This window comes from Micromonospora sp. NPDC005194 (assembly GCF_040608335.1).
Lineage (GTDB): Bacteria > Actinomycetota > Actinomycetes > Mycobacteriales > Micromonosporaceae > Micromonospora.
Window position 1 is genome coordinate 1 of sequence record NZ_JBEXIA010000015.1, and the last position, 115,343, is coordinate 115,343.

Annotated in this window: 101 protein-coding genes and 1 pseudogene (1 of these 102 running past the window's edge); 62 read left to right on the forward strand and 40 right to left on the reverse strand. The window is 71.3% G+C overall.

The window, feature by feature from the left end; all coding sequences use genetic code 11:
- Both ABZU53_RS15370 and nrfD read left to right on the forward strand, forming a co-directional pair.
- Positions 1–585: 4Fe-4S dicluster domain-containing protein (locus tag ABZU53_RS15370; protein WP_354862586.1), on the forward strand; the 585-nt coding region annotated here is incomplete at its 5' end.
- The gene (nrfD, locus tag ABZU53_RS15375) at positions 582–1,649 is read left to right on the forward strand and encodes an NrfD/PsrC family molybdoenzyme membrane anchor subunit (protein ID WP_355066436.1); all 1,068 of its coding nucleotides are present in this window, start codon (positions 582–584) and stop codon (positions 1,647–1,649) included. The genes ABZU53_RS15370 and nrfD, both read left to right, overlap by 4 nt.
- Positions 1,650–1,715: 66 nt before the next feature.
- On the opposite strand, the gene ABZU53_RS15380 is transcribed toward nrfD, so the two are convergent.
- The 3 genes from ABZU53_RS15380 to ABZU53_RS15390 all read right to left on the reverse strand — a co-directional run bounded on the left by ABZU53_RS15380 (position 1,716) and on the right by ABZU53_RS15390 (position 4,543).
- Positions 1,716–3,272 (reverse strand): OFA family MFS transporter, encoded by a 1,557-nt coding sequence (locus ABZU53_RS15380; protein WP_355066437.1) that lies wholly within the window; start codon positions 3,270–3,272, stop codon positions 1,716–1,718.
- A gap of 249 nt (positions 3,273–3,521) precedes the next feature.
- Complete coding sequence (locus tag ABZU53_RS15385) at positions 3,522–3,818, reverse strand: DUF4873 domain-containing protein (protein WP_355066438.1); 297 nt, start codon at positions 3,816–3,818, stop codon at positions 3,522–3,524.
- Positions 3,815–4,543 carry a TetR/AcrR family transcriptional regulator gene (locus ABZU53_RS15390; protein ID WP_355066439.1) on the reverse strand — a complete coding sequence of 243 codons (729 nt, stop codon included), beginning with the start codon at positions 4,541–4,543 and terminating at the stop codon, positions 3,815–3,817. The genes ABZU53_RS15385 and ABZU53_RS15390 overlap by 4 nt, the downstream gene beginning before the upstream one ends.
- 48 nt (positions 4,544–4,591) lie before the next feature.
- Here ABZU53_RS15390 and ABZU53_RS15395 point away from each other — a divergent pair, with 48 nt between their 5' ends.
- Entirely contained in the window at positions 4,592–5,482 is an 891-nt protein-coding gene (locus ABZU53_RS15395; RefSeq protein ID WP_354862595.1) for a diiron oxygenase, read from the forward strand.
- Positions 5,483–5,575: 93 nt separating this feature from the next.
- Here ABZU53_RS15395 and ABZU53_RS15400 read toward each other — a convergent pair whose 3' ends face one another.
- Positions 5,576–6,175, reverse strand: a complete 600-nt coding sequence (locus ABZU53_RS15400; RefSeq protein WP_355066440.1) for a winged helix-turn-helix domain-containing protein — start codon at positions 6,173–6,175, stop codon at positions 5,576–5,578.
- A 243-nt stretch (positions 6,176–6,418) separates the two neighbouring features.
- Between ABZU53_RS15400 and ABZU53_RS15405 the strand changes: the two genes are divergently transcribed.
- From ABZU53_RS15405 to ABZU53_RS15415, 3 genes are all read left to right on the forward strand, one after another.
- Positions 6,419–10,831: a S8 family serine peptidase gene (locus tag ABZU53_RS15405; RefSeq protein WP_355066441.1), complete on the forward strand. Its 4,413-nt coding sequence runs from the start codon at positions 6,419–6,421 to the stop codon at positions 10,829–10,831.
- Positions 10,832–11,051: 220 nt separating this feature from the next.
- Positions 11,052–12,230, forward strand: a complete 1,179-nt coding sequence (locus ABZU53_RS15410) for a helix-turn-helix transcriptional regulator (RefSeq protein ID WP_355066442.1) — start codon at positions 11,052–11,054, stop codon at positions 12,228–12,230.
- A 265-nt stretch (positions 12,231–12,495) separates the two neighbouring features.
- Complete coding sequence (locus ABZU53_RS15415) at positions 12,496–12,762, forward strand: hypothetical protein (RefSeq protein ID WP_354861845.1); 267 nt, start codon at positions 12,496–12,498, stop codon at positions 12,760–12,762.
- A 179-nt stretch (positions 12,763–12,941) separates the two neighbouring features.
- Here ABZU53_RS15415 and ABZU53_RS15420 read toward each other — a convergent pair whose 3' ends face one another.
- Positions 12,942–13,442 (reverse strand): winged helix-turn-helix domain-containing protein, encoded by a 501-nt coding sequence (locus ABZU53_RS15420; protein ID WP_355066443.1) that lies wholly within the window; start codon positions 13,440–13,442, stop codon positions 12,942–12,944.
- A 567-nt stretch (positions 13,443–14,009) separates the two neighbouring features.
- On the opposite strand from ABZU53_RS15420, the gene ABZU53_RS15425 reads away from it, so the two are divergent.
- The gene (locus ABZU53_RS15425) at positions 14,010–14,879 is read left to right on the forward strand and encodes an LLM class F420-dependent oxidoreductase (protein ID WP_355066444.1); all 870 of its coding nucleotides are present in this window, start codon (positions 14,010–14,012) and stop codon (positions 14,877–14,879) included.
- Positions 14,880–15,006: 127 nt separating this feature from the next.
- On the opposite strand, the gene ABZU53_RS15430 is transcribed toward ABZU53_RS15425, so the two are convergent.
- Positions 15,007–17,268 carry a catalase gene (locus ABZU53_RS15430; protein WP_355066445.1) on the reverse strand — a complete coding sequence of 754 codons (2,262 nt, stop codon included), beginning with the start codon at positions 17,266–17,268 and terminating at the stop codon, positions 15,007–15,009.
- Between the two features lie 183 nt (positions 17,269–17,451).
- Here ABZU53_RS15430 and ABZU53_RS15435 point away from each other — a divergent pair, with 183 nt between their 5' ends.
- The 12 genes and pseudogenes from ABZU53_RS15435 to ABZU53_RS15490 form a co-directional block, all read left to right on the forward strand.
- Positions 17,452–18,348: an alpha/beta hydrolase gene (locus ABZU53_RS15435; RefSeq protein WP_355066446.1), complete on the forward strand. Its 897-nt coding sequence runs from the start codon at positions 17,452–17,454 to the stop codon at positions 18,346–18,348.
- Positions 18,349–18,479: 131 nt separating this feature from the next.
- Complete coding sequence (locus ABZU53_RS15440) at positions 18,480–19,262, forward strand: ATP-binding cassette domain-containing protein (protein WP_355066447.1); 783 nt, start codon at positions 18,480–18,482, stop codon at positions 19,260–19,262.
- Between the two features lie 58 nt (positions 19,263–19,320).
- On the forward strand, positions 19,321–20,043 hold the full coding sequence (locus ABZU53_RS15445; protein WP_354861834.1) for an ABC transporter ATP-binding protein: 723 nt from the start codon (positions 19,321–19,323) through the stop codon (positions 20,041–20,043).
- A gap of 28 nt (positions 20,044–20,071) precedes the next feature.
- Positions 20,072–20,950, forward strand: a complete 879-nt coding sequence (locus ABZU53_RS15450; protein ID WP_355066448.1) for a branched-chain amino acid ABC transporter permease — start codon at positions 20,072–20,074, stop codon at positions 20,948–20,950.
- Positions 20,947–22,062: a branched-chain amino acid ABC transporter permease gene (locus ABZU53_RS15455; protein WP_354861831.1), complete on the forward strand. Its 1,116-nt coding sequence runs from the start codon at positions 20,947–20,949 to the stop codon at positions 22,060–22,062. The genes ABZU53_RS15450 and ABZU53_RS15455 overlap by 4 nt, the downstream gene beginning before the upstream one ends.
- An 83-nt stretch (positions 22,063–22,145) precedes the next feature.
- The gene (locus ABZU53_RS15460) at positions 22,146–23,432 is read left to right on the forward strand and encodes an ABC transporter substrate-binding protein (RefSeq protein ID WP_355066449.1); all 1,287 of its coding nucleotides are present in this window, start codon (positions 22,146–22,148) and stop codon (positions 23,430–23,432) included.
- A gap of 133 nt (positions 23,433–23,565) precedes the next feature.
- On the forward strand, positions 23,566–24,333 hold the full coding sequence (locus ABZU53_RS15465) for an SDR family oxidoreductase (protein ID WP_355066450.1): 768 nt from the start codon (positions 23,566–23,568) through the stop codon (positions 24,331–24,333).
- A gap of 94 nt (positions 24,334–24,427) precedes the next feature.
- Positions 24,428–25,039, forward strand: a complete 612-nt coding sequence (locus ABZU53_RS15470) for a TetR/AcrR family transcriptional regulator (protein ID WP_354861826.1) — start codon at positions 24,428–24,430, stop codon at positions 25,037–25,039.
- Positions 25,040–25,092: 53 nt separating this feature from the next.
- On the forward strand, positions 25,093–27,879 hold the full coding sequence (locus ABZU53_RS15475) for an AAA family ATPase (protein ID WP_355066451.1): 2,787 nt from the start codon (positions 25,093–25,095) through the stop codon (positions 27,877–27,879).
- A gap of 60 nt (positions 27,880–27,939) precedes the next feature.
- Complete coding sequence (locus ABZU53_RS15480; protein ID WP_355066452.1) at positions 27,940–29,088, forward strand: acyl-CoA dehydrogenase family protein; 1,149 nt, start codon at positions 27,940–27,942, stop codon at positions 29,086–29,088.
- Positions 29,089–29,104: 16 nt separating this feature from the next.
- Entirely contained in the window at positions 29,105–29,569 is a 465-nt protein-coding gene (locus ABZU53_RS15485) for a MaoC family dehydratase (RefSeq protein ID WP_355066453.1), read from the forward strand.
- 156 nt (positions 29,570–29,725) lie between these two features.
- Positions 29,726–29,959, forward strand: a pseudogene (locus tag ABZU53_RS15490) (helix-turn-helix transcriptional regulator); the annotation flags it as partial.
- A 288-nt stretch (positions 29,960–30,247) separates the two neighbouring features.
- Here the strand turns inward: ABZU53_RS15490 and ABZU53_RS15495 are convergent.
- Together ABZU53_RS15495 and ABZU53_RS15500 are read right to left on the reverse strand one after the other, a co-directional pair.
- Positions 30,248–30,904, reverse strand: a complete 657-nt coding sequence (locus ABZU53_RS15495; protein ID WP_355066454.1) for a hypothetical protein — start codon at positions 30,902–30,904, stop codon at positions 30,248–30,250.
- Between the two features lie 247 nt (positions 30,905–31,151).
- Positions 31,152–31,568: a VOC family protein gene (locus tag ABZU53_RS15500; RefSeq protein WP_355066455.1), complete on the reverse strand. Its 417-nt coding sequence runs from the start codon at positions 31,566–31,568 to the stop codon at positions 31,152–31,154.
- A 73-nt stretch (positions 31,569–31,641) separates the two neighbouring features.
- On the opposite strand from ABZU53_RS15500, the gene ABZU53_RS15505 reads away from it, so the two are divergent.
- The 3 genes from ABZU53_RS15505 to ABZU53_RS15515 all read left to right on the forward strand — a co-directional run bounded on the left by ABZU53_RS15505 (position 31,642) and on the right by ABZU53_RS15515 (position 34,471).
- On the forward strand, positions 31,642–32,316 hold the full coding sequence (locus tag ABZU53_RS15505) for a hypothetical protein (protein WP_355066456.1): 675 nt from the start codon (positions 31,642–31,644) through the stop codon (positions 32,314–32,316).
- A gap of 389 nt (positions 32,317–32,705) precedes the next feature.
- The gene (locus ABZU53_RS15510; RefSeq protein ID WP_355066457.1) at positions 32,706–33,089 is read left to right on the forward strand and encodes a hypothetical protein; all 384 of its coding nucleotides are present in this window, start codon (positions 32,706–32,708) and stop codon (positions 33,087–33,089) included.
- An 818-nt stretch (positions 33,090–33,907) separates the two neighbouring features.
- On the forward strand, positions 33,908–34,471 hold the full coding sequence (locus tag ABZU53_RS15515) for a DUF6193 family natural product biosynthesis protein (protein ID WP_355066458.1): 564 nt from the start codon (positions 33,908–33,910) through the stop codon (positions 34,469–34,471).
- Between the two features lie 154 nt (positions 34,472–34,625).
- Here the strand turns inward: ABZU53_RS15515 and ABZU53_RS15520 are convergent, their stop codons facing one another.
- The 3 genes from ABZU53_RS15520 to ABZU53_RS15530 form a co-directional block, all read right to left on the reverse strand.
- The gene (locus ABZU53_RS15520) at positions 34,626–35,810 is read right to left on the reverse strand and encodes a cellulose binding domain-containing protein (protein ID WP_355066459.1); all 1,185 of its coding nucleotides are present in this window, start codon (positions 35,808–35,810) and stop codon (positions 34,626–34,628) included.
- A 268-nt stretch (positions 35,811–36,078) separates the two neighbouring features.
- A complete protein-coding gene (locus tag ABZU53_RS15525; protein ID WP_355066460.1) occupies positions 36,079–37,089 on the reverse strand; it encodes an acetylxylan esterase in 1,011 nt (336 codons plus the stop codon).
- Between the two features lie 14 nt (positions 37,090–37,103).
- Complete coding sequence (locus tag ABZU53_RS15530) at positions 37,104–38,138, reverse strand: LacI family DNA-binding transcriptional regulator (protein WP_355066461.1); 1,035 nt, start codon at positions 38,136–38,138, stop codon at positions 37,104–37,106.
- Between the two features lie 315 nt (positions 38,139–38,453).
- Here ABZU53_RS15530 and ABZU53_RS15535 point away from each other — a divergent pair, with 315 nt between their 5' ends.
- The 6 genes from ABZU53_RS15535 (at position 38,454) to ABZU53_RS15560 (ending at position 47,535) form a co-directional block, all read left to right on the forward strand.
- Positions 38,454–40,844 carry a glycoside hydrolase family 3 N-terminal domain-containing protein gene (locus tag ABZU53_RS15535; protein WP_355066462.1) on the forward strand — a complete coding sequence of 797 codons (2,391 nt, stop codon included), beginning with the start codon at positions 38,454–38,456 and terminating at the stop codon, positions 40,842–40,844.
- Between the two features lie 9 nt (positions 40,845–40,853).
- Complete coding sequence (locus ABZU53_RS15540) at positions 40,854–41,846, forward strand: ABC transporter permease subunit (RefSeq protein WP_354861172.1); 993 nt, start codon at positions 40,854–40,856, stop codon at positions 41,844–41,846.
- The gene (locus ABZU53_RS15545) at positions 41,843–42,781 is read left to right on the forward strand and encodes a carbohydrate ABC transporter permease (RefSeq protein ID WP_355066463.1); all 939 of its coding nucleotides are present in this window, start codon (positions 41,843–41,845) and stop codon (positions 42,779–42,781) included. Before ABZU53_RS15540 ends, ABZU53_RS15545 begins: the two co-directional genes overlap by 4 nt.
- A 45-nt stretch (positions 42,782–42,826) precedes the next feature.
- Positions 42,827–44,470 (forward strand): extracellular solute-binding protein, encoded by a 1,644-nt coding sequence (locus ABZU53_RS15550; protein ID WP_355066464.1) that lies wholly within the window; start codon positions 42,827–42,829, stop codon positions 44,468–44,470.
- A gap of 196 nt (positions 44,471–44,666) precedes the next feature.
- The gene (locus tag ABZU53_RS15555) at positions 44,667–45,353 is read left to right on the forward strand and encodes a hypothetical protein (RefSeq protein ID WP_355066465.1); all 687 of its coding nucleotides are present in this window, start codon (positions 44,667–44,669) and stop codon (positions 45,351–45,353) included.
- 43 nt (positions 45,354–45,396) lie between these two features.
- Positions 45,397–47,535: an alpha-glucuronidase gene (locus ABZU53_RS15560; RefSeq protein ID WP_355066466.1), complete on the forward strand. Its 2,139-nt coding sequence runs from the start codon at positions 45,397–45,399 to the stop codon at positions 47,533–47,535.
- A gap of 46 nt (positions 47,536–47,581) precedes the next feature.
- Here ABZU53_RS15560 and manD read toward each other — a convergent pair whose 3' ends face one another.
- Positions 47,582–48,790, reverse strand: a complete 1,209-nt coding sequence (gene manD / locus ABZU53_RS15565; protein WP_354862453.1) for a D-mannonate dehydratase ManD — start codon at positions 48,788–48,790, stop codon at positions 47,582–47,584.
- Positions 48,791–49,085: 295 nt separating this feature from the next.
- Here manD and ABZU53_RS15570 point away from each other — a divergent pair, with 295 nt between their 5' ends.
- Positions 49,086–50,474 (forward strand): PHB depolymerase family esterase, encoded by a 1,389-nt coding sequence (locus ABZU53_RS15570; RefSeq protein ID WP_355066467.1) that lies wholly within the window; start codon positions 49,086–49,088, stop codon positions 50,472–50,474.
- A 33-nt stretch (positions 50,475–50,507) separates the two neighbouring features.
- Entirely contained in the window at positions 50,508–51,932 is a 1,425-nt protein-coding gene (locus ABZU53_RS15575; RefSeq protein ID WP_355066468.1) for an endo-1,4-beta-xylanase, read from the forward strand.
- A 188-nt stretch (positions 51,933–52,120) separates the two neighbouring features.
- Here ABZU53_RS15575 and sthA read toward each other — a convergent pair whose 3' ends face one another.
- The 4 genes from sthA to ABZU53_RS15595 are packed head-to-tail and all read right to left on the reverse strand — an operon-like array spanning position 52,121 to position 55,587.
- Positions 52,121–53,524: a Si-specific NAD(P)(+) transhydrogenase gene (gene sthA, locus ABZU53_RS15580; protein WP_354862447.1), complete on the reverse strand. Its 1,404-nt coding sequence runs from the start codon at positions 53,522–53,524 to the stop codon at positions 52,121–52,123.
- Between the two features lie 53 nt (positions 53,525–53,577).
- On the reverse strand, positions 53,578–53,709 hold the full coding sequence (locus tag ABZU53_RS15585) for a hypothetical protein (protein ID WP_355066469.1): 132 nt from the start codon (positions 53,707–53,709) through the stop codon (positions 53,578–53,580).
- A 37-nt stretch (positions 53,710–53,746) separates the two neighbouring features.
- Positions 53,747–54,385 (reverse strand): response regulator transcription factor, encoded by a 639-nt coding sequence (locus tag ABZU53_RS15590; protein WP_355066470.1) that lies wholly within the window; start codon positions 54,383–54,385, stop codon positions 53,747–53,749.
- The gene (locus ABZU53_RS15595) at positions 54,382–55,587 is read right to left on the reverse strand and encodes a histidine kinase (RefSeq protein ID WP_355066471.1); all 1,206 of its coding nucleotides are present in this window, start codon (positions 55,585–55,587) and stop codon (positions 54,382–54,384) included. The genes ABZU53_RS15590 and ABZU53_RS15595 overlap by 4 nt, the downstream gene beginning before the upstream one ends.
- Positions 55,588–55,734: 147 nt before the next feature.
- Here ABZU53_RS15595 and ABZU53_RS15600 point away from each other — a divergent pair, with 147 nt between their 5' ends.
- Positions 55,735–56,493: an ABC transporter ATP-binding protein gene (locus ABZU53_RS15600; protein WP_354862439.1), complete on the forward strand. Its 759-nt coding sequence runs from the start codon at positions 55,735–55,737 to the stop codon at positions 56,491–56,493.
- Positions 56,490–59,024 carry an FtsX-like permease family protein gene (locus ABZU53_RS15605; protein ID WP_355066472.1) on the forward strand — a complete coding sequence of 845 codons (2,535 nt, stop codon included), beginning with the start codon at positions 56,490–56,492 and terminating at the stop codon, positions 59,022–59,024. Before ABZU53_RS15600 ends, ABZU53_RS15605 begins: the two co-directional genes overlap by 4 nt.
- A gap of 64 nt (positions 59,025–59,088) precedes the next feature.
- Here the strand turns inward: ABZU53_RS15605 and ABZU53_RS15610 are convergent, their stop codons facing one another.
- Positions 59,089–59,952, reverse strand: coding sequence for an alginate lyase family protein (locus ABZU53_RS15610; RefSeq protein WP_355066524.1), 864 nt, complete (start codon positions 59,950–59,952; stop codon positions 59,089–59,091).
- Positions 59,953–60,075: 123 nt separating this feature from the next.
- Complete coding sequence (locus tag ABZU53_RS15615; RefSeq protein ID WP_355066473.1) at positions 60,076–60,498, reverse strand: DUF2000 domain-containing protein; 423 nt, start codon at positions 60,496–60,498, stop codon at positions 60,076–60,078.
- Between the two features lie 50 nt (positions 60,499–60,548).
- Between ABZU53_RS15615 and ABZU53_RS15620 the strand changes: the two genes are divergently transcribed.
- Positions 60,549–61,376 (forward strand): AraC family transcriptional regulator, encoded by an 828-nt coding sequence (locus ABZU53_RS15620; RefSeq protein WP_355066474.1) that lies wholly within the window; start codon positions 60,549–60,551, stop codon positions 61,374–61,376.
- Positions 61,377–61,461: 85 nt separating this feature from the next.
- Here ABZU53_RS15620 and ABZU53_RS15625 read toward each other — a convergent pair whose 3' ends face one another.
- Genes ABZU53_RS15625 through ABZU53_RS15645 form a run of 5 tightly spaced genes read right to left on the reverse strand, consistent with a single transcriptional unit; the run spans position 61,462 to position 65,570 of the window.
- Positions 61,462–62,427 (reverse strand): zinc-binding alcohol dehydrogenase family protein, encoded by a 966-nt coding sequence (locus ABZU53_RS15625; RefSeq protein WP_355066475.1) that lies wholly within the window; start codon positions 62,425–62,427, stop codon positions 61,462–61,464.
- Complete coding sequence (locus ABZU53_RS15630) at positions 62,424–62,786, reverse strand: hypothetical protein (protein ID WP_355066476.1); 363 nt, start codon at positions 62,784–62,786, stop codon at positions 62,424–62,426. Before ABZU53_RS15630 ends, ABZU53_RS15625 begins: the two co-directional genes overlap by 4 nt.
- Complete coding sequence (locus tag ABZU53_RS15635) at positions 62,783–63,646, reverse strand: extradiol ring-cleavage dioxygenase (protein WP_139583672.1); 864 nt, start codon at positions 63,644–63,646, stop codon at positions 62,783–62,785. The genes ABZU53_RS15630 and ABZU53_RS15635 overlap by 4 nt, the downstream gene beginning before the upstream one ends.
- A 32-nt stretch (positions 63,647–63,678) precedes the next feature.
- Entirely contained in the window at positions 63,679–64,449 is a 771-nt protein-coding gene (locus tag ABZU53_RS15640) for a citryl-CoA lyase (protein WP_354859107.1), read from the reverse strand.
- The gene (locus ABZU53_RS15645; protein ID WP_355066477.1) at positions 64,434–65,570 is read right to left on the reverse strand and encodes a CoA transferase; all 1,137 of its coding nucleotides are present in this window, start codon (positions 65,568–65,570) and stop codon (positions 64,434–64,436) included. The genes ABZU53_RS15640 and ABZU53_RS15645 overlap by 16 nt, the downstream gene beginning before the upstream one ends.
- Positions 65,571–65,765: 195 nt before the next feature.
- Between ABZU53_RS15645 and ABZU53_RS15650 the strand changes: the two genes are divergently transcribed.
- The 4 genes from ABZU53_RS15650 to ABZU53_RS15665 all read left to right on the forward strand — a co-directional run bounded on the left by ABZU53_RS15650 (position 65,766) and on the right by ABZU53_RS15665 (position 70,031).
- Positions 65,766–67,202, forward strand: coding sequence for an amidohydrolase family protein (locus ABZU53_RS15650; protein ID WP_354859111.1), 1,437 nt, complete (start codon positions 65,766–65,768; stop codon positions 67,200–67,202).
- Between the two features lie 3 nt (positions 67,203–67,205).
- On the forward strand, positions 67,206–68,009 hold the full coding sequence (locus ABZU53_RS15655) for an IclR family transcriptional regulator C-terminal domain-containing protein (RefSeq protein ID WP_354859114.1): 804 nt from the start codon (positions 67,206–67,208) through the stop codon (positions 68,007–68,009).
- Between the two features lie 76 nt (positions 68,010–68,085).
- Complete coding sequence (locus ABZU53_RS15660; protein WP_354859169.1) at positions 68,086–68,670, forward strand: DinB family protein; 585 nt, start codon at positions 68,086–68,088, stop codon at positions 68,668–68,670.
- 110 nt (positions 68,671–68,780) lie between these two features.
- Positions 68,781–70,031 carry a DUF222 domain-containing protein gene (locus ABZU53_RS15665; RefSeq protein WP_355066478.1) on the forward strand — a complete coding sequence of 417 codons (1,251 nt, stop codon included), beginning with the start codon at positions 68,781–68,783 and terminating at the stop codon, positions 70,029–70,031.
- A gap of 16 nt (positions 70,032–70,047) precedes the next feature.
- On the opposite strand, the gene ABZU53_RS15670 is transcribed toward ABZU53_RS15665, so the two are convergent.
- A complete protein-coding gene (locus tag ABZU53_RS15670; protein ID WP_355066479.1) occupies positions 70,048–70,302 on the reverse strand; it encodes a hypothetical protein in 255 nt (84 codons plus the stop codon).
- Positions 70,303–70,445: 143 nt separating this feature from the next.
- Here ABZU53_RS15670 and ABZU53_RS15675 point away from each other — a divergent pair, with 143 nt between their 5' ends.
- The gene (locus ABZU53_RS15675) at positions 70,446–72,026 is read left to right on the forward strand and encodes a DHA2 family efflux MFS transporter permease subunit (RefSeq protein ID WP_354859121.1); all 1,581 of its coding nucleotides are present in this window, start codon (positions 70,446–70,448) and stop codon (positions 72,024–72,026) included.
- Positions 72,027–72,088: 62 nt separating this feature from the next.
- Positions 72,089–72,787: a DUF2071 domain-containing protein gene (locus ABZU53_RS15680; RefSeq protein WP_355066480.1), complete on the forward strand. Its 699-nt coding sequence runs from the start codon at positions 72,089–72,091 to the stop codon at positions 72,785–72,787.
- Between the two features lie 19 nt (positions 72,788–72,806).
- Here ABZU53_RS15680 and ABZU53_RS15685 read toward each other — a convergent pair whose 3' ends face one another.
- Positions 72,807–73,784 carry an aldo/keto reductase gene (locus ABZU53_RS15685; protein ID WP_354859129.1) on the reverse strand — a complete coding sequence of 326 codons (978 nt, stop codon included), beginning with the start codon at positions 73,782–73,784 and terminating at the stop codon, positions 72,807–72,809.
- On the opposite strand from ABZU53_RS15685, the gene ABZU53_RS15690 reads away from it, so the two are divergent.
- The 10 genes from ABZU53_RS15690 (at position 73,710) to ABZU53_RS15735 (ending at position 86,653) form a co-directional block, all read left to right on the forward strand.
- Complete coding sequence (locus tag ABZU53_RS15690; RefSeq protein WP_355066481.1) at positions 73,710–74,393, forward strand: deaminase; 684 nt, start codon at positions 73,710–73,712, stop codon at positions 74,391–74,393. The genes ABZU53_RS15685 and ABZU53_RS15690 overlap by 75 nt on opposite strands.
- 108 nt (positions 74,394–74,501) lie before the next feature.
- Positions 74,502–75,524, forward strand: a complete 1,023-nt coding sequence (locus tag ABZU53_RS15695; protein ID WP_355066482.1) for an LD-carboxypeptidase — start codon at positions 74,502–74,504, stop codon at positions 75,522–75,524.
- Between the two features lie 54 nt (positions 75,525–75,578).
- A complete protein-coding gene (locus tag ABZU53_RS15700; RefSeq protein ID WP_355066483.1) occupies positions 75,579–76,340 on the forward strand; it encodes a maleylpyruvate isomerase family mycothiol-dependent enzyme in 762 nt (253 codons plus the stop codon).
- A 115-nt stretch (positions 76,341–76,455) separates the two neighbouring features.
- Positions 76,456–77,319: a hypothetical protein gene (locus tag ABZU53_RS15705; protein ID WP_355066484.1), complete on the forward strand. Its 864-nt coding sequence runs from the start codon at positions 76,456–76,458 to the stop codon at positions 77,317–77,319.
- 116 nt (positions 77,320–77,435) lie between these two features.
- Complete coding sequence (locus ABZU53_RS15710; protein WP_355066485.1) at positions 77,436–78,836, forward strand: cellulase family glycosylhydrolase; 1,401 nt, start codon at positions 77,436–77,438, stop codon at positions 78,834–78,836.
- 251 nt (positions 78,837–79,087) lie between these two features.
- Positions 79,088–81,754 (forward strand): carboxylate--amine ligase/circularly permuted type 2 ATP-grasp protein, encoded by a 2,667-nt coding sequence (locus tag ABZU53_RS15715; protein ID WP_355066525.1) that lies wholly within the window; start codon positions 79,088–79,090, stop codon positions 81,752–81,754.
- Positions 81,755–81,852: 98 nt separating this feature from the next.
- Complete coding sequence (locus ABZU53_RS15720) at positions 81,853–83,631, forward strand: N-acetylglutaminylglutamine amidotransferase (protein ID WP_355066486.1); 1,779 nt, start codon at positions 81,853–81,855, stop codon at positions 83,629–83,631.
- A complete protein-coding gene (locus ABZU53_RS15725; protein ID WP_355066487.1) occupies positions 83,632–85,467 on the forward strand; it encodes a prolyl oligopeptidase family serine peptidase in 1,836 nt (611 codons plus the stop codon).
- 17 nt (positions 85,468–85,484) lie between these two features.
- Complete coding sequence (locus tag ABZU53_RS15730) at positions 85,485–86,027, forward strand: hypothetical protein (RefSeq protein WP_354859146.1); 543 nt, start codon at positions 85,485–85,487, stop codon at positions 86,025–86,027.
- Positions 86,028–86,098: 71 nt separating this feature from the next.
- Positions 86,099–86,653 carry a dihydrofolate reductase family protein gene (locus ABZU53_RS15735; RefSeq protein WP_354859149.1) on the forward strand — a complete coding sequence of 185 codons (555 nt, stop codon included), beginning with the start codon at positions 86,099–86,101 and terminating at the stop codon, positions 86,651–86,653.
- A 36-nt stretch (positions 86,654–86,689) separates the two neighbouring features.
- On the opposite strand, the gene ABZU53_RS15740 is transcribed toward ABZU53_RS15735, so the two are convergent.
- Positions 86,690–89,731, reverse strand: a complete 3,042-nt coding sequence (locus ABZU53_RS15740; RefSeq protein ID WP_355066488.1) for a BTAD domain-containing putative transcriptional regulator — start codon at positions 89,729–89,731, stop codon at positions 86,690–86,692.
- 59 nt (positions 89,732–89,790) lie between these two features.
- On the opposite strand from ABZU53_RS15740, the gene ABZU53_RS15745 reads away from it, so the two are divergent.
- Positions 89,791–90,558, forward strand: coding sequence for an alpha/beta hydrolase (locus ABZU53_RS15745; protein ID WP_355066489.1), 768 nt, complete (start codon positions 89,791–89,793; stop codon positions 90,556–90,558).
- A 130-nt stretch (positions 90,559–90,688) separates the two neighbouring features.
- Here the strand turns inward: ABZU53_RS15745 and ABZU53_RS15750 are convergent, their stop codons facing one another.
- Both ABZU53_RS15750 and ABZU53_RS15755 read right to left on the reverse strand, forming a co-directional pair.
- Positions 90,689–90,877 carry a hypothetical protein gene (locus ABZU53_RS15750; RefSeq protein WP_354859154.1) on the reverse strand — a complete coding sequence of 63 codons (189 nt, stop codon included), beginning with the start codon at positions 90,875–90,877 and terminating at the stop codon, positions 90,689–90,691.
- 137 nt (positions 90,878–91,014) lie between these two features.
- Entirely contained in the window at positions 91,015–91,956 is a 942-nt protein-coding gene (locus ABZU53_RS15755; protein WP_355066490.1) for a helix-turn-helix domain-containing protein, read from the reverse strand.
- A gap of 53 nt (positions 91,957–92,009) precedes the next feature.
- Between ABZU53_RS15755 and ABZU53_RS15760 the strand changes: the two genes are divergently transcribed.
- Positions 92,010–92,606, forward strand: coding sequence for a DJ-1/PfpI family protein (locus ABZU53_RS15760; RefSeq protein WP_354859158.1), 597 nt, complete (start codon positions 92,010–92,012; stop codon positions 92,604–92,606).
- Complete coding sequence (locus tag ABZU53_RS15765) at positions 92,599–92,835, forward strand: hypothetical protein (RefSeq protein WP_354859160.1); 237 nt, start codon at positions 92,599–92,601, stop codon at positions 92,833–92,835. The genes ABZU53_RS15760 and ABZU53_RS15765 overlap by 8 nt, the downstream gene beginning before the upstream one ends.
- Positions 92,836–92,850: 15 nt before the next feature.
- Here the strand turns inward: ABZU53_RS15765 and ABZU53_RS15770 are convergent, their stop codons facing one another.
- A complete protein-coding gene (locus tag ABZU53_RS15770; protein ID WP_355066491.1) occupies positions 92,851–93,492 on the reverse strand; it encodes a GNAT family N-acetyltransferase in 642 nt (213 codons plus the stop codon).
- Positions 93,493–93,663: 171 nt separating this feature from the next.
- Between ABZU53_RS15770 and ABZU53_RS15775 the strand changes: the two genes are divergently transcribed.
- From ABZU53_RS15775 to ABZU53_RS15795, 5 genes are all read left to right on the forward strand, one after another.
- Positions 93,664–95,517, forward strand: coding sequence for an adenylyl cyclase (locus ABZU53_RS15775; RefSeq protein WP_355066492.1), 1,854 nt, complete (start codon positions 93,664–93,666; stop codon positions 95,515–95,517).
- A 193-nt stretch (positions 95,518–95,710) separates the two neighbouring features.
- Complete coding sequence (locus ABZU53_RS15780) at positions 95,711–98,098, forward strand: discoidin domain-containing protein (protein WP_355066493.1); 2,388 nt, start codon at positions 95,711–95,713, stop codon at positions 98,096–98,098.
- Between the two features lie 376 nt (positions 98,099–98,474).
- Positions 98,475–100,067: an AAA family ATPase gene (locus tag ABZU53_RS15785; RefSeq protein WP_355066494.1), complete on the forward strand. Its 1,593-nt coding sequence runs from the start codon at positions 98,475–98,477 to the stop codon at positions 100,065–100,067.
- Positions 100,051–101,145, forward strand: coding sequence for a UvrD-helicase domain-containing protein (locus ABZU53_RS15790; protein ID WP_355066495.1), 1,095 nt, complete (start codon positions 100,051–100,053; stop codon positions 101,143–101,145). Before ABZU53_RS15785 ends, ABZU53_RS15790 begins: the two co-directional genes overlap by 17 nt.
- Positions 101,146–101,263: 118 nt before the next feature.
- On the forward strand, positions 101,264–101,818 hold the full coding sequence (locus ABZU53_RS15795) for an HD domain-containing protein (RefSeq protein WP_355066496.1): 555 nt from the start codon (positions 101,264–101,266) through the stop codon (positions 101,816–101,818).
- On the opposite strand, the gene ABZU53_RS15800 is transcribed toward ABZU53_RS15795, so the two are convergent.
- Both ABZU53_RS15800 and ABZU53_RS15805 read right to left on the reverse strand, forming a co-directional pair.
- Positions 101,806–102,276, reverse strand: a complete 471-nt coding sequence (locus tag ABZU53_RS15800; protein ID WP_355066497.1) for an NUDIX domain-containing protein — start codon at positions 102,274–102,276, stop codon at positions 101,806–101,808. The two genes, ABZU53_RS15795 and ABZU53_RS15800, sit on opposite strands and share 13 nt — an antisense overlap.
- A gap of 12 nt (positions 102,277–102,288) precedes the next feature.
- Entirely contained in the window at positions 102,289–103,038 is a 750-nt protein-coding gene (locus ABZU53_RS15805; RefSeq protein WP_355066498.1) for a helix-turn-helix transcriptional regulator, read from the reverse strand.
- Between the two features lie 187 nt (positions 103,039–103,225).
- On the opposite strand from ABZU53_RS15805, the gene ABZU53_RS15810 reads away from it, so the two are divergent.
- Entirely contained in the window at positions 103,226–103,393 is a 168-nt protein-coding gene (locus ABZU53_RS15810) for a hypothetical protein (protein WP_355066499.1), read from the forward strand.
- Complete coding sequence (locus ABZU53_RS15815; protein ID WP_355066500.1) at positions 103,380–104,615, forward strand: helix-turn-helix domain-containing protein; 1,236 nt, start codon at positions 103,380–103,382, stop codon at positions 104,613–104,615. The genes ABZU53_RS15810 and ABZU53_RS15815 overlap by 14 nt, the downstream gene beginning before the upstream one ends.
- Here ABZU53_RS15815 and ABZU53_RS15820 read toward each other — a convergent pair.
- From ABZU53_RS15820 to ABZU53_RS15830, 3 genes are all read right to left on the reverse strand, one after another.
- Entirely contained in the window at positions 104,605–105,471 is an 867-nt protein-coding gene (locus tag ABZU53_RS15820; protein ID WP_355066501.1) for a metallophosphoesterase, read from the reverse strand. The two genes, ABZU53_RS15815 and ABZU53_RS15820, sit on opposite strands and share 11 nt — an antisense overlap.
- A 67-nt stretch (positions 105,472–105,538) precedes the next feature.
- Positions 105,539–105,823: a hypothetical protein gene (locus ABZU53_RS15825; RefSeq protein WP_354860553.1), complete on the reverse strand. Its 285-nt coding sequence runs from the start codon at positions 105,821–105,823 to the stop codon at positions 105,539–105,541.
- A complete protein-coding gene (locus tag ABZU53_RS15830; RefSeq protein ID WP_355066502.1) occupies positions 105,817–106,128 on the reverse strand; it encodes a hypothetical protein in 312 nt (103 codons plus the stop codon). Before ABZU53_RS15830 ends, ABZU53_RS15825 begins: the two co-directional genes overlap by 7 nt.
- 189 nt (positions 106,129–106,317) lie before the next feature.
- Between ABZU53_RS15830 and ABZU53_RS15835 the strand changes: the two genes are divergently transcribed.
- Positions 106,318–107,169, forward strand: coding sequence for an alpha/beta hydrolase (locus tag ABZU53_RS15835; RefSeq protein ID WP_355066503.1), 852 nt, complete (start codon positions 106,318–106,320; stop codon positions 107,167–107,169).
- Between the two features lie 84 nt (positions 107,170–107,253).
- Here the strand turns inward: ABZU53_RS15835 and ABZU53_RS15840 are convergent, their stop codons facing one another.
- The 6 genes from ABZU53_RS15840 to ABZU53_RS15865 are packed head-to-tail and all read right to left on the reverse strand — an operon-like array spanning position 107,254 to position 112,873.
- Entirely contained in the window at positions 107,254–108,270 is a 1,017-nt protein-coding gene (locus ABZU53_RS15840; protein WP_355066504.1) for a methyltransferase, read from the reverse strand.
- Positions 108,271–108,313: 43 nt separating this feature from the next.
- Complete coding sequence (locus ABZU53_RS15845; protein WP_355066505.1) at positions 108,314–108,943, reverse strand: hypothetical protein; 630 nt, start codon at positions 108,941–108,943, stop codon at positions 108,314–108,316.
- The gene (locus ABZU53_RS15850) at positions 108,940–110,346 is read right to left on the reverse strand and encodes a selenium-binding family protein (RefSeq protein WP_354860544.1); all 1,407 of its coding nucleotides are present in this window, start codon (positions 110,344–110,346) and stop codon (positions 108,940–108,942) included. Before ABZU53_RS15850 ends, ABZU53_RS15845 begins: the two co-directional genes overlap by 4 nt.
- A gap of 15 nt (positions 110,347–110,361) precedes the next feature.
- Complete coding sequence (locus ABZU53_RS15855) at positions 110,362–111,093, reverse strand: ABC transporter ATP-binding protein (protein ID WP_355066506.1); 732 nt, start codon at positions 111,091–111,093, stop codon at positions 110,362–110,364.
- Entirely contained in the window at positions 111,066–111,899 is an 834-nt protein-coding gene (locus tag ABZU53_RS15860; RefSeq protein WP_355066507.1) for an ABC transporter permease subunit, read from the reverse strand. Before ABZU53_RS15860 ends, ABZU53_RS15855 begins: the two co-directional genes overlap by 28 nt.
- Positions 111,896–112,873, reverse strand: a complete 978-nt coding sequence (locus ABZU53_RS15865; protein WP_355066508.1) for an aliphatic sulfonate ABC transporter substrate-binding protein — start codon at positions 112,871–112,873, stop codon at positions 111,896–111,898. The genes ABZU53_RS15860 and ABZU53_RS15865 overlap by 4 nt, the downstream gene beginning before the upstream one ends.
- Positions 112,874–113,064: 191 nt before the next feature.
- Between ABZU53_RS15865 and ABZU53_RS15870 the strand changes: the two genes are divergently transcribed.
- On the forward strand, positions 113,065–114,252 hold the full coding sequence (locus ABZU53_RS15870; RefSeq protein ID WP_355066509.1) for an LLM class flavin-dependent oxidoreductase: 1,188 nt from the start codon (positions 113,065–113,067) through the stop codon (positions 114,250–114,252).
- Between the two features lie 95 nt (positions 114,253–114,347).
- Positions 114,348–115,343, forward strand: the 5' portion of a protein-coding gene (locus tag ABZU53_RS15875; protein ID WP_355066510.1) for a hypothetical protein. It continues 459 nt past the right edge of the window; only the first 996 of its 1,455 coding nucleotides appear in the window; it begins with the start codon at positions 114,348–114,350; the stop codon falls past the right edge of the window.

The window sequence follows — 115,343 nt, forward strand, 5'->3', positions numbered from 1 at the left end:
GGTGTGGAGCAGCGGTCGGATTTTCGGTGGTTGATGATGTCGGATGTGTGTAAGCACTGCACGCATGCGGCTTGTTTGGATGTGTGTCCGACGGGGTCGTTGTTTCGGACGGAGTTCGGGACGGTGGTGGTGCAGGAGGACATCTGTAATGGGTGTGGGTACTGCATTTCGGCGTGTCCGTATGGGGTGATCGATCAGCGTAGGGGTGATGGTCGGGCGTGGAAGTGCACGCTGTGTTATGACCGGTTGGGTGCGGGGATGACGCCGGCGTGTGCGCAGGCGTGTCCGACGGAGTCGATCCAGTACGGGCCCCTGGACGAGTTGCGGGAGCGGGCGGCGCAGCGGGTGGACACGTTGCATGAGCAGGGGGTGTCGGAGGCGCGTCTGTACGGGGAGGATCCGAACGACGGTGTGGGTGGTGACGGGGCGTTCTTCCTGTTGTTGGACGAGCCGGAGGTGTATGGGTTGCCGCCGGATCCGGTGGTGACGACGCGGGATCTGCCGGCGATGTGGAAACGCGCCGGCCTCGCCGCGCTGACGATGGTCGCCGCCACGGCGCTGGCGTTCCTGGGCAGGCGGCCATGACCGACGCGACGCCACCGCACGAGCCGGTCGGCGCCCGGTTCCGCGCGTTCCAGGCCCACCTCGACCAGCCCGACGGGCAGCGCCGGGGTCGGAGCCACGGCGGCGAGCAGCTCACCGTGCCGCCGGCCGACTTCAGCTCCTACTACGGCCGCCCGATCCTCAAGGCGCCGGTGTGGAAGCACGACATCGCCGGCTACCTGTTCAGCGGTGGCCTCGCCGCCGGAGGCGCGCTGATCGGCGCGGGAGCCCAACTGACCGGACGCCCCGCCCTGCGTCGCGTGGGCCGCTGGACGGCCCTCGGCGGCACCCTCGCCAGCGCGTACCTGCTGGTGCACGACCTCGGTCGGCCGGACCGTTTCCACCACATGCTCCGGGTCGCCAAGCTGACCTCGCCGATGTCGGTGGGCACCTGGATCCTCACCGCGTTCGGGCCGGCCGCCGGTGTGGCGGCGATCGCCGAGTTCGCGCCCCGGCTCCCGCAGCACGGCGTGCTCGGCCTGGCCCGCCGGCTCGCACCCTCCGTCGGCGACGTCGCCGGCCTGGCCGCCGCGGCCACCGCCCCGGGGCTGGCCACGTACACCGGAGTCCTGCTCGCCGACACCGCCGTGCCGGCCTGGCATGACGCGCACCCCTTCCTGCCGGTCGTCTTCGCCGGCAGCGCGCTCGTCGCCGCGTCCGGGGTCGGCCTGATCGCGGCGCCGGCCGCGGAGACCGCCCCGCTGCGCCGCCTCGCCCTCGCCGCCGCGACCGTCGAGGCGATCGGCGGTCACCGGCTGGAGCGGATGGGACTGACCGGCGAGCCGTACGTGCGCGGCCGCAGCGGCCGGCTGGTCAAGGGGGGCCGGGTGCTGCTCACTGTGGGCACTGCCGCGGCCTTGTTCAGCCGGCGCAGCCGGGTCCTGTCGGTGCTCTCCGGCGCGGCCCTGGTGGCCTCGTCGGTCGCCACCCGGTTCGGGATCTTCGAGGCGGGCAGGGTGTCGGCGCGCGATCCGAAGTACACAGTGGTACCCCAGCGGGAGCGCCTCGCCGAGCACGGGCCGACGGTGCACGACGGCCGACGCTGAGCGCGTCGCGCACGGGCAGTGCCCTCGCGGGGTACTGCCCGTGCACGACGCAGCCCGGCCGTCGCCTCAGCCGGTGAACAGCTTCGCGGCCGTGATGACGGTCTCGACGATGCCGTAGCCGAGCAGCGCCGCGACGAGCAGCCAGGACAACCAGAGCCGCCCGGTCTGGCCGCCGACGTGCTCGGGCACCGGTGGCCTGCTCTGCGGGCCGAGGGCGACCGGCTCGGTGACGCTGGCGCGCGCCACGGGCGAGGTCGGACCCCGGTCGGGCTCGTGGAAACGGTCGGGCACGGCGCGGACCAGCAGGTTCGCGACGAAGCCGATGGCGAGCACGCCGACCATGGTGAACAGCGCGGGTCGGTACGCCGACGCGGTGAGCGTCCCGGGCTTGCCCTGGCTGTCGAGGATCCCGTTGACGATCAGCGGGCCGGCGACACCCGCCGCCGACCAGGCGGTCAGCAGCCGGCCGTGGATGGCGCCGACCTGGAAGGTGCCGAAGAGGTCCCGCAGGTACGCGGGCATGGTGGCGAAGCCGCCGCCGTAGAAGGAGATGATCAGGGCGGCGATCAGAACGAAGACGGCGGTCGCGGCGTGCCCGGCCACGGCGAGCAGCGCGTAGAGCACCATGCCGACGCCGAGGTAGACCATGTAGATGGGCTTGCGGCCGATGAGGTCGGACGTCGTCGACCAGATGAACCGGCCGGCCATGTTGAACAGCGACAGCACACCCACGAAGCCGGCCGCCGCCGACACCGAGACAGCGGTGGAGCCGTTGTCCCGGAAGAAGTCCTGGATCATCGGGCTGGCCTGCTCCAGGATGCCGATACCCGCCGTGACGTTGCAGAACAGCACGATCCACAGCAGCCAGAACGAACGGGTCCGCACGGCGTTGGACGCGGACACGCTCGCCCTCGTCACCAGCGACCGGGTGGCGACGCGAGCGGGGTCGAACCCGGCGGGCCGCCAGTCCGGCGGAGGAACCCGGACGTTGAACGGGCCGAACATCATGATCACGAAGTAGCCGATGCCGAACGTGACGAAGAGCCCCACCAGCGCGGACCCCGACGCCACGGCGGCCGGGTTGGCAGGGTTGTAGTCGGGGTCGTAGAGCGACAGCAACTGACGCGCCAGCGGGCCGGCGACCAGGGCGCCACCGCCGAATCCCATGATCGCCAGACCGGTGGCGAGACCCGGCCGGTCCGGGAACCACTTGATCAGCGTGGAGACGGGCGAGATGTAGCCGATGCCCAGCCCGATGCCGCCGATGACGCCGTAACCGAGGTAGAGCAGCCAGAGTTGCTGGGTCGCGATGCCGAGCGCGCCGACCAGGAACCCGGTGGCCCAGAAACAGGCGGAGACGAACATGGCCCGGCGGGGGCCGTTGCGCTCCACCCACCGGCCGCCCACCGCCGCCGACGAGCCCAGCATGACGATGGCGATGCTGAAGATCGCCCCGATCGCCGTCTGGCTGACGTCGAAGTGTGCGATGAGGGAGTTCTTGTAGACGCTCGTCGCGTAGACCTGGCCGATGCAGACGTGCACGGCCAGCGCCGCGGTCGGGATGAGCCAGCGGCTGTATCCCGGGGGAGCGACGGTGTGCCGAGGGTCGAATACCGACAGCATGGGCTCCGCACCTCCTGCGGCTGAGTGGGCAGGCGGCGAGGCGGAGCTGTCCGGAGCCCTCGTACCGTCGCATTGCCCACTGGGCGGATTCCGCGCGCGCCCGGATGACGCCGGGCCGGGGAATCGCACCTGACTCCCGGCGGATGACCGAGCGGCTTGCGCCGCCACCTGGCGGCCCGACGCGCGTCCGGCGTTCGCCGTTGATCGGCTGTAGCTCACGTTACGTGGTCGCCGGACCGCGGCTCGCGATTACGGGAAAACGGGCTGGTCCGGCTCGTCGCCTGTCGGCGCGGGCCAGGGTGGAGGTCCCACGCCGGTGATCCGCACACCACCCCAGGCGTCGAGCTCGGCCAGCCGGGCGGGCCGGGCCCGGTCGGCGATGCGAAGCTCGACGTCGCGCCGACCGGAGCGCAGCAGTCCGGCCACCCTGGGCTCGGGCTCGATCCGGCCACTCCAGTGGTAGCGGCCGTCGACCGGCTCCCACCGACCGCTGAGGTGCACCCGCACCGGGGTGCCCGCGACGCTCGCCGGGCCGTGGTAGCTCACGGCACGATGCGTTCGTGCGCGCGGGTCAGCTCGCGCGGCAGGTCGGCGCTGGCGCGGACCCCCTGGATCCCGCTCCACAGCAGCGTGGTCAGGTAGTCGGTGAGGGCCGCGCGGCTGATCGGCTGGCCGCGGGTCGTCCACCAGTCGCCGACCGCCTGAACGAAGCCCACCAGGCCGTACGCCCAGGGCTCCGCCGGGCCGGCGTCCAGGCCCAGGGCGCGGAGCCGGTCGCCGATCACGCGGGCCAGCCCGGCGGCCACCTGCCGACTGGTCCCGGAGACGACCTGGTGGATGCCGGGGTCACCGGACCGGTGGATCAGGAACCGGTAGAGCGTCGGCTGGGACTCGATGACGCCGAGGTACGCGTCGATCGTCGCCTCGACCAGGTCGCGCTCCTCACGGACCCGCGCGATGGCCGGAGCGATCGTGTCGACGACCTGGGCGGACAACCGCTCGCTCACGGCGACCCAGAGCTGCGACTTGTCGGCGAAGTACCGGTAGAGGACCGGTTTGCTGACGCCAGCGGTGGCGGCCACCTGCTCCATGTCGACCTCGGGGCCGTGCCGCAGCAACGCCTGCACGGCCGCACCGACCAGCGCCTGCCTGCGCTGCTCACGGTGGTTGGCCCAGCGGTCCCGGCGGCCGTTGCCCGTCGCCGTCCGACCGTCGCCGGTGGACGCGGCCGGCGGCTGGGGTCCATTGACATCGATGCGTGGCGCTTGCATGCTACTACAGGTAACAGTTACTGCCAGTCACGTCAATGTGGAGGAGTCATGGAGGCGGCGGAACCCGAGGACTCGGCGGTCGCCGAACGGCTGCTCACGTCGTCGCTGCGCACCAGCTACGACCCGGTGGTCGAGATCGACTGGGACGCGCCGCACACCCCGGGCGCCTACTGGCTCCCGCCGCACCGCAGCAGCCTCTACGGCACGGCGCTCTGGTCGGGCCTCAGCGAAGAGCAGCGCGTCGAGCTCACCAAGCACGAGGTGGCCAGCACGGCCAGCGCCGGTCTGTGGTTCGAGACGATCCTCATGCAGATGCTGATCCGGCACTACTACGACGCCGACCCGACCAGCCCGCGCGCCCAGTACGCGCTGACCGAGGTCGCCGACGAGTGCCGGCACTCGATCATGTTCGGTCGGCTGATCGAGGCGATGGGCTGTCCCGTCTACCGGGCGGACCCGTTCGACCACCTGCTCGGCCGGTTCCTCAAGGCGACCGCCAGCGGCCCCCGGATGTACGCCGCGATCCTCGTCGCCGAGGAGATCCTCGACGCGTTCCAGCGCGAGATCATGGCGGACGAGTCTCTTCAGCCGCTCATCCGGATGGTCTCGCGCATCCACGTCGTCGAGGAGGCGCGACACGTCCGGTTCGCCCGCGACGAGCTGGCCCGCCAGGTCGCGGCTGCCGGACCGGTCGGCATGGCGTACGCCCGGCTGCTGGTCGGTCGCGCCGCACACTCGATCGCCAACCGTCTCGTCCACCCCGACGCGTACGCGGCGGTGGGTATCCCGCCGGCGGTGGGCCGGGCCGCCGCCCGCGCCAACCCGTACTGGCAGGCCACGCTGCGGTGGTCGGCGGCCCGGGTGCACGACCACCTCGCGGGCGTCGGGCTGGTGGGCGGGCCGGGGCGGCTGTTGTGGGCCCGGGCGGGGCTGATCTGACGGCCGTCGTCCGGCCGGGGTGCGGCGTCGACGGGTCTGCCGGCGGTGCGGGGCGGCCGGACGTGGCGATGAACTGCCCACATCAGGCAGCCGTCAGGCACGCCCGATCCGCGGCTCGTGCCGGCCGGTAAGGCGCAACCCGACACCGCGTACGGCCTCGATCGTGGCACCGGCGCCGAGGTCCCGCAACTTGCGTCGCAGCCGCTTCACCAGCGACTGCACGTCCGCTCTGCGCTCGCGCCCCTCGTCGTGCCAGACCGACCGGTGCAGCTCGGCGTAGCTCCAGATCCGGACCGGCTCGGTGATCAGGCAGGTCAGCAGGTCGTGTTCCAGTCGGGTCAGGTCGACCTCGCGACCCCCGTACCGTGCGGTGGACCGGGCCGAGTCGATGACCAGGGCGGGGCCGGGCTCGACGGTGGGCGTCGGGGTCGACGGTGGCTCGCCGAGCGGGCCGGCCCGTTGCTGCGGGATCGCGATCAGCCGGCGCAGCTCGTCGAGGTCGGCCACCAGCAGCAGCGGCGCGATCCCGTCGAGGCGCTCCGCGAGCCGGATGCGCTCGGTCGGCGACGGTGTCACCGCGATCAGCAGCGGAAACGGTTCGTCGGCCGGATCAGCCCCGTCCACCGCCGTCTCGTCGTCCTCGGCCACCACACCGCCCGGGATCGATGGGCTTCCCTGCCCAGTTATCGTCATGGTCCTGACAATGATTGGCAAGCGCGCCGCCAGCAGGGCAACCGTTAGCGACAAGTTGCTCACAGCAAGTTCTTGATCGTCCTTTCCTCTCGATCATAGTGTCCACTCGGGCAACCGGCGTGACCCGCGCGGTGCATGGGGAGGCATGAGGGGTCCGTTCGCTCGGTTCCGTCGAGCTGGATCTCGCGCACTCCTCACCATGGCCCATAACACCCCTGGGTCGTTCTGAGGGAGGCAGCACCGATGTTCAGACGTCCACAATGGAGACGCACGGCCAGATCGCTGGTCAGCGCCAGCGCGGCGATGATCCTCGCCGCCACATGCCTGGCCAGCGTCGGCTCCGGCGCGCAGGCCGCGCCCGGTTCGTTGGGAGCGGGCACCGCCGCCGGGGACAAGATCCGACCGGAGCTCGCCCGCCAGCTTGAGGCCAAGAGCGCAGGGGACTTCTGGATTCGGTTCAAGGACCGGGCCGACCTGAGCAAGGCCAGTGCCATCAAGGACTGGACGAAGCGCGGCGCGGCCGTCGCGCAGACGCTGCGGGAGACCGCCGCCGCCAGCCAGGGCAAGATCCGCGCCGAACTCGACAGCTCGGGTACGAAGTACCAGACCTTCTGGGCCACCAACGCCATCAAGGTGAACAGCGGCTCCCTGGCGATGGCGCAGAAGTTCGCCGCCCACGCGGAGGTCGAGGGCCTCTACGCCCCGGTCGCCTACAAGCTGCCGGAACTCACCAAGGGCACCGACGAGAAGACCGTCAACTCCGTCGAGTGGGGCGTTGCGAACATCAACGCCGACGACGTCTGGTCCCAGTACGGCGTCACCGGCGAGGGCGTCACCATCGCGAGTATCGACAGCGGTGTGCAGTACGACCACCCGGCGTTGGTGAACTCCTACCGCGGCAACAACGGCGACGGCACGTTCGACCACAACTACAACTGGTTCAACGCCGCCGGGACGTGCGCCGACGCGCCCTGTGACGACGACGGCCACGGTACGCACACCATGGGCACCATGGCCGGCTCCGCCGGCGCGAACCAGATCGGTGTCGCGCCCGGGGTCAAGTGGATCGCGGCGAACGGCTGCTGCCCCACCGACGCGGCGCTGATCGAATCCGGTCAGTGGATGCTCGAACCGACCGACCTGAGCGGTCAGAACCCGGACGCCAGCAAGCGGCCGAACATCATCAACAACTCCTGGGGCACCCGGGAGCCGTCCAACGAGCCCTTCATGGAGGACGTGACGCTGGCCTGGGCCGCGTCCGGCATCTTCGGGGTGTGGTCCAACGGCAACAGCGGGCCGGCGTGCCAGACCAGCGGCTCACCGGGAAGCCTCGCCAGCAACTACTCGACGGGCGCGTACGACATCAACAACACCATCGCCAGCTTTTCGGCCCGGGGCACCGGGCAGAACGGCGAGATCAAGCCCAACATCTCCGCTCCGGGCGTGAACGTCCGGTCGAGTGTTCCCGGCAACGGGTACGGCACCGCCAGCGGCACGTCGATGGCCGCCCCGCACCTGGTGGGCGCGATCGCCCTGCTGTACTCGGCGGCGCCGTCGCTGATCGGTGACGTCGACGGGACCCGTGCGCTGCTCAACGGCACCGCGATCGACAAGGCCGACGCCCAGTGCGGCGGCACCGCCGCGGACAACAACGTCTACGGTGAGGGCCGGCTGGACGCCCTCGCGCTGCTCAACGCCGCTCCGACCGGCGATGTCGGCACCCTGGCCGGCACGGTCACCGACGCGGCCACCGGCGCACCGATCGCCGGCGCGACCCTGACCCTCACCGGTCCGACCTCGCGTGAGATCACCACCGGCGCCGACGGCACCTACTCGACCCAGGTCCCGACCGGCGACTACCAGGTCGTCGTGTCGGCATTCGGCTACGGCAGCACCACGAAGTCCGCGACGGTCGCCAACCGCGCGACCACGACGCTCAACGTCGCCCTGACGGCGGTGCCGCGCGTCAACGTCACCGGCGCGGTCACCGACGGCTCCGGCCACGGCTGGCCGCTGTACGCGAAGGTGACCGTGAGCGGCCCGTCCGGCGTGTACGACTACACGACGCCCTCGAACGGCCGATACAGCATCACGCTGCCGGCCGGGCAGACGTACACCCTGAGGTACGAGTCGCAGTACCCGGGCTACCAGACCGTCACCAAGGAGGTCGTGGTCGGCACGCGCAACGTGACCGCCAACGTCGCGGTGCCGGTGAACACCACCACCTGCACGACGGCGCCCGGCTACACGTTCGGCTCCGACGGCGAGTACGAGACCTTCGACGCGACGACCACCCCGGCCGGCTGGACGGTGGTGGACAACGCGGGCAGCGGTCAGGTCTGGAAGTTCACCGACGACGGCGGCCGGGGCAACCTGACCGGTGGCACCGGCAACTTCGCGATGATCGACAGCGATGACTACGGCGCGGGCACCAGCCAGGACACCTCCCTGGTCAGCCCGGTGGTCGACCTGACCGGCGTCACGGCCCCGGTCATCCGGTTCAACCAGGACTTCAACCAGCTCAACGACGACACCGCCGACGTCGACCTGAGCATCGACAATGGCGCGACCTGGACGAACGTGCTCCGGCAGGAGACCGACGTCCGGGGCCCGAAGCTCACCGAGATCCCGATCCCGCAGGCGGCCGGCAAGGCGCAGGTCCAGGTGCGGTTCCACTACTACGACGCCTCGTACGAGTGGTGGTGGGAGGTCGACAACGTCCTCATCGGCAGCCAGGTCACCTGCGTGCCGGTCGACGGCGGCCTGGTCGTGGGCAACGTCCGCGACAAGAACGACAACAGCTACGTCAACGGCGCCACCGTCACCAGCAACGACCGGCCCGCCGAGAAGGCGGTCACCGTGGCGACCCCGGACGACCCGGGACTGCCCGACGGGTTCTACTGGATCTACTCGACGCTGACCGGCACCCACAAGTTCACCGCGACGGCCGGCAACTACGTCAGCCAGAGCAAGCAGGTCGACGTCGAGCCCGACTGGGCCACCGCCGCGAACTTCGTCCTCGCGGCCGGCCGGTTGTCGGTGACGCCCACCCAGGTGAGCGCGACGGTCCAGATGCCCAACGGGAAGGCCACCAGGACGTTCACCGTGACCAACACCGGCGGAGCGCCGGTCGAGGTCGGCTTCGGTGAGCGGGACAACGGCTTCGAGCTGCTGCGGGCGGACGGTTCCCGGGTGACCCGGCAGCAGGTGCTCGGCGCGGCCGGCGCACCGGAGCAGCGGCTGAGCGTCCCGACGTCGTTCGCGGCCCGGGCGTCCGGCAAGGCGACGTCGGCGACCTCCGCCGCGGCCGGCCCGCAGGCCGCTCCGTGGACGGACATCACCGACTTCCCGACCAACATCATGGACAACCGGGTGGTCACCCTGGACGGCAAGGTCTACTCGATCGGTGGTGGCGACGGGAGCGCCTCCACCGCGAAGACCTACGCCTACGACCCGGTCGCGCAGACCTGGACGGCGGCAGCCGACCTGCCCGGCGCCCGAAACGCGCTGACCGTGGGCGTGGTCGGCGGGAAGATCATCGCAACGGGTGGCTGGGGCGCCGAGGGCCCCGACGCCGCCACCTGGTCGTACGACCCGGGGGCCAACAGCTGGACCGAACTGGCCGACAACCCGGCGCCGCGGTCCGCGGCCGGGCAGGCGGTCGTCGGCGGCAAGCTCTACGCCGTCGGCGGCTGCACCACCTCGGCATGTCTGCCGATGTCGAACACGGTGGTCCGCTACGACCCGGGCACCGACGCCTGGGAGACGCTGGCGAACTACCCGAAGTCGGTGGCCTTCGCCTCCTGCGGCGGGATCGACGGCGTTCTCTACTGCACTGGCGGCAACGACGGCACCGCGGCGCAGAAGGCCAGCTACGCCTACGACCCGGGTGCCAACACGTGGACCGCCATCGCCGACGCGCCGACGGACAACTGGGCCAGCTCGTACGCGGTGGCCAGCGGCAAGCTCCTCGTCGTGGGCGGTTCACAGGGCGGCGCCATCAGCAACGCCGGCTTCGCCTACGACCCGGCCACCAGCTCGTGGTCGAACCTGCCGAACGCCAACACCGCCCGGTACCGGGGTGGCGCGGCGTGTGGCTTCTACAAGATCGGTGGCTCGTCGGGCAGCTTCAACGCGGCGCCGGACAGTGAGGTGCTGCCGGGCTTCGAGGGGTGCGTCGAGGCGGCGGCCGACGTCAGCTGGATGACGATCGACAAGTCGACGGTCACCCTCGCGCCGGGTGAGAAGGTCACGGTCACCGTCGGGATGACGGCGAACGTGGACCAGCCGGGCACCTACTCGGGTGCGGTCACGATCAAGGAGAACACGCCGTACTCGGTGGCGCCGGTGGCGGTGACCATGACGGCGACGCCCCCGAAGACCTGGGGCAAGCTGATGGGCACGGTGACCGGGACCAGTTGCCAGGGCGCGACCTCGCCGATTGCCGGCGCGGTCGTCCAGGTCGACTCGTGGGCGATGTCGTGGACGTTCGCGACCGACAGCGCCGGCAAGTACGCCTACTGGGTGGACCGTCGGAACAACCCGCTCACCCTGATCGTCGCCAAGGACGGCTGGAAGCCCCAGACCCGTCAGACGAGGATCGACACCGCCACTCCCGCGGTGGAGAACTTCGGGTTGGCGCCCATTCGGTGCTGACACCTGAGCGGTAGCACCACCGATCCGGCCCGCCTGGTCCTCGACCAGGCGGGCCGGACCAGCTTCGATCGGCCGGTCAGGAGCGCTCCTGGCGAGCCGGTCGTTGCGCTACAGCGATGGGTGACCGGACGCGATACTGCGGGTAGCGTGAGCGCTGGTGGTGCCGCCGGTTGTAGCGGTGGGCGGCCCACCCCCCAGACCGCTACCTGGGAGCACAGCCATGACGTCCCACGTCGACCCGCGCTTCGGCAACACGCTTCGTCAGCTCCGCGAGCAGTCCGGGCTGTCCCTGCGGGCCCTCGGTCAGCTCACCCACCGGGGCAAGAGCCACCTGCACGAACTTGAGGCCGGCAGCAAGGCACCCACCGTGGAAACCGCCCAGCACCTTGACCAGGCACTGCACGCCAACGGTGCTCTTGTCCGCCTCGTGCGCGCGCCCGTCGACCACGAAGCCGAAGCCGACGAACTGCTCCGGCGGGTCGCTGCTTGCGACGTCAGCGCCGAAACCCTCGCCCGCATCGAGCGAGGCGTGGACGACCTCGCCAGCCTGTACCCCACGACCGCGCCGGTCGACCTGCTGCCGATGGTGCGTCAGCACCTCGCCTATGTCACCCGACTACTCGGCGGCCGGGTCACCCTCGCCCAGCAACGGCGTCTCGTCGTCGCGGGCGGCTGGCTGGCCGTACTGAGGGCCACCGTGCACATCGACCTGCAACAGCCGGGCGCCGCCGCCGCGCACCTCACCGCGGCATCCGGGCTCGCCGGCCACGCCGAGCATCCGGAGATTCAGGGTTGGTGTCTGGAGACGCGGGCGTGGGAGGTGCTGACCCTCGGCGACTACCGGGGTGCCCTGGACCTGTCGCGGCAGGCGCAACAGGTGGCGCCTGTCGGCAGCTCCGCGCACATTCAGGCGACCGCGCAGGAGGCGCGGGCATGGGCGCGGATGGGCGCGGTCCGTGAGACGCGTCGGGCACTGGACCGGGTGGAACGCTTGACTGCGAACCTGCCTGTCCCGGAACGGGCGGAGCACCACTACCGGTACGACCCGGCAAAGGCTGAGGCGTATGCGGCGACGACGCTGGCGTGGGCAGGTGACCCCGCCGCCGAGCGGGTCGCGCGGTCCGTGCTGGCCCACCTGGATCCGCGCGGCGACGGCGGTGAGCGGCCCCGGCGGGCGGCATCGGCTCGACTGGACCTCGGGCTGGCGTTGGTGACCGCCGGACGACCGGAGGAGGCGTCGGCGTTCGCCGCGGAGGCGGTCGCGTCGGGGCGAGTGGTGCCGTCGAATTGGTGGCGGGCGCGGGAGGTGTTGCGCCGGGTCGAGCGGACGGGCGCACCGGAGGCTGCCGACCTGCGTGACGTGTACGAGCAGTTCGACCGGACCAGCACGGGCGAGTAGCGGACAGGATCGGTTGACGGCGGACAGCCGCGTCCTCCTGACCGCAGGCAACCCTCCGTAGCGTCATGTTTACGGGATCAGTGGCCGGTGTGCTGTCGGACGTGATGTGGGCGCTCAGCGCCGCCGGTCCCGCCAGGGAGGGCAGGGGCGCCGTGCCGGATATGACCGGCCGACTCTGCTCCGGAGGCGAGGGGCGAGCGATGATCCGCAAACTGGTATCCACTCTGACCGGCCGACCAGCTCACCACTACGACGGGTCGGTCCGGTGACCGCCCGGCAGATGCCCGGCCCCGGCACCCGGATGTCGGTGCGGCCTACCGAGTGGCAGCCCAGCCCTGGCATCGAGGGCCAGACACACCACGACATCGTCATCGTGTCCGTCCACGAATCTCATGACCCGCGCTTCGCCTGGGTGTACGGCCACGGCCCGGACTGTGCGTGGGAGTCCGCCGACTGCTCGCAGCCGTTCTGCTTCGAGGTGCTGGTCAGCGTCGACGTTCTTGCCGCCGCAGCGGCCGGTGCGAGGCCATGACCGCCCCCACGCTCGCCCGGTTGGAGGCGCGGTGGCGGCGGACCCTCATCGAGCACCAGGCCGTTGCCGGTCGCTGCCCGGTCTGCGGGACGCGGGGCCGCTGCCGGGAGTGGGCGGAGGCGTTCGGTCAGCTCGTCGCCCACGACCTGTTTCTCCCCGGTGCTCGTCGGAGAGGTGTGTCAGACGGGGGCGAGCCGGAAGCCGACGCCGCGGACCGCGTGGATCGTGGCGGCGGCGTCCAGCCGGGCGAGCTTGCGGCGCACCCGACGGACGACCGAATGCATGTCGGACCCACGGCCGAGGTGCCGGTTGCCCCAGACCTTGAGGTGCAGTCGCTCGTAGGTCCAGATCTGCCCGGGAGCGTCGACGAGGCAGAGCAGGACGTCGTGTTCCAGCCGGGTCAGGTCGATCTCCTGATCGCGCCAGCACACCACCCGGCGGTCGGAGTCGACGCTCAGATCCGGCGGCGGCTGCGGGCGTGGCGCGGCCTCCGTGCGCACGGCCGGGACGGGAGGAGGTACGGGGGGCAGCTCGCCCACCCCGAGGAACTCCCGTGCCTGGTCGACGTTCGAGACGATCAGGAAGGCGTCGGTCCCGCCGAGCAGACGGGCCAACTGCCGGCGCTCAGCCGGCGAGGACGCGATGCCGATGACCAGCGAGGCGACCGGAATTCCCTGCATTGCCCAACCCCTTCCGGTTCCCCACGAACACTCCGGATGGTTTTCGCACCGCCGAGGACGACCATCGATCGGCGTCCTGACCCTAGTGGTGGCTCGTCTCGGCTGGGTGAAACATAGTTGCATGTAAGCATGTGAATGACGGTCGAGGTCACAGCCGTGCGGACGGCTTGGCGACAACAAGGGGGGTTCGGAGAGCGGGATCGCCGCTTTTTTCCAATGGTGACCGGCGGTTGTGACAGAACGAAGACAATCCACGGACGGCGTCCGGACCTGGCGGGACGAGCATGGTCGACGTGTCCCACGGATCGTCGTACCCCGTCGGTCGGTCGTCGCCCGGCTCCGCGCGGGCGCTGTCGTCCGGCTCCGCGCGGGCGCTGTCGTCCGGTCGCGTCGCCGCGCCGCCCGGTCTCCGGCTGCTCGGAGCTGCCGTCTGCTTCCTGCTCGCCCGGGTGCTCACCGGCGTGCTGTTCGTCCGGCGGGTCGCTGGACACCGACCAGACCATCTTCGCGGCGAAGCGTCGGGCACGCGGCCGACCACTACTAGGCTCGATCGCGGAGGTGCCGAACATGAAGCTCGGGCTGCACTACTGGACTTTCTCGACTCCGGCCGATCCGGCCGCCATCGCGCCGACCCTCACCGAGGCGGCGACCATCGCCGACCAGGCCGGCGTGGCCTCGTTCACGGTCATGGACCACTTCTTCCAGATGGAGGCGCTGGCCCCGGCCGAGGAGCCGATGTTGGAGGCGTACACGACGTTGGGCTTCGTCGCGGCGCAGACCCGTCGAATGACGCTCGGTGTGCTGGTCACGGGCGTGATGTACCGCTATCCGGGGCTGCTGGCCAAGACCGTGACGACCCTCGACGTGCTCTCCGGGGGCCGGGCCCGGCTCGGCATCGGGGCGTCCTGGTACGAGCGGGAGCAGCGGGGGCTCGGCGTGCCAGTGGTGCCGGTCGCCGAGCGGTTCGAGCGACTGGAGGAGACGCTGCGGATCTGCCGGCAGATGTTCAGCGACGACAACGGGCCGTTCGACGGGCGGCACTACCAGCTCACGGAGACGATCAACTCGCCCCAGCCGTTGCGCCGTCCGCACCCGCCCATCATGATCGGCGGCAGCGGCGAGAAGAAGACGCTGCTGCTGGTCGCCAGGTACGCCGACGCCTGCAACCTGTTCGGCACGGGCGCCGAGGGGATCGCGCACAAGCTGGACGTGCTGCGCGGGCACTGTGCCGCCGAGGGCCGCGACTACGACAGCATCGAGAAAACCGTGCTGGCCTCCAAGCCGCCGCTGGAGGATCTCGACGCGTTCCTCGCCGAGGTGTCCGACTATGCCGCGCTCGGCGTCACCGAGGTGCAGGTCACGCCGGACCGGCACCCCGTGGAGTTCGCCCGGCGGCTCGGCGACGAGGTGCTGCCGCGGCTGGCCGACATCGGCTGACACGGAACGGGTTGGGTTAGGCGCGCGTGGTCGACGAGCCGCCTGCGGCGATCGGTCGGCTGCTCGCCTACGACGACGAGGGCCGCCCTCCCGCCGAAAGCGGGGGACGGCCCTCGTCGGTGACCGGTCAGCCGACCGAGGCGGGGAACCTCTCCCACACCCGGTGCGCGGCCATCAACTGCTGCACCTCGGTCAGCGCCTCGGTGCCCGAGCCGGCGGACACGATGCCCGGGGTGCCGGCCACCCCGGCCTGCTCCAGCACGGTGACGCCGGCGCCCCAGGCGCCGATCGCCTTGGCGTGCCGCCAGCACTCCTCGACCAGGAGCAGCACGCGGGGATCGACGGTCGCCGCGTCCGGCCGGCCGGCCTTGGCGTCCCGGGCGGGCAGCGCGTCCGGTGCGGGCACCGGCGCCCCGGCCAGCAGGAGCGCGTCCAGCTCGACCGACCGGCCGGTGGCGAAGGTCCGCTGGACGGGCATGTCGCCCACCATGCCCCCGTGCGGGGCGATCAGCAGCGGCACCATACCGGCCTCGAACACGGCCCGGCGGACCTCGTCGACGCCGTCCAGGTCACCGTCGGGGTCCACGACGATCCCGACCATGCGGCCGTCGGCGGGCCACTCCCTGCCGACCTGCGACAGGGCCGGGCTCGGCGCGACGTCGGCCAGCGGCACCGTCGGCTGCGGCGCGGGCAGTCCCAGGCCGGTGGCGACCTGCTCGCACAGCACCGGGTCGATGTTGGCGAGGCACTGGAGCTGGCGCTCCTTGATCGCCTGGTGGTAGCACTTGCCCAGCTCGAAGGTGTACGCCCGGATGATGTGCTCCTTCTCGACCGGCGACATGCTCAGCCAGAACAGGCGTACCTGGCTGTAGTGGTCGTCGAACGACGCCGGGTTGGCCCGAACCTTGGGCGCCTGCGCCACGGTCACCGGCACGTCGAGGAACGCGTTCTCGGCGTCGCCGGCCGGGAAGGGGTTGCCACCGTCGAGCGAGTTCGGCCGGTACGGCGCCACCCCGGCGTGCACGGCGTGCTGGTGGAAGCCGTCGCGCAGCATGTCGTTGACCGCGGCGTGCGGGCGGTTGATCGGGATCTGCGCGAAGTTCGGCCCGCCGAGGCGGGTGAGCTGCGTGTCGACGTACGAGAAGAGCCGGCCCTGCAACAGCGGATCGTTCGTGACGTCGATGCCCGGCGGCAGGTGGCCGAGGTGGAAGGCGACCTGCTCGGTCTCGGCGAAGAAGTTCGTCGGCGTCCGGTTGAGGACCAGCCTGCCGATCGGCTGCACCTCCGCCAGTTCCTCCGGAACGATCTTCGTGGCGTCCAGCAGGTCGATCCCGGCGAAGGTCTCCTCGGGAGTGTCGGGGAAGACCTGGATGCCGAGTTCCCACTCGGGGAACGCGCCGGCCTCGATCGCGTCGTAGAGGTCCCGGCGGTGGAAGTCGGGGTCGATGCCGCCGAGCAGCTGCGCCTCCTCCCAGGTCAGGGAGTGCACACCGAGCTTCGGCTTCCAGTGGAACTTCGCCAGCACCGTCTCCCCGGCCTCGTTGACGAGGCGGAAGGTGTGCACACCGAAGCCCTCCATCGTCCGGTACGAGCGCGGGATGCCCCGGTCGGACATGTTCCACATGGCGTGGTGCTGCGCCTCGGTGTGCAGCGAGACGAAGTCCCAGAAGGTGTCGTGCGCGCTCTGCGCCTGCGGGATCTCCCGGTCGGGGTGCGGCTTCGCGGCGTGGATGATGTCGGGGAACTTGATGGCGTCCTGGATGAAGAAGACCGGCATGTTGTTGCCGACCAGGTCGAAGGTGCCCTCGTCGGTGTAGAACTTCGTCGCGAAGCCACGGGTGTCCCGGACCGTGTCGGCCGAGCCGCGCGACCCGAGCACCGTGGAGAACCGGACGAAGACCTCCGTCTCGCGCCCCTTCTTGAGGAAGCCGGCCCGGGTGATCGCCTCGGCGGTGCCGTAGGCCGTGAACACCCCGTGCGCGCCCGCGCCCCGGGCGTGCACCACACGCTCCGGAATGCGCTCGTGGTCGAAGTGCGTGATCTTCTCGCGCAGGTGGTGGTCCTGGAGCAGCACCGGCCCCCGGGGCCCGGCCTTGAGCGAGTGGTCGGTGTCGCGCAGTCGCGCCCCGTTCGCCGTGGTGAGGTACGCGCCCTGCTGGCCCTTCGCGGCCGCCGGCACGCCGGTCTCGGCGCCGGTCGGCGTACGGGTCTGCGGTTGGCCCTGCTCCGGCTTCGGCGGCAGCGGGTCGTGGGGCGAGGTCGGTTCCTCGACGGGTGGGGGTGCGCTGCCCGGGGCGCCGGGCACCTCGGGCGTCAGAGCGTCGGCGATCTTTTCGGAGGCGGTCTTCACGACGTTCTTGACCGCCTCGGCGGGCTTGCTGGAATCCACTGGTGTGAACCTCTCCGTGGAGCGTTTGGGCATGCCCCTGCACCCCTACCCCTGGTCGGAGGGTCGAAACGCGCAGAAGATCCGATCTGCGGGCGGGACTGGTGATTTCACCGATGCGGGGGCCGAGCGGAGCGGCGAAGACTGACGAACGTCGATATCGCTCGACTCTAGGGAGTGCCCGACGTGTCGTCACCAACCACCACCCGTCCCCGTTCCGCGCCCGCTCGCGCCGTCCGGCTCGCGCTGGCCGCCACCCTGCTCGCCGCCGGTGTCCTCGCCGGACCCGCCCCCGCCCATGCGGCCAGCCCGTACGAGCGGGGCCCCGCCCCGACCACCGCGATCCTGGAGGCCAGCCGCGGCCCCTTCGCCACCGCCTCGCAGAGCGTGTCCTCGTTGAGCGTCACCGGCTTCGGCGGCGGGGTCATCTACTACCCGACCAGCACCAGCGAGGGCACGTTCGGCGCCGTCGCCATCTCGCCCGGCTACACGGCCGCGTGGTCCAGCATCAGCTGGCTCGGGCCGCGGATCGCCTCGCACGGCTTCGTGGTGATCGGGATCGAGACCAACAGCCGGTTCGACCAGCCGGACAGCCGTGGCCGGCAGCTGCTCGCCGCGCTCGACTACCTCACCGAACGCAGCTCGGTGCGCAGCCGCATCGACAGCAGCCGCCTCGCGGTCGCCGGCCACTCGATGGGCGGCGGCGGCAGCCTGGAGGCCGCCTCGGCGCGGCCGTCGTTGCAGGCCGCGGTGCCCCTCGCGCCCTGGAACACGGACAAGAGCTGGTCCGAGCTGCGGGTGCCCACGCTGATCATCGGCGGCGAGAGCGACACGGTCGCGCCGGTCGCGTCGCACTCGGTGCCGTTCTACACCAGCATCCCGGCCTCGGCCGAGAAGGCGTACCTGGAGTTGAACGGCGCGAGCCACTTCTTCCCGCAGGCGGTCAACACGCCGACGGCCCGCCAGATGGTGGCCTGGTTGAAGCGGTTCGTCGACGACGACACCCGCTACGAGCAGTTCCTCTGCCCGGGCCCGAGCGGGTCGGCGATCGAGGAGTACCGCAACACCTGCCCCAGTTACTGAGCGGGTCGGGCCGGGGTGGTCGCCGTTGGCGGCCGCCCCGGTCGCGTCAGCGCATCGAAGGTCTTGACGCCGTAACCGAGAAACGTACACTGCGAGTGTAAATAACACCCGCCACGGCAGAGGGATGGGTGATGGAACGCGGGCTCGAACTGCACGGCATCGGCGTCCGTTTCGGCGGCCTCACGGCCCTCGACGACGTCTCGCTGCGCGTGCCACCCAACCGGGTGGTGGGCGTGATCGGGCCCAACGGCGCCGGCAAGACCACGTTGTTCAACGTGATCTGCGGCTTCGTGACGCCCCAGACGGGTTCGCTCACTCTCGACGGTCGTCCGCTGCGACCACGGCCGCACCGGCTGACCAGACTCGGCATCGCCCGGACCCTGCAGGGGACCGGGCTCTTCGCCGGTCTCAGCGTCCTGGAGAACGTGATGACCGGCGCGTCGCACACCGCCCGCGCCGGCTTCGGGTCGGCGCTGCTCGGGCTGCCCCGCAGCGACCGCGACGAGCGCCGGCTGCGCGAGCACGCCCTGGACGTCCTCGACGACCTGGGGATCGCCCGGCACGCCGACGCCGCGCCGGGCACGCTGCCCTTCGCCGTACGCCAGCGGGTCGCCCTGGCCCGCGCGCTCGCCGCGCGGCCCCGGCTGCTGCTGCTCGACGAACCCGCCGGCGGCCTCGGCGCCGACGACATCGCCGAGCTCGCCGAGCTGGTGCGGCAGCTCCCTCGGCGCGACGCCGACCCGTGCGCGGTGCTGCTCGTCGAGCACCACATGGACCTGGTGATGGCCGTCTGCGACGAGCTCGTGGTGCTCGACTTCGGCCGGGTGATCGCCGCCGGCACGCCGGACGAGATCCGCGACGACACGACGGTCGCCGACGCCTACCTCGGTGCCCTCGTCGAGGAGACCTCGTGAGCGCGAGGACTGCGCGGGGCGCGCGAGCCGGGCGGTCGCGAACGAAGGAAGGCCCAGCGTGAGCGCGGCCGATCTGCTCGTGGTGCGGGGGCTGGTGGCCGGTTACGGTGCCGCGCCGGTGTTGCGGGCGGTCGACCTCACCGTGCCGGCCGGCACGATCGCCGCCGTCGTGGGCGCCAACGGCGCCGGCAAGACGACGCTGTTGCGGGCGCTCTCCGGCATGATCCGTCCGGCCGCCGGCCAGGTCGTCCTCGCGGGGGAGGACCTGCGGGGTACGCCGGTGGAGCAGCTCGTCCGGCGCGGCATGGCGCACGTGCCGGAGGGGCGGGGCGTGATCAGCGAGTTGACTGTCGACGAGAACCTGCGGCTCGGCGGGCTGTGGCGGCGGGACCGTGCGGACGCCGGCCGCGCCCTCGACGAGGTCTACCAGCTCTTCGAGCCGCTCGCCCGGCGTCGCCGGCACCTCGGCCACCAGCTCTCCGGTGGTGAGCGGCAGATGCTCGCGCTGGGCCGGGCACTGGTCGGCCGGCCGCGCCTGCTGCTGCTCGACGAGCCGTCGCTCGGCCTGGCACCCCGGGTGGTCGCCCGGACCATGGCGCTGCTGCGCCAGCTGCGCGACCGCACCGGCCTGACCGTGCTGCTCGTCGAGCAGAACGTGCGCAGCGCGCTCGCCGTGGCCGACCAGGGCGTCGTGATGTCACTGGGCCAGGTGGTGATCGCCGCCCCGGCGGCCACGCTGCGCGACGACGACGACCTGCGCCACGCGTACCTCGGCTTCTGACCCACCTCGTCCCCTGGAGGGAGGACTGTTGGACCGCTTCGTCTTCCTCACCGTCGACGGTCTGTCGCGGGGCGCGGTGTACGCCGCGTTCGCGCTGGCGCTGGTGCTCATCTGGCGGGCGGCGCGGGTCGTCAACTTCGCCCAGGGGGCGATGGCCGTCGCCGCCGCGTACGTCGCGTACTCCGTGTCCGCCGCGACCGGCTCCTACTGGCTCGGCTTCCTGGTCGCGATCGTCGCCGGCCTGCTGCTCGGCGCGCTGGTGGACCGGGTCGTGATGCGGCACGTCGACCACGCGTCGCCGCTCAACCCGGTCATCGTCGCGCTCGGGCTGGTGCTGGTGCTCCAGGCCGTGCTGGGCATGGTGTACGGCAACGAGTTCCGCCCCGCCGACGTCCCGTTCAGCCGGTCCGCCCTCACCGTCGGCGGGGTGGCCGTGCTGTCGCCGTACGACCTGTTCGTCTTCGCCACGATCGGAGTGGTGGTCAGCGCGTTGGCCTGGATGTTCGCGCGTACCGCCGTCGGGTTGCGGATGCGCGCGGCGGCCTTCGCGCCGGAGGTCTCCCGCCTGCTCGGGGTCAACGTCGGCGGGATGTTGACGCTCGGCTGGGCGCTCGCCTCCGGCGTGGGCGCGCTCGCCGCGATGCTTGTCATCCCGACCGAGTTGGGCCTGCACCCGCACGCCATGGACCTGGTGTTCGTCTCGGCGTTCACCGCGGCGGTGGTCGGCGGGCTGGACAGTCCACCGGGGGCGGTGGTCGGTGGCCTGGTGGTGGGTCTGCTGCTCTCCTACGTCAGCGGGTACGCCGGCAGCGACCTCACCCCGCTGGCGGTGCTCGTCCTGCTGCTGGCGGTGCTGCTGGTCCGGCCCGGCGGGTTGTTCGCCCCGGTCGCGGCGAGGCGGGTGTGAGCGCCACCCGGGCGGCCCTGCCGCCGAGGCAGCGGCCGGCCCAGACCGGCGACCGTCCGGTCGACCGCGGGCGCCGCGGCTCCACGCTGCTGCGGCACCTCGCCGTGCTGCTCGCCGTGGGGCTGGTGCTGGTGGCGGTCAGCTACGCCGTCGAGCCGTTCCGCAACTTCCAGCTCGCCACGGTGGCGGCGTATCTCTGCGCCACCGCCGGGTTGACCGTCCTCACCGGGCTCAACGGTCAGCTGTCGCTGGGGCACGGGGCGTTGATGGCGACCGGCGCGTACACCGTGGCCCTGTGCCAGAACGCGTTCGCCGACCGGGGGTTGACCGGCGGTTGGCTGTTGCCGCTGTCGCTGGTCGCGGCGGTGCTGGGCACGGTCGCGGTCGGCGCGGTGGTCGGTGTGGCGGCGGCCCGGCTGCGCGGGCCCTACCTCGCCGGGGTGACGCTCGCCGTGGCCGTCGTGGTGCCGGCGTTGGCCGTCACCTTCGACGGCGTGTTCAACGGCGAGCAGGGGCTGTCGGTGCCGGTGGAGCCGCCGCCGATGGCGCTCGGCGCGTACTTCCCGTACGAGCGGTGGCAGCTCTGGCTCTCGGGCGCTGCCACCCTGCTGGCCCTGCTGCTGGTGGCGAACCTCATCCGCAGCCGGTACGGGCGGACCTTCCGGGCGGTCCGCGACGACGAGGTGGCGGCCCGGCTCGCGGGCATCCACGTGGCCCGCACGCAGGTTCTCGCCTTCGTGGTCAGTGCCGCCACCGCCGGGCTCGGTGGCGGACTGCTCGCGATGCTCGCGCAGAGCGTCTCGCCCGGGGCGTTCTCGCTGACCCTGTCACTCTTCCTGCTGATGGCGGTGGTGATCGGTGGCCTCGGTCGCCTCGCCGGCGCGCTGTGGGGGGCCGTGCTGCTGGTCGCCCTGCCCGATCTCACCCATTCCGTGACCGAGCTGCTCACCCTTTCGCCGGCGGTGGCGCAGCGGCTGGAGGGCAACCTCCCGCTGGCGATCTTCGGCGGCACGCTGATCGTCGTGATGATCGCCGCGCCCGGCGGTGTGCAGGGTCTGCTGTCCCGTCTCGGCCGAGGGCTGCGGGCCCGCTGGCCGGCGCGGCGTTCCTGAGCTGTCCCCGGCCCGGCCTCGGCCGGGCGCCTCACCACCACACCATTCCCACCGAACCGGACCGAGAAAGGTCGGTGTTTCCCATGCACCGTACGGCACGACGCGGTCTCGCGATCGCCAGCACCATCGCCCTGCTCGTCACCGCCGCGGGCTGTGGCGGCGACGACGGCCCCACCTCCGGCGGGGGGTCGGTGCCGGGGGTCACCGACACCGAGATCGTCGTCGGCACCCACATGCCGCTCACCGGGCCGGCCTCGGCCGGCTACTCCAAGATCGCCCCGGCGACGAAGGCGTACTTCGACTACGTCAACGCCAACGGCGGCGTGCACGGCCGGAAGATCACCTACAAGATCATGGACGACGGCTACAACCCGGCGAACACCCAGCAGGTGGTACGCCAGCTCGTCCTGCAGGACAAGGTCTTCGCCATCCTCAACGGCCTCGGCACGCCGACGCACACCGGTGTGCTCGACTTCCTCAAGACCAACCGGGTGCCCGATCTCTTCGTCGCCTCCGGCAGCCGCAGCTGGGACCAGCCCGACAAGTATCCCGGCACGTTCGGCTTCAACCCGGACTACACGATCGAGGGCAAGATCCTCGCCAACTACACGAAGGCGAACCTGGCCGGCCAGAAGGTCTGCTTCCTCGGTCAGGACGACGACTTCGGCCGCGACAGCCTGGCCGGCGTGGAGAAGGTGCTCGGCGCCGGGGCGGTGGCCGTCAAGCAGACGTACGTCACCAGCAACACCAACGTCGCGCCGCAGATCGGCGCGTTCAAGGCGGCCGGCTGTCGGGTCGTCATGCTGGCGACCGTGCCCGGCTTCACCGCGCTGTCCATCGGCACCGCCGCACGGCTGGGCTTCAAGCCGCAGTGGCTGGTCTCCAACGTCGGCGCCGACCACCCGACCCTGGCCAAGCAGCTCGGCGCCGCCGCCCCGCTGCTGGAGGGCATGGTCGGCACCAACTACCTGCCGATGCAGAACGACACCGCGAACCCGTGGATCCAGCTCTTCACGAAGATCAACAAGACGCACAACGGTGACGCGCCGTTCGACGGCAACACCGTCTACGGCATGTCGGTCGGCTACCTCTTCGTGCAGGTGCTCCTCGCCGCCGGCAAGGACGTCACCCGCGAGAAGGTGCTCGACGCGGTCCAGAAGGGCGGCTTTGCGGGCCCCGGGCTCGCGCCGCTGCGCTTCTCCGCCGACGACCACTCCGGCTACGGCGGGCAGCGGTTGAGCCGGGTGAGCGGGGGAGTGCAGAGCTACTTCGGGCCGACGTACGAGACCGACGACGGGGACGGGCCGGTCACCGAGTACAGCGCCCCGCCGGTCGCGCCACCGGCGAACGGGGTGCCGACCGTCTCCTGACGAGCCCGCCATCGCCTCGTACGACCCGGGGGTCATTGCCTCCGGGTCGTACGAGCGTGCCCGGATTCCGTGCGCGGTGCCGACGGGTGCCGGCCGTTGACCGACACCGATCAGTCCTCCTACTATCTGCACTGTGGATGCAATTTCAGGTCGACTCGCGGGTCGGGTCGCCATCGTCACCGGCGCCAGTCGCGGGATCGGCCTGGCCATCGCCCGACGCCTCGTCGCCGAGGGTGCCCGGGTGGGTCTGACCGCCCGCCGTCCCGAGGCGCTCGCCGACGCCGTCGCCGCCCTCGGCGGCCCCGCGTACGCCGTGGCCGTGCCCGGCCGGGCCGACGACCCGGCGCACCGGGCCGAGGCGGTGCGGCAGGTCGGCGCGGCGTTCGGGCCGGTGGACCTGCTGGTCAACAACACCGGCATCAACCCCGTGCACGGCCCGCTGGTCGAGCTGGACCTGGCCGCCGCCCGCAAGATCCTCGACGTCAACCTCGTCGCCGCGCTGGGCTGGGTGCAGGAGGTCTGCGCCGCCGGCATGACCGAGCGGGGCGGCTGCGTGGTCAACGTCTCCTCGATCGCCGGCCTCGCGCCGTCGCCGGGCATCGCCCTCTACGGCGTGAGCAAGGCCGCGCTCAACCACCTCACCGCCAGTCTCGCCGTCGAGCTGGGGCCGACGATCCGGGTCAACGCCGTCGCCCCCGGGGTGGTCAAGACCCGCTTCGCCGCGGCGCTCTACGAGGGGCGCGAGGACGAGGTCGCGGCGCGGTACCCCCTCGGTCGGCTCGGTGTCGCGCCGGACGTGGCGGGCGCGGTCGCCTTCCTGGCCGGCCCCGACGCCGCCTGGATCACCGGACAGACCATCGTCTGCGACGGTGGCGTCACGCTGGCCGGCCGGCCCGTATGACACCTGTCGTGCGCGCTCGGCGGTGCCTGATCATCGCCTGTCTAGACTCGGCGGGGAGCCGGGCGACGTCGTGGCGGTGAAGGGGCGGGGGCGGATGAACAGGGTCGAGGCCCCGGGGCGGGTGGACGGGCGGACGGCCCGGGCCGAGCGCACCCGGGCAGCCATCGTCGAGGCGCACCTGGCACTCATCGCCGAGGGCGACCTGCGGCCGACCGGGGAGCGCATCGCCGAACGGGCCGGCATCTCACTGCGGACACTCTGGACCAACTTCAAGGACATGGAGACGCTCTTCGAGGCGAGCGGCGCCGAGGTGCTGCGCCAGCAGGATGCCGCCTACCGGCCGATCTCGCCCGCGTTGCCGCTGGCCAAGCGGGTCGACGCGTACTGCCGGCAGCGGGCACGGCTGCTCCAGCTCATCGCGCCGTCGGCGCGGGCCGCGCAGATGCGCGAGCCGGTCTCCGACCAACTGCACCGCAACCGCCTCAAGCACATCGACCGGGTGCGCGACGAGGTCGAGCACCTCTTCGCCGCCGAGCTGACGAACGCCGGGCGGGGGCGCGAGCAGCTGCTCAACGCGGTGGTGGCGGCGAGCATGTGGCCGGCCTGGTCGATGCTGCGCTACGGCCTCGGGCTGGGCGTGGACCAGGCCCGCGCGGTGATGTCCCGGACGGTTGGCGCGCTGCTCGCCGAGGTCACGACCGACTGATCCCGGCTCGTCCCCTCTTTCCATCCGGTGACCGATGGGTGACACTGGGACGCATGGTTACTGCATACTCAGTGCAAATAACCGTGTTGCGCGGCCGGGACGACCAGTGCCGAGCCATCCGGACTCTGCTCGACGGCGTGCCCGACGGCGGTGGGGCTCTGCTCCTGCACGGCGAGCCGGGCTCGGGCCGGACGGCGCTGCTCTCCTACGCCCATCGGTACGCGAAGGACTGCACCGTCCTCGCCGGCGCCGGGCTGCCCGAGGAGGCGACGCTGCCGTACGCCGGCCTGCAACGCCTGCTCGATCCGGTGCTCGACCGGGCCGCCGCCCTGCCCGAGCCGCGACGGCACCTGCTGCGCCGGGCGTTGGACGGCGAGGGCTGCCGGCCCGAGCGCCGGCTGGCCCTGTCGGTGGCCGTCCTCGGTCTGCTCGCCGCGGCCGCCCGGGAGCGCCCGCTGCTCGCCACCATGGACGACGTCGACCGGGGTGACCCGCAGACCGCGCAGGTGCTGGCCTTCGTCGCCCGCCGGCTACGGCACCTGCCGGCCGCCGTCCTGCTCACCGCGGACGTCGGCACCACCGTCGACGGCATCGCGGCGCACCGGCTGCCGCCGCTGGGCGAGCGGGACAGCATCGCCGTCCTCACCGACCGGCTACCCGAGCGACCCGCCGCGCCGGTCGCGGCCACGCTCGCCGCCGTCGGTGGCGGCAACCCGCAGGCTCTCGTGGACCTCACCGAGGTGCTGAACCCGGGGCAGTGGCGCGGGGAGGAGCCCCTGCCGGCCGCGCCGCCGGCCGATGGCGCACTTGCCCGCGCCTACCGGGCCCGCCTCGACCGGCTGCCGCCGGACACCCGCCGGATGCTGCTGCTCGCCGCGCTCGACGAGTCAGACGAACCGGCGACCTTCGTTCGCGCGGCCGACGCCGCCGGCCTGGCCGTCGAGGCGCTCGCCCCGGCCGAAGCCGCCGGTCTGGTTCGGGTCGAGCCCGGGGGCGTCACGTTCGCGCAGCCGCTGGCCCGCACGATGGTCGCGGCAGGTGCGCCGCTGGCCCAGCGGCGCGCGGCGCACCGGCTGCTCGCGGAGGTTCTCGATCCGGACGGGCAACGGCTGCTGCGGGCGATGCACCTCGCCGCCGCGACGGCGGGCGCCGATCCGGCCCTCGCCGCCGAGTTGGAGCGGGCGGCGGCCGGTGGGCGCGACGGCTGGGCCGTGGCGTCGGCCGCGCTGTGCCGGGCCGCCGCGCTCAGCGACCGCCCGAGCGACGTCGCCGCGCGCCTGCTCGCCGCCGCCCGGTACGCCTGGACCGCCGGGCAACCCGGCCAGGCCCGGCTCCTGCTCGACCGCCTCCGCGCGACCTGCGCGGACCCGACCGTCACCGGGCACGCCGGGCTGCTGCGCGGCGAGCTGCAACTGCGCTGTGACGACGCCGCCGGCGCGGCGGCCACGCTGCTGTCCGCCGCGCGTACGGTGGCCGGGACCGACCGCGCCGTGGCCATGGAGGCGCTGGCGCGGGCCGGCGAGGCCGTGTGCTTCGCCGGCGACCAGTACCGGTACGCGGAGGTCGGCCGGCGGGCCGCGGCCCTGCGGCACCCGAACGACCCGCCGGCCGTGGAGCTGGCGGGATGCCTCGTCACCGGGGTGGCCGCCACGCTGCGGGGTGACCACGAGCGGGCCGGGCCCGCGCTGCGCCGAGCCGTCGTGCTGGGCGGCCGGTTGGCCGGGCCGGCGCTGACCCCGACCGCGCTCACCTGCGCGGCGGCGGCCGGGCTGGTGGTGGCCGTGGACGGCGCCGCGCACCGGCTCGCCGAGCGCGCCGTCGGGTTGGCGCGGGAACGGGGCGAGCTGTCCATGCTGTCCCGGGCGTTGGAGCTGCGCGCGGTAGCCGAGTACTGGCTGGGGCGGCACGAGGCCGCGGCGGAGACCTCCCGCGACGGGCTGCGGGTCGCCCGCGCCACCGGGCAGTTCAACTGCGCCAACGTCCACCTGGGTCTGCTCGCCGTGCTGGCCGCCGTCCGGGCCGACCGGGAGACCAGCCTGCGGCGGATCCGCGAGATCGGCCCGACGCCGACGCCGGGCAGCCGACCACACGCGCTCGCCGGGTGGGCGCTGGCCGTGCTCGACCTCGTCGACGGTCGGCACGCCGAGGCGGCGGCCCGACTGGCGTCGCTGGCCCGGCTCGGCACCGGCCGGGGTCAGGTGCTGGTCCAGGTGATGGCCACCCCGTACCTGGTGGAGGCGGCGGCCCACCTGCCGCACCGGCCGGCGGCGACAGCCGCGCTCGCGGCCTTCGACAGGTGGGCGAGCAGCACCGCGAGCCCGCTGCGCCGGGCGCTCTCGGCCCGGTGTCACGCGCTGCTCGCGCCCCGGGGCGGCGTCGAGGCGGAGCAGGAGTTCCGGACCGCGCTGCGACTGCACCCGACGGAGGATGGCGCCTTCGAACGGGCGCGCACGGAGCTGCTCTTCGGTCAGGACCTTCGGCGCAGCCGGCGTCCGCGGGACGCCCGGGGGCACCTGCACCAGGCCCGGGAGACGTTCACGTTGCTCGGCGCGGATCGCTGGGCCGAGCAGGCCACGGCCGAGCTGCGCGCCGCCGGGGAGTCGGTCGGTCCGCCGGACCTGCCGGCGGCACGGTTGCTGACCGGTCAGCAACTGCGGATCGCGCAACTGGTCGCCGAGGGCGCCACCAACCGGGAGATCGCCGCCCGGATGTTCCTGTCCACCCGCACGGTCGACCACCACCTGCGCAACGTCTTCCACCGGCTGGGCATCCGCTCCCGTACCGAGTTGGCCCGGACCTTCGCCGCCGAGCCGCACGCCGGACTGGCCTCCGACCGGTGAGCGCCGCCCGGGCACGGTCCGGTCTGGACGACGTAAACTATCACCGCTAGTTTATCCGTCATGGAGCTCACCCTGTCCGCCGAGCAGACGGCGGTCCGTCAGCTCGCCGCCGAGTTTGCCAACCGGGAGTTGACGCCGCACGCCGCCACGTGGGATCGGCGCGAATCGGTCGACCCGGCCATCGTCGGCAAGCTCGGCGACCTCGGCTTCCTCGGGCTGACCATCGCCGAGTCCGACGGCGGCTCCGGCGGCGACCACCTCGCGTACTGCCTGGTCCTGGAGGAGCTTGGCCGGGGCGACTCGGCCGTGCGTGGCATCGTGTCCGTCTCGCTCGGCCTGGTCGCCAAGTCGATCGCCGCCCACGGGTCGGCCGCGCAGCGGGCCGAGTGGCTGCCCCGGCTCTGCTCCGGGGCCGCGCTCGGCTGTTTCGGGCTGACCGAGCCGGACAGCGGATCGGACGCGGCCGCGCTGCGCACCCGCGCGGTCCGCGACGGCGACGACTGGCTGCTCACCGGCACGAAGACGTTCATCACCAACGGCACAACCGCCGACGTCGCCCTGATCTTCGCCCGCACCGGCGGTCCCGGCCACCGGGGCATCACCGCGTTCCTGGTGCCCACCGACAGTCCGGGCCTGACCCGGCGCGAGATCCACGGCAAGCTCGGCCTGCGCGGGCAGGCCACCGGTGAGCTGCGTCTCGACGACGTGCGGGTGCCCGACACCGCCCGCCTCGGGGCCGAGGGCGCCGGCTTCCGGCTGGCCCTGGCCACCCTCGCCAAGGGGCGGATGTCGGTGGCGGCCGGCTGCGTCGGCATCGCCCAGGGTTGCCTCGACGCGGCGGTCGGCTACGCCGGGCAGCGGACCCAGTTCGGCAAGCCGATCGCCGGGCACCAGCTCGTCCAGCAGCTGCTCGCGGCCATCGCCGTCGACACGGCGGCCGCCCGCCTGCTGGTCTGGCAGGTCGCCGACCTGATCGACCGCGACCAGCCGTTCGCCACCGAGGCGTCGATGGCGAAGCTCTTCGCCAGCGAGGCCGCCGTCCGCGCGGCCAACAACGCGGTCCAGGTCTTCGGCGGGTACGGCTACATCGACGAATACCCGGTCGGCAAGTACCTGCGCGACGCGCGGGTGGCCACCCTCTACGAGGGCACCAGCCAGATCCAACAGCTCCTGATCGGACGCGCGCTCACCGGCGTCAACGCCTTCTAGCTCTAAGGACACCCGGATGCGAGTCTTCACCTCCGTCGACGAGCTGACCACCGCGGTCGGCGAGACCCTCGGGCCCGGCCCCTGGCAGCGGATCGAGCAGGACCGCGTGGACCTCTTCGCCGACGCCACCGACGACCACCAGTGGATCCACATCGACCCGGTACGCGCGGCGGCCGGGCCGTTCGGCGCCACGATCGCGCACGGCTACCTGACCCTGTCGCTGTTGCCGGCGTTGGCCGGGCAGCTGTACCGCGTCCAGGGGGTCGCGATGGGAGTCAACTACGGGCTGAACCGGGTGCGCTTCCCCGCGCCGCTGCGGGTCGGCGCCGCCGTGCGGGCCACCGCCGTCATCGCGGAGGTGTCACCGGTCAGTGGTGGGGTGCAGATGGTCACGGCGGTGACCGTGGAGAGTGACGGCGGGGGCAAGCCAGTGTGCGTCGCCGAGACGGTGAGCCGCCTCTATGGCGAGGCGGGTCGCTGAGCGGTCGTCCGGACGGCATAGCTGTCAGGCGCTGAGGGTGCGTCTCCGGGCGCGGAGCGTGACGGGCTACGCACAAGGACGGTATCTCGACATGGCGGCCCGCCGGTGTAGAGGCCGGCGGTGCCGCCATTCCCGTCCTCTACCGGGAGCACCGCCATGACGGCCCACGTCGACCCACGCTTCGGCGCCACACTCCGGCAACTTCGTGAGCAGGCCGGCCTGTCCCTGCGGGCGCTCGCCCAGCTCACTCACCGCGGCAAGAGCCACCTCCACGAACTGGAGAATGGCAGCAAGGCAGCCACCTTCGAGACCGCTCGCCACCTCGACCAGGCGCTCAACGCAGGCGGCAGGCTCGCCCGCCTGGTCGCCGCTCCCGTCGACCACGAGGCTTCTGACCGGTGGAGGGGCCGACCGACACCGCGGCCGGTCGGCCGCTCGCGCATGGCCCCGTCGCCGTGCATGGGCTGGAGTCCGGTGGAACGTCGCCGACTGTCGGCGTACGGGTCCAGGTGCACAAGCAGGTGCGGCTGGAGCGTAGAGAGGTCGACGTTCCAGAAGGGGCGACGACGTCTGTCGAGCACCTTCCCATATCGCATGACGGACCGCCCTGCCGACGACATCCGTCACCGCTGAGGGTGGTCGCGCTCGCGCCCGACCAGCGGCAGATGAGTTATACGTTCAAGGCTGCTCGGGCAGGAACGGCGCGAAGTGCTCGGCCACTAGGTCGGCCACGGCTTCGGCGTCCCGTGATCCGTCGACCTCGATGACGCGGACCCCCAATCGGTGCGCGTTGCGGACCGCGTCTGCGGCGATCAACCGATCACGCTCGACGCGGTTGCGTTGAGCGAGTTGCGAGTCGCTGACCTGATGACCGATGGCGCTGGCACGGGGTAGCCGAGCGACCTGGCGTTGCCGGAACTCCTCGGCCGCGACCATGACCACCATCCGGCCGATAGAGCCGGCGACCGGCGCGACCAGTTCTGGGCGTAACCCCCAGCCCTCAGCAAGGATGGGCCGAGGGGAGACGAGGGCACGCAGGTCGTCTTGCACCCACTGGAAACGGTCCGGGAAGTCGGCGATGACCTGATCGGCCATCTCCTCTGGCGTTGCTTGGATCCAGACTGCCTCCCAGTCCGGTCCGGTTGGGGACTCGCCGCAACGGACCCGCTGTGCTATCCGCCGATCATCATGGCCGCGAGCGTCGTGGTAGTCGTAGTGGTAATGGGTGAGGCCGTACCGCTCAGCGAGAATGCCAGCGACAGTGGATTTGCCGGCCCACTGGCCGCCGCCGATCCACAGGGCGCGTTGGAGCGTGGTGACGGGGTCCCATCTCATGTGTCACAGCGTGGAACCACCGCGCTACAAGATCAAGTCTTGTTCTTCGTCCGAGGACCTGATTATCTGAAGATAGGCCGGGCGGCACTTGATGCCAGGTGACGAGGGAGTCGACACCGCGACCTGCCATACCAGCGACATCTGTGAGCGCTGAACCCTGGATGACCTCTCATCGGCAGATCCGCGCACACTCAGCGGCACATCAGGACGTCTGACCTGGGCGCCTCGACTGACAACTGCGGCGACGTCATGCGCATCCGAGAAGGTCCCACCGGTTGCCGGCGATGTCGAGGAAGACCGCGACCCGGCCATAGGGCTCGGCCCTTGGCTCCCGGACGAAGGTGACACCGGCCTCGGCCATCCGTCGGTAAGTGGCGTCGAAGTCGTCGACTCGGAGGAAGAACCCGACTCGGCCGGCTACCTGGTTACCAGTTGCGGCACGTTGGTGTTCTCCGTCGGCGCGAGCGAGGAGAATCCCGGTCTGGGCACCCGGCGGCCGGACGACGACCCAACGCTTGGGCCGCCCGTCAGTGGTCAGCGATGGGGAATCCTCGACGAGATCGAAGCCGAGTACGTCGGTGAAGAACGCGATCGCGGGTTCGTACTCGTCAACGATCAGGGCAACCAGATCGATCTGCACCACGGCAGCGTACGCAGGGTCCATCGTGCTCGCCGCCCACCCCGAGCGCTGTCGTCGTCGGCACGATCCGGCGCGGCGACCTGGTTAGATTCATGCCGTGACGAAGGTCGACGAGTTGCTGGCGACCGCTGCGGCCGATTCGTACGCAGATGCTTGGGACTCGCTGTACGAGAAGGCGTGCCACGAAGGTTTCTCCGAGGCGGACGAAGCCTTCCTGATCCCGCGGTTGGCCGACCTCGCGGGCCGGTACGCACCGGCCGGCCGCGACAACGTTCTGATGCTTGCTGGCAAGATCGCAGCGGATCTTGATGAGGCTAACTGGCCGCGATACGCCGAAGTGTTCGCAACCATGCACCGGCTGACCAACGACTGGCTTGCCACACCGACCGACCGGCACTCGTTCGTCTTCCGTCTGCAGGCGGTGATGGCGCTGGAGGGTGACGAGCTCTGGGGGGCGGAGCTCGATCGGATCGTGCACGACGAGATCGAGGTCGAGTGCCCGCAGTGCGAGACGTCGCTGTTCGTGGCCTTCGGCGAGGATGGGTGTTTCGCCACCCACGAGGACTACGCCACGAAGCCGGACGTCGAGCAGACACCGCTACTGCCGACCGAACCGGACGAGTTGAACGGCGTCGGTCAACGGCTGCATCTGATGAGCGTGCAGGCCGGGCAGCAGTCCGTCGCCATTGCCCTCACCTACCTGTTCGGCCGTGCCACCTGCACGCAGTGCAGCACGACGTTCCGAGTGTCCGAGCAGGTCTTCCGGTATTGACCTGGGTGAGCCGTGACCCTGGCGACGCGGGCCTGGCCGACGGCCCGCCGAGGTACGCCTGCGCGATCCGACATACGACTTTCGACAGATCCGCGCACACTCAGCGGCAGATCCGGATGCCGTCAGTCGGACGCCCGGTCACGGAACTCGGCCGGACCGACATAGGGGTACCGCCTGGATTGCACCACGGCGCGACGATATCGACCTGAGCCCGAATACGGCTACACCAATTCAGGCCCGCGGATACGCCGAGTAACGCCCGGACGCGGCAGAAGAGGTCGCGCGACGAGTAGGGGGCTAGCGTGATTGAATCGTGCGCTGTATCGGCGCGAGTAAGAGGAAATCGGTGGCCCATGATGGACGAGTTGGATGAGACGTGGAGGTCGTCCGTGTTGGACGATCCCGCCGTCATCTGGAACTGTGCCTGCGACTATGGGGCTGACGGTGAAGCGCCTGAAGGAACTCCGCTAGGGATTGCGCACCTTTCCTTCCTGCTACGTGTCTACAACTCGGCCATGGGCGGCGGCTTGGGCTTCGCCGTGGAAGTCAACGAACCTTTCCGCCTGAGACGGGCGATCGACGCGATGCGCTACTTCCGCCTGTCCGAGCTTGCTGACCTACTGGCTGACGTCTTGAACCATGAGTCGGATGTCGAATACGCTGGAACGCGGGAACGTCAGTTCTATGACCTTCTCGGCCCAGCGGATGAGAATCTGGATAAGGCGTTCAGAGCCAAAGCGGCCGAGGCTCCAAGCGACTTCGGTCTTCGATAAAGTCCGCCGGCTCAGGCCGAGTGTTATGTGATCTGTGCACTCATCTCGGCTACTTGTTTCATTGACCCGCGACCGTGGCCCGGCCAGGCTTCGGTCGAGGCGCCCGGGCTGTCGTTCTCATTTCGGTTGCCCACGCTGGTCGTGTGGCTCTCATTTGGCCTGCGCGGCCCGGGCGTCGCCCCATGGCGGGGAGAGGCTCAAGAGGGGTTTGCTCGGCTCGAAGTAGCGTTGCCCTCCCGGCTCGACAACCCAGGTGGATCGAGCATCGGAGGACGCGGTGAGTGGCACGTCAGATCGTGTGGTCAGCGGGATGGACCCGCACAAGCGCTCGGTAACGATCGAGGTCATGGCCCGCGACGAGACCGTCGTCGGCGGCGGCCGGCAGCGGGCCCGGGAGGACAACGGGGAACGACAACTGGCTCCAGCGCGACCGACCCTCATCCCCCAGCCGGCTCTTCGGAGAAGTCACTTCCTGGACCCGCCGAAACCCAGGATAGAACTCTCCTCCTGGCGGTGTCTTGACAGAGAGGGGAGCCATGACCACGCGGATCGCGGCAAGAGCGGGTGCTTCGAGTCGACTCGATCCCGGCCGTCTCGCGGCTGTTCCGGCAGCGTGGTGGGGCAGAATCGTGAGCCGTGCCGACCTACCCCGATCCTGTTGTTCTCTATCCGGAGGTTGCTGCCGAGGGCAGCCTTGCGGCGGCGTTGCGAGCCGTCGCCATCCGGCAAGGGCTGTCCATTCGCGTGCCGGTTACGGCGTCCAATTCGTTGCATGGCGCTGTCGTTCCGACCACCGTCCGCACCGTGAGGAGTTGAAGGTGTCCGCCAGCTACGTAGAGCGGCGGTGGTCCATTCGCGGTTGCGAGCGCGACCAAGGTCTGGCCTTGATCGAAGGAGACACGGTGGATCTCGGTCAGGTGGCGCGAGCCGCGCAGGCCTGGCATGACGGAGCGCCCCTGACCGAGATCCCCCAGGCTGCGTCGTTCGTGAAACTGACTGGACGGTTCGAGGTGCCCGACCGCGATCCGGCAGGGCTGGTCGAATCGGAGTGGCGGCACCTGCGTACGGAGGCAGCGGAGGTGAACTGGCCCGAGTACCACGCGCTCATCGAGGCCGCGTACGCCGAGCCAAGGCTCCGGCAGCTCTACCCGTTCACCAGCCATTGGTCTCTGCGGTTCTCCACCAGCACCCGGCCCAGCCTCTCCCGTGATCTCCTGGTGTGTTTGCATGCCGGGCGAGGCAAGGACTACATCGTCACGATGGGCTACATGGGACAGGAACTCGGTGAGACCGCTACAGCGGAGGAGGCCGTGTCATTGGCCGCGCGCAACCTGCCCGCCGATCTCAGTCCGGTGAGGTACGGCGCAGCCGAACAGAGCTAGTACTTCTCCGCCAGGCCATCCGCGCGTGGGCAGATCCGGACGCCGAGCGGCGCGGCGCTCGGCGTCCGACCGTTACGCGTCCTGAGCCACCCGTACCTGCGGGGGCGGCGAGAAGAAGCCTCGCCGCCCCCGCGTCCCGCGTCGGGTACGAGGGTCAGGCGACCGCGCAGGCGGTGCCGTTGAGCGCGAAGGCGGACGGCCGACCGGCGTTGCCGGTGTGGGTGGCCTGGAAGCCGATGTCGACCGACGTGTTCGGGGCGATGGTGCCGTTGTAGGAGACGTTGCGCGCGGTCACCGCCCCGCTCGACGGGGAGTAGGTGGCGTTCCAGCCGCTGGTGATGGTCTGGCCGTCGGGCAGCGTGAACGCCAGGGCCCAACCGTTGACCGCGCTGCTGCCGGTGTTGGTCACCGACACGGCCGCGGTGAGCCCGCTGTTCCAGGCGTTGACCGTGTACGTGACCCGGCATCCCCCGGACGGCGGGGGCGTGGTCGGTGGCGCGGTGGTGGGCGGTGCCGTGGTCGGCGGTGCCGTGGTGGGTGGTGCGGTGGTCGGCGGTGCGGTGGTCGGCGGCGTGTCGCCCCCGATGCTGCCGGGCACCGTGCGCAGGGCGTCGTACCAGGCGACGGCCATCTTGCGGTAACCCGTGGCGTTGGGGTGTACGCCGTCGGCCAGGTCGCTGAGCGTCAGGGCGCGGTACATGTCGACCAGGTGGACGCGCTTGCCGGCGGCGGCCCGGGTCTGAACGATCCCCGGGATCGCCGCGTTGTAGCCGCGGACCTGCGTGTCCGCGCCGGACTTCGGGATGATCGTCGCGACGAACACGTCCGCGTTCGGTGCGGTGTTGGTGATGCGATCGACCAGGGTGGCCAGACGAGCCGGGGCGCCGGACGTGTCCCCGTACATGTCGTTGGTGCCGATGTGCAGCAGCACGGTCCGCGGGTTCGTGGCCCGCAGCCAGTTGACGACGTTGGCGTCGATCTGGGCGATCGTCCACCCGGAATGGCCTTCGTGGTCGTGGTCACCGAGGCTGGCCGGGCCGTTGAACCCGGAACCGACGAAGTCGATCCGGTATCCGCCGGAGACGAACCGCTGCCAGAGTTCGATCCGGTAGCCACCGGCGACGTTGAAGCCGTCGGTGATCGAGTCGCCGAGGGGCATGACACGTACCCCGCCGTTGGACTCGGCGCTCGCGGGCGCGGTCGCCACCGGGACGGCCGCGGTCATGGCCGCGACGGCGGCCAGGGCCGCCCACCACAGTCGGGCCCGGCGGGGCCTCGACGTCGTCGCGGTGGTGGCGGGCGGCGGGGGGACGGGGTTGCCAAGGATCGGTCTGCTCATGGGGCTTCCTCAGGTGGTGGGGGCACGACATCGGCGGCCCACCGACGAGGCGGAACCGCGCGGTACGCGAGAGTGAGCTGCGCGAGGACCAGGAACCCGGACGTCATCACCGCTGGTCGAACGCTCTGGTCATCGACGGTCGGAGACGACGGATCGATGAGCCCTGGCCGGGATGTGCCCTGCACCCCGCCTGGACGCACCATAGCTTGTTATCGCTAACACCGGCAATGCATCGAGCGTGGGCGATGGTCGGGGGTGGACGAGGCCGTCAGTCCTGGCCCGTCATCTCGGTCGGCGCGAGCCTCGCGGCGAGCCAGCGCAGCTGCCGCCGGACGTGCACGGCCTCGCCGCCCTCATGGCCGTTGAACGGGTAGACGTGCATCTCCCGCTGCGGTGGGACGGGCCGTCCGGTCGCGGCGCCGTACTGGTTGTAGGCGGCGAAGCCGGTGCTCGGCGGGCAGACACTGTCGCGCAGGCCGACGCCGAAGTGCGCCGGCGCGGTGGCCCGCCGGGCGAAGGTCACCCCGTCGACGTAGGACAACGTGCGCCGGACCGCGTCCTCGCCCTCCCGGTGCACCGCCAGGTACCGGCCGATCTCACCGTACGGCGACACGTCGCTGAGCGTGATGGCGCGCTGGACGTCGCAGAGGAACGGGGCCGTCGCCAGCACCGCCGCGAGGTCGTCGACGAGGCCGGCCACCGCCAGGGCCAGGCCGCCGCCCTGACTGTTGCCGACCACGGCGAGCCGGCCCGCGTCGATTCCGGGCAGGGCGCGAACCGCCTCGACGGCCCGGACCGCGTCGGTGATCAGACGTCGGTAGTGGTAGTCGTGCGGGTCGAGGATTCCCCAGGTGGCCGGCCAGGGGCCGCCGGGCCTGCCGTGCGGGTCGGCGGTGTCGCCGGCGCCGTGCTGCCCCGCCTGGCCCCGGTTGTCCATCAACAGGTGCGCGTACCCGGCGACCGGCCAGGTCAGCCGCTCGTGCGGCAGGCCGCGTCCACGCCCGTAGCCGGCGTACTCCACCACGGCGGGCAGCGGTCCGCGTGCACCCGCCGGTCGGGTGTACCAGGCGCGCACCGGGTCACCGCCGAAGCCGGCGAACGTGACGTCCCAGGAGTCGAGCAGGCGCAGGTCGGTGGGTTCGGGACGGACGTCCACGAGCACCGGACGGGTGGCCACCTCGGCGAGGGTGCCACGCCAGAACTGGTCGAAGTCCTCGGGCTCGGCGACGGTCGGCACGTATCGCTCAAGCTCGGCGAGGGCGGGGTCGGAGTACGGCACGGTTCCTCGCAGGGTCAGAGCTGTTGGGCGGGGGGTGCGGTGCTCTCCCGGACGACCAACTCGGTCACCAGGTCGATCCGGCTGGTCGCCGGGGCGGTGCCGCCGACCAGGCCGAGCAGCATCTGGGTGGCGATACCCGCCATGTCGCGCAGCGGCTGGTTGATTGTGGTGAGAGCCGGATCGGTCCAGGTGGCGACCGGCAGGTTGTCGTACCCGATCACGGAGAGGTCCTCGGGGACCCGCAGGCCGCACTGCCGGGCGGCCCGGAGCACCCCCATGGCCTGCGTGTCCGAGCCGGCGAAGATCGCCGTGGGGCGGTCCGGCCGGTTCAGCAGCTCAAGCCCGTGGGCGTGCCCGGCGCCGGCGGAGAAGCTGCCGTAGCGGACCAGCTCGCGGTCGACGGTCAACCCGATCTCCTCGTGCGCGTGCTGGAAGCCCGCGGCTCGGGCCCGGCTGCACAGCACGTCGGGCGGCCCGGAGATGACGGCGTTTCGGCGGTGGCCCAGCTCAAGCAGGTGTCGAGCGGCGAGCAGGCCGCCGTTCCAGTTGTTCGACCCGACCGTGGGCACGGAGGCCGAGGTCGCGCTGTCGGTGTCGATCACGACGAACGGGACGCCCTGGCGTCGCAGCTGCTGTTGCTGCGTCTCGGTCAGGTGGCAGAGGACGAGCAGCACACCCAGCGGGCGTTGGCTGAGCAGCGTGTCGAGCCACCGTTGCGGTGGGCGGTGCGCGCCGTCGAGTTGGGAGACCGCGAGGCCGATGCCGGCGATGCTGGTGACCGCCTCGGCGCCGCGCAGGACCTCCATCGCCCAGCCGGTGTCGAACTCGTGGAACACGAGATCGATCCGCCCCGCGCCGGACGATCGCCGAGCGCGGCGCTGGTACCGGTGACGGTCGAGACTCTCCTCGACCCGTGCCCTGGTGCCGGGGGCGACATCCTCGTGGCCGTTGAGGACCTTGGACACCGTGGCGACCGACACGCCGACGTCGTGGGCGATCGTCGCGATGGTGGTGGAGGCGGGTGGGTCGAGCGGGCGGTGCTCTGTCATCTCAGCCTCATGCAGCGTCGAAATTTTCGGAAGACCTTAACACGATCAGTTGGTCAGGACGGTCGATGTGGCCGTAACTCAGGCGCGGCTGCGGCGGTTCCCGGGCCCGGTCATGACTGAGCGCAATGGCCAGTGCCACTGACCGTACGAAGGAGCCGTTCCGCGACCGATCGAGCCCCTTGACTACATCCGGGCGGTGGACTTAGGTTGCCGAAAAGGTTGCTTGGGTTTCCGGAAAGTTTCGGATCGCACACGTCCGCCACGGACCGGTCCCACGAGGGTGCGGGAACGTGGCCGGAGCTAAGGGGTCTCGGCATGAGAAGTCAGCTGCCCGCCGACGGCGAACCGACGTCCCGCGACGCCACACCGTGGCGCGACGCGCGGCTGTCACCGGCCGAGCGGGCCGAGGCGCTGCTCCCGCTGATGTCGGTGCAGGAGAAGATCGCCCAGCTCGTCGGCGTCTGGGTCGGCGCCGACGCCTCCGGCGAGGGCGTCGCCCCGCACCAGTCCGACATGGTCGCCGAGACGCCGGCCTGGGACAGCGTCATCTCCCACGGGCTGGGCCAGCTCACCCGGCCGTTCGGCACCGCGCCGGTCGACCCGGTGCTCGGCGCCCGGTCGCTGGCGGCCTCCCAGGCGCAGATCGTCGCCGCCAGCCGGTTCGGCATTCCCGCCCAGGTGCACGAGGAGTGCCTCACCGGGTTCGCGGCCTGGCGGGCCACCGTCTACCCGACCCCACTGGCCTGGGGCGCGTCGTTCGACCCCGACCTGGTCGAGGAGATGGCCGGCCGGATCGGCCGGTCGATGCGCGCCGCTGGCGTACACCAGGGGCTCGCGCCCGTCGTCGACGTCACCCGCGACTACCGCTGGGGCCGCACCGAGGAGACGATCGGGGAGGACCCGTACCTGGTGGGGACGACCGGCGCGGCGTACGTGCGGGGCCTGGAGAACGCCGGCGTGGTCGCCACCCTCAAGCACTTCGCCGGCTACTCCGCCTCCCGGGGTGGCCGCAACCTCGCCCCGGTGTCGATGGGGCGCCGCGAGCTGGCCGACGTCATCCTGCCGCCGTTCGAGATGGCCCTGCGCCTCGGCGGCGCGCGGTCGGTGATGAACTCCTACGCCGAGATCGACGGCATGCCGGCCGCCGCCGACGAGCACCTGCTGACCGGGCTGCTGCGCGACGAGTGGGGTTTCACCGGCACCGTGGTCGCCGACTACTTCGCCGTACGGTTCCTGCAGACTTTGCACGGTGTCGCCGAGGGCGCCGCCGACGCCGCCCACCTGGCCCTGCGCGCCGGGATCGACGTGGAACTGCCCACCGTGGACGCCTTCGGCGACGCGCTGGTGGAGGCGGTCCGCGCCGGCGAGGTCGACGAGGCGCTGATCGACCGGGCGTTGCGTCGGGTGCTGATCCAGAAGATCGAGCTCGGCCTGCTCGACGAGGACTGGCGCGAGGTGCCCGACGACGTCGCCGACCTGCGCCTCGACGACGAGGCCAGCCGGGACGTCGCCGTACGCCTGGCCCGCGAGTCCGTCGTCCTGCTGCGCAACGACGGTGTCCTGCCGCTGCCCGTCGCGAGCCGCGTCGCCCTGGTGGGTCCGGTCGCCGACGACCCGATGGCCATGCTCGGCTGCTACTCCTTCCCCAACCACGTCGGCGTCAACCACAGCGACCACGGCCTCGGCCTGGACATCGCCTCGCTGCGCGAGGAACTGGCCCGCCGCGTCCCCCTGCTCACCCACGAGCCGGGCTGCGCCATCACCGGCGAGGACACCTCGGGCATTCCGGCCGCGGTCGCCGCGGCCACCGCCGCCGACGTGTGTGTGCTCGCCGTCGGCGACCGGGCGGGAATGTTCGGCCGGGGCACCTCCGGTGAGGGTTGCGACGCCGCCGACCTGCGGCTGCCCGGGGTGCAGGCCGACCTCGTGCGGGCCGTCCTCGCCACCGGCACCCCGGTGGTGCTGGTGCTGATGACCGGCCGGCCGTACGCGCTCGGCCCGGAGTTCGACGCCGCGGCGGCGGTCGTGCAGGCGTTCTTCCCCGGCCAGCTCGGCGGGCAGGCGCTCGCCGAGGTGCTCATCGGCGCGGTGAACCCGTCCGGGCGGTTGCCGGTCAGCGTTCCCCGCGACGCCGGCGGACTGCCGGGCACCTACCTGTCGCCGCCGCTCGGGCACCGCAACAAGGTGTCCTCCATCGACACGACCCCGGCGTACCCGTTCGGCCACGGCCTGAGCTACACCAGCTTCGAGTGGTCCGACGCCACGGTCGTGCCGTCGGCGGATGGGGATCGGGACGAGACGACGGACTGGCCGGTCGACGGCGAGGTGCGGGTGCGGATCACCGTCCGCAACACGGGTGACCGGGCCGGCACCGAGGTGGTGCAGCTCTACCTGCACGACCCGGTGGCGCAGACCACCCGCCCGGTGATCCGGCTCGTCGGCTTCGCCCGGGTGCCGTTGGAGCCCGAGGCGGAGGCGCACGTGACGTTCGGCGTACCGGCCGACATCGCGTCGTTCACCGGTCGGTCCGGTCGGCGCGTCGTCGAGCCCGGCGCGGTGGAGCTGCGGTTCGGCCGGTCGAGTGGGGAGATGGCGGCGGCCCTGCCGCTGCGGCTGACCGGGGCCGAGCGCGAGGTCGGCCACCAGCGGGAACTACTCACGTCGGTGCGGATCGAGCCCCTGGTGGCCGTACCGCACTCCGGATAGGAGGCGAGGATGACATCCGGGACATTACGGCCACCGCCACCGGCGCCACCCGGCCCTCCGGCGGCGGTCACCGTCGGGGCCCCGCCCGCACCGCGCCGGCGCCGCACCTGGCGGCAGGCGCTGCGCCGGGACTGGCAGCTCTACTCGCTCGCCATCCTGCCTCTGCTGTTCTTCCTGGTCTTCCGGTACCTCCCGATGATCGGCAACGTCATCGCGTTCCGACGGTTCAAGCCCGGCGGCAGCATCTTCGGTGAGTACTGGGTGGGGCTGCGGTACTTCCGGATGTTCCTCACCGACCCGACGTTCTGGGACGTCTTCACCAACACGCTGGTGCTCGGGACGCTGACCCTGCTGTTCTGCTTCCCGCTGCCGATCGTCCTGGCGCTGCTGCTCAACGAGGTGCGCGCCCGCCGCCTGCGGCGGTTCGTCCAGTCCGTGTCCTACCTGCCGCACTTCCTGTCGATCGTGATCGTGGCGGCCATGGTCATGCAGCTGACCTCGGTCGACGGCACCATCAACCAGATCGTGCAGGCCACCGGCGGCGACGCGGTGCCGTTCCTGCAACGAGCCGAGTGGTTCCGGACCATCTACGTGTCGTCCGAGGTCTGGCAGACGGTCGGCTGGGGCACGATTCTCTACCTCGCCGCGCTCACCACCGTCGACGACGACCTGTACGAGGCGGCCCGGATCGACGGCGCCAACCGGTGGCGGCAGACCTGGCACGTGACGCTGCCGGGCATCCGCCCCACCATGGTGACGTTGCTGATCCTCAACATCGGCAGCTTCATGGCGGTCGGGTTCGAGAAGATCCTGCTGCTCTACAACCCGCTGACCTATCCGACCGCCGACGTGCTCTCCACGTACCTGTTCCGGATGGGCTTCGGGTCCAGCAACTTCAGCTACGCCGCGGCCATCGGGTTGTTCGAGGCGGTCATCGGGCTCACGCTGGTCCTGACGGCGAATCTGATCGCCCGGCGCACCGTCGGGACGAGCCTGTGGTGAGCGTCGACGCCACCGACACGGCCAGCGGCAGCGGCCTGCCCGCCCGCGCCCGGCCGCGCGGAATCCGCCCGAGCCGGGGCTACCGCGTGTTCCAGGCGTGCAACGCGGTAGTGCTCACCATCGTCGTGGTGGCGACGCTGTTCCCGTTCGTCAACGTCGTGGCCCGCTCGCTCAGTGACGAGCGGTACCTCATCGCCGGCAAGGTCAACCTCGTGCCGCGCGGGTTCAACCTGGACACCTACCGCCTCGTGCTGAACGACTCGCTGTTCTGGACGAACTACCGCAACACCGTCTTCTACACGGTCGTCGCCACGGCCATCTCGATCGTGCTGACCACCTGTTACGCCTACGTGCTGTCCAAGAAGCACCTGCGGGGCCGTACGGCTCTGATCGGTATCGCGGTGTTCACCATGTTCTTCACCGGCGGCCTGATCCCCAACTACGTGCTGGTCACCAGCCTGGGCATGAAGAACTCCGTCTGGGCCATCGCGGTGCCCAACGCCATCAACGTGTTCAACCTGCTGGTGATGAAGGCGTTCTTCGAGAGTCTGCCCACCGACCTGGAAGAGGCCGCTGCCGTCGACGGCCTCAACACGTACGGCATCCTGCTGCGCATCGTGCTGCCGCTGTCGAAGGCGATCGTCGCCACGATGGTGCTGTTCTACGCCGTGGCCTTCTGGAACTCCTGGTTCGCCGCCTTCCTCTACATGGATCAGCAGGAGCTGTGGCCGGTGACCGTCTATCTGCGCAACCTGATCGCGGGGGCCACCGGCGCGGAGAACGTCGGCGTCATCGCGGAGGCCGACGAGGTGCAGGCCGACGCGACGCTCAAGGCCGTGACGATCGTGCTCACGACCCTGCCCATCCTCGTGGTCTATCCCTTCGTCCAGCGGTACTTCGTCCGCGGCGTGATGCTCGGCGCCGTCAAGGGCTGACCGGCACGTCCACCATGTCCCTCCACCGAACCCGAAAGGACCGCCATGCTCCACCGATCGTGGCGTCGCGCCGCGACAGCGGCAGTTGCCGCTCTGCTCGCGGCCAGCAGCATCGCCGCCTGTAGCGAAGATCCGTCCGACAACAAGGACCTGTCGGAAAACCGGGCCGGTGCGATGGCCGACTACGGCATCGGCAAGCAGTTCAAGGCGAGCGAGCCGGTCTCCTTCTCGATCCTCTACAACAACCATCCGAACTATCCGCTGCGCGAGGACTGGCTCTTCTGGAATGAGCTGAAGTCGCGGGCCAACGTCACGCTCTCGCCGGTCGCCGTGCCGCTGAGCGACTACGAACAGAAGCGCAGCCTGCTGATCGGCGCCGGCGACGCCCCGATGATCATCCCGAAGACGTACCCCGGCCAGGAGGACGCCTACGTCTCCTCCGGGGCGGTCCTGCCGGTCAGCGACTACCTCGACCTGATGCCGAACCTGCAAGACAAGATCTCGCGGTGGAACCTCAAGCCCGAGATCGACACGCGGCGTCAGGAGGACGGCAAGTTCTACCTGCTGCCGGGGCTGCACGAGAAGCCCTGGCAGGACTACTCGCTGGCGATCCGGACCGACATCCTCGACGAGTTGCACCTGACGGCCCCGAAGACCTGGGACGACCTCTACACGGTGCTCAAGGCCATGAAGGCCAGGTACCCGAACGTGTATCCGTTCTCCGACCGGTGGAGCAAGCCCAACCCGGCCGGCAACCTGCTCAACATCCTGGCCGTGTCGTACGGACTGCAGGGCGCGGGCTGGAACTTCCAGCACACCTCCTGGGACGCGAACGCCAAGAAGTTCGTCTACACCGGCGCCACGGAGCAGTACAAGCAGATGCTCCAGTACCTCAACAAGCTGGTGTCGGAGAAGCTGCTCGACCCGGAGAGCTTCACCCAGACCGACGAGCAGGCCCGGCAGAAGCTCGCCAACAGCAAGTCCTTCGTGATCAGCGCCAACGCGCAGGCCGTCGTGAACGACTACCGACCCGACCTCGCCAAGACCAACCCCAAGGCGACGATCGCCAAGATCCCACTGCCGATCGGGCCGGCCGGTGAGGTCAACCCCGCCAGCCGGTTGGAGAACGGCGTGATGATCTCCTCGAAGGCCCGCGAGAGCAAGAACTTCGTGGCGATGATGCAGTTCATCGACTGGCTCTGGTATTCCGACGCCGGCCAGGAGTTCGCCAAGTGGGGCGTCGAGGGAACGACGTTCGTCCGGGACGCCGCCGGCAAGCCCAAGCTGGCGCCCGACGTCAACGTCATCGGCCTGAACCCGAAGGCGTCCAAGCACCTGCAGAAGGACTTCGGCTTCTACAACGGCGTGTTCGCCTACGGCGGCAAGCCGGAGCTGGTGCAGGGCTTCTTCTCCCCGGAGGAGCAGGAGTTCCAGAAAGTGCTGAACGCCCGTCCGCCGGTCGCGGTGCCACCGCCGCACCCCCTGACCGACGATGAACGGGAGCAGGCGTCACTGTGGGAGACGCCGCTGCGTGACCACGTCTACCAGGCGACCCTGCAGTTCGCACTCGGCCAGCGCGACTTCTCCCAGTGGGACGCGTACCTCGCCGAGTTGAAGGGCAAGAACATGGACACCTACCTGGCCATGATCAACAAGGCGTACGACAGGTACCAGAAGGACCACGGCTGACCGCCGGCCGGTCCGGTGGTGCCCGTCACGACCGGACCGGCCGAGCACCGTCAGCCGCGCACCGCACCGAAGAGGACCAGATGACGCGCATGACCGTGTCGGCGGATCTGCAGGGCCGACTGTCCGATGCCTGGCGCTTCGCCGTCGGCACCGGCCGCGCGTACCTCGACCTCGGCGCCGAGCCGGGAGAGCACTGATGAGCACCGCGCACGCCGGGCGGCAGTTCGGCGACGGGCCCCTGTCCCGGTTCGCGTCCCGCGTCTACACGCTGCTCGTGATCGAGGTGCTGCTCCTCGTCACCACGCTGCCCGGCCTGCTCCCGCTGCTGCTGCTCGGCCGCGACCCCAGCAACCTGCCGCTGGCCGCGCTCCTGCTGCTGCCGGTCGGTCCGGCGGTCTGCGCCGCCCTGTACGCCCTGCGCCACCAGCGGCCCGACCTGACGGACCTGCGGCCCGCCGCCCTGTTCTGGCGCGGCTACCGGATCAACGTCGGGGGCGCGCTGCGGGTCTGGGCGCCGACGTTGCTGTGGCTGACCGTGCTCGCGCTGAACCTCGCGTACCGGGGCGCGGTCGGCCTCGGGAGGTGGTGGGTGGTGCCGCTGGTCCTGATCGCGGTCGGGGTGACTCTCTGCGCGGCCAACGCGTTGGTGATCACCTCGCTGTTCGAGTTCCGCACCCGCGACGTCCTGCGCCTGGCCGTGCACTTCCTCGTCCGTACCCCCGGGGTCACCGTCGGCAACGCCCTGCTGCTCGCCGCGGCGGCCGGGGTCACCGCGGTCTTCTCCGAAGCGGTCCTGGCGCTGCTCGCCTCGGTCGTGGTCCTGGCGGTCCTGCGCGTCGGCGACCCGATGATCCACCTGATCCGGAAGGAGTTCACCGCATGAGCCTGTCCGCGATCGCCGAGGTGCGCTTCGGCCGGGAGGACGCGTGAACGCGCACGAGTCGATGGACCTGGAGGAGCCGGTGTTCGTGGCAGAACCGCCCGACATCGAGCAGCCGCGCGTGTACCCCGCCTGGCTTCCACCGGAGGCCTTCCGGGCGCTCGGCGCGCGCCGCGTCCTCGTGCACGGCGACGGGCTGCTCGTCGACACCGTCCTCGACGAGGTGACGCGCGCCTGCACGCGCTACGGCGGGCGGGTCTGGCATTCCCCCTCCTGGGACGTCGACGCCGACCTGGTGCTCACCCTGCGCGACGCCGACGAGCTGCCCAGCTCCGCGGTCGAGGCGGCGCGGTCGGCGGGGGAGGCGGCGCTCGTCGACCTCGGCGACGGTGCGACGCTCGGCGACGAGGGGTTCCTGCTGGCCCGCGCGGGCGAGGTGACGGTGGTGCTGGCCGACGCGCCCGCCGGCCTGCTGTACGGGCTGTTCCACGTCGTACGGCTCTGCGCAGCGGCGTTCGACCCGGCCCGTCCACCCGAGCTGCACCGGCCCACGCTGCGCCGACGGATGCTGAACCACTGGGACAACGTGGCCGTGCACCCGGTGATGGGTCAGGTCGAACGGGGGTACGCGGGCGGCTCGATCTTCTGGGCCGGTGGCCGTCCGCTCGGGGATCTGGCTCGGATCCGGGAGTACGGGCGGCTGCTGGCCGCCAGCGGGATCAACGCGATCTCGGTGAACAACGTCAACGTGGGTCGCGTCGAGGCGCTGCTGCTCACCGACCGGCTCGGCGACGTGGCCGAGATCGCGGACGTGCTGCGCCCGTACAACATCCGGGTGCACCTGTCGGTCACCTTCGCCGCGCCGATGGTCCTCGGTGGACTGTCCACCGCCGACCCGTTCGACGACGAGGTACGCGCCTGGTGGGCGGCCACCACCCGGCGGGTGTACGAGCGCATCGACGACTTCGGCGGCTACGTGGTGAAGGCCGACTCCGAGGGGCAACCCGGCCCGTTCACCTACGGGCGCGACCACGCCGACGGCGCGAACCTGCTCGCCGAGGCCCTCGCCCCGTACGGGGGAGTGGTGCATTGGCGGGCGTTCGTCTACAACCACCACCAGGACTGGCGGGACCGCTCCACCGACCGGGCGCGGGCCGCGTACGACCACTTCGCCCCGCTCGACGGGCGGTTCCGCACCAACGCGGTCCTCCAGGTGAAGTTCGGCCCGGTGGACTTTCAGACGCGCGAGCCGGTCTCGCCGGTGCTGGCCGCCATGCCGGCCACCCGGATCGCCGTCGAGCTGCAGGTCACCCAGGAGTACACGGGTCAGCAGCGGCATGTCTGCCACCTCGGGCCGTGCTGGGGCGACGTGCTGCGCTTCGCGCCCTGGGGCCCCGGCGGGCGGACGATCGCCGACGTGGTCACCGGGGAGGCCGGCAAGGGCGGTGGCCTGGTCGCCGTCGCCAACACCGGCGACGACCCCTTCTGGACGGGGCACCCGCTGGCACAGGCCAACCTCTACACGTTCGGCCGGCTCGCCTGGGATCCGCGCCTCGATCCGACGGCGGTTCTCGACGAGTGGATGACGTTGACGTTCCCGCCGTCGGCCACCGCCGAGCCGGAGCTGGTGCGGCGGACGCTGCACGAGATCATGGACGACTCCTGGCGGACGTACGAGCGGTACACCGCCCCGCTGGGCGTCGGCTTCATGGTCCATCCCGGCGACCACTACGGCCCCGACGTCGACGGGTACGAGTACTCGCGGTGGGGCACCTACCACTTCGCCGACCGTGACGGCATCGGCGTGGACCGCAGTCGCGCCTCGGGCACCGGTTTCGCCGGCCAGTACCCGCCCTACTGGGCCGAGGTGTACGAGTCGCCGCGGACCTGCCCGGACGAGCTGCTGCTCTTCTTCCACCACGTCCCGTACACGCACGTCCTGCACAGCGGGTCCACAGTCATCCAGCACATCTACGACACCCACTTCGCTGGCGTCGAGGAGGTGGCGGTGATGCGGCAGCGGTGGCAGACCCTGAACGGGATGATCGATCCGGCCGTGTACGAACGGGTGGCCGAACGCCTCGACGAGCAGGTGCGCTGCGCCGCCGAGTGGCGGGACCAGATCAACTCGTACTTCTTCCGCAAGTCCGGGGTGCCCGACGCGCGGGGGCGGCGCATCCACTGATCCGGCCGGCCCGATCGGGCCGGCCGGAGCACCGGCGCTGTCGCGCTCACCAGGGGTGTACGGTCCCGTCCTCCAACCGGTTCACCGGCAGGTACGCGGGCGCGTACGGGTAGCGGGCCGCCGCCTCCTCGTCGATGTCGACGCCCAGCCCGGGGGTCTCGGCGGGATGCAGGTAGCCGTCGGCGTAGTGGTAGCCGTGCGGGAACACCTCGTCGGTCTGCGCGGTGTGCCGCATGTACTCCTGCAGGCCGAAGTTGGGGATCGAGATGTCGAGCTGGAGCGCGGCGGCCATGCACACGGGCGACAGGTCGGTGGCGCCGTGTGAGCCGCTGCGGACGTGGTGCAGCGCGGCGAGGTCGAAGATGCGCCGCAGGTGGGTGATGCCGCCGGCGTGCACCACCGTGGCCCGGATGTAGTCGATGAGCTGTTCCCGGATGAGCTGCGCCGCGTCGAAGACGCTGTTGAAGACCTCGCCCACGGCGATCGGGGTGGTGGTGTGCTGCCGGATCAGCCGGAAGCCCTCCTGGAGGTCGGCGGGGACCGGATCCTCCATCCAGGTCAGCGCGTAGGGCTCCAGACTCTGGCCGAGCCGAGCCGCCTCGATGGGCGTGAGCCGGTGGTGCACGTCGTGCAGCAACCGCAGGGTGGGGCCGAACTCGTCGCGGACCCGGGCGAACACGGTGGGCACGTGGGTCAGGTAGCGCGGCGTCGACCAGGTGGCCTCGCTGGGCAGCGCCGCGTCGGCCGGCTCGTAGAAGAGCTTGTCGGCGCTGACCCCGTACGTCTTGGGCAGGCCCGGCACACCGCACTGCACCCGGACCGCCCGGTAGCCGAGGTCGACGTAGCGGGCGACCTCGACCAGGACCTCCTCGACGGTCTCGCCGTTGGCGTGGCCGTACACCGTGACGCCCTCGCGGGACCGGCCGCCGAGCAGCTGGTAGACCGGCAGGCCCGCCACCTTGCCCTTGATGTCCCACAGCGCGGTGTCCACCGCGGCGATCGCGCTCATCGTGACCGGCCCGCGCCGCCAGTACGCGCCCTGGTACAGGTACTGCCAGGTGTCCTCGATCCGCGCCGGGTCCCGGCCGATCAGCAGCGGCGCCACGTGGTCGGACAGGTACGACGCGACGGCCAGCTCCCTGCCGTTGAGGGTGGCGTCCCCGACGCCGGTGACGCCCTCGTCAGTGACGATCTTGAGGGTGACGAAGTTGCGGCCCGGACAGGTCACGATGACCCGGGCATCGACGATCTTCACGCGATCTCCTTCGTGCCTACGGGGGTCGTAGGGGGGTGCACACGAGGACGTTCTGCTTACCGGGAACGTGCCGATAATATCCCGCCGGCGGCCGGCGCCGAACGGTTCGGCGGGCCCGCACCCGTGCGCAGGTGACCGCCCAATCCCTTGCCCCGAAAGGTTTCCGGAAGCCTTGACAATCGAGTGTGCTCGATCGAAGCTGACATCGGTCACGCGAGCCGCGGTCACGGTCGGGCGAAGGGCAGTCCTCGACTAACCCCCTTCCATGCGCCATTCTCCCGAGGAATCGCGAACCATGACACTGAAGACAAGGCTGCTCGGCGTCCTCACGGCGGTCGCGACAGTCGCCGCCGCCGCGCTGGCGTTCGCCACCCCCGCATCAGCCGCGACGCTCACCCAGGTGACCGGCTTCGGCAACAACCCCACAAACCTCCAGATGCATCTGTACGTCCCGGACCGGGTCGCATCCCGGCCAGGAATCCTGCTCGCCCTGCACTACTGCACCGGAACGGGCCCCGCCTTCTACTCCGGCACGCAGTACGCGTCCCTCGCCGACCGGTATGGATTCATTGTCATCTACCCGTCGGCGACGCGCAGCAGCAAGTGCTGGGACGTGGCCTCGCCGCAGGCGCTGCGCCGAGGTGGCGGCAGCGACCCGGTCGGGCTCGTGTCGATGATCGATTACGTGAAGCAGCGGTACTCCGCCGACCCGGACCGCGTCTTCGCCACCGGCACCTCGTCGGGCGCGATGATGACCAACGTCATGCTCGGCGACTACCCGGACGTGTTCGCGGCGGGCGCGTCGTTCGCCGGGGTGCCGTTCGCCTGCTTCGCCACCGGGGGCACCTCGGAGTGGAACAGCGAGTGCGCGAACGGGCAGTCCATCAAGACCGCGCAGCAGTGGGGTGACCTGGTCCGCGGGGCGTACCCCGGCTACACCGGCCGGCGACCGCGGATGCAGATCTGGCACGGCACCAGCGACGAGACGCTGCGCTACCCGAACTTCGGCGAGCAGATCAAGCAGTGGACGAACGTCCACGGTCTGAGCCAGACCCCGACGTACACCGACTCCCCGCAGTCCGGGTACACCCGCACCCGGTACGGCAGCAGCGGCCCGATGGCACCGGTCGAGGCGATCAGCATGCAGGGCGTCACGCACAACATCCCGGTCGACGCCGCCCAGGTGATCCGCTTCTTCGGCCTGGACGGCACGACGCCGCCCCCGACGACGCCCCCACCGACGACGCCGCCGCCGACGACTCCGCCCCCGACCACGCCGCCCCCGACTACGCCGCCGCCGACCACGCCGCCCCCGACTACGCCGCCACCCACCACGCCGCCCCCGACGACTCCGCCGCCGAGTGCGGGCGCGTGCCGCGTCGGATACACGGTCAACGCCTGGAACTCGGGTCTCACCGCGAGCGTGACCATCACCAACACCGGAACCGCCGCCGTCAACGGGTGGGCGCTGACCTTCACGCTGCCCAGCGGCCAGACCATCACCAACGGCTGGAACGCCACCTACTCCCCGACGAGCGGAGCGGTAACCGCCCGCAACGTCTCCTACAACGGCACCATCGCGCCGAACGCGTCGGTCGAGATCGGTTTCCAGGCCACCCACACCGGCGGCACCGGCAAGCCCTCGTCGTTCGCCCTCAACGGGGCCACCTGCGCGGTCTCCTGACCACCCACCACCATCGACAAACGGAGTCGCACGATGAGCAGAACGAGATGGAAGGCGGCATCGAGAGCCGTGATCGCGCTGAGCGGCGCGGGCGCTCTCGCCGCCGGCATGGCGCTGGTCCTGGTGACGCCCGCGTCCGCCGGAACCACCCTGGGCGCGTCCGCGGCGGAGAAGGGCCGCTACTTCGGTACGGCGGTGGCCGCGAACAAGCTCTCGGACAGCGCGTACACCACGATCTTGAACCGCGAGTTCAACATGGTGACGGCCGAGAACGAGATGAAGATCGACGCGACCGAGCCGCAGCAGGGTCAGTTCCGCTACACCCAGGCGGATCCGATCGTCAACCACGCACGCAGCCACGGAATGCAGGTACGCGGTCACACCCTGGCCTGGCACGGCCAGCAGCCGGGGTGGATGCAGGGCATGGAGGGCACCGCGCTGCGCAACGCGATGCTCAACCACGTGACGCAGGTGGCGACCCACTACCGGGGACAGATCTATTCCTGGGACGTGGTGAACGAGGCGTTCGCCGACGGCAACTCCGGTGGCCGTCGAGACTCGAACCTGCAGCGCACCGGCAACGACTGGATCGAGGCCGCGTTCCGCGCCGCGCGAGCGGCGGACCCGGGCGCGAAGCTCTGCTACAACGACTACAACATCGACAACTGGACCTGGGCAAAGACCCAGGGCGTCTACAACATGGTGCGGGACTTCAAGGCCCGTGGCGTGCCGATCGACTGCGTGGGCTTCCAGTCGCACTTCAACAACGACTCGCCGTACGTCAGCAACTACCGCACCACGCTGTCGAGCTTCGCGGCGCTGGGCGTGGACGTGCAGATCACCGAGCTGGACATCCAGGGCGCTCCGGCGAACACCTACCGCAGTGTCACGGAGGACTGCCTTGCGGTGGCCCGCTGCAACGGGATCACGGTGTGGGGGATCCGCGACAGCGACTCGTGGCGGTCCTCGCAGACGCCGCTGCTGTTCAACAGCAGCGGGCAGAAGAAGGCCGCGTACGACGCCGTGCTCGCGGCGCTGAACAGCGGTACCAACCCGACGACCCCGCCGCCCACCACTCCGCCGCCGACGACGCCTCCGCCCACCACCCCGCCGCCCACCACGCCTCCGCCCACGACGCCTCCGCCCACGACCCCGCCGCCGGGGCAGACCGGCTGCTCGGCGTCGGTGACGGTGAACCAGTGGAACGGCGGCTTCGTGGCGAACGTACGGGTGACCGCCGGCTCGTCGGCCCTCAACGGGTGGACCGTGACGCTCACGCTGCCGTCCGGCGCGACCGTCACCAACGCCTGGAGCGCCGACCGCAGCGGTAACAGCGGCACGACGAACTGGACGAACGTGTCCTACAACGGCCAGGTCGGGGCCGGACAGTCCACGGAGTTCGGCTTCCAAGGCACCGGCACCGCCGGCACCCTGACCCCCACCTGCGCCCCCCGCTAAAACCCACCCACCCCACCCAACCCCACCCCACCCCCACCCGGTCCCATCCCCGCTCCACCCTCGTGATCAAGAGGTTTGCGTCACCCGTCCCGGCGTGTCGTGACGCAAACCTCTTGATCACCGGGGCCGGGGCCGGGGGAGGGGTTGGGGCCGGGGCCGGGGGTGGGGGTGGGGGTGGGGGTCCGGGGTCAGCCGTCGATGCGGGTGATGTTGCGGATCTTGTTGGACGCGTCCAACGCGGCCACCTTGTACGCCTCGGCCAGGGTCGGGTAGTTGAACACGGCGTCGACCAGGTAGTCGATCGTGCCGCCGCAGCCGATCACCGCCTGCCCGATGTGGACGATCTCGGTCGCCGCGGTGCCGAACACGTGCACCCCGAGCAGTCGGCCGTCCTCGGGAGAGACGAGCAGCTTCAGCATCCCGTACGAGTCGCCCACGATCTGGCCACGGGCCAGCTCGCGGTAGCGCGCGATGCCCACCTCGAACGGCGTCGACGAGTCGGTCAGCTCGGCCTCGGTCTGGCCGACGAAACTGATCTCCGGGATGGTGTAGATGCCGATGGGTTGCAGGCCGTGCATCTCCCGGATCGGCTCGCCGCAGGCGTGCTGCGCGGCCAGCCGGCCCTGCTCCATCGAGGTGGACGCCAACGCCGGGAAGCCGATCACGTCGCCGACGGCGTAGATGTTGTCGACCGGGGTGCGGTAGTTGGCGTCGACAGCGATCCGGCCGCGCCGGTCCGCCGCCAGCCCGGCCGCCTCCAACGCCAGGTCGTCGGTCTGGCCCTGCCGACCGGCCGAGTACATGACGGTGTCCGCGACGATCTTCTTGCCGCTCTTGAGGATGCACAGCGCCGCGGTCTGGTGCTTCTCCACCGCGGCGACCTCCTCGCCGAAGCGGAACGCCACCGACAGGTCACGCAGGTGGTACTTCAGCGACTCGACGACCTCGTCGTCGCAGAACTCAAGCATCCGATCGCGGCGCTCCACGACGGTCACCTTGGTGCCGAGGGCGGCGAACATCGACGCGTACTCCATGCCGATCACGCCGGCGCCGACCACGACCATGCTGCGGGGGACGGCCTGGAGGTTGATGACGCCGTCGGAGTCCACGATGGTCCGGTCGTCGAAGTCGACGCTGTCCGGGCGGGCCGGGCGGGTGCCGGCCGCGATGATGGCCTTGTCGAACGTCACCTTCGACTCGCGTCCCGAGCCGGCGTCGACCCAGATGGAGTGCGCGTCCGCGAAGCGCCCGGTCCCGGTGATCATCGCGACCCGGTTACGGGCGAGCTGGTTGCGGATGACGTCGGTCTGTCGGGTGATCACGTGCTGGGTGCGGGCGGCCAGGTCGCTGACCGTGATCTCCTCCTTGACCCGGTAGCTGCTGCCGTACAGGTCGCGCTGGCTCAGGCCGGTCAGGTAGAGCACGGCCTCCCGCAGCGTCTTGGACGGGACGGTGCCGGTGTTGATGCACACCCCGCCGATCATGTCGCGGCGGTCCACGATGCCGACCCGCCTGCCGAGCTTGGCGGCGGCGATCGCGGCCTTCTGACCGCTGGGTCCGGAGCCCAGCACCAACAGGTCGTAGTCATACACGATCGTTAGCGTCGCAAGATGTCGCCGTCGACGCCAGACCCCGGACGCGAGCGTTACTTGTCTGCCACCACGCAGATGCCGCCGTTCAGCGTGACCTCCTCCGGCAGTTGCGTTCCGGTGGCGACGACGCCCAGCGACACGGTGCCGCCGGGCCTGATCACCGCGTTGTGGCCGGTGTTGCGCACCCGCAGATAGCTGTTGGTCGGCCGGTCGGGTCGTCGTTCAGCGGACGAGGCGGCGTTCCCAGGCCCAGGCGGCGATCTCGACACGGTTGCGGGCCGGGAGCTTCGTCTGCACGCTGGCGAGGTGGGTCTTGACGGTGCCGACGGCGATGAAGAGCTGACCGGCGATCTCCGCGTTGGTCAGGCCCCGGGCGACGAGCTTCACGACGTCGAGTTCCCGCGGGGACAGGCCGGCGTCGTCCCGCGGCGCGCTGGGCGGGCTGAGGTGCTCCAGCAGTCGTACGGTGATGGACGGGCTGATCAGCGCGTCGCCGGAGACGGCCGCGCGGACCGCCTCGACGAGCAGCGCCGGGCCGGAGTCCTTCAGGAGAAAGCCGCAGGCGCCGTTGGACAGCGCGGTGTGCACGTACTCGTCGAGGTCGAAGGTTGTGACCACGACCACCCGCACCGGGTCGGCGACGCCCGGCCCGGCGAGCAGGCGCAGCGCCTGCAGGCCGTCGAGGCGGGGCATCCGGATGTCCAGCAGCACCACGTCCGGGCGTAGCCGCCGGACCATCTCGACGGCGGCGACCCCGTCGGCGGCCTCACCGACCACCGTCATGTCCGGCTGCGCTCCAATGATCATGCTGAAGCCGGTCCGGACCATCGCCTGGTCATCCGCGACCAGCACCCGGATCATCGGGCCACCGCCGCCGACCGCAGCGGGAACGCGGCGTCGAGCACCCAGCCGCCGGAGATGCCCGGCCCGGCGGTGATCGTGCCACCGAGGGCGCGTACCCGCTCGGTGAGGCCGAGCAGGCCGAAGCCGTGCCCCCGGGCGGGAGCGGTACGCGGGGTCGCGCCGTCGTCGGCGACCCGGACCAGGAGCCAGTCCGGCGTACGACGCACGGACACGGCCACCGACCGGGCGTCCGGGGCATGCTGGCGGGCGTTGGTCAACCCCTCCATCACCACCCGGTACGCCGAGGTCGACACCTCCACCGGCAGCTCGTCGAGCGGACCGTCGACGTACAGCCGGGCCGGTGCGTTCGTGGTGTCGTTGTGGCCCTGCAGCAGCGGCGCGAGGTCGGCCACGCCGGCCAGTGGGGCCAGCGGCGCGTCCGGCGGGGCGTCCGGATTGCGCAGCACGCCGACCATCCGTCGCATCGAGGCCATCGTCTCGGCGCCGGCCCGCTCGATCTGCTCCAGGGCGACGATCACCCGTTGCGGGTCCTGCTCGGCGACGAACCGGGCGCCCTGCGCCTGCACCACGATGCCGGTCACGTGGTGGGCGATGAAGTCGTGCAGGTCGCGGGCGAACTCGGCGCGCTGCTCGGCCCGTACCAGCGCGATGGCCCGCTCCCGCCCGGCGGCGACGACGCGCAGGTAGATCCCGACGGCGGCGGCGCCGATCGCGGCGAGCGCCTGGAGCAGCCCGAAGATCACGTAGACGTAGTCGGCGCCGGCACGCAGCGGCAGCGCGGCGGCAGCGAGCGCGGCGAGCACCGCCGCCCACGGGGCGAGCCGTGCGGCGGCCCACCGGGTCACCACGAACACCACCGCGATCATCCCGGCGGACTCGGCCAGCCCCCAGCTGCCGCCCAGCAGATAACTGCCGCTCGTGCTGAGCACCAGGAAGCCGAAGGTGACGGCGAGTGAGGTGGCGCCGAGCACGAGCGCCGCGAGCGGCAGGGACCGGGACCCCTGCCGGTGCACGGGCAGCCAGACCACCGCGGTCATCAACGCCAACCCCACCTGCACGAGGGCGCGCAGGGCTTCGGCCGCGCTCACCCCGGTGTAGAGGCCGTACCGCAGGTCGAAGGCACCGAGCAGGGTCAGCGCCGCCAGACCGGCGAGCTGGCCCAGGCGTACCCACCATGTCGAGAATCCCGGCGCGTTCATCGTGACCCAGCGTAGCCAGGCGGACGGCGCGGGCAGATCGGCCGAAAGACAGACCCGGCGTGGGCGTTCCCCGACCACGGACCGATGCGGCTCCCACCCGGCGCGGGCGAGGCTTCCCGGGTCACATCGCAGCCACTGGAGGAACCCATGACAACCCACGCCCCGCCGCCGACCGGGCAGGCCGCCGTCGCCGCGGTCGACCTGGTGAAGGTGTACGGCAGCGGCGACACCGCGGTCCGCGCCCTGGACGGCGTCTCGGTCGGCTTCGGTCGGGCCGAGTTCACCGCGATCATGGGCTCGTCCGGGTCCGGCAAGTCGACGCTGATGCACTGCCTGGCCGGCCTGGACACGGCCACCTCCGGTCGGGTCCTGCTCGGCGGCACGGAGCTGACCGGTCAGTCCGACCGCACGCTGACCCGTGCACGCCGCGACCGGATCGGCTTCGTCTTCCAGTCGTTCAACCTGCTGCCGCAGCTCACCGCCGCGCAGAACATCACCCTGCCGCTGGACCTCGCCGGCCGGGAACCCGACCGTGACCTGCTCGCGCACCTCGTCGACGTGCTGGGCCTCGGGCAGCGGCTCGGGCACCGGCCCAGCGAACTCTCCGGCGGCCAGCAACAGCGGGTGGCGGTGGCCCGGGCCCTGGTGTCGCGGCCCGAGGTCGTCTTCGCCGACGAGCCGACCGGCAACCTCGACTCCCGCTCCGGGGCGGAGGTGCTCACCATCCTGCGCGACTCGGTACGCGACCTGGGCCAGACTGTCGTCATGGTCACCCACGATCCGATCGCGGCCGCGTACGCCGACCGGGTGGTGCTGCTCGCCGACGGCCGGGTCGCCGGCGAGATCGACGAGCCGGACCAGGGTTCGGTCACCGACGCGCTGCGCGAGCTGGCGGTTCCCGCGTGAGGGCGACGGTGCTGCGTACCCAGGTGAGCGCCGCGGCCCGACGCCCGGGTCGACTGATCCTGACCGGCCTGGCGATCCTCGTCGCGTCGTTCGTCGTCTTCGGCACCGTGCTGGCGCAGGACATCACCGAACGGACCGCGCGGGACAACCTCAGCGGCACGCCGGCCGCCACCGACCTGGTCATCGGTGACCCGCAGCAGCCACCGCCCACCGTGGCGGCGCTGCGTGACGTCCGCGCCCTGCCGGGTGTCACCGAGGCGGTGGGCCGGACGACGCTCGGTGTCTCCCTCGCCGAGGGCTACCTCAACCTGCGGACCGACCCGGGCGCCGGCCCGCTGGCGACGGTCCGCCTGGTCCAGGGCAGCTACCCGGATCAGCCCGGCGAGATCGCGGTGACCCGCCGCACGGTCGAGCGGCTGGGGTTGGCGGTCGGCACCGTGGCCACCGGGACGGGCGGCGACCTCACCACCGGGGCGCCGCTCACCGTCACCGGCGTGGTCGACACTCCCGACGACGGGGGATTCGACGCGTACGCCCCGGACGACGCGGTGGCCGCGTGGGGTCACGTCGGCACTGTCGAGCGGATCGACGTGCGGACAGCTGCCGGCGCGGCGGAGGCGGTTCGCGACCGGGTGACCGCGGTGGTCCCGGCCGATCAGCCGATCCGCTCCGGCGCCGAGGTGCGCGACGCCGAGGCCGACGCGGCGGCCGAGCAGGTGGGGAGGCTGTTCGCGCTGGTCGGAATGTTCGTCGCGGTCGCTGTGGTCGCCGCGGCGCTGGTGGTCACCTCGACGTTCCGCATCGTCTTCGCCCAGCGGATGCAGCACCTCGCGCTGCTGCGCGCGGTGGGCGCGGGCCGGAGCGGGCTGGTGGTCGCGCTGACCGCCGAGGGTGCCCTGACCGGGCTGGTCGCGGGTGTCGTGGGGGTCGTCGGCGCCCTCGCCGCCGGGCAGGTCCTCCCCATGGTCCTGCGGGCCTGGGGCATGGCGGTCTCGTCGCCGGGCCTCTCGCTGGGGGCGGCGGTCGCGGTGGTGCTCGGCGCGGTCGTCCTCACCGTGGTGGCGGTGCTGGCGCCGGCGTTCTCCGCCGCCCGGGTCTCGCCCCTGCAGGCGCTGCGGGCGGCGAGCGTGACCGCCGGGCGGCGCGGCATCGCGGCGCCGCGTCTGGTGTCCGGCGCGCTGCTGGTCCTCGGCGCGTTGCTGGCCGCCGTCGCGGCGGTGCGGCGGCTGCCGACGCCGGATCAGGAGTCCTACGACCCGAGCGCGGCGCTGCTGCTGCTGGTCACCTCGGGAGCGCTGGCGTTCTTCGCCCTGGTCGCCCTCGGGCCGCTGCTGGTGCGCCCGGTGCTGGCCGTGGCGGGTTGGCCGTTGCGCCAGGTCGGACCGCTGGGGCGGCTGGCCGTCGGCGGGATCGGTGGGACGCCGCGGCGGGCCGCCGCCGTCTCCGTCGTGGTCGCGCTCGGCGTGACCCTGATCTCCGGGGTGGTCATCGGCGGCGCGTCGATGCGCGTCGTCGCCGATCGTGACATGGCGCTCTCCGCGCCCGCCGACTTCGAGGTGTCCGCCAGTGACGGTACGACCCTGCCGGTCGCCGTGGTGACGAGGGCGCGGGCGGCGAGCGGCGCGCTGACCCGGGTGGTGCCGTACCGGATGGTCCACGACGTCGCGCTGCTGCGGGGCGCCGAACGGCTCGGCGACACCGAGTCCGGATACTCGACCACCGACCTCGACATCTCGGCGCTGCCGACCACCTCGGACCTGGACGTGGCACAGGGCACCCTCGCCGACCGTGGACCTGGCCGGATCGTGCTCGGTGACTGGGTCGCCCGCAACGCCGGGCTGCGGGCCGGCGACACCGTGACACTGGCCCGCGACGGGCGGACGGTCGACGTACGGGTGGCGGTGGTCCTGCCCGACCGTGGCCCCCTGTACGCGGGCATCCTCGCCGACCGTGCCGACCTGGACCGGATCGGCGGGCCGACGGCGTACACCGGTCTGCTGGCCGACGCGGCGCACGCGGGCGAGGACGGCCGCACCGCCGGGGTGCGGGCGCTGCGGCAGGCGATCGGGAACGGCGCCGGGCTGGGCATCGCGGTGCTCGCCGACGAGCGGGATCGCAACGACGCGGTGCTGAGTGCCCTGGTCTGGATCACTGCCGGCCTGGTCAGCCTGACCGTGCTGATCGCGGTCGTCGGTGTGGGCTCCACGACCGCGCTGTCGGTCGTCGAGCGGGTCCGCGAGTCCGGGCTGCTGCGCGCCGTCGGCCTGTCCCGGGCGGGGCTGCGCACGATGCTGACCGTCGAGTCCGGCCTCTACGGGGTGATCGGCGCGAGTTTCGGTCTGCTGCTCGGCGTCCCGTACGCCTGGTTGGCGGTGCGGGCGCTCGGGCTCAACGCGCCGCTGTCGCTGCCGGTGCTGTCGCTGGTCGGGCTCTTCGCGGCGCTTGTCGGGCTGACCGCGCTGGCCGGCGTGCTGCCGGCGCGGCGGGCGTCGCGGGTCAGCCCGGTGGTGGCGCTGGGCGTCGAGGGCTGAGCGCCCCCAGGTGCGGGGGCGGGCCGGCGTCGAGGGGGTTCGACGCCGGCCCGCCGCGGCGCGGTCAGTTGGGGTTGCTCGCGTGGGTCAGCGTCTCCCAGGCGACGAAGAGGTTGTTGATGCCGGCGGGTCGCTGTTCCAGCGTGAGGGTCTGCGTGTTGGTCATGACGGTGCCCAGCCGGTTGCTCAGCGCGTTGAAGCCGACCTCGGTGACGGGGCCGAGGCCCCGGGTGAGGGTGCCGCCGCAGAGCCAGGAGGGTGCCGCCTCGCCGAGTTGGTAGCGCGAGTGCAGGCCGAGCGCCTGCCGCAGCCGCTCACCGACCTGCGGGTACAGGTCGCGGCCCTGGATGCGGGAGGTCTCCGCGACGTGCGAGATGGCGGAGATCCCGTACCCGGTGTGGACGAAGTCCCGGCAGGTCTCCTGCGCGAGGCCGGCGACGAAGGTGGACTGGCCCTGCCAGTAGCCGATGATCTCCGAGCTGGTGTCCAGGCCGCTGCCGGGCACGGTGTACGGCAGCGCGCCGTCGCTGGGCAGGTAGATGAAGGCGCGGGTGCGGTTGAGGAAGCGGGTGACCGCCGCGTCGTAGGCGGTGCGGCCCTCCAGGAAGACGGCGATGCCGACGGCGGCCTCCATCATGGTCAGTTCCCAGTTGCCGTTGCTGTTCGAGCCGTTGCGGACCACCGGCAGGTAGACGTTGCGCAGCATGGTGGCGAACCGGTTGGCGTTGGGCCAGCTCCCGTAGGTGTACTTGATGATCTCGGCGGCCCGGGGCCAGGTCGAGGCCGCCCAGCCGGTCTGCAGGGGTCCGTTGCTGCCGGTGTGCGAGGTGATCGTCGCCGACCAGGCGTCCATGATCTGGATCGCCTTCTGCGCGTACCGGGAGTCGCCGGTGAGGTACCAGGCGAGCGCGTCGGTGTACGCCGCGATCGCGTCCTCGCGCTCGTCCGTGCAGCCGTTGTTGGGGTTGGAGTAGGAGCCGCACTCGACGACGGCGCGGGGCGCCGGGAGTCGTACCCATTGATATCAATGTCTTCGCCGCGCCGGATGCGCTCACGGGTGCATGGCCGCGCCCTTGAGGACCTTGTCCACCACGGTGCGCGGCGCATGCAGGGCCAGCCCCACCAGGTCGAGCTTCTCCCGGCCGACCGCCTGCACCGCCGCCCGGTTGTCCCGGTCGTTGCCGGTGGCGAACAGCTCGGACGTGAACACCGCGAGCCGCAGCCCGCGAGCGAGAGCCCGCGAGTGCGCGTTGGTCAGGGTCGCCCGGTCGCCGGTGAAGACCAGCACCGGCTGGCCGAACATCGGCAGGTACGCCGTGCCGTCCGCGTCGCGGTACTCCTCGCCCAGCAGCTCCGGCTCGGCGTGCGCGACGCCACTGACCAGAAAGGCGGTGACGTTGAGTCGCTGCCAGCCGACCAGGTCGTTGCGGAGCAGCACGGCGATCTTGGTGGGAAATCGGATCGGTTCGGTCATGGCGTCGAGCCTGCCGGTGCCGACACCCACCGGTCTTGTACGTTCTTAGCGTGGCCACCCGCCCGGCCGGCTCGCAGGTCAGCGCGTGGCGACCCGCCGTCGCCGGGGTCGCCGAGGTCTTCCACGCCCATTTCGTGGACCACGCGTACCCACGGCACGTCCACGACGTGTGGACGCTGCTGATCGTCGACGACGGCGCGGTCCGCTTCGACCTGGACCGGCACCGGCACGGCGCGCTGCGGACGTCGGTCACCCTGCTGCCGCCGTACGTGCCGCACGACGGCCGCTCCGCCACACCGAACGGCTTCCGCAAACGGGTCCTGTACCTCGACACCTCGGCCCTCGCCCCCGACCTGGTCGGCCGGGCGGTGGACGAACCGGACCTGGCCGATCCGCGTCTGCGGGACCGGATCCACCACCTGCACCACGTGCTCGCCACGCCGGGTGAGGAGTTCGAGGCCGAGAGCCGACTCGCGCTCATCCTGAACCGGCTGCGCACGCAACTCCGCGGACGGGCGCCGGTCAGCACCGCGCCGGGGATGCCCGGCCTCGCCGACCGGCTACGTGAGCTGCTGGACGCCCGGACCGTCGACGGCGTCACACTGCGCGAGGCCGCCGAGCTGCTGCACGCCCACCCGACCCACCTGGTCCGGGCCTTCACACGCGCCCACGGGCTGCCACCACACTCGTACCTGACCGGTCGCCGGGTCGAGCTGGCGCGTCGCCTGCTCCTCGCGGGTCAGCGCCCCGCCGAGGCCGCCACCGCCGCCGGGTTCTTCGACCAGGCGCACCTGAGCCGTCACTTCCGGCGTTTCCTGGGCGTCAGCCCGGCCCGCTACCCGGCGGCCCCCGGGCTCAGAGGCGCTGACCGCCGATGACCGCGAGCAGCCGCAGCTTCTCGTTGCTCTCCGAGCCGGGCACGGCGGTGAAGCTCGGCGGGGGTGTCGTGCATCCGGTCGAGGCTCAGAGCGCGAGGACGATGCGGCCGGCGGCGGTGCCGGAGCTCTGGCGTTCCCAGGCATCGGCGACCGAGTCGAACGGCACGATCTCGTGGTCGACGGTGAGCCGGCCGGCCGCGGCGTGCCCGGCCACCAGCGCCAGCGACGCCGCCCGATCGTCGGTCGACAGGCCGTTGTTGGTGTAGCCGACCATGCGCAGCGACCCGCCGCGCAGCACGGCCGACTCGATCGGCGCGGTCGCGCCGGCCGCGCTGCCCAGGTTGACCAGGCGGCCACCGGGGCGCAGCACCCGCAGCGCCGCCGCGGCCGGCACACCGAACACCGGATCGAGGACGAGGTCGACCGGGCCGTCGGCGCCGTCCCGCAGCCGCTCGGCCATCGACGCGACGTCGTCGTCGGGAAGCAGCGGGATCGCGACCGCCGCGCCGAGCTCCTCGGCACGGGACCGCGCCGCCGCCGAGCGGGCCACCGCGACGACCCGGCGGGCCCCGCCGAGCAGGGCCAGCTGGATGGCCGCCTGGCCGACCACACCACCGGCGCCGAGCACGACGACCTGGTTGCCGGCCGCCAGGCCACCGGCGTACGTCAGGCCGGCGTGCGCGGCGACGGCGGAGAGGCCCAGGGCCGCGAGCAGGGTCAGCGGTACGCCGGTCGGCAGCGTCACCACGTCGGCGGCGGGCACCGCGACAGTTGTCGCCATGCTGCCGTCCACCCCGGACCGCATCCCGGCCGACGTGCCGAACCAGACGGGCGTGCCGTCGACGAGACGGCCGACGCCCTGCACACCCGGCACGTACGGGGTGGCCGGCCTGCCGAAGTAGCTGGTGCCGCTGGCACAGAGCAGGTCCAGCGGGGTGATCGGCACGGCCTCGACGGTGACCGTCAGCTCGCCGTCGGCCAGCTCGGGGGCCAGTCGCTCGACGACCGTCGGTGGGGCGCCGCAGGTGGTGAGCAGGGCCGCGCGGATCACGTCGCGATGTCCGGGTAGGGCATCGAGAAGTGGGCCAGCCGCGCGCCGTACGACTTCTGGTACTCCAGCGGCTCGGTGTTGTCCCGCTCGAAGAGGGCGATGAAGAGCGTCAGGGTGAGGAACGGGTGCGCCCCCAACTCGAAGAGCTTCACGTGGTCGTGGGTGGCCAACGCCTCCCGCTCCGTGTCGTCGAAGCGCAGCCAAGTGCTCGCCTCGCCGGTGTGGCAGTTCAGCACCGTGTTGGCGCACTCGGCCTCCCACCAGGCGACCAGCTCGCGCGGCTCGCTGCGGTAGCGCTCAACCAGGTCGGGGTCCCGGTCGACCATGAACAGGAACTTGTCCAGCAGGTACTTGCTCACGCCGCTGCTCCGTTCGGGTACCAGGTGAAGTACGCCTCCATGGTGTGGAACAGGTCGAGGGTGTCGACGTAGTCGGCCTTCACGCCGGCGCCGGCCACACCCATCATCAGCATGAAGTCCATGAAGCCGTGGGTGGCGTTGCCGGGCGAGTGCAGGCTGTCCAGGGTGACCTCGCGTAGGCACCCGTCGAGGTCCCCGTTGGCGATCCACTCGACGGCCCGCCTGTCGAACTCCGGGTCCGGGCCGTGCGGGCCGAACTGCCGGGGGCCGCCCAGCTCCAGGGAGAGGTGACCGGTGCCGATGACGGCCACCCGCAGGTGCGACGGCCAGGACTCGACGATCTCCCGGATGGCCGCACCGAGCTGGACGAAGCGCTTCGGCTGCGGCAGCGGCGGAGCGAAGATGTTCGTGTAGATCGGCACGATCGGCAGGTCGGCCTCGGGCCGCAGCGTGATGATCGGGCAGGTGATGCTGTGGTCGATGCGCAGCTCGTTGCTGAACGCCAGGTCGAAACCGGAGTCCAGGCCCGCCCGCAGGATGTGCGCGGACAGGTCCTCCTGGCCGGTGAGCAGCATCCGCGGCAGCCCGAACTCGCGCTCCTCGTTGTACCAGTTGGCGTCGTAGAAGGGCGCCTTGCCGACCAGGAACTGCGGCATGTTGTCCAACCAGAGCTGGTGGAAGTGGTCGGAGCCGACCATCACCAGCACGTCGGGTCGGGCCCGGGTCAACGTCTCCCGGAAGGCCAGGATCTTGCGGGTCCACTCGTCGGCGAACGGTGGCCGGTCCTCGCCGGTCGCGGTGCTGGCCCGGTAGTAGAAGGGGTGGTGGGTGGAGGCGATGACCGCGACGATGGAGGCCATTCCCACTCCTTTCGGGGGCGGAAGAGGGGGAGTCAGGGTTCGTAGACGGCGTTGCGGTCCACGGTGCGGTAGATGTCCATGCCGAGCGGCCGACGTCGCTCCTCGGCGAGGTGCCCGAGCAGCCCCGCCGCGCGGGCCAGCAGGGCGAAGCCGCGCAGCATCTCGACGGGGAGCCCGAGGTCGGCGAGCGCCGCGCCGCACACCCCGGCGCCGTTGAGCGGCAGGGTACGACCGAGCACCTGCGGGTGTACGCGGCCGATCGCCTCGAACAGCCGCAGGTGCTGGCCGTGCAGGCCCTCCTCGGTGGCGATCCGGATCAGCACGGGGGTGCGCGGGTCCTGGTCCTTGTGCACGGGGTGCCCGAGGCCGGGGACCAGCCGGCGCTCCCGCTTCGCCCGGGTGACGGCGTCGAGGGCCAGCGCGTCGTAGTCGGTCACGTCACCGGCCTGCGCGAGCGTGTCGGCGAGGAACCGTCCACAGTCCTCGGTGACGCCGAGGAAGCGGGAGCCGCCGCCGAGCAGCCCGGCGGCGAGCGCGCCCTGCAACGACTCGGGCGCGGACAGGTACGTCAGTCGGGCGGCGATGGCCGTCGGGGTGAAGCCGTGGTCGGCGAGCGCCACCAGCACCGCCTCGAAGACCCGTACCTCGCCGGGGGTGGGTCGGCGGCCGGCGACCAGCCAGTACGCCAGCTCGCCGAAGCCCACCGTGCCCATCAGGTCGGCGGCCAGGTCCTGCCCGAGCAGGGAGATGGTGGTCGGGTCGGAGGTGCCGATCCCGGTGGGGAAGCTCAGCTCTTCAGCCACGCGCGGATCTCCTCGCCGTGTTCGTCGAGCCCGGGCGGCGGCAGCTCGTACCGGGCCGGGGTGTCGGAGAAGGTGATCGGGTTGCGGACGCCGGGCACGGCGCCGACGGTGACGACCGGGTCGAGCCCAAGCTCCTCGGCGAGGGCCACGCCGCCGTCGATGGTGTTGATCGGCGCGCAGGGGACACCGGCGGCGAGCAGGTCCCGGAACCACTCGTCCTTGGTCCGCTTGGCGAGCCGTTCGACAAGCAGGGGCCGCAGCTCCTCCCGGTTGGCGGTGCGGTCCTGGTTGCGCCCGAAACGCCTGTCGTCCGGCAGGCCGGGCAGGTCGAGCACCTGGCAGAGCTTGCGGAACTGCCCGTCGTTGCCGGCGATGACGATGAGTTCGCCGTCGGCGGTGGGCATTGGCTCGTACGGGAAGAGGCTGGGGTGCGCGTTGCCCATCCGGAACGGGACGGCGCCGCCGGCGACGTAGCCGCTGGAGTGGTTGACCAGGCCGGACAGCGCCGAGCTGAGCAGGTTGACCTCGACGTGCTGTCCGCGTCCGGTCTCTCCACGATGGTGCAGCGCGGCGAGGATGCCGATGCTCGCGTGCAGCCCCGCCATCACGTCGAAGACCGAGATCCCGGCCCGGTATGGCGAGCCGTCCGGGTCGCCGGTGAGGCTCATCAGGCCGGAGATCGCCTGCACCATCAGGTCGTAGCCGGGGAAGTCCCGCCCGGCGCCGGTGCCGAAGCCGCTGATGCTCGCGTACACGATCTTCTCGTTGTTCGCGGTGACGGTGTCGTAGTCGAGGCCGAACCGGGCGAGGCCGCCGGGCCGGAAGTTCTCGATCAGCACGTCGGCGCGGCGGGCCAGCTCCTGGGCGGCGGCCAGGTCGTCCGGCTGTTTGAGGTCCAGGGCGACCGACCGCTTGTTGCGGTTGATGCCGAGGTAGTACGTCGAAACGCCTTCGCGGGTGGGTGGCATCCAGGTGCGGGTGTCGTCGCCGCCCGGGCTCTCCACTTTGATCACCTGTGCGCCCAGGTCCGCCAGGAGCATCGTCGCGTACGGCCCGGCGAGGATCCGGGAGAAGTCCGCGACGAGCAGGCCGGCCAGCGGCCCGGTCGATTGCTGCACCATGTTTCCGCCCGTTCTACGGACACCTGTCCGCCGAGTCAGCTTGCGGCACCACGCGAGCACTGTCAACGGGCAATTCATCGCGATGAAACACGCTCTTGACACGAATCGTGGCCGGGACCACACTTGCGCCACTCGGGCTGGCCGCACAGCGGACAACAGTCCGGAAAACTCGTACCCGGAGAGGAATGGGTGGCGATGAGCGCAACCGACCGGCCGGTGATCTTCCGCAACGGCCTGGTTCTCACCATGGACGACGCCCACACGGTGCTGCCCGGCGCCGACGTGCTGGTCGTCGGCGACCGGATCGCGGAGGTCGGCGTCGGTCTCACCGCGCCCGACGACGCCCTGGAGATCGACGCGACCGACGGCATCCTCATGCCGGGCATGGTCGACACCCACCGGCACATGTGGCAGACCGCCATGCGCGGGTACGGCGCCGACTGGACGCTGACGCAGTACTTCGTCTGGTACTACCTCGAATCCGGCAAGCTGTTCCGCCCCGAGGACGTGTACGCGGGAAACCTGCTCGGCGCCATCGAGGCGATCGACGCCGGCGTGACCACCACTGTCGACTGGTCACACGGCCTGCAGACGCCCGATCACGCGGACGCGGCCGTCGACGCCCTCGAAGCGGTGCCGGGCCGGTTCGTGCTGGCCTACGGCAACATCCAGCAGGGGCCGTGGGAGTGGGCCACCTCGCCGGAGTTCCGCGACTTCCACCGCCGGCGGATCGACGGCGGCAAGCTGGCCGGCTTCCAGATGGCGTTCGACGTCACCGGCGATCCCGCGTTCCCCGAGCGGGCCGCGTTCGAGGTGGCCCGGGAGTTGGGCGCCGCGGTGACCACGCACGCCGGCGTGTGGGGCGCCACCAACGACGACGGCATCCGGCTCATGCACGAGGGCGGCTTCATGACCCCGTCGACCGTGTACGTGCACGCGGCCACGCTCACCCACGACTCGTACAACCGGATCGCCGCGACCGGCGGCTCCGTCTCCGTCTCCACCGAGAGCGAGCAGAGCGCCGGGCAGGGGTACCCGCCCACCTGGCAGCTGCGCCACCACGACATTCCGGTGTCGCTGTCGATGGACACCAGCGTGTGGTGGAGCGGTGACCTCTTCTCGGCGATGCGGAGCACGCTCGGCGCCGACCGCTCCCGTGAGCACCTGGAGGCGCACGCCAAGCAGGACACGATCACCCACTGCCACCTGCGCGCCGAGCAGGTCGTCGAGTGGGCCACCCGGGGCGGCGCCCGTGCCCTCGGCATGGACTCCACGGTCGGCGCCTTGACCCCCGGCCGGCAGGCCGACATCGTTCTGATCAAGAACGACGCCTCCCCGGTGATGTTCCCGATCCTGAACCCGCACGGTCACGTCGTCTTCCAGGCCCAGCGCGGCGACGTGCACACCGTGCTGGTGGGTGGCCGGGTCGTGAAGCGGGACGGCCGCCTCGTCGGTGTCGACCTGGCCGCCGCGCGGGCCCGGGTGGCGGCGACCATCGACCACCTGCGCGAGACGATGGGGGAGGAGGCGTGGCAGCGTGGCATGAACCCGGACGTCCCGGAGACCGCCATCCTGGAGAACCCGTACCAGTACACCGAGTGGGACGCCGGCTCGGCCCAATGGAAGCATTAGGACATGAGTGACAACGGAAGGGGCGCCGGGCCCGACTTCATCGAGGCTCTCGCCCGTGGCCTCGACGTCCTGCGCTCCTTCCGTCCCGCCTGCCCGTCGATGACGCTCAGCGAGATCGCCGCCGCCACCGGCCTGGCCCGGCCCACCGTCCGACGCATCCTCATCACGCTCGAGTCGCTGGGCTACGTCCGCGCGGTCGGCCGTGGCCACGCCCTCACCCCGCGCGTCCTGGAGCTGGGGATGGCGTACGTCAACGCGCTGAACATGTGGGACGTGGCCCGCCCGCACATGGAGAAGCTCGTCGCGCAGACCAACGAGTCGACCTCGATGGCCCAGCTCGACGGCAGCGACATCGTCTACGTCGCCCGGGTGGCCGTCCCGAAGATCGTCACGCTCGGTGTCACCATCGGCACCCGCTTCCCCGCGCCCGCGACGTCGATGGGCAAGGTGCTGCTCGCGGCGCTGCCACCGGAGACCCTGGCCGCCGTACTCGCTGAGCCGACGCGCTCCGGCATCACGCCACGCTGGCAGCCCTCGCCCGGCGAACTCGACGCGGTGCTGCGGGAGGCTCGGGCGAAGGGCTGGGCACTCGCCGACCAGGACCTGGCCCCGGGAATCCGGTCCGTCGCCACCGGCGTGCGCGACGGCGACGGGCGGGTCGTCGCGGCGATCAACGTGACCGTGCACGCGGCCGAGACCTCACTGGAGACCCTGCGCGAGGAGCACCTTCCGAGGTTGCTCCGCGCGGCGGCCGACATCGGGCACGACTGGGCGCTGACCGCCGCCGTCCCGGTGGTCACCGCCTAGCTGCGCTTCGGGTGCCCATGAGCTCCGCGGATCGTCCGGGGCAACGCCGACACCAACAGATGCCATAGTGCCGGCGATGAAGGCAGACCTGCACAGCTACTTGAAGGGCGGCCGCGACTCGCTGCTGTGGAAGCTCGACGGGCTCGGCGAATACGACATTCGGCGGCCGTTGACCCCGACCGCGACCAACCTGCTCGGTCTGGTGAAGCACTCGGCGGCCATGGAGATCCTCTACTTCGGCGTCGTGTTCGGCCGACCGTTCGAGCAGGAGCTGCCGTACATCGGCGATGGTGCGGAGACCAATGCCGACATGTGGGCGAGCGCGGATGAGACCCGCGAGGAGATCGTCGAACTGTATCGCCGCGCGATCGTCCACGCCGACACCACCATTGACGCCCTTGCGCTGGACGAGGTCGGACGCGTGCCGTGGTGGGGCGACGCAGCGGTCACGTTGCACCACGTCCTGGTCCACGTCATCGCGGAAACCCAACGGCACGCCGGCCACGCCGACATCGTGCGCGAACTCATCGACGGCGCGGCCGGGCTGCTGCCCAGCAACGACAACCTGCCCACCGGGGACGAGTCATGGTGGCTGGACCACCGCCGGCGAGTGGAGCAGGCAGCCCTCGACGCCAGCAAACTCCCACCGATGCTGCCCTAGCCGGGCGGTGGGCGCCCTGGTCCGAGCGTTCCGGGATGATGGCGGACTGCCCCCGCGACCAATCGATCATGGTGACTGAAAGTGTCGTACACCCGTTCTAGTCTCGGGTCATGGTCGAGGAGTTGGCGCAGGCAGAGGACGCGATCGCAGCCCGCGCCGACGCCGCCGCCTGGGCTCTGCCCGAGCAGGAGTTGATCGCGGCGCTCGACGCCGCGCACCGCATTGAGCAGCGCCTCGCCGCCGTGACTCTCGCCCTGGTCCGTGAGCTCGACGGCCGCGGCACGGCCCGCACCCAGGGCGCGTCGTCCACCGCGGTGTGGCTGCGCGAACGGCTGCACCTCACCATCCCGGCCGCCCGCCGGCTCGTCGATCTCGCCGCCGCCCTCGACGCCGCACCGCCCGCCGTGCGGGACGCCCTCCCGGCCGGGACGGTCACCGCCGAGCAGGCCCGCGTCATCACCGACACGATTGGCGCGGCGGCGGCGTCGGCCGGCGCCGAGGCCGCCGACAAAGCCGTCGGTGTTCTGGTGCAGTGGGCCGGGCAGTTCGACCCCACCCTGCTGCGCAAACTCGGCACCCGCATCCTCGACCACGTCGCACCCGAGGCCGCCGACGCGGTCGCCGCCGCGGCACTCAAGGCCGAGACCGACCGGGCTGCGCGCGACCGGCACCTCACCATCTCCGAACGGACCGACGGACGACTGCGGCTCAGCGGCATCCTCGACACCGAAACCGCCGGCCTGCTGCGCGCCGCCATCGACCCGCTGACCGTGCCCACCGGCCCCGACGACGCACGCAACCCCGGCCAACGGCGGCATGACGCCCTGGCCGACGTGTGCCGCCTCGCCCTGCGCACCGGCGAACTACCCGACAACGGCGGCGACCCCGCCCAGATCGTCGTCACCACCAGCTACGACGGGTTGACCCGGCAGTTGGGCAGCGGTTCCCTCGACATCGGCCCGCAACTCACCCCCGAGACGGTGCGTCGGCTCGCCTGCGACGCCGCGATCCTCCCCGCCGTCCTCGGCAGCGCCAGCCAACCACTCGACGTGGGCCGACAACGCCGCCTCATCACCGGACCCCTACGCCGCGCACTCGTCCTGCGCGACCGAGGCTGCGCCTTCCCCGGCTGCGACCGACCACCACGCTGGTGCGACGCCCACCACATCCACCACTGGGCCGACGGCGGCACCACCACCCTCCACAACGCCGTCCTCCTCTGCGGCCACCACCACCGACACCTGCACCACACCGACTGGGTGGTGCGCCTCGGCGGCGACGGCCACCCCGAATTCGTACCACCCGCCTGGCTCGACCCCGACCAGATCCCCCGCCGCAACCAGTACCACCGACGAACGTAACCACCACCACCACCGATCACCCGGAAAAGCAGGCCGACCGAGTGACGCCGATCACGTTGGTCTCCATCGCCGTGCGTCCGACCGCGAGGTCGACCGTGGTGGGTTCCTGCGGCATTCCGCCGGTCACGCCGGCGTTGTTGACGAGCACGTCGAGGCCGCGAGTGTGACGACGGTCAGCCCAACGACCTGATTGCCAGCCCCACGACCTGGTCGCCACCCCGACGACCGGCTGTAAATCCACGGCCATTCGGATGCGCGGCCGGGCGGTCACGAATCCGGCGGCAAATCGTCACCACCGGCGGTTAGTCTTCCTGCGCGCGTCGTCGTCCTGGCACGCCGCGCCCCGCGCCTGGTCGGCGCGGCTTCGCCGCCACCGCCCACCAATGGCCGGCTCAATCGACTTCAGGAGAATTTGTGACACAGCAATCCGTCGCGACATCGGACAAACTCGACGCCGCGGTGCTCAAGGTGGCCGGCGTCGTCGTCCTCGGCGCGATCATGTCGATCCTCGACGTGACGGTGGTCAGCGTGGCGCTGCCCACATTCCAGAACGAGTTCGACGCGTCCTACGCCCGCGTCGCGTGGACGATGACCGGCTACACCCTCGCCCTGGCCACCGTGATCCCGCTCAGTGGCTGGGCCGCCGACCGGTTCGGCACCAAACGGCTCTACATGGTGGCGCTGGCGCTGTTCACGATCGGGTCGGGGCTCTGCGCCACCGCCGACTCGATCGGCGAGCTGATCGGCTACCGCGTGCTGCAGGGCCTCGGCGGTGGCATGCTCATGCCGCTGGGCATGACCATCATGACCCGCGCGGCCGGGCCCCACCGGATCGGCCGGCTGATGGCCGTCCTCGGCATTCCGATGCTGCTCGGGCCGATCGGCGGCCCGATCCTCGGCGGCTGGCTGATCGACACCGCGAGCTGGCACTGGATCTTCCTGATCAACCTGCCGATCGGTGTCGTCGCGCTGATCTACGCACAGTTCGCGCTTCCGAAGGACGCGCCCGAGCCCTCCGAGTCCTTCGACTTCGTCGGCATGCTGATGCTCTCGCCGGGTCTCGCGCTGTTCCTCTACGGCGTCTCGTCGCTGCCGGAGGCGGGCACCTTCGCCGAGGCCAAGGTGTGGGCGCCGATGCTGGTCGGCGGCGCGCTGGTGGTGGCGTTCGTGCTCTACTCGTTCAAGCCCCGGCACCCGCTGCTCGATCTGCGGCTGTTCCGCAACCGCAGCCTGACCATCGCCTCGGTGACGCTGTTCGTGTTCATCATCGCGTTCATGGGCGCCGGCCTGCTGTTCCCGAGCTACTTCCTGCAGGTGCGCGGTGAGTCGACGCTGGCCGCCGGCCTGCTGATGGCCCCGCAGGGCATCGGCGCGATGCTCACCATGCCGATCGCGGGCACGCTTGCCGACCGGGTGCCGATCGGCCGTACCGTTCCGTTCGCGTTGGCGCTCATCGTCGTCGGGTTCTTCAGCTTCACCCAGGTCGACCCGCAGACCTCGTACTGGCTGCTCGGCGGGTCGCTGTTCGTGATGGGTCTGGGCATGGGCGGCACGATGATGCCGATCATGACGTCGGCGCTGCGGACGTTGCAGGCGCAGGAGGTGGCCCGCGGCTCGACGCTGGTCAACATCCTCCAGCAGATCGGCGGCTCGGTCGGCGCCGCCGTCATGTCGGTGATCCTCACCAACGAGCTCAACGGATCCCGGCCGATCCCCGGACTGGTGGACGAGAGCGGCAAGCCGATCACCGAGGCCGGGCTGGCCATCGCCTCCCAGCAGCGGCCGGAGCTGCTGCAGCAGATGCCGGTGGACCCGTCGATCATCGAGCGCGGGCTCGACTTCGCCGCGAAGTCGTTCGCCACCACGTTCTGGGTCGCGTTCGCGCTTGTCGTGCTCACGTTCATCCCGGCCGCGCTGCTGCCGCGCCGGCGTCAGCCGGCGCAGCTCGACGACCCGCAGGGCGAGCAGGTCAAGACGCCCGTCGTCATCCACTGACCGACCCGCCGCGCTCAGCGTCCCTTCCGGATGCTGAGCGCGGCGGGTACGGCGTCAGCGCAGTGGACCGTCGCCGGGTCCGTCCGGAGGATCTCACCTTTCTGCACTGGGCCGTCGACCCGGCACTCGTCGCGCCGCTGCTGCCCGCCGGCACTCGTCCGGACACGCTGGACGGTGTGAGCTACGTCGGCCTGATCGGCTTCCGGATGGTCGGGCTGGGCTTCGGTCGCGGCCCGGGGGTGCCGTACTTCGGCACCTTCGCCGAGACGAACGTCCGGCTCTACTCGGTCGACGACACCGGCCGGCGGGCCGTCGTGTTCCGGTCGCTCGACGCGTCCCGCCTGGTGCCGGTGCTGGTGGCGCGGGCGACGCTGCGTCTGCCGTACCTCTGGTCGTCGATGCGGCTGGACCGCGACGGCGACCGACTCACCTACCGGTGCCGGCGTCGCTGGCCCGGCCCGGCGGGTACGACGAGCCGGATGGCGGTCCGGGTGGGGGAGCCGATCGCCGACCCCGCCCCCCTGGACCATTTCCTCACCGCCCGGTGGGGGCTGAACACCCGGGCGTACGGTCGCACGCTGCACCTGCCGAACTGGCATCCCCGCTGGCCGCTGCACCGCGCCGAGCTCCTGCACCTGGACGACGGGCTGGTCGCCGCCGCCGGGCTGCCGGCGCCGGTCGGACCGCCGGTCAGCGTGCTCTACTCGCCCGGTGTCGGGGTGCGGTTCGGCCCGCCGGTGACGCTCCGGCGGCCCGGCTGAGCGCCGGGCCGCCGGACGCTCAGTAGCGACCGCCCTCGGGGGCGGGCAGCGCGTCGAGGTCGGCCAGTTCCTCGGCGCCGAGCTGCACGTCGCCGGCCGCGCAGTTGTCCACCAGGTACTTCGGCGTCTTGGTGCCGGGGATCGGGATGACCCGGTCGCCCTGGGCGATCACCCACGCGAGCGCGACCTGCGCGGGAGTGACGCCGGCCCGGTCGGCGATCTCCCGGACCCGGGCGACGATGGCCAGGTTGGCCCGCAGCGCGTCCTGCTGAAAGCGCGGCAGGCCGCGTCGGAAGTCGTCGGCCGGCAGATCGTCGAACGACGAGAACCGGCCGGTCAGGAAACCCCGGCCCAGCGGGGAGAACGGCAGGAAGGCGATGCCGTGCGCGACGCAGTACGGCAGAACCTCGGCCAGCGGGTCCCGGGTCCACAGGGACAGCTCGGACTGCACCGACGCCACCGGGTGCACGGCCTGGGCCCGCGCGATCTGGTCCACCGTCACCTCGGACAGGCCGATCTGACGGGCCTTGCCCGCCGCGACGACCTCGGCCATCGCGCCCCAGGACTCCTCGATGGGCACCTCAGGGTCGACGCGGTGCAGCTGGTACAGGTCGACATGGTCGGTGTTGAGGCGGCGCAGGCTGTCGTCGATGGCCGTGCGGATGTGCTCCGGCCGGCCGTTGTTGCCGATCTTCGGTGAGTTGCCGGGGCCTCCGGTCAGGGACGTGGCCACCAGCCCGACCTTGGTCGCCAGGACGGCCCGCTCCCGGTGGCCGTCGGCAAGCGCCCGGCCGACCAGCTCCTCGTTGGTGTACGGCCCGTACACGTCGGACGTGTCGATCAGCGTGGCGCCCAGGTCCAGCGCCTGCCGGATCACCGAGATCGAGGTGTCGTCGTCGCGGGGGCCGGTGATGTCGTATCCGTGGCTCATGCCCATGCACCCGAGACCGATGACGCCGACCTCGGGCCCTGCACTGCCCAGCGTGGTGGTTCTCATGGGCACCACGCTACGACCGTCCTCCGCCTGCCGCCCGGCGGCATCCAGCGGCGGTCCAACCAGGCTCATGGCGGCTTCGAACACCTCTTCCAGTGGTACGGCAGCGGCGACGTCGAGACGCCGACGGCCAACCCCGAGATGACGTTCCGGACGTCCGCCGCGAGCGCGCGCCACCTGCGGGACCTCACCGAACGAACCGGCGCGCTTGTCGTCGGCCGGCGGCTGTTCGACATGACCGGCGGGTGGGGCGGCCGGCACCCGATGGACGTACCCGTCGTGGTCGTCACGCACACCGTGCCGCAGGGCTGGGAGCCGGAGAATGACTCGTTCGTCTTCGTCACCGACGGCATCGCCAGCGCCATCGACCGCGCGAAGGCGCTCGCCGGTGACAAGGAGGTCGGCGTCAACGGCGGCACCATCGCGGCCCAGGTCGCCGCGGCCGGCCTGCTCGACGAGGTGCACGTCGACCTCGTCCCGGTCGTGCTCGGCGCCGGCATACCGTTCTTCGCCGGCCTGACGACCACGCCGCTGCACCTCGACGGCCCCTTCCGCGTCGTCGAGGGCGACGGCGTCACGCACCTGGCCTACCGGGTACGCCCGGCGGCCTGACCACCTCGGGGCCGGCCCGCCCGGGCCGGCCCCCCGCACCCGTACGCAGCGTGGATCTTGATCGGAAATGGTGTGGCGCGCTGGTGCCCGTGTCGGGACACTGCGTCGGTGACCGGTTCCGCATCGCCTCAACTGCTTCGACCGCCTGCGCTGCGGCCCGGCGATCTGGTCGTTGTCGCCGCGCTGTCCGGGCCGCTGCATGCCGCCTACGAGCCCGACCTCGCGCAGGCGGTGGTCGTGCTCCAGCGGATGAGGTTCCGCGTGCGCCGGGCGCCACTGCTCGACGCGGGACGGCAGCGCTGGTGGAGCGCGGCCACGCCAATGGAGATCGCCGGCGAATTCAACGGGCTCCTGCGTGATCCCGAGGTGCGCGCCATCATCGCGCACGACGGCGGTCAGACGGCGTTCGGCTACCTCGACCTGATCGACGTCGAGGCGATCGTCGTCGACCCCAAGCCGATCCTGGGCTACAGCGACATCTCGCTGCTGCACCTGGTGCTGTACGCGCGTACGGGTCTGGTCGGGTTCCACACCGATTTGGCCACGCCCGGGCTCGGCGGCGCGTGGCAGCGTGCGCCCGCGGCGCGCAGGGCAGAGCTGGAGAGGCTCTATTCGACGCTGCTGACCGGCACGGAGCCGCTCGGCGCGCTGCCGGCCAGCCCGTCCTGGGAGTGCTGGCGTCCCGGTCGTGCCGAAGGTCGGCTCATCGGCGGGGTGATCAATCGCATCGCGCTGGTGCAGGCGACGCGGTACGCGCTGCCGCTCGACTGGTTCGACGGCGCGGTGCTGTTCTGGGAGGAGATGGGCGGCCAGGCGTCGTACGTGTGGAGCTATCTGCACGTGCTGCGGCACGCCGGCATTCTCGACCGGATCGCCGGCATGGTCGTGGGCGTTCCGCACGCGATCGACGGGCTCGACACGCCCGACGCGTCCCCGACCCTGCCCGAGATGGTGCTCGATGTCCTCGGCGACCGTGACATCCCGGTCCTGGGCAACGTCGAGTTCGGACACGCGGGCCCCAACCTGCCGATGCCGGTCGGCGTCCGCGTCGCCCTCGACGCGCGGCAGCGGACGTTGTCGCTGCTGGAACCGGCGGTACGGCCGCACGCGACGACCGGACCGGTCGGCTGAGACCAGCGGGCGCGTAGCGCGAGGCTGTCGGTGCGACGTGCTGAGCTGTCCGGCATGGACTACTCACGATATCTTGACTGCCTTGCGGCCGACTTCGCCCGGCTGCGTGCCGTCGTGCCGACCGATTTCGGCGCTCCGGTGCCCACGTGTCCAGGCTGGAGCGTCGCCGACCTCACCCGTCACGTGGGCGACGTCTACCTCCACAAGACCCTGGCCATTCGTGAGGGCGCCGAGCCGGAGCCGTGGCCCCCGGCGGAGCTGGCATCCGAGGAGCCGCTGGCGCTGCTCGACCGCGCGTACGCCGAGCTGCGGGCCGAGTTCGCCGCCCACGACCCGTTGGACGCGGCGGGCTCGTGGTACGCGCCCGGCCGCTTCGTCGGCTTCTGGATCCGCCGGATGGCACAGGAGACCGTCATCCACCGCATCGATGCCGAGCTGGGCGTCGGGGCGCCGGTCGCGCCCATTCCGGCCGACCTCGCCGTGGACGGCGTCGACGAGCTGCTTCGCGTGTTCCTGGAGTACTCGGTGGCCGAGTGGGCCGACTCCTTCCGCGAGATCCTGGCCGGCTCGCCGGGCTGGACGTTCGTCGTCCGCGCCGACGACACGGCGTGGTCGGTGCGTACCGAACCCGGGGTGTTCACGGTGACCGACGGCGTCGCCGACGCCGCCGACGTGACGGTGACCGGCCCGCCAGCGGCGATGCTGCGTTGGCTGTGGGGCCGGGAGCTTGCCGCCGAGCCGAGTGGCGTCAGCGTCGAGGGGCCGCCGGAGGCGGTGGCCGAGCTGCGGCGCTGCATCGTCGTCGCCACCCAGTGAGGCGGTGCCCGCCGGAGTGGGCGCGGGTGGTGACCATCGGAGCGACCTAGAATCGACGAGTCTCACTGCTTTTGGCGGTGTGGGCTGGGGGCGACCACGAAGGGCGGTGCGCACGATGGGACCGGACGAGCGGCGACGGTTGTTCGAGCAGGCGCGGGAGCGTTCAACGCGACAGGACACCTGGGCGGAGGCGGACCGGTTGTGGGTCCGGGTGATCGAGGCGTACCGGGAGGCGGTGCGCGGTCCGGGTGGGGTCCGCGAGGACCAGCAGCAGTTGGCCCGGGCGCTGTGGCGGCACAGCATGCTGCTCTCGGCGCGCGGCAGGGCCGCCGACGGGATGGCGCCCGGCGGCGAGGCGGTGGTCGTCTTCGAGCGGGTGTACGACGCCGTGGCGGCCGAGGGCGGGAACGTGGCGGCCGCACCCCGGGACGACGCCCTCGCCGAGCTGATCACCGCACTGGTGGACCTGGCCGAGGTCTCGTTCGCCGCCGGTCAGCCCGCCACGCGCAGGGACCTGCTGGAACGGGCCGTGACGGTGGGTCTGACCTCCGCCGGATCTCCGCCGTCCGCCGGGCCCCGCACCCGGGAGGCGATGGGCACGGCCTACCACAACCAGGCGACGGCGCTGCTGCACCGGCACCTCACGCGGCCGTCGTCGGGCGACGGTGCCCAGGAGGCGGCGCTGGCGGCGTCGCGGGCCTGCGAGCTGCGGCAGGGGCTGCTCGACCTGGCGCGTCCGCTGACCTTCTGGGAGATAGCCAACACCTACGGGGTGTACGCCCAGTGCCTGGTCCTGATCGGCGACCTCGACCGGGCGGCCATGGTGCTGGCGATGGGCAACCGCGTCGTGGAGACGCTGGGCCCGGCCGCCGCGGAGCCCGCCCAGAAACTGCGGGTCGCCGCCGAGATGCTGGCCCGGGAGAAGGGTGGGTCGGGGCACGCGACCGGTTCGCGCCGTTGGGGCTGGCGGCGGGGTTGACCTGCCGAGCGGCGGGCATCGCGTCCCGTCTTGCCGGACATCGTCGTTGATCGATACTGTGCGTGAAGGCGCCGCCCCGCCTCAGACCATCACCGTCGAAGAGAAGCGGGTTCCGCATGCGCACACTGAGACTTGTCACGTCGCTGGCCGTCGCCGGCCTGCTCGCCGGCGCGGTGGCGATGATCGCCACGCCGGCCAGCGCGGCAACCGTCGTGTTCTCCGTGACCAACAACTGGGGCAGTGGCTATCAGGGCCAGGTCACGGTCACCAACGACACCTCCGCGCCGATCAGCAGTTGGCGGGTCGAGTTCGACCTGCCGGCCGGGTCGAGCATCAGCCAGTCGTGGAACGCCCAGCAGGTGACCTCGGGCAACCACTACACCTTCAGCAACGTGTCGTGGAATGGCGCCCTCGGGGCCGGCGCCTCGACGTCGTTCGGCTTCCTCGTCAACGGCTCCGGCACTCCGGTGAACTGCACCGTCAACGGCAACAGCGTGTCCTGCACCGGCGGCACACCGCCCACGACCCGGCCGCCGACCACCCCGCCGCCCACGACCCCGCCACCGACCACCCCGCCGCCCACGACCCCGCCGCCCACCACACCGCCGCCGACGACCGGCACACCCGTGCAGCGGTACGGGCAGCTGCGGGTCTGCGGCACCACGATGTGCGACAAGTTCGGCGCGCGGGTGCAGCTGCGCGGCGTCAGCAGCATGTGGCTCAACTGGGAGACCGCTCCCTACGCCGAGAACCTGTCCGCGCTGACCTGGATGCGCGACAACTGGAACCTCCAGGTGATCCGCGCGGCGATGGGCGTGGAGCCCGCCGGGGCGTACCTCAGTGATCCGGGCAGGGCGCGGGCGCAGGTGGAGACCATCATCAACAACGCGGTCACCGCCGGGGTGTACGTGATCGTCGACTGGCACGCGCACGAGGCGCAGAACAACCAGTCCCAGGCGGTGGCGTTCTTCGGTGACCTGGCACGTCGCTACGGTCACCTGCCCAACGTCATCTGGGAGACGTGGAACGAGCCGTTGCAGTTCAGCTGGACCGGCGTCATCAAGCCGTACCACCAGGCGGTCGTGTCCGCGATCCGCGCCGCCGACCCGGACAACATCGTCGTGCTCGGGACGCCGACGTGGTCGCAGGACGTGGACGCCGCGGCGGCCAGCCCGGTTGCTGGCACCAACCTCATGTACACGCTGCACTTCTACTCGTGCACCCACGGCGGGTCACTGCGCGCCAAGGGCGACGCGGCGATCCGGGCCGGCCTGGCGCTGTTCGTCACCGAGTGGGGCGCCAGCAACGCCGACGGCGGCCTCGACGGCCGGGCCTGCCTGCCGGAGGCGCAGTCCTGGATCGACTGGATGAAGGCGAACAACATCTCCTGGACCGCCTGGAAGCTCGACGTCGGCACCGACACCACCAATCTGCTCAGCCCGGGCGCGCCGGTGACCGGCGGGTGGAACAACTACCTGCACGGCCACGCGCCGTTCGTGGTCGCCAACATGAGGTGACCCGGCCGCGCGCTTGATCAACTCCAGATCGCCGATGTCGGGGTATCCGGGCCAGTGGGATGCCCCGACATCGCCGATCCCGTGTCGATCACGGGACCAGGTGTCCGAAGAGGATCAGCGGCGCCCCTCGTCGGTGCGCGGCCACGGGGCAGAACGGCGCGTCACCTTAACGCGCCGGAAACGCCCCCGGTACCAAACCTGGGAACGCTCGTCGGACAGTCGAGACCACCGACACGCGAACCGGGGTGACCATGGTCGACAACACCACGAACGCGGCGACGTTCGACGGGCCGGTGGGCCGGTCCGGCAACGGTCGGGCCGTGCCCACGTCCCGTCCCGCTCCGGCGATGGCGGTGCACGACGACCCGGCCGACCTCGCCACCATCGGCGTGGAGGAGGAGTTCCACGTCGTCGACCTGCACACCCGGGAGCTGGTGCCCCGGGCCGGGGAGCTGCTCGACCGGCTGCCGGCCACGTCGTTCACCGCCGAGCTGCACCGCAGCGTGGTGGAGACCAACACCGCGGTCTGCCGCACCCTGGACGAGATCCGCGCCGAGCTGACCCGACTGCGCCAGTCGGCGGTCCAGGTCGCCGACCGGGCCGGACTGGGCATCGTGGCGGCCGGCACGGTGCCGCTGCGCGCCGACGGCGACCCGAGCGTCACCCCCACCTCGCGCTACCGACGGATGCTCGACGAGTACCAGATGCTCGCCCGGGAGCAGTTGATCTGCGGCGCGCAGGTGCACGTCGGGGTCTTGGACCGGGACCTGGCGGTGGCCGTCACCCGGCGGGTGCAGCCGTGGCTGCCGGTGCTGCTCGCCCTGTCCACCAGCTCGCCGTACTGGATGGGTCAGGACAGCGGCTACGCAAGCGTCCGCTCGCTGGTCTGGCAGCGCTGGCCCACGGCCGGTGACCCGGGCGAGGTGACCAGCGCGGCCGACCACGAGGCCCTCGTAGCCGAGCTGATCTCCTCGGAGACCATCACCGACCCCGCGATGATCTACTTCGACGTTCGGCCGTCGGCGCACGTGCCCACCGTGGAGCTGCGCATCACCGACGCCAACGCCGACGTGGAGACCATCGTCCTGCTCACCGGGCTGTTCCGGGCGCTGGTGCGCCGGGAGGTCGCCGCCCTGCGCGCCGGAGTCGAGCGCACCGCCGTCCGGCCGCCGGTCCTGCGCGCCGCCGTGTGGCGGGCCGCCCGCTCCGGGCTGGAAGGCGACCTGCTCGACCTGCCTCGCTCGGCCCGGCCGGTGCCGGCCGCCGAGGCGGTCGGCCGTCTGGTGACCGACCTGCGCCCGCAGTTGGAGGCGACCGGTGACTGGGAGCAGGTCCGCGAGCTGACCCGGTACGCGCTGGAGCGCGGCAGCTCCGCGGCGCGGCAGCGGCGGGCGTACGAGCGGCGGGGCCGGTTGGCCGACGTGGTCGACCTGCTGCTCGACGAGACGCGGGGCCGGGTGCGTACGCCCCTGCCCGGTGTGCCGCCACCGCCCGCGCTGTCCGCGTACGCCGATGCGGGTGACGAGGTCTTCGGCCCGGACGGGCCGGAGCCGACGTTCCGTCCGCTGCTCGCCGCCCTGCGCACCCTCGGCGCCGCTGGCCTGCGCCAACGCGAGCACGACCGGGACGAGGAGCAGCGCGCCCGGGGCGTGACGTTCAGCGTGGCCGGTGAGGCCAGCACCCGGCTCTTCCCGGTCGACCTGGTGCCCCGGGTCGTGCCCGCCGACGACTGGCGGGCGCTGCGGACCGGCCTGGTGCAGCGCGCCCGCGCGCTCGACGCGTTCCTGCGCGACGTGTACGCCGACCGGGCGGTGGTCGCCGACGGGGTCGTCCCGGCCTGGGTGGTGGAGTCCTCGCCGGGGCTGCGCCCGACCGGTGCGCTGATGGGCCGGCGTGGCGCGCGGGCCCAGGTGTCCGGAACCGATCTCGTCCGCGACCCGGCCGGCGGCTGGTACGTGCTGGAGGACAACCTCCGGGTGCCCTCGGGCATCGGCTACGCCGTGCAGAACCGCCGGCTCACCCGGGCGGTGCTGCCCGAGCTGCCGGTGCCCGATGACCTGCTGCCCGCCGACGAGACACCCGCGATGCTGCACCGGGCGCTGCTCGCCGCCGCCCCCGCCGCCGCGGATGACCCCGCCGTGGTGGTGCTCAGCAGCGGTCCGGGCGACCCGGCCTGGTTCGAGCACCGGCTCCTCGCCGACGAGATGGGCGTGCCGCTGACCGAGAGCAGCGACCTGCTGGTGTCCGACGGCCGCGTCCACCTGGTCCGGGAGGGCCGCCGCAGCCAGGTCGACGTGCTCTACCTGCGGATGGACGAGGACGCGTTGCTGCACGCCGCGGGCGCCGACGGCGTGCCGCTGGGCTGGCCGCTGCTGGCCGCGGTGCACGCCGGGCGGCTCACGCTGGCCAACGCGCTGGGCAACGGCGTCGGCGACGACAAGGCGTTGTACGCGTACGTGCCTCGGCTCATCGAGTACTACCTGGGGGAGAAGGCGCTGCTCGGCGACGTGCCGACGTACCTGTGCGGGCTGCCCGAGCAGCGCGCCGAGGTGCTGGGCCGGCTCGACGAGCTGGTGCTCAAGCCGGTCGACGGGTACGGCGGGGACCGCGTGGTGATCGGCCCGCGCGCCGAGGCCGAGGAGCTGGACGCCGTCCGGGAGCAGATCCTCGCCGCGCCGCACCGGTGGATCGCCCAGGAGGTGGTCGCGCTCACCACCCACCCGGTCTTCGACGGTACGGCCCTCGCGCCGCGCCACGTTGACCTGCGGGCGTTCGTGTTCCTCGGCGAGACTGCGGAGGTGGCCCCGGTGGCGCTGACCCGGGTCGCGCCGGCCGGAAGCATGATCGTCAATTCCTCGCGGGGAGGTGGCTCGAAGGACACCTGGCTCCTCGGCGGAGCCGGGGAGTCCCCGGTGTAACCCACGCTTGATGCGGATGTCATCGGGACGCAACCGGGTCCACCAAGCCTGGACCGGTCAGCGGCCCGAGCGGACCGAGCCGATGAGAGGTGTGTGCCATGTGCGGTATCGGAGGCGAGTTCCGCCTCGACGGGGCGCCACCGGATCTGGCGGCGCTGGAGCGGATGCTCCCCGTCCTGTCCTCCCGGGGCCCGGACGGCGAGGGGCGATGGCAGCACGGCCCAGCGGCGCTGGTGCACCGTCGGCTGCGCATCATCGATCTGTCCGACGCCGGCGCCCAGCCGATGGTCGATCCCGAACTGGGCCTCGCCATGGTCTTCAACGGCTGCATCTACAACTACCGGGAGCTGCGCGACGAGCTGACCGCCGCCGGCTACTCCTTCCGGTCCACCTCGGACACGGAGGTGATCCTCAAGGCGTACCACCGGTGGGGGACGGCCTGCGTCGAGCGGTTCTACGGGATGTTCGCGTTCGCCCTGGTCGAGCTGGCCACGAACACCCTGGTGCTGGCGCGCGACCGGCTCGGCATCAAGCCCCTCTACCTGGCCGAGACGCCGGGCCGGATCCGCTTCGCGTCGACCCTGCCGGCGCTGCTCGCCGCCGGTGACGTGGACACCGATCTCGACCCGGTAGCGCTGCACCACTACATGAGCTTCCACTCGGTGGTGCCACCACCGCGCACCATCCTGGCCGGCGTCCGCAAGCTGCCCCCGGCCACCGTGCGGGTGATCACCGGCGACGGCCGTAGCACCGACACCGTCTACTGGCGGCCGGAGTTCACCCGCGCCGCCGCGCCGGCCATGTCCCCCGACGAGTGGCAGGAACGGATCATGGCGGCGCTGCGCACCGCCGTACGCCGGCGGATGGTCGCCGACGTGCCGGTCGGCGTGCTGCTCTCGGGCGGCCTGGACTCCAGCCTGATCGTCGCCCTGCTCGCCGAGCAGGGCCAGACCGGCCTCGCCACCTTCAGCATCGGCTTCGAGGCGGCGGCGGGGGAGAGCGGCGACGAGTTCCACTACTCCGACCTGGTGGCCCGCGAGTACGACACCGACCACCACCAGATCCGTATCGGCGCGGCCCGGTTCGTGCCGGGAGTGCACGAGGCCATCGCGGCGATGAGCGAGCCGATGGTCAGCCACGACTGCGTGGCGTTCCACCTGCTCTCCGAGGAGGTCTCGCAGCGGATCACTGTGGTGCAGTCCGGGCAGGGCGCCGACGAGATCTTCGCCGGCTACGACTGGTACCCGCCGATGGCCAACGTGGCCCGCGCGGACGCCGTCGAGGCGTACGCCCGGGTGTTCTTCGACCGTCGCCACGACGCGCTCGCCGGGCACCTGGCGCCCGAGTGGATGCTCGACCGCGACGCGAGCCTGGAGTTCGTCACCGCCCACTTCGGCGCGCCCGGGGCGGACACCGCGCTCGACGCGGCGCTGCGCCAGGACAGCCTGGTGATGCTTGTCGACGACCCGGTCAAGCGGGTCGACAACATGACGATGGCGTGGGGGCTGGAGGCCCGGGTGCCGTTCCTCGACCACGAGGTGGTCGAGCTGGCCGCCGCCTGCCCACCGGCGCTCAAGCTGGCCCAGGGTGGCAAGGGCGTGCTCAAGGCCGCGAGCCGGGGCATCGTGCCCGACGAGGTGATCGACCGGCCGAAGGGCTACTTCCCGGTGCCCGCCATCCGGCACCTGTCCGGCCCGCTGCTCGACGACGTCCGTGACGCGCTGACCGCGCGGCCGGCGCGCGAGCGCGGCCTGTTCCGCAAGGACTACCTGGAGGAGTTGCTGGACGCGCCGAACGCCCGGCGGACCACGTTGGGCTCCAACGCGCTCTGGCAGCTCGGGCTGCTGGAGCTCTGGTTGCAGCGGATCGGGGTTTAGATGAGCGTACGGATCGAGGTGCCGCGCCGGGTCCGACCCGTGCGCCACCGGCCGGCGGTGACCCTGCCCCCCGGCGAGGACTTCGCGCCCGCGCCGTCGCCGGACGGCCGACGGGTGGCGTACCTGTCCGACCGGGCCGGAATCCCGGCCGTCTGGGTCCGCGACGTCGATGCGGCCGAGGCCGTCGCGCTGCCCAGCGGCGACGAACCGGTCCTGGCGGTGAGCTGGTCCCCGGACGGGCAGTGGCTGGCCTGCGTCGTCGCGCCCGGCGGCGCACCCCGCACCGAGCTGTGGGTGCTGCGCCCGGACGGCACGCAGCGCCGCCAGGTCGCCGGGTTCGGCCGCCGCAGCGCGGCCCTGTCCGGTTGGCTGCCCGACGGCGCGCTGCTGGCGGTCACCGAGACCGCCGAGCGGGGTGCCGCAGTGCTGGTCGACGCCGGCACCGGGCACCGGCGGGTGCTCGCCGAGGGCGACCTGCTCACCCTCCTGGACGTCAGCCCGGACGGCGGGTCCGCCCTGCTGCGTCGCGGTCCGCGTAACGCCCGCTGGCTGGAGCTGCTGGACGTGGCCACCGGCGACCGGGTACGGCTGCTGCCGGACACCGGCCGGGGCAGCACCGACCAGGGCTGCTTCGGTCCCGACGGGACGAGCGTGCTGGCGCGTACCGACGCGTTCTCGGAGCTGGCCGCGCTGGTGCGCGTCGACCTCGCGCGACCGGCGCTGGCCCCGACGCGGCTCGCGGCGCGTCCGGACGCCGAGCTGGAGCACGTCGCGCTCAGCGCCGACCGGCGACGTGCCGCGCTGCTCTGGAACACCTACGGCGGGCGCAGCGAGCTGAGCCTGCTGGATCTCGCCAGCGGCGTGCAGCGGGCCGTCGCCGCCCCGGGTGAGGTGCTCGACGGCGCCGTCTTCGCCGCCGACGGCGACCTGCTCTGCGTCACCGCGCAGGGGCCGGTGCAGCCCCGGGAGGTCTGGCTGGTCGATCCGGTGACCGGCACGCCCCGCCCGCTGCGGCCGGACACCGGCGCCGCGCGTACGGGCGACAGCGGTGTCGCCCCGCAGCTTGTCGACCTGCGCGCCCGCGACGGGTTGCCGCTGTCCGGCTGGCTCTACCGCCCGCCCGGTCCGGGCCCCTGGCCGACCGCGATCAGCCTGCACGGTGGCCCGGAGGCGCAGGAACGTCCCGGCTACAACCCGCTGTTCCAGGCCCTCGTCGCGCAGGGCGTCGCGGTGTTCGCGCCAAACGTGCGCGGCTCGTCGGGTTTCGGCCGCACCTTCGTCGCCGCCGACAACCTCGCGGGCCGCTACGGGGCCATCGCCGACGTGGCGGCGTGCGCCGACCATCTGCTCGACAGCGGTGTCGCGATCCCGGGCCGGCTCGGCTGCCTGGGCCGCTCCTACGGCGGCTACCTGGTCCTCGCGGTGCTGGTGAACTTCCCGGGGCTTTTCGCCGCGGGCGTGGCCGAGTGCGGCATCTCGGACTTCCGTACGTTCTACGCCGGCACCGAACCGTGGATCGCCGCCGCCGCCGTCAGCAAGTACGGCGACCCGGTGCGCGACGCCGACCTGCTGCGGGACCTGTCGCCGATGACCCACATCGACCAGCTCGACGTGCCGGTGCTGCTCATCCACGGCGCCAACGACACCAACGTGCCGGCCGGCGAGTCGGCCCAGGTGGCGCGGGCCCTCGCCGCGCGGGACGTCCCGCACGGGCACCTCGTGCTCACCGGCGAGGGGCACGACTTCCTGGCCCGCGACAACGCCGAGACGGCGCGTACGGCCACCACCGCCTGGCTCACCCGGCACCTCGCCGCGACGCCGGCCACCCTCGGCTGAGGCGTTATCCTGCGCCGGTGGACGTCACGGAGCAGGGTGAGCGGCTGGCCGCCGACCTGAGCCGATGGCTGACCGACGTGACCTTCGTCGACCTGGACACCGACGAGGTGACCGCGCGGATCATCGACGCGGTGGTGGGGTGGGGTCAGGCGCACCGCTGGCGGGTCTACCGGCGCGCGCCCAGCGTCGTACCACTGCCGCCGCCGATGCAGCAGCGGCACTCCGTCCTCGACGTGGCGTGCGCCCGACCGGACGGCCCACCGGTGGTGATCGAGGTCGACCACACCGACCGGGCGCGTACGGTGCAGAAGCTGACCGCCGAGGCCGACGCCGGCCGGATCCCGATCTGGGTGCGCTGGGGCGTCGGCCGCTTCACCGCGCCGCCACCGCCGGTGCGGATGGTGACCGTCGAGGTGACCCGCCGCGCCGGGCCGGCCGGGCGCGGACGCCTGCACAGCCGCACCGGCGACCGGCCCGCGCCGGCGCACTCGCCCGGCGGCGGCACGGCCGCCCCGCAGGCGCTGCCGATCCCGCTGACCGACCCGGGTAAGGGCATCTGAAGCGAATCGTAAGCGGAGGCCTGCAGTGTTCCGGGTGTCAGCAGAACACGACAGACACCCAGGAGATTCCGATGCGCAAGCTCATCAACTCGACCTACCTCACCCTCGACGGCGTCATCGAGAACCCGGTGTGGACCGGCCCGTACTTCGACGAGGAGTCCATCGTCGTAGCCGGCGAGCTGACCGACGGGGCGGACGCGATGCTGATGGGTCGGGCCACCTACGACGGCATGTCCGTCGCCTGGCCGCAGCAGGACGAGAGCGACCCGATGACCGGGGCCGCCTACTTCAACAACGTCAAGAAGTACGTCGCCTCGACCACCCTCACCAATCCCACCTGGAACAACACGGAGGTGCTCCAGGGCGACCTGGTCGAGGCGGTCACAGCGCTCAAGGCCCAGGACGGCAAGAACATCATCCAGTACGGCTTCGGCTCGGTCACCGCCCAACTGATCACCGCGGGCCTGGTGGACGAGGTCCGCTTCTGGATCCACCCGGTGCTGCAGGGCACGCCAAGCCTGACGGTGCCGCTGACGGACTTCACGGCCTCGTTCGACCTCGTCGACACCCGGGTGCACAAGAGCGGCGTGATCGTCGCCTCGTACCGGCCGAAGTCGGCGAGCTGAGCGGCTGAGCGGCGAGCTGAGCGACTGAGCGGCTGATCAGAGCTGGGCCCGGGCCTCGCCCGGGCTCAGCTTCGCGCCCTCGGCGACCAGCGCGTCGAACCGTTCCCGGCCGAGCACGGCGAGCACCCGCTCGGTCACCCGGTCGGTGTCGTCGCGCTCCGCCGGCGCGGCCGGAACGCCGGCGGCCTGCCGGGCGGCGGCCGCGGCGCCGAGCAGCCGGGCCGCAACCTCGGGCGACCGCACCGCCGACGCCATCCCCTCCAGCGGGCCGAGCACGTCGCGCGCGGTGGCCATGGCCTCGGCGACGTCGAACGCCTCGAGGTGCAGGGCCAGCGCGGCGGCGGGGTCGCCACTCTGCTCGACCGCGTAACCCAACTCCACGAGGACCATCGGCAGGTAGAGCGCCGGCTGGGCCTCGTTGCGCCCCTGCTCGGCGAGGCGGGTGAGGTGGGTGGTGGCCAGGTCGAGCTTGCCGTCGCGGCGGGCGGCGAAGCCGAGGCCGAGCTCGGCAAAGACGATCGCGCTCGGCGAACCCTGTTCCACCGCCAGCTGGTACGCGCGCTCGGCCAGCTCCCGGGCCTGCGCGTAGTCGCGGGTCTGCACCGCGATCCAGGCCAGCCAGGACAGCTTGCCGGCCACGTGCGGCCACAGCCCCAGCTCCTCGGCCCAGCGCAGCCCCTCCCGGTGCAGGGCTGCCGCGCGTTCGTACTCACCGCGAATCTCGGCCAGCCCACCCACCCAGTCGCTCGCCTGGAGGCGGCCCCACCGGTCATCCACCTCGGCGAACAGCGCGGTGCTGCGCGTCGCCGCGCTCTCCAACGCGGCCAGGTCACCGCCGGCGTGCGCGATCATTGCCCGGGAGCTGAGCACTGCGGCCTCGGTCCACGGATCGGTGGCGGCGGTGGGCAGCAGCTCCGACGCCAGCGGCAGGTCACTGCTCCCGAGTACCGCGTTCGCCGCGAACCAGACGGCTCGGGCGTCGGTGACACCGGCCAGGACGGCGCGCACCTCGGCCGGTGGGATCTGCTCGCCCTGCAACAGCGCGAAGCCGATCCGCCAGGCTGCGGCGCGGCTCTCCTGCGTCGGATCGCCGGGCGTCGCGAGGGCTCGCCGCGCCTCGGTGAGCCGGCCCCGCAGGTACCAGTACCAGCTCAGCGCGACGGCCAGCCGCAACCCGCCGCCGTGCACCAGCGCCGCGCGCAGGTTCACCGTCTCCGCGTCGAGCAGCGCCAGCCACCGCTGCTGGTCGGGGCCGCGCAGCTGCGGGTCGGCCTGTTCGGCCAGGTCGGTGTAGTACGCGGCGTGCCGCGCCCGGGTGTCGTCGGCGTCGACCAGGTGGTCCAGGCAGAACGCGGCGACCGACTCGAGCAGCCGGTAACGGGGGCTGGTGCCGGAGTCGTCGAGCACCACCAGCGACCGGTCCACCAGGCGGGCCAGTGTGTCGAGGTCGGTCCGGCAGACGAACTCGGCCGCCTCCGGGGTGCAGCCGTCGCCGAACACCGCGAGCCGGGCCAGCACCGCGCGGTCGGCGTCGTCGAGCAGGTCCCAGCTCCAGCCGATCACCGCGGTCAGCGTCCGCTGTCGCGGCGGCACGTCGCGCTGAGACGTGGTGAGCAGCCGGAACCGATCGTCGAGCCGGTCCACCACACCCCGCAGACCCAGCGCGCGGACGCGGGTCGCGGCCAGCTCCAACGCCAGCGGCAGGCCGTCCAGGCGACGGCAGAGCTGGGCGACCGCCGGCGCGGTGCGCTCGTCGAGTCGGAAACCGCGATGCTGGGCGGCGGCACGGGCGGCGAACAGTCGGGCGGCCGCCGAGCGCCGCACCGCATCCGGGTCGCTGTCCGAGGGCAGCGACAGCGGGGGTACCTCCCAGAGCAGCTCCCCGGTCAGGCCGAGCGACTCCCGGCTGGTGGCCAGCACGTGCACCCCGGGCGCGTCGCGCAGCAGCCGGGCCACCAGCGCGGCGACCGGCTCGATGACGTGTTCGCAGTTGTCCAGCACGAGCAGCAGGTGTCGCGCCCGCAGCGCCGCGACGAGTCGGTCGGTGGCCGACAGGCTCGTGCCGGCGGCCTCGCGGGCGTCCAGCGCGCCGAGCACCTGCTCGGCGACGCCCGGGTCGCCGGCCGGCAGCGGCGCCAGCTCGACCAGCAGGACGCCGTCCGGAAAGGACTGGCCGCGGGCGGTCTCGGTGGCCAGCCGGGTCTTGCCGACGCCGCCCGGCCCGATCAGCGTGACCAGGCGCTGCGCGGGCAGCAGGGCTCGCAGCTCGGTCAGCGCCTCGGCCCGGCCGACCAGCTCGTCGAGCTGGGCCGGCAGGCTGTTGCGGATGATCGCGGCCTTCGGCGGCGCGCTCAGGCCGGCGTCCTGTTCGAGGATCCTGCGGTGCAGGGCGACCAGTTCGGGGCCGGGGTCGAGGCCCAGCTCGTCGGCGAGCCGGTCCCGCAGGTCGGCGTAGCTGTCCAGGGCCTCGGACTGGCGACCGGCCGCGTACAGCGCCCGCAGCTGCACCGCCCGCAGGCCCTCGCGCAGCGGGTGTCGGGCGACCAGTTCGGCCAGGTCGGCCGCGACCAGGTCGTGTTCACCCCGGGCCACCCGGGCCTCGGCGAGCCGCTCGTGCACGGCGAGGTGCTGCTCGGCGAGTCGGGTCGCCTCGGCGCGGACGAACTCGGCGTCGGCCACGTCGGCGTACGCCTCGCCCCGCCACAGCCCGAGGGCCTCGGTCAACCGGTCGACGTCGGTGTGCCGGGCCAGCTCGGCGAACCGGTCGGCGTCGACCGTGCCGGCCCGCAGCAGGTAGCCGGGAGCGCGGGACTCGACCAGGTCGCGGGCGCCCGGCTCGGCGTCGTTGAGCGCCTTGCGCAGCTGCGACACCCGCACCTGGAGGGCACCGGCCGGGTTGGCGGGGGAGTCGTCACCCCACAGGTCGTCGATGAGCCGGTCGGCGGAGACGACCTGGTTGCGGTTGGTCAGCAGGTCCGCCAGGAGGGCGCGCACCTTGGTGCCGGGCACCACCACCGGCTCGCCGGCGTCCGTGGTCACGGCGAGCGGCCCGAGCACCCCGAACTGCACGGCGGACATCTTAGCGCCGGTAAGACGACCTGAAGCAGACCGTAAGCGCGCCGGCGCACCGTGTGGGCATGGAGATCTATCACGAGACACATGGCAGTGACGAGGGCCGGCCGCTGGTGCTCATCCACGGCGCGCTCTCCGGCATCGGCACCTCGTTCGGCACGATCCTGCCGTTCCTGGCGAAGTCGCGGCGGGTGATTGCCGTGGAGTTGCAGGCGCACGGCCACACCCCGGACGTCGACCGTCCGCTGACCGTGGAGCACTTCGCCGCCGACGTGGTCGAGCTGCTCGACCGGTTGGGTGTCGAGCGGGCGGACGTGTTCGGCTGGAGCATGGGCTCGGCGGTGGCGCTGCGCCTGGGCACCGACCACGCCGAGCGGGTCGGGCGGCTCGTCCTCGCCTCGGTGAGCTTCGACGAGGACGGCCTGCACCCCGGGCTGCTCGACGGGATCCAGGACCTGCAACCGGAGCATCTGCACGGCTCGGAGTTCCACGAGGAGTACCTGCGGACCGCGCCGGACCCGGCGGGCTGGGCCACCCTGGTCACCAAGATGAAGGTCCTGGACGCGAACCTGCCGCGGTGGACGCCCGAGCAGATCCGGGCCCTGGCCGCGCCCGCCATGATCGTGCTGGCCGACTCGGACATCGTCCAGCCCGAGCACGCGGTACGGATGTTCCGGCTGCTTGGCGGCGGGGTGCCCGGCGACCTGACCGGTCTGCCGGCCTGCCGGCTGGCCATCCTGCCGGGCACCACCCACACCACGATCCCGCAGCGCGCCGACTGGCTGGCCCCGATGATCGACGAGTTCCTGGCCGAGCCGGTGCCAGCCCGGTGACCCACACTCCCAGCGGCCCCGGGGCTGCGGCGTCGATCATGGACTTGTGGTGGCCACCTTAGCCACCACAGTCCCTTTTGCGCACCACCACAACTCCATGATCGACGGAGCGGGAGGCGGAGCGGGTGGGTTACTGCTGTTCGGGGGAGCGTCGGAGCCACAGCCAGACGCCACCGAGGCCGCACGCCACGCCGAGAACCACGATCGCCGTTCGTGCCGCCAGCGGGGCGTCGTCCAGGAACGGCGCGGCCTTCGAAGCGGCCAGGCTGAGCAGTGCGACTACCAGCAACAGTCCCGCGATGATCCGATCACGCGTCATGGTTGCTTTGTATAGCAGCAACACGCCCAAGCCCTTCGGTGCGCCCCCCACGCCGATCTTGCACTTTCTGCGGTGATATAAGGCGCGAAAGCCGCGTGACAGCCGCACAAAGTGCAAGATCGCGGGAGGCGCGGGGTTCAGGGGTTGAAGGCTTGGCGATAGGCGGTGGGGGTGGCGGCGAAGGCCCGGCGGAAGTGGGCGCGCAGATTGGTGGCGGTGCCCAGCCCGGTCCGTCGGGCCACCTCGTCGATGGTGACCGTGCCGTCTTCGAGCAGGCCACACGCCGCACGAAGTCGTTGCTGCGTCAGCCAGGCCTGCGGGCTCATGCCGAAGCGCCGCCGGAAGTTGCGGTGCAGCGTACGGGTCGACTGGTGGCCGCGCCGGGCCAGGTCCCCGACGGTCAGTGGCAGGTGCAGGTGGGCGTTCGCCCATTCGGTGACCACGGTCAGGTCAGCGGCATCGGTGGGTTGGAGGGGAATGAACTGCGCCTGACCGCCGGCCCGGTGCAGGGGAGTGACCATGACGCGGGCGCGCTCGATGGCCGCCGTCTGGCCGTGGTCCCGGCCGACCAGGTAGAGGCACAGGTCGAGGCCGGCGGCCAGCCCGGCGCTGGTTAACACCTGTCCCTCGTCGACGTACAGCGCGTTCGCATCGACGGTGACCGTGGGGTGTTCGCGGGCCAGCGCCTCGGCGTGGACCCAATGGGTGGTGGCCCGCCGGCCGTCGAGCAGCCCGGCCTGGGCGAGCGCGAACGCGCCGGTGCAGATCGACGCGACACGAGCACCCCGTTCGTACGCGGCGACCAGGGCGTCGAGCGCTCGGGCCGGCGCGGCTCCGCGCCTGAAGCCGGGCACGATGACGGTGTCCGCGTTGCGCACGGCTTCAAGACCTGCGTCGACGGTCATGCCGAGTCCCGCCGTCGTGGTCGGCACGGCGCCGCCGTCCGGGGAGCAGACGACGGTCGTGTACCGGCCCTGGCCCTCGTGACCGAAGACGTGCGTCGCGATGGTCAGGTCGAAAGCGACGACCGGCGGTAGGGCGAGTACGGCGACCCGGTGCGTGGCGGATTGCTTGTGCACAGTGGCAAGAATGCCACTCGTCAGGGCCGACGACCGGACGAGATCCTGGCCCGGTGCGAGTAGAGATCGTGGTTTTCGATGGCTTCGACGAACTGGACGTGTTCGGACCCTTCGAGGTGCTGGCGATGGCGGGGTTCACCGTCGAGCTGGTCGCCGTCGAGCGGCCGGGGCCGGTACGCAGCATGCGGGGGGTCCAGCTCAATGTGCCGGTGGTGCTCGGGCAGGCCGACGGTGTCGTCGTACCGGGCGGGGGATGGCTGAATCGGGCCGCTGCGGGGTCCTGGGCGCAGGCGCAGCACGGGGTGCTGCCTGCCCGGCTGGCCGCGCTGGCCCCCTCGACGCGCTGGATGGCGTCGGTGTGCACCGGTAGCCTCCTGCTCGCCGCCGCCGGACTGTTGACCGGCCGGCGCGCGACCACCAACCGCAACGCCTACGAGGAGTTACGGGCGTACGGCGTCACTGTCCTCGATCAGCGGGTGGTCGACGACGGCGACCGCATCACCGCAGGCGCGCTCTCCGCCGGGCTGGACCTGGCCCTGTGGATCACGGAACGCGAGATGGATGCAGCCACTGCGGACCGGGTCGCCGCGACGATCGAGTACCAGCGAGCGGTCGGAACCGTCGGCGGCACAATGGTGGACGGTGACTGACGATGCCCTGGCCGCGCCCGCCATGATTGTGCTGGCCGACTCGGACATCGTCCAGCCCGAGCACGCGGTGCGGATGTTCCGGCTGCTTGGCGGCGGGGTGCCCGGCGACCTGACCGGTCTGCCGGCCTGCCGGCTGGCCATCCTGCCGGGCACCACCCACACCACGATCCCGCAGCGCGCCGACTGGCTGGCCCCGATGATCGACGAGTTCCTGGGCGCGGACCTGTAGGGGCGCCCGGAGAGGCTACTTCTCCAGGAGCAGCGCTTCGGCGCCCACCGGTCGGAAGCCGGCCGCCTGGAAGGCACGCACACTGCGCGCGTTGCCGGCGGCCTGCTGTGCCCAGACCGGCTGGCCATCGGGCACCAGATGCCGGGCGGCCGTCGCCAGCGCCCGGCCCAGACCCCGGTGGCGAACGTCCTCGTCGACCTCGATCGCCGCCTCCCAGCGACCCGCCACGCCACGGCCGAGTACGACCACGCCGCCGTCGGCCGCCCAGACGCGGACGTCGTCACGGCGCCTGCGCGCCCTGGCCTCGCGGGGATGATCGGCGTCGGTCAGCTCGCGCAGCGCCAGCGGGGGCGCACCGGCGAGCGGGGAGGCGACGGTCAGCAGGTCGATGGTGTCCGTCGACCGTCCGGTGCGGTCGAGCAGCGCGCTCAAAAAACGCGGATTCATCGTGGCCGCCAGAGCGTCGCAGTCGAGGGCGGCCAGGGTACGGCGGACCCAGTCGGGGTCCTCGTCGGTGAACACCACGGAGTGGGCGGTGAACGCGATCACCCCGGCGTCCCGACGGCTGTGCTGCGGCACGATGGTGGTCCCGCCGTCCGACGGCGGGAAGTGCCCGCGTGCCGCCGCGTCCAAGACGTCGGCCAACGTGCCACCCACGATCGTCGCCTCCTTGAGTCGCGAGCCACCGTCCATTCTCACCGGTCCGGCCCGAAGTTCGCCGTCCCCGGTCATGGCGTGGGGCCGCCGGACCGGGTAGAAACACCAGAGAGCGCTCTCACGCCCCAGCTGCGCCGGGAGTACGACCCGGTCGCGGAGAGGACGAACCACATGACAACCCCGTCCCGACGTACCCTCCTGCTCGCCCTTCTGGTCACCACCGCCCTCACGACGACCGGCACCGCCGCTGCCGCCGGTCGCCCGACGCACGGCGCACCCGACTTCGGGCCGAACGTGACCATCTTCGACCCGACCATGCCGGTCAGCGAGATCCAGCAGACCCTCGACGCCGCGCACGCCCGGCAGGTCAACAACGAGATGGGCGCCGAGCGGCACGCCTACCTGTTCAAGCCGGGCGCGTACGGCACTGCCGAGCAGCCGTTGCAGGCCAAGGTCGGCTACTACACCGAGGTCGCCGGCCTGGGCGCCTCGCCCACCGACGTCGCCGTCAACGGCAAGCTGGAGGTCTACAACCGCTGCCTGGCCGACGGCGGCACTAGCAACTGCCTCGCGCTGGTCAACTTCTGGCGCACCCTGTCCAACCTCTCGCTCACCGTCAACGCCGCCGGCCAGGACGGCTGCCGGTCGACGGCGAACTTCTGGGCGGTGTCCCAGGCGGTCTCGATGCGCCGGCTGAACATCACCGGTGGCGGGCTGTCCCTGATGGACTACTGCACGGCCGGCCCGCAGTACGCCAGCGGCGGCTTCATCGCCGACTCGCGGCTGCCGGCCACCACCAACGGCTCGCAGCAGCAGTGGCTCACCCGCAACAGCGAGGTCGCCGGGTGGTCCAACGCCGTGTGGAACCAGGTCTTCGCGGGCGTCGAGGGCGCACCGGACGACGCCACGTTCCCGGACCCGCCGTACACCACCCTCGACACCACGCCGGTGAGCCGGGAGAAGCCGTACCTGTTCGTCGACGGCAAGGGCCGCTACAACGTGCGGGTGCCGTCGGCGCAGCGCGACAGCCGGGGCGTCTCGTGGGCCGACGGACTGACCCCCGGACGCACCATCGGGATCGACGACTTCTTCATCGCCAAGCCGTCCGACCCGGTTCGGGTCATCAACAGCCAGCTTGCGCGCGGCAAGCACCTGCTGCTCACCCCGGGCGTCTACGACATCGCCCGGAGCATCGAGATCCGGCGGGCCAACACGGTGGTGCTCGGCATCGGCCACGCGACCCTCACCGCAGTGACCGGCGCCGTTCCGCTGGACGTCGCAGGAGTGCCCGGCGTGATCGTCGCCGGCGTCACGATCGACGCCGGCACCGTCGAGTCGCCGGTCCTGCTGCGGGTGGGCCGGCAGCACGGGCACGACGTCAGCAGCCCGGCCAACCCGACCACGCTGTCCGACGTGTACTTCCGGGTCGGCGGCCCGCACATCGGCCGGACCAACACGGCGCTGGAGGTCAACAGCGACAACGTGCTCATCGACCACACCTGGGTGTGGCGCGGCGACCACGGCGTCGAGGGCTTCACCGAGGGCGTCAACGGCGACACCGACCGCTGGCGCACCAACACCGGCCGCTACGGCGCTGTCATCAACGGCGACCACGTGACCGCCACCGGCCTGTTCGTCGAGCACTTCCAGCGCTACAACACCGTCTGGAACGGCGAGCACGGCACCACGATCCTCTACCAGAACGAGCTGCCGTACGACCCGCCGACGCAGGCCGACTGGATGAACGGCCCGGTCGAGGGCTTCGCCGGCTACAAGGTCGGCGACCGGGTACGCCACCACGACCTCTACGGCGGCGGGGTGTACGTCTTCAACCAGAACAACCCGTCGATCCACACCGAGAACGGCTTCGAGGTCCCGAACCGGCCGGGCGTGCGACTGCACCACATCATGACCGTCAACCTCAGCGCGGGCACGATCGACCACGTGGTCAACGGCGTCGGCGACGCGGCCGACACGACGAAGATCGGCGTGCCGGTCTACGTCGCGCAGTACCCGGCCTCGTAACGCTTCGGGGCGTACCACCGAAAGGGCCGGCGCCGGTGTGCGGCGCCGGCCCTCCGCGTGTGCCCGACCGTGACGCTCGGATCCTTCCGACTACCTGACTTACATTTTCATCGATCAGTCTCACTCTTGCGGGATCGCATCCACTGCTGCCACGATGGCCGTCAATGCCTTCCGTCCCGAAGGAGTGGTCCTCATGGCGGTCTCCCGCCGCAGGTTCGTCACGTCCGTGCTGGCCGGGTCCGCCCTCGCCGCCACCTCCACCACCGAGCTGCTCACCACCCTCGCCAACCCGGCGCACGCCGCCAGCCCGGTAGGCGACGTGGTCGGCAAGGTGACGGTCGGCTACCAGGGCTGGTTCAGCGCTCCCGGCGACTCCGCGCCCATCGGCGGCTGGTGGCACTGGAGCCGCGACCGGTTCCAGCCGCCGTCGCCGTCCAACACCACAATCGTGTCCTGGCCGGACATGCGCGAGTACACGCGCAGCTATCCCACCGCGTACCCCAACCTCGGCAACGGCTCGCCGGCCACCCTCTTCTCCTCCTACGACCAGCAGACCGTGGACACCCACTTTCGCTGGATGCAGGAGTACGGCTGTGACACCGCCGCGCTGCAACGGTTCAACCCGACGGGCGACGAGGGGCCGACCCGCGACGCGATGACGCAGAAGGTTCGCGCGGCGGCCGAGCGCTACGGCCGCAAGTTCTACATCATGTACGACGTCACCGACTGGCTCACCATGCAGACGGACATCAAGACCGACTGGACGACGAAGATGTCCGCGCACACCGCGTCGGGCGCGTACGCCCGCCAGAACGGCAAGCCCGTCGTCTGCATCTGGGGCTTCGGCTTCAGCGAATCCAGCCGACCCTTCACCCCCGGGCCCTGCCTGGAGGTCGTCAACTGGTTCAAGGCGCAGGGCTGCTACGTAATCGGTGGCGTGCCCACCTGGTGGCGGCAGGGCATCGAGGACTCCCGCCCCGGCTTTCTCGACGTCTACCACGCGTTCCACGCCATCTCGCCGTGGATGGTCTACCGAGCCAGGACTGTCGAGGAGCTCGACTCGTACTACAACAACGTCAACGTCGGCGACATGGCCGACTGCGCGGCGCGCGGCATCGACTACCTGCCCTGCGTGATGCCCGGTGACCTGGCCGGTGGGCACCGCAAGCACGGCGACTTCTACTGGCGGCACATCTACAACATGGTCCGGCTCGGCTCCCAGGGCCTCTACGTGTCCATGTTCGACGAGTACAACGAGGGCAACCAGATCGCCAAGACGTCCGAGACCCAGGCCATCACCCCGGCCGGCGCGAACATCCGCGCCCTGGACGAGGACGGCGTCGCCTGCTCCTCCGACTACTACCTGCGCATCACCGCCGACGGCGGCCGGATGCTCAAGGGGCAGCTCGCGCTCACCGCCGTACGCCCGACGTCGCCGACGCTCGGCACCCCGCCGCCGGCCAGCGGAAACCTGGCCGCGGGCCGGTCCACCTCGGCGAGCAGCCAGAACGGCCCGTTCGTGGCGTCGAACGCGGTGGACTCCGACGCCGGCACGTACTGGGAGAGCGGCGGCGGCTCGTTCCCGCACTGGTGGCAGGTCGACCTCGGCGCCAGCCACCAGGTCAACAAGCTCGTGGTGCGGCTGCCCGCAAGCTGGGGGGCGCGCACCCAGACCATCACCGTGCAGGGCAGCGTCGACGGCAGCTCCTTCTCGACGATCGCCGGGGCCTCCGCGTTCGCCTTCGACCCGGCGACCGGCAACACCGTCACGCGCACGCTGACGACCACCACGGCCCGCCACATCCGGCTGAGCATCGCCGGCAACACCGGCTGGCCGGCGGGCCAGCTCGCCCAGGTCGAGGTGTACGCCGCCAGCGGCACCACGGACAACCCGCCGACCGCCCCGAGCGGCCTCACGGTGACCGGGCGGACGGCGAGCAGCGTGTCCCTGGCCTGGACGGCGTCGACCGACGACAACGGCGTGACCGGCTACCAGGTACGCCAGGGCGGCACGGTGGTCAGCACGGTCACGGGCACCACGGCGACCGTGAGCGGCCTTGCCGCGTCCACCTCGTACACCTTCACCGTCACCGCGCGCGACGGCGCCGGCAACACCTCGGCGGCCTCGAAGGCGGTCACCGTCACCACCGACGCCCCGGCCAACGCCGACCTGGCCCGGGGCCGGTCCACAAGCGAGAGCAGCCACGTCCAGAGCTACGGCGCGGGCAACGTGGTCGACGGCGACGCGAACAGCTACTGGGAGAGCGCCAACAGCGCGTTCCCGCAGTGGGTGCAGGTCGACCTGGGCGCGACGCGCACGGTCGGGCGGGTGGTGCTCAAGCTGCCGCCGTCGTCGGCCTGGGCCACCCGTACGCAGACCCTGGCCGTGGCGGGCAGCACCGACGGGGGCAGCTTCGGCACGCTTGTTTCCTCGGCGGGGCGGACGTTCGACCCTTCGACGGGCAACCAGGTGAGCCTCTCGTTCACCGCCGCGCAGACCCGCTACGTGCGGATCACCGTGACCGGTAACACCGGCTGGCCGGCCGGGCAACTGGCGGCACTGGAGGTGTACGCCAGCTGACCGGACGTGGGGCGGCCGCCGGACGCCGACCGGCGGCCGGCCCTCCTGTCGGGACGACCCGGCACCCGGAGATCGACACTCCGAAGTAGCGCGCTTGGTCACAGCGTGGCAAGTCACCCTCACGGAGTGGGACGCGCTCATGCCAGGCGACGGCCGTTGCGTGTCCGTCCTGGCACGCACCGGCTCATGGCCGCCTTCGTCGTCATGCTTCTAGCCGGTCCGCACCCACTGACCGGCTAGAAGCCTGGTCAGCTAGGCGACAGCGGCATGGACATTGGTACGCCGCCAACGATCATCGAAACGTACCGTGCCCTGAGGAGACGACCTTGACCAATCCGTACCAGGCGGGACAGCCGCGAGACCTCTATGGCCACGCATGCTGAAGAAGATCACTATTAAGAACTACAAGGTGTTCAGGGACTTCGCGTTGGATCTCAACCCCGGCGTGAACGTGATCGTCGGCGACAACGACGCAGGCAAGTCGAACCTGCTAGAGGCCATCAACCTTGCGTTGACCGGCCGACTGCGCGGGAATTCGGTGGCCGCAGAGCTGTCACCGTTTCTGATTAATCTACAAGCCACCCGTGAGTACGTAGCCGCGCTACGTGCACGCGGCCCGGCGGAGCCACCGGAAATCCTGATCGAGCTCTATTTCGACGACGCCGAAGACTTGGCCAGACTCAGAGGCGCGAACAACTCTCTACGGGAGTTCGGGCCCGGCGTCAAGATCCGGATAGCCTTCAACCTCGATTTCATCGACGAGTATGCCACGTACATCGCCGAACCGGCCCGCATCGCCTGGGTGCCGACGGAGTACTACCAGGTCCACTGGACCAACTTCGCTGGTGAGGCCATCACGGCGCGGGGGGTCCCGGCGGCTGCAACGCTAATTGACGCGACCGCGATCCGACTTCCGAACGGCGCGGATGCCTACCTGCAGTCGATCATTGCTGATTCCCTGGGCCCCCGTCAGCGGGTCGAACTGTCGCTGGCCTACCGCAGCCTGCGGGAAGCCTTCGGCGACATCGCAGCAGTCAAGGAAATCAACACCAGGCTTGCGGGGGAACGCGGCGAGATCAGCGACCGTGAGTTGACACTTTCCATTGACATCTCCCAACGGGCAGGGTGGGAGCGTAGCCTCGTGCCGCATCTCGACGAACTGCCCTTTCCCTATGTAGGCAAGGGCGAACAGAGTTCACTCAAGATCCTTCTAGCATTGACCGAAAAAATCGCCGACACGCATGTCGTGCTCATCGAGGAGCCGGAGAATCACCTCTCATTCTCGTCGCTGAATCAGCTGGTTCACAAGATCAACGAGAAGTGCGCCGGCAAGCAGGTTCTAGCGACCACACACAGTGCATTCATCCTCAACAAGCTCGGCCTCGACGAGCTAATTCTGCTAACCAACGTGGGTGGGCAGCGCATCACCGACCTGCGCAGGGATACCGTCGACTACTTCAAAAAGCTCTCCGGCTACGACACGCTGCGCCTAGTCTTGGCGAAACGCGCAATCCTGGTGGAAGGGCCCTCGGACGAACTCATCCTGACGCGAGCGTACCTCGATGAACATGGACGCGAACCCATCGCCGACGGGGTCGACATCATCAACGTCCGGGGCCTGTCGGCCGCCCGTTTCTTGGACCTCGCCGTACCACTCGCCAAGCCCGTCGCCGTCGTCAACGACAACGACGGCGACGCCGCAAAGATGCATCAGCGCTATGCGGATTTCGCGGGATACGACTTCATTTCCATTCACGTCGGCACCGGCGACGCCAAGACCTTAGAACCCCAGATGCTGGCCGCCAACGGTCTCGCGCGCCTGAACGAGATCCTCGGCAAGAACTTCCAGACCGACGAAGAGTTGCTCGCGCACATGGCGGCCAACAAGACTGGTTGGGCGCTCACGGTCTTCGAGTCCGAGCAGACCATCACCATACCGGAGTATATCCGTGATGCCGTCCGCCGGTAACCGCGCGGTGATCGCCGCAGCCGGGTCGCGTAAAACCCAGCTGATCATCGAGGCGGCGCTCGCCGACCCGTCGCAGCGAGTCCTCATTACCACCTACACCCAGGAGAACCTCGCCCAGATCCGCCGGCGCTTGATCGAGGTCGCGGGAGTTATTCCTGGCCATATCACCACCATCACCTGGTTTCAATTTCTGATTCGGCAGGGCGCGAAGCCGTTTCAGGTCTGCGTTACCGGGAAAATAGATCACATCCGGTCGCTCAACTTCAACGGCCAGCGACCACGGTTCGCCCGCCGCGACAAACCTCACGCGTACTACTTGGACCGCAACGGCGACATGTATCGCGACGGAGTCTCTGACTTCGTCTGCTGCGCCGACAGTGCCTCCGGCGGCGCGGTGATGCGCCGGCTGGAAGCAATGTACGACCACATTTATATCGACGAGTTCCAAGATCTTGTGGGTTACGATCTCGACTTCGTCGCCAAGCTCTTCGGGTCGAGCATTAGCGTCACCGTCGTGGGTGATCCCCGCCAGCACACCCTCGCTACAAACAACGGGCCCCGCAACAAGAAGTACCGCGGCGCCGGAATCCTGGACTGGCTCCAGCGCCGACAGGCGGTATGCACGGTGGAGATGCGTACCGAAAGCTGGCGCTGTCACCAGCTCATCTGCGACTGGTCCGACCGGCTTTACCCGGAGATGCCAACCACAATGTCACGGAATCTTGTCGAGACGGGGCACGACGGCATCTTCAAGATCGCCGAGGATGCTGTGCCTGCCTATGTGGCGAAATATTCTCCCCAAGTGCTGCGTGACTGGGTCAGGACGCCAACACTCGGACTATCAGCTCTCAATATCGGTGTTTCCAAGGGCAGTACCTACGACCGCGTGTTGATCTTCCCCACCAAACCGATGCTCACCTATCTACGTACGGCCGATCTCTCAGGCCTCAAGGCACCGACCGGCTCTACGTTGCCGTCACGCGAGCCAGGTACAGCGTCGCATTCGTGGTCAAGGCAGACGACGCCGACTACTGGATCTAGCCGTGATCCGGAGGGCCCCCTGGGAGACCCGCGATGACATCCACGAAAGCATTCCTCACTCTTGCCTGCGCCGTTGTCGGCTGGTGCGGCTGCAGCGGCATGGGAGGGCGCCAGATTGGTGTGGCCCAGATGTGCTCGGGCCGTAGAATTCGCGCGTGGGTCCTCCCTCCCAGCTAGCTGCGGCAACCGCACGGCGTCATCTGCGAGCCGTCCTACCGCGACGCTGGCTGCACGTGCGTGGAGTGGCGGCCAAAGCCAAGCAGCTTGCGCACCTGGTCGGGGGCGATGCGGAGCTGCTGACGGCGGCGGCGTGGCTGCATGACATCGGGTACGCCCCCGACGTCGCCGACACAGGTTTCCACGCGCTCGACGGCGCACGATGGCTTCAGCGCCATGGCTTCGGTGACCGCGTCGCTGCGCTGGTCGCTTACCACTCCTGCGCTGTCTACGAAGCAGACGAGCGCGGTCTGGGACAGGCTCTAGCCAATGAATTCCCGCGCGAGGAGACGGCGACGTCGGATGCTCTCTGGTACGCGGACATGACGACTGGTCCGGATGGCCAGAACCTCACCGTCGATGAGAGGTTGGCGGAGATCCGGCAGCGCTACGGGCCGGACGACGTCGTGACCCGGTTCTGGCAGAAGGCTGAACCGATGCTCCGAGACGCCATAGGCAGGACGCAGCATCGCCTGTCAGCTCAGCCGATGTAGGGGACAGGACGCCGCTCGAATCCGTGGTCGATCCTGAGCCGCATCGAGGTGTGCATCGGTAGCCGGTCGAGTTGGTCACGGGCCACCCACACCACGGACGAGGACTCATTGCTGGTCGTCGGATCACCGGAAAGGTACTGGGCGCGGAAGCAGATCGAGAACTGCTGCCGTACCTCGCCGTCGCTGTACTCCACCACGTGCCGGGGGTCGGAGTAGATCCCGACGATTTCGGTCACCTCGACCTCAATGCCAGTCTCCTCGCGCGTCTCCCGCACGGCTGTCTCGGCAATGTACTCGCCGAAGTCCTGAGCGCCGCCAGGCAGTGCCCAGAGGCCGTTGTCGGTCCGCTGGATGAGCAGCACCCGGCCCTCTCCGTCCTGAACGAAGACGGTCACCGCCACGACGATCCTGTTCGGCTTCGGGGCGTCCGGGTTGTCGAAGTGCTCGATTCGCGCCATGCCTCCAGCCTGTCAGTGCTCAGGCCACACAGCCCGCTTCTGCCCGAGCACGCGGTTGAAGCTGGCTACGTAGCTGTCGAAGAGGTCCCCTCCGCCAAGGCGCCGCAGGTGCAACACCGGTGAGTACGCGGCCGGCGTGCCGTAGAGATGCGTGTTGACCAGCATCTCATCGTCGAAGCGGTAGATGGAGTTGTAGAGGGTGGTGTCGTGGTAATAGATCCCGACGTTGTCGAGATCGCGAAGCTCCTTGTAGAAGGCCAACGCGTTCAGGATCTTGTTGGACATGGCTGGGCCGATACCCTCGGCGTCTCCACGCTCGGTGATGTGCACGCCCTCCGGATCGCCGAATAGCAACTCGACCTGCGCCCCGGCCAACGACTTCTCTCGCAGGGTCGAGATCCACCGATGATTGAACTCGGGTAGGAACAGTCCCCCGTAGACCAGGACACCAACCTGCCGGGTGGCCCGCTCCAGGAGCCGCTGCCAGAGGTCGGTGGGAACGGCCCCACGGCGCGGATAGATGTGGACCAGCTCCGACTGGCTGATCTGCACGGCCCGCTGCGTCGGAAGCGCGTCCGGCCAGAGGTACGACTCGCTCTCGTCCAGTAGCTGCGCGATGGAGTAGCGATAGCGCGGGTACGGGATGCGAGCTTGGGTCACCCACCGCTCGACAGTCTTGGGGTCGACGCCGACCCTCTCGGCAAGTGCCGATGCTGTCAGGCCCTTGTTGAGCATTCCGTTCCGGAGACGGTCGTTGGGCATCGCGTCTCCTGCTCAATGGCCTGGGGGACGGTAGCGGGACGACTCAGCCTAGCAAGGACGTCCCCACTCGTCCGTGACTCGCGGTGAACTCGTCATCACGAATTCGTCGAGCCTGGACTCACAACACATGACGTCCAGATCGGACGCGACGGGTTCACACGATCGTCGCGTCCATGGCCTGACAGAGGTGAGCGTGCGCGGCGACGAGACGGTGAGCAAGGGTGAACAGGCTGAGGCGGCCGAGCGGGAGGCTGCCAAGCAGCGCCTCCTGGATCAGGCCGAGGCGGAGCGCGTACCCCTCGACGACACGACCCGCGCGCTCCCGGACCGGCGGTGGCGGCGTGACCAGCGATGACCTGCCGATCGGGCGACGCGTGGCGAGCTGGCGGGTGCGGCGGTCAATGACGCAGCAGATGCTTGCCGACCGGCTGCGCAGGTCGAAGAGCTGGGTCGACAAGGTCGAACGCGGCGTTCGCCCTCTGGACCGGTACTCCGTGATCCAGGAGGTGGCCGGCGTCCTGAGGGTCGATCCGGAGGTCCTGCTCGGTCAGCCGCCCAGCAGCGCCCCGGCAGGCACGCCGGCCGGCGTGGAGGACATCCGGGCTGCGCTCGCCCGCTACGACACCCCGCCGACTCCACCCCACACACGTGAGCTGAGGCGTCAGGTCGGGCATGCCTGGCTGGCATACCAGCACGCGCACTATCCGCAGTTGACGCGCACGCTGCCGGGGATGCTCGACGCGGCTCAGGGCGCGCGGTCGGTGGACCTGCTGGTGCAGGCGTACCGGATGACCTCGTTGCTGCTGGTTAAGCTCGGTGAGGCCGACCTCGCCTGGCTGGCGGCCGACCGGGCCATGAGCGCTGCCGGCGACGACCCGCTACTCGCGGCGACGGCGGCCGTCGCGGTGGGTCAGGCGCTACGCGCGTCGGGCCGCGACCGGCTGGCCCTCTACGCGACTCTCACCGCCGCCCACCGGGTCCTGCCGCACCCACGGCAGGATGGTGATCAAGAGGTTTGCGGGGCTTTTGGAGATCAAAGTCGACGTAAACCTCTTGATCACCGGGGCGAGGGTGAGGGCGACCGTCGGGAGTGGGCCGTGGGTGGGACGCTGCTGCTCCAGGCCGCGCTGGCCGCCGCTGGTTGTGGCGAGCACCGCCACGCCGACGACCTGACCGACCGGGCCGCGGGCGTCGCCGCCAGCCTGCGGGGGTACGACGATCAGCACCGCACCAGCTTCGGACCGGTCGCCGTGGAGATGGCACGCGTGCTGCTGGCAACGCAACGAGGTGACGCCGACGCCGCACTGATCAGGCACTCGACGATCGTTCGGCGGGAGGCGTGGCGGCGGCTGCCGGCCGAGTATCGGGGTGCCTACCTGCTCGATGTCGCGCGGGCGTACCTGCACACGGGTGACCTGCGCGGGGCGGCACGCGCCCTGGTGGACGCGGACAGTGTCGCGCCGGCTGAGGTTCGGTGGCGGCCGTTGGCGCGTACTCTCATCGCCGATGTCGCTCGCGCCAAGCCGGCGCCGGCCGGCGTGGCGCGGCTGGCGACGTTGGTTGGCCTCACCCGCTGACGGACTCGCGGCGGCGCAGGTCGTCGGCCGGGTTGATGGTGCGCACCGGGTCGGGGACCGGGCCGCGTCGCCGCCACTCGCGCGGGTAGCCCAGCGAGACCTCCTCGAAGCGGACGCCGTCGTAGAAGGTCGTGCGGGGGATGTGCAGGTGCCCGTAGACCATCGTGGACGCGCCGAAGCGCAGGTGCCAGTCGCGGGTGCGGACGGTGCCGCACCACTGGGCGAACTCCGGGAACCACAGGACGTCGGTGGGTTCGCGCACCAGCGGGTAGTGGTTGACCAGCACGGTCGGCAGCGCCGGGTCGCGCTCGGCCAGCCGGCGCTCGGTCTCGGTGATGCGGGCATCGCACCACGTCTCCCGGCTCGGGTACGGGTCGGGGTGCAGCAGCGCCTCGTCGGTGCAGACCACCCCCGCCGCGTACGCCAGGTCCAGCGACTCCTGTTTGGTACGGGCCTGGGGCACCCGGAACGTGTAGTCGTAGAGCACGAAGAGCGGGGCGATGGTGGCGGGCCCACCGTCGCCGTCCCACACCGGGTACGGGTCCTCGGGCGTGACGACTCCCAGCCGTCGGCACAGCTCGACCAACTCGCGGTAGCGGGTCTCGCCGCGCAGGTGCGCCGGGTCGTTGGGCGGCGTCCACAGCTCGTGGTTGCCCGGCACCCAGACCACCCGGGCGAACCGGCTGCTCAGCAGGCCGAGCGCCCACTCGATGTCGGCGTACCGCTCGGCCACGTCACCGGCCACGAGCAGCCAGTCGCCGGGGTGGTCCGGCCGTAGCTCCTGGACGAACGCGCGGTTCTCCGCATAGCTGATGTGCAGGTCGCTGACGGCTCGCAGTCGGGGCGAAGGGCTCACCGTTCGAGGCTAGGCCGCCGCGGCCGGATCGGGGCACTCCGATCCGGTCGCGTCGCCGGCCGACCGCTCAGCAGAACCAGCCGTCCTGCACCCAGCCGCGCCGGTTGATGTACCCGTAGGCGAAGCCGTAGACGTAGCCGCCGCTGCGGGGACCTTCGACCAGGAACGTCTGACCCTGGTAGAGGGTGCCCATCCAGGCGCCGTTGGGCTGCGTGCGGACGAACAGGTCGCTCGCGCACACCGTCTCCCGCTGACCGATCGTGCCGTTGGCGGCCTGCGCCGGGGCCGGCGCGGCGAGGGTCGCGGCGAGGATCCCGGCCAGCAGGCCGGCCATCACCCGGGTCCTCACCATGAGTCGTACCCGCCGATGCACTCGGCGCGCAGGTAACCCCAGTCGTTCGGGCCGAAGTCGAAGGAGGCCGCCCACCCGTTGTAGACCGGATGCGCGCCCGGGGTGTGGCCGATCTTGTTTCCGTAGCCGAGCGTGCGCTTCAGGCCGGTGGGGCCGCCGGCGGAGTCGTAGTTGGCGTAGAAGCTGGCGCTCTGGCAGACCACGATGGCGTGCCGTGGCACCACCGGGTCGGCCTGGGCCGGCGTGGCGCCCAGGGCGGCCACGGCCGCTCCGACGGCCAGCACCGCGAGATTTCTTCGAAGCATGCCCACCTCCCGTACGCCGAAACTTTCCTACCGGCGACCCTACCGACGAGGTTGATAAATGTCGATGCCGGGCTCGGTCGCCCGGAGCCGCGGGCGGCTGACCTGGGCGACGACTGTCGGCCGCATATCCGGCGACCCGACGGGAAAGCGCGGGGCGTCCGACAGCCCAAACCGGAGCAGGAGAAAAACATGCCTTTCGTTACCGTGGGGACGGAAAACTCCGCACCCATCGACCTGTACTACGAGGACCACGGATCGGGTCAGCCCGTGGTGCTGATCCACGGCTTCCCGTTCAACGGGGCAACGTGGGAGAAGGAGACCAGCGCGCTGCTCAACGCCGGATACCGGACGATCACTTACGATCGACGCGGTTACGGCAACTCGGCGCAGGCGGCCTTCGGCTACGACTACAACACGTTCGCCGCGGACCTCGACGTGCTGATGACCGAGTTGGACCTGCGCGACGTCACCCTGGTGGGTCACTCGATGGGCACCGGTGAGGTCGTCCGCTACCTGGGCAACTACGGCTCCCAGCGGGTCAGCAAGGCCGTGCTGCTGAGCCCGCTGCAGCCGATGTTGGCCAAGGCCGACGACAACCCGGAGGGCGTCGACCGGAACCTCTTCAAGGGTTTCCAGGACGCCATCATGAAGGACCGCTTCGCCTACCTGACGTCGTTCTGCGACGCGTTCTTCAACCCGGACCAGAACATGGGCAAGCGGGTCAGCGAGGAGGCGTACCGGGCGCACTGGCAGATCGGCGCGATGGCCTCCGGCAAGGCCACCCACGACAGTGTGAACGCCTGGCAGGAGGACTTCCGACAGGACCTACCGAAGATCGATATTCCGGTGTTGATCGTGCAGGGTGACCAGGACCGGGTGCTGCCCTACCCGGTGACCGGCCAGCGGCTCGGCCCGATGATGCCGACCGGCACGCTCGTCACGCTCAAGGGCGCGCCGCACGGCATCCCGTGGACGCACGCCGACGAGGTCAACAAGGCGATCATGGACTTCATGAAGCAGCCCGCCATGGCTAACGCCTGACCCGTACCGGTAGCCGATCGGACACCAGCGTCACGATGACACTGCGGCACCCGACCCTCTCCGGGGTCGGGTGCCGTCGGCTGTTCAGGGCCGGCGGGCCACGACCGCGCCGTTGGCGCCGGGAGCGTCGAACGGCACGGTACGGACGTCGACGAACCCGGCGTCGCTGAGCCACGCGCCGTACTCGGCGGCCGAGTAGTTCCGGCCGCCCTCGGTCTCGACCAACATGTTCATGCCCATCAGAGCCGCCTCCGGTGGCCCGGTGCGCTCGTCGTTGAGCAGCAGCTCGCAGACGACGATGGCGCCGCCGGGCGGCAGCGCCGCGTGACAGCGGGCCAGCAGTGCCCGGTTCGTCGGCTCGTCCCAGTCATGCAGGATCATGCTGAGCAGGATGACGTCGTGCCCACCTGGCAACGCGGGATCGGCGAGGAAGTCGCCGGGCACCGCGTCGATCCGACCGGTCAGACCGGCCTCCGCGATCCGCTCCCGCGCCCGTACGCAGACGTGCGGCAGGTCCAGGACGGTCGCCCGCAGCTCGGGCAGGCGGCGGCAGAACTCGATCGGGAACGCGCCGGCCCCGCCGCCCACGTCGAGCAGTCGGCGGTACGCGGAGAAGTCGTGCGCGTCGGCCAGCGCGGTCGCCGTGAAGCTCGACGTCGCATACATGGCGTCCCAGAACTGCGCCAGCATCTCCGGGTCGGCGGTGTCGAACATGGACTGTTGGGACTCGGGGTCCCAGGTCAACGGTCGATCGGTGCGCAGCGCCTCGCCGATGCGGTGCCACGGCAGGTAGGTGCGCAGGTCGGAGTAGCGGATCTGGGCGCCGAAATAGTAGGGGCGACCCTCGACCAGGAACTGCTCGGCCAACTCGGAGTTGCGGTAGCCGTCGCCGGCCTTCTCCAACAGGCCGAGCGAGGCGCACGCGGCGAGCAGCAGGTCCGCCGGCCGGTCCGGCAGCCCGAACTCGGCCGCGGCCTGCTCGACGGTCATCGTCCGCCCACCGGCGAGCCGGGTGAACAGACCGAGGTCGACGCCGGCCGCGAGGGTCTTGAACCCCCACACACCGGCCACCAGCTGCATGAGGGGAGTCGGAGTGACCATGGCGACATGAGATCACAGATCTCGACCGTCCACGATGGGCGGTCTACGCCCGCAGTAGGGTGACCAGCCCGGCGGCCACCAGCACGCCGGCCCAGAGCCGATCGACGTTGAACCACGCCCGACGCAGCACCCCGACCCCGAGCACCTGGTAGACCAGCATCGCCACGACCAGGGCGGTGCCGAGCATCGCCACGGTGTGCACGCCCGCCGCGGCCAACCCGGGCAGCGCACCGACCGGCGCGGCGGCCAGGTGCCCGGAGTGACCTCCGGGCACCGGCTCGGCGACCAGCACCGGCAGCAGCATCAGCCCCGCGCCGTGCGCCGACGACATGAGGAACGACCACCCGGCGAGCTGTGCCGCGGACAGCCGCATCCCCGCCCAGCGAAAGTGCCGCTCGGAAAGTAGCCGCCACAACCCGAAGCCGACCAGCAGCAGGCCGCCGACCACCGCCAGGGCCGTGCTCGCCGTCACCGACCTGGTCGCGGTGACCAGGGCGGCGACGATCGCCACCGAGGCGAGATGCCCCGCCGCGATCGGCGGCAGGGCGCGCAGCAGCGCCGCCCGGCTGCGCTCCTGCAGGCCCCGGGCCACCGCGAACAGCCACCCCATCGCCGGGTTCAGACCGTGGAACGCGCCGAGCGCCGCCAGCGTCGCCAGGGTCGCGAGGGTCACGGGAAGCAGTACGAGTCGGAGGACGCGTCCCCGCCCTGCAACCGGGTCTGGTGCACCCTCAGCCCTCGGAACTCCTCGCCGTGCGGGAAGAACCGCTCGTCGGGGGTGAGCCCGCCGCCCTCGACGTCGACGTCGAGCTTGGCCAGCCAGGCGCCCACCCCGTCGGGATAGAACTGGTCGTCCCAGGCGCCGTAGAGCGAGTTGCTGACGTAGACGCGCCGGCCGTCGCGGCTCACCTCGACCATCTGCGGCCCACCCGCGAGGGCCTCGTCCGGTGCGGACGGGTGCGCGGTCCGGCGGACGATCCCGCCGAGGTGCACCGAGCCCGTCTGCACCGGGTGCAGCGGGTCGGTGACGTCGTACTGGCGCAACTCACCCGTGCCCCAGCAGGAGACGTAGAGGAACCGGTCGTCCACCGACAGGTCGATGTCGGTCACCAGCGGCGGCACCGCGCCGAACGGCTTGAGCAGGTCGGGCAGATCCGCCGGGTCGGCCGGCTCGGCCGGGATGTCGATCACCTTGGTGACCGCCCAGGAGTCCCCGTCGCGGTGCCACAGCCAGACCGAGGCGGACAGGTCCTCGACGCTGATCACCACCCCGACGAACCCGTACGACTTCGTCGGATCGTGCGCCGGGCGCAACTCCAGCGGCATCTGGTACTGATCACCCAGGTCGACCCGCTGCACGTGCCGGCGCTTCGCGAGGTCCCAGAAGTGGATGGCATGGCCGTAGCGCCGGCCCAGCAGCAGCTCACCGATGATCCCGTCCTCGATCATGGACGGGGTGCCCCACTCACTGGTGACCAGCACGTCCTGGGTGAGGTGCCACCACACGTCGTACGCCAGGAACTGCGGCCCCCGGTCGGCCTCCCACGCCCCGCGGACGTCGAACGTGGTGTGGTCGAGGATGGCGATGCCACCCGGACCCTCCTCGCCGTCCGCGCCGCCGAGGGCGGAGAGGTAGATGCCGTCCGGCCCACAGTGCACGGTGTGCGGCCGGGAGTAGCCGGCCCGCTTCGCCAGCTCCTCCGGCCCGATCACCTTGACGACCTGCGGCTGGCGCGGGTCGGGCTGCGTGTCGAGAACGTGGATCCGCGACGAGCGCAGGCCGGGCACGATCAGGTAGCGCCGCTCGACGTGCGGGTGCGGAGCGGTCGGGCAGAGCGCGCTGCTGCACGCGTTCCACCCGAAGTGGTGCACCTCGTCGCCGACGTACGGCAGGTCGGTCCAGCCGACGACCCGGCCGTAGTCGGGGGAGTCGGGATCGGTGTCCAGCACCGCGATGGCGTCCGGGCGGCTGGCCGTACGGTCGAAGGCCGCCACGTAGGCGAGCTTCTCCGCCGGAGCGGTCGCCGCCTCGCGGGGTGACGGGTAGAAGGTGGGGTCGGGGGTCCAGCGGGTCATCGGGTCTCCGCTTCCTCAGGTGGTGGGAACGCCGAGTCGGTCGAGCAGGTGGCGGCGCAGCGCGCCGAAGCCCGGGTCGTCCGGCGTACGGGTGGGTGTCAGGTCGACGGGCAACTCCGCGGCGATGCGGCAGCCGTCGAGGAGCAGGATCCGGTCGGCCAGCAGGAGCGCCTCCTCCACGTCGTGGGTGACCAGTAGGGCGGCGAAGCCGTGCTCGGCGCGCAGTCGGCGCAGCAGCACCTGCATCCTCAGCCGGGTGAGCGCGTCGAGAGCGCCGAACGGTTCGTCGAGTAGCAGCAGGTCCGGTTCGCGGACCAGGGCGCGCGCGACGGCCACCCGCTGCGCCTGCCCGCCGGACAGCTCGGCCGGCCAGGCCCGGTGCCGCTCGGCCAGCCCGACCTCGCGCAACGCCCGATCGATCCGACCGGCGGTGTCCGGGCCGGACAGGCCGAGCCCGACGTTGGCCGCCACCCGCTTCCAGGGCAGCAGCCGGTGTTCCTGAAAGACCACGGCGGCGGTGCCGTGCACGACGGTGTCGCCGCTGGCGTCGCCGTCCAGGCCGGCGAGGATGCGCAGGAGGGTGCTCTTGCCCGAGCCGCTGCCGCCGAGCAGGGCCACCACCTCGCCCCGCGCGATGGTCAGGTCGACCCCGGCCAGCACGACCGTCGGCCCGAAGGACCGGCGGATCGCGTGGGCGGTCAGCACCGGGGTCGCGCCGATCAGGTGGCCCGCAGTCCGCGTCGCCATGTCAACATCCTCCTCTCCGCAACGCGCAGGGCAAGGTCGGATATCAGCCCGAGCAGCGCGTAGACGAGCAGGCCGAGGACCACGACGTCGGTCTGGCTGAACTCCCGCGCCTCCATCATCAGGAAGCCGATGCCGGTCTGAGCGTTGACCTGCTCGCCGACGACGAGGCTGAGCCAGGCCGCCCCGATCGCGAGGCGCAGGCCGAGAAAGAGCGACGGCAGCGCGCCGGGCAGCACCACGTGGCGCAGCCGGGCGGCCTGCCCGAGCCCGCAGGCGCGGGCCGCCTCCACCAACCGTTCGTCGATGTCCCGGATGCCGGCGTAGGTGTTGAAGTAGATGGGAAAGAACGCGCCCAGGGCCACCAGGCTGATCTTCAGCGACTCGCCGATGCCGACCCAGATGATCAGCAGCGGCACGAGGCCCAGGTGCGGCAGCATCCGGGCCATCTGCACCGGCGGGTCGACCAGGTCGTCGCCGAGTCGCAGCAGCCCGGCCACCGTGCCCAGGACCAGCGCCAGGACGCCGCCGATGAGCAGCCCCGCTCCGGCCCGGGTGAGGGAGTCCACGAGGTGGACGGCGAGCGTTCCGTCGCGGGACAGTCGCCAGCCGGTGGCCAGCACGTCGCTCGGCGCGGGCAGCTTCTCCGGCGCCAGCACCCCGGTCCGGGCGGCCAGTTCCCAGCCCAGCACCAGCACGAGCGGGCTGACCAGCCGCCGCCACCGCCGGGTCGACCGGGGGCGCCCGGGGTCGGGCGGCGCGACGGCCGCGGCTTCGGGCGGCGTTTCCAGCAGAGGTGTACGGCTCACTGGAACACCGCGCTGAAGCGGTCGTCCAGCCGGCTCCTGATGTCGACCGGGCCCGGTATGAGGTCCAGCGCGATGAAGCTGTCGGTGATCGCCTGGAGTTCGTCGCCGATGGCCGGGGTGATCGGGGCGAGCGGCTTGGCGCTGCGGTCCAGGGCGCGGCTGGTGACGTCCTGCGGGATCTTCAGCTCCGGCGCCAGCGTGCTGGCCCGCTCCTGCGGGTTCGCGATGCCCCAGTCGGTCACCTCGCGGTAGCGCTGCAGGAACGCCCGGATGTCGTCCGAGCGCTGGGCGACCGCGTCGGGGGCGGCCAGCACGTACTCGCGGTTGCTCGCCAGGCCGGTCGCGTCGGCGAGCACCCGGACGCCCGGCTGCTCGGCCAGCGCGAAGTACGGGTCCCAGATCACCCAGGCGTCGACCTGCCCGCTGTCGAACGCGGGCCGCCCCTCGGCCGGCTTGAGGTACGTGACCTTGATGTCGTTCAACGTCATCTTGTTGGCCTGCAGCAGCCGGACCAGCAGCCAGTGCACGTTGGAGCCCTTGTTGAGGGCGATCGTCCTGCCCTTGAGGTCGGCGAAGCTGCGGTAGCCGCTGTCGGCCTTGACCAGCACCGCCTCGCCCTGCGGGATCGGCGCCGAGGTGCCGATGATGGAGAACGGGATCTTTCCGGCGGCGGCGAAGACGGGTGGCGCCTCGCCGACCTGTCCGATGTCGATCGAGCCGGCCTTGAGCGCCTCGGTGAGCGCCGGCCCGCTCTCGAACAGCGACCACTCGACGCCCGGGGTGCCACCGCGGGCCTTGACCAGGCTGAGCCCTCCGAAGCGCTGGTAGCCGACCCGTAGCTTGCCGGCGTTGCCTCCGGCGTCGGCGGGCCCGCCGCAGGCGCTCACGCCGGCGGTGGCGAGCAGGACCACGGCGGTGAACGCGGCCGTCAGCAGACGGCGACGCGGGGGATGACTCGTCGAGGGGGTGCGCATGGTGGCTCCTTGGGTCGGGCAGGTGTGCCGGGCCGCATCGACCGGCGTGGGTGACCGTGCGCGGTAGCCTACTAACCCGATAGGTTTTATGGGTAGGCTGTCGGCGGGATCGTCCCACACCTCAGGAGGTGCCGCCTCACCGCGCGCGCCGCCCGCACCCGCTCCGCCGCGCACTGGAGGAAAGAGCCCCGATGACCCTCACCTTCCACTGGTTCCTGCCCACCAACGGCGACAGTCGCGACATCGTCGGCGGCGGCCACGGCGTACCGACCGGAGCCGCCGGTGGTGCCCGCCCGGCCAGCGTGGCGTACCTCGGGCAGATCGCCCGCAGCGCCGAGCAGCTCGGCTTCGTCGGCGCGCTCACCCCGACCGGCGCGTGGTGCGAGGACGCCTGGCTGTCCACGGCGATGCTCACTGAGGTCACCGAACGCCTCAGGTTCCTGGTGGCCTTCCGGCCCGGCCTGACCTCACCCACCCTCGCCGCCCAGATGGCCTCGACGTTCCAGCGGCTGTCCCGGGGCCGCCTGCTGCTCAACGTGGTCACCGGCGGCGAGTCGCAGGAGCAGCGGGCGTACGGCGACTTCCTGGACAAGGACGCCCGGTACGCGCGGGCCGACGAGTTCCTGCACGTCGTCCGCGCGTTGTGGCGGGGTGAGACGGTCGACCACCACGGCACGCACCTGCGCGTCGAGCAGGCGCGGCTGCACCGGCTGCCCGACCCGGTGCCGCCGGTCTACTTCGGTGGCTCGTCCGCCGCCGCCCTGCCGGTGGCGGTACGCCACAGCGACGTCTACCTCACCTGGGGCGAGCCGCCGGCCCAGGTCGCCGACAAACTGGGCCGGGTGCGGGCGCTGGCCGCCGACGCCGGCCGGGAGCTGCGGTTCGGCATCCGGCTGCACGTCATCGCCCGGGACACCGCCGACGAGGCGTGGGCACAGGCCCGCCGCCTGCTCAACGGCATCGCCGAGGCCGACATCCGGGCCGTGCAGGACGGGCTACGCCGCAGTGAGTCCGAGGGGCAGCGCCGGATGCTCGACCTGCACGGCGGCTCCCGCGACAGCCTGGAGGTCTCACCCAACCTGTGGGCCGGCGTCGGACTGGTCCGGGGCGGCGCGGGCACGGCGCTCGTCGGCAGCCACAGTGAGATCGCCGACCGGATCGCCGAGTACCACGCGCTCGGCATCGACGAGTTCATCCTCTCCGGCTATCCGCACCTGGAGGAGGCGTACTGGTTCGGCGAGGGCGTCCTGCCGATCCTGCGCGAGCGCGGACTGTGGCGGCACCCCGACGGCCAGCCGGGTCCGGCGGACGCCGTCGACATCCCCTTCGCCGGGACGTCGACACCCCGCCCGGCGCCGGAGCCCGCGGCGGCCCGCTGACCGGCCCACCCGCGGTTGTGGGCGCCCCGGCGGGCATCGTCGGCTTGTCGTGGCGTGCTAAGACGGAGGCACATCCGCGACCTGGTGGTGATCGCGTGGACGAATGGGCAGCCGACGCGCCCGCACCTGTAGACCCGCCGCTGCCGCGACGAGCGCGGTCGCGGCTGGCGGACGTGTTCGACGACGACCTGGTCGAGGTCGCGGACGAACGCCCGCCGTATCAACGTCGGTGGTCTGAACCACCCGCTGATGAGGACCTACCGTTCGGTGACGAAGAGCCTGACAGCACGCGGGCCGACGTCGATTGGTCGGACGCCGGCAACCCGGTCGACGCGGTAGATGTCGCCGACAAGCCGGATGCGGTGCCGTGGTGGGTCACCCGAGGGGAACAAATCAGCGCGACGACGCTGTCCAACCACAAGAGGGAGCGTGGGCACAGGCTGCACGGTTTTGCCGTCGGCTACGACACATTCTGGGATCACGTCGACGATGATCTAATGTTCGTGGTCCCCACGGTACGAGCCGCCGAGCTCGCACTGGCCTGGCGGCACTGCGCGCTGCGCTCACTGTGGACGCCAGGACTGCTACCGCTCCTGTTCGGCGCGGTGGTGGCCGCCGTCGCGGCGTTCGGCATCGTCGGTGGGCCATTGGCTCACCGGCTGGTGGCCTTCGCCACGAGCCTGCTGTTCGGGTTCATCGTCGCGCTGGTCGTCTCGCGCCTCGCCATCCAGTGTCGCGGCGTGGCCGTCGTCGGCGGCGCCGTGGCCGCGGCGTGCGTCGCGGTGTCGACCGTCCCGACGATCCACGGGACTCGCTGGTACGACGTCCTGGTAGGGCTCGCGTTCGCGGGTGCTGGGCTGCTCTTCGTCGCGCTGTGGCCGATCGTGCGGGAGTGGCGCATCGAGCGGGACCACTGGACCCGTCCCGACGTGGCCCTGATCGCCGCTCTCCTGGAGTTTGCCGACTGGGTCGAGTTGAATCCGGCAACAGAGGACCGGCGTCGTGCCGTGGAGGCCCTGGACCGCGCCGCCACCACGTTCGAGTTCGCGTGGCACCGCGTCAACCGGACGGGTGTCGACGTCACCGACCGG

Excerpts from the sequence above, each read along its gene's own strand:
- nrfD (WP_355066436.1), top strand. The coding sequence starts at position 582 with ATGACCGACGCGACGCCACCGCACGAGCCGGTCGGCGCCCGGTTCCGC.
- ABZU53_RS15380 (WP_355066437.1), bottom strand. The coding sequence starts at position 3,272 with ATGCTGTCGGTATTCGACCCTCGGCACACCGTCGCTCCCCCGGGATAC.
- ABZU53_RS15390 (WP_355066439.1), bottom strand. The coding sequence starts at position 4,543 with ATGCAAGCGCCACGCATCGATGTCAATGGACCCCAGCCGCCGGCCGCG.
- ABZU53_RS15395 (WP_354862595.1), top strand. The coding sequence starts at position 4,592 with ATGGAGGCGGCGGAACCCGAGGACTCGGCGGTCGCCGAACGGCTGCTC.
- ABZU53_RS15400 (WP_355066440.1), bottom strand. The coding sequence starts at position 6,175 with ATGACGATAACTGGGCAGGGAAGCCCATCGATCCCGGGCGGTGTGGTG.
- ABZU53_RS15405 (WP_355066441.1), top strand. The coding sequence starts at position 6,419 with ATGTTCAGACGTCCACAATGGAGACGCACGGCCAGATCGCTGGTCAGC.
- ABZU53_RS15410 (WP_355066442.1), top strand. The coding sequence starts at position 11,052 with ATGACGTCCCACGTCGACCCGCGCTTCGGCAACACGCTTCGTCAGCTC.
- ABZU53_RS15420 (WP_355066443.1), bottom strand. The coding sequence starts at position 13,442 with ATGCAGGGAATTCCGGTCGCCTCGCTGGTCATCGGCATCGCGTCCTCG.
- ABZU53_RS15425 (WP_355066444.1), top strand. The coding sequence starts at position 14,010 with ATGAAGCTCGGGCTGCACTACTGGACTTTCTCGACTCCGGCCGATCCG.
- ABZU53_RS15440 (WP_355066447.1), top strand. The coding sequence starts at position 18,480 with ATGGAACGCGGGCTCGAACTGCACGGCATCGGCGTCCGTTTCGGCGGC.
- ABZU53_RS15460 (WP_355066449.1), top strand. The coding sequence starts at position 22,146 with ATGCACCGTACGGCACGACGCGGTCTCGCGATCGCCAGCACCATCGCC.
- ABZU53_RS15470 (WP_354861826.1), top strand. The coding sequence starts at position 24,428 with ATGAACAGGGTCGAGGCCCCGGGGCGGGTGGACGGGCGGACGGCCCGG.
- ABZU53_RS15475 (WP_355066451.1), top strand. The coding sequence starts at position 25,093 with ATGGTTACTGCATACTCAGTGCAAATAACCGTGTTGCGCGGCCGGGAC.
- ABZU53_RS15480 (WP_355066452.1), top strand. The coding sequence starts at position 27,940 with ATGGAGCTCACCCTGTCCGCCGAGCAGACGGCGGTCCGTCAGCTCGCC.
- ABZU53_RS15485 (WP_355066453.1), top strand. The coding sequence starts at position 29,105 with ATGCGAGTCTTCACCTCCGTCGACGAGCTGACCACCGCGGTCGGCGAG.
- ABZU53_RS15495 (WP_355066454.1), bottom strand. The coding sequence starts at position 30,904 with ATGAGATGGGACCCCGTCACCACGCTCCAACGCGCCCTGTGGATCGGC.
- ABZU53_RS15500 (WP_355066455.1), bottom strand. The coding sequence starts at position 31,568 with ATGGACCCTGCGTACGCTGCCGTGGTGCAGATCGATCTGGTTGCCCTG.
- ABZU53_RS15520 (WP_355066459.1), bottom strand. The coding sequence starts at position 35,810 with ATGAGCAGACCGATCCTTGGCAACCCCGTCCCCCCGCCGCCCGCCACC.
- ABZU53_RS15530 (WP_355066461.1), bottom strand. The coding sequence starts at position 38,138 with ATGACAGAGCACCGCCCGCTCGACCCACCCGCCTCCACCACCATCGCG.
- ABZU53_RS15535 (WP_355066462.1), top strand. The coding sequence starts at position 38,454 with ATGAGAAGTCAGCTGCCCGCCGACGGCGAACCGACGTCCCGCGACGCC.
- ABZU53_RS15540 (WP_354861172.1), top strand. The coding sequence starts at position 40,854 with ATGACATCCGGGACATTACGGCCACCGCCACCGGCGCCACCCGGCCCT.
- ABZU53_RS15550 (WP_355066464.1), top strand. The coding sequence starts at position 42,827 with ATGCTCCACCGATCGTGGCGTCGCGCCGCGACAGCGGCAGTTGCCGCT.
- ABZU53_RS15555 (WP_355066465.1), top strand. The coding sequence starts at position 44,667 with ATGAGCACCGCGCACGCCGGGCGGCAGTTCGGCGACGGGCCCCTGTCC.
- ABZU53_RS15570 (WP_355066467.1), top strand. The coding sequence starts at position 49,086 with ATGACACTGAAGACAAGGCTGCTCGGCGTCCTCACGGCGGTCGCGACA.
- ABZU53_RS15575 (WP_355066468.1), top strand. The coding sequence starts at position 50,508 with ATGAGCAGAACGAGATGGAAGGCGGCATCGAGAGCCGTGATCGCGCTG.
- ABZU53_RS15590 (WP_355066470.1), bottom strand. The coding sequence starts at position 54,385 with ATGATCCGGGTGCTGGTCGCGGATGACCAGGCGATGGTCCGGACCGGC.
- ABZU53_RS15595 (WP_355066471.1), bottom strand. The coding sequence starts at position 55,587 with ATGAACGCGCCGGGATTCTCGACATGGTGGGTACGCCTGGGCCAGCTC.
- ABZU53_RS15600 (WP_354862439.1), top strand. The coding sequence starts at position 55,735 with ATGACAACCCACGCCCCGCCGCCGACCGGGCAGGCCGCCGTCGCCGCG.
- ABZU53_RS15615 (WP_355066473.1), bottom strand. The coding sequence starts at position 60,498 with ATGACCGAACCGATCCGATTTCCCACCAAGATCGCCGTGCTGCTCCGC.
- ABZU53_RS15635 (WP_139583672.1), bottom strand. The coding sequence starts at position 63,646 with ATGGCCTCCATCGTCGCGGTCATCGCCTCCACCCACCACCCCTTCTAC.
- ABZU53_RS15645 (WP_355066477.1), bottom strand. The coding sequence starts at position 65,570 with ATGGTGCAGCAATCGACCGGGCCGCTGGCCGGCCTGCTCGTCGCGGAC.
- ABZU53_RS15650 (WP_354859111.1), top strand. The coding sequence starts at position 65,766 with ATGAGCGCAACCGACCGGCCGGTGATCTTCCGCAACGGCCTGGTTCTC.
- ABZU53_RS15655 (WP_354859114.1), top strand. The coding sequence starts at position 67,206 with ATGAGTGACAACGGAAGGGGCGCCGGGCCCGACTTCATCGAGGCTCTC.
- ABZU53_RS15660 (WP_354859169.1), top strand. The coding sequence starts at position 68,086 with ATGAAGGCAGACCTGCACAGCTACTTGAAGGGCGGCCGCGACTCGCTG.
- ABZU53_RS15665 (WP_355066478.1), top strand. The coding sequence starts at position 68,781 with ATGGTCGAGGAGTTGGCGCAGGCAGAGGACGCGATCGCAGCCCGCGCC.
- ABZU53_RS15685 (WP_354859129.1), bottom strand. The coding sequence starts at position 73,784 with ATGAGAACCACCACGCTGGGCAGTGCAGGGCCCGAGGTCGGCGTCATC.
- ABZU53_RS15700 (WP_355066483.1), top strand. The coding sequence starts at position 75,579 with ATGGACTACTCACGATATCTTGACTGCCTTGCGGCCGACTTCGCCCGG.
- ABZU53_RS15705 (WP_355066484.1), top strand. The coding sequence starts at position 76,456 with ATGGGACCGGACGAGCGGCGACGGTTGTTCGAGCAGGCGCGGGAGCGT.
- ABZU53_RS15710 (WP_355066485.1), top strand. The coding sequence starts at position 77,436 with ATGCGCACACTGAGACTTGTCACGTCGCTGGCCGTCGCCGGCCTGCTC.
- ABZU53_RS15715 (WP_355066525.1), top strand. The coding sequence starts at position 79,088 with ATGGTCGACAACACCACGAACGCGGCGACGTTCGACGGGCCGGTGGGC.
- ABZU53_RS15720 (WP_355066486.1), top strand. The coding sequence starts at position 81,853 with ATGTGCGGTATCGGAGGCGAGTTCCGCCTCGACGGGGCGCCACCGGAT.
- ABZU53_RS15725 (WP_355066487.1), top strand. The coding sequence starts at position 83,632 with ATGAGCGTACGGATCGAGGTGCCGCGCCGGGTCCGACCCGTGCGCCAC.
- ABZU53_RS15735 (WP_354859149.1), top strand. The coding sequence starts at position 86,099 with ATGCGCAAGCTCATCAACTCGACCTACCTCACCCTCGACGGCGTCATC.
- ABZU53_RS15740 (WP_355066488.1), bottom strand. The coding sequence starts at position 89,731 with ATGTCCGCCGTGCAGTTCGGGGTGCTCGGGCCGCTCGCCGTGACCACG.
- ABZU53_RS15745 (WP_355066489.1), top strand. The coding sequence starts at position 89,791 with ATGGAGATCTATCACGAGACACATGGCAGTGACGAGGGCCGGCCGCTG.
- ABZU53_RS15750 (WP_354859154.1), bottom strand. The coding sequence starts at position 90,877 with ATGACGCGTGATCGGATCATCGCGGGACTGTTGCTGGTAGTCGCACTG.
- ABZU53_RS15775 (WP_355066492.1), top strand. The coding sequence starts at position 93,664 with ATGACAACCCCGTCCCGACGTACCCTCCTGCTCGCCCTTCTGGTCACC.
- ABZU53_RS15780 (WP_355066493.1), top strand. The coding sequence starts at position 95,711 with ATGGCGGTCTCCCGCCGCAGGTTCGTCACGTCCGTGCTGGCCGGGTCC.
- ABZU53_RS15785 (WP_355066494.1), top strand. The coding sequence starts at position 98,475 with ATGCTGAAGAAGATCACTATTAAGAACTACAAGGTGTTCAGGGACTTC.
- ABZU53_RS15790 (WP_355066495.1), top strand. The coding sequence starts at position 100,051 with ATGCCGTCCGCCGGTAACCGCGCGGTGATCGCCGCAGCCGGGTCGCGT.
- ABZU53_RS15800 (WP_355066497.1), bottom strand. The coding sequence starts at position 102,276 with ATGGCGCGAATCGAGCACTTCGACAACCCGGACGCCCCGAAGCCGAAC.
- ABZU53_RS15805 (WP_355066498.1), bottom strand. The coding sequence starts at position 103,038 with ATGCCCAACGACCGTCTCCGGAACGGAATGCTCAACAAGGGCCTGACA.
- ABZU53_RS15825 (WP_354860553.1), bottom strand. The coding sequence starts at position 105,823 with ATGGTGAGGACCCGGGTGATGGCCGGCCTGCTGGCCGGGATCCTCGCC.
- ABZU53_RS15830 (WP_355066502.1), bottom strand. The coding sequence starts at position 106,128 with ATGCTTCGAAGAAATCTCGCGGTGCTGGCCGTCGGAGCGGCCGTGGCC.
- ABZU53_RS15835 (WP_355066503.1), top strand. The coding sequence starts at position 106,318 with ATGCCTTTCGTTACCGTGGGGACGGAAAACTCCGCACCCATCGACCTG.
- ABZU53_RS15840 (WP_355066504.1), bottom strand. The coding sequence starts at position 108,270 with ATGGTCACTCCGACTCCCCTCATGCAGCTGGTGGCCGGTGTGTGGGGG.
- ABZU53_RS15850 (WP_354860544.1), bottom strand. The coding sequence starts at position 110,346 with ATGACCCGCTGGACCCCCGACCCCACCTTCTACCCGTCACCCCGCGAG.
- ABZU53_RS15855 (WP_355066506.1), bottom strand. The coding sequence starts at position 111,093 with ATGGCGACGCGGACTGCGGGCCACCTGATCGGCGCGACCCCGGTGCTG.
- ABZU53_RS15865 (WP_355066508.1), bottom strand. The coding sequence starts at position 112,873 with ATGCGCACCCCCTCGACGAGTCATCCCCCGCGTCGCCGTCTGCTGACG.
- ABZU53_RS15870 (WP_355066509.1), top strand. The coding sequence starts at position 113,065 with ATGACCCTCACCTTCCACTGGTTCCTGCCCACCAACGGCGACAGTCGC.